The sequence below is a fragment of the Janthinobacterium sp. EB271-G4-7A genome, from assembly GCF_020858075.1.
GTDB classification, from domain to species: Bacteria; Pseudomonadota; Gammaproteobacteria; order Burkholderiales; family Burkholderiaceae_D; genus Janthinobacterium; species Janthinobacterium lividum.
In genome coordinates this window covers 1,405,713-1,520,511 of record NZ_JACYMI010000001.1, presented here as the reverse complement: position 1 = coordinate 1,520,511, position 114,799 = coordinate 1,405,713, and the positions used below count along the sequence as shown (strand labels likewise).

At 63.1% G+C, this 114,799-nt stretch carries 106 protein-coding genes and 4 tRNA genes (2 of these 110 only partly in view); 27 read left to right on the top strand and 83 right to left on the bottom strand.

Translation table 11 applies throughout. The features are described 5' to 3' along the window. The 4 genes from IGS58_RS06865 to IGS58_RS06850 all read right to left on the bottom strand — a co-directional run. Positions 1–459: the 5' portion of an OmpA family protein gene (locus IGS58_RS06865; protein ID WP_230520931.1), read on the bottom strand. Its footprint begins 321 nt before the window's first position; only the first 459 of its 780 coding nucleotides appear in the window; it begins with the start codon at positions 457–459; its stop codon lies beyond the left edge, outside the window. A 9-nt stretch (positions 460–468) separates the two neighbouring features. Then, complete coding sequence (gene tagF / locus IGS58_RS06860) at positions 469–1,449, bottom strand: type VI secretion system-associated protein TagF (protein ID WP_176385052.1); 981 nt, start codon at positions 1,447–1,449, stop codon at positions 469–471. Beyond that, entirely contained in the window at positions 1,446–5,285 is a 3,840-nt protein-coding gene (gene tssM / locus IGS58_RS06855; RefSeq protein ID WP_230520930.1) for a type VI secretion system membrane subunit TssM, read from the bottom strand. Before tssM ends, tagF begins: the two co-directional genes overlap by 4 nt. A 217-nt stretch (positions 5,286–5,502) precedes the next feature. Then, complete coding sequence (locus tag IGS58_RS06850; RefSeq protein ID WP_230520929.1) at positions 5,503–6,342, bottom strand: M15 family metallopeptidase; 840 nt, start codon at positions 6,340–6,342, stop codon at positions 5,503–5,505. 135 nt (positions 6,343–6,477) lie between these two features. On the opposite strand from IGS58_RS06850, the gene IGS58_RS06845 reads away from it, so the two are divergent. Further along, a complete protein-coding gene (locus tag IGS58_RS06845; protein ID WP_230520928.1) occupies positions 6,478–7,161 on the top strand; it encodes a hypothetical protein in 684 nt (227 codons plus the stop codon). A 26-nt stretch (positions 7,162–7,187) separates the two neighbouring features. Here the strand turns inward: IGS58_RS06845 and IGS58_RS06840 are convergent, their stop codons facing one another. After that, positions 7,188–7,565, bottom strand: a complete 378-nt coding sequence (locus IGS58_RS06840) for a VOC family protein (protein ID WP_034787247.1) — start codon at positions 7,563–7,565, stop codon at positions 7,188–7,190. Beyond that, positions 7,562–8,353, bottom strand: a complete 792-nt coding sequence (locus tag IGS58_RS06835; RefSeq protein WP_230520927.1) for an alpha/beta fold hydrolase — start codon at positions 8,351–8,353, stop codon at positions 7,562–7,564. The genes IGS58_RS06840 and IGS58_RS06835 overlap by 4 nt, the downstream gene beginning before the upstream one ends. Positions 8,354–8,678: 325 nt before the next feature. Here IGS58_RS06835 and IGS58_RS06830 point away from each other — a divergent pair, with 325 nt between their 5' ends. Next, positions 8,679–9,062, top strand: coding sequence for a hypothetical protein (locus IGS58_RS06830; RefSeq protein WP_225317379.1), 384 nt, complete (start codon positions 8,679–8,681; stop codon positions 9,060–9,062). Between the two features lie 152 nt (positions 9,063–9,214). Here the strand turns inward: IGS58_RS06830 and IGS58_RS06825 are convergent. After that, positions 9,215–9,290: transfer RNA gene (locus tag IGS58_RS06825), tRNA-Asn, on the bottom strand. 260 nt (positions 9,291–9,550) lie between these two features. On the opposite strand from IGS58_RS06825, the gene IGS58_RS06820 reads away from it, so the two are divergent. Beyond that, on the top strand, positions 9,551–10,258 hold the full coding sequence (locus IGS58_RS06820) for a GntR family transcriptional regulator (protein WP_052140687.1): 708 nt from the start codon (positions 9,551–9,553) through the stop codon (positions 10,256–10,258). Positions 10,259–10,501: 243 nt separating this feature from the next. Here IGS58_RS06820 and IGS58_RS06815 read toward each other — a convergent pair whose 3' ends face one another. The 6 genes from IGS58_RS06815 to IGS58_RS06790 form a co-directional block, all read right to left on the bottom strand. Further along, positions 10,502–11,800 carry an NCS2 family permease gene (locus IGS58_RS06815; protein WP_070255747.1) on the bottom strand — a complete coding sequence of 433 codons (1,299 nt, stop codon included), beginning with the start codon at positions 11,798–11,800 and terminating at the stop codon, positions 10,502–10,504. Between the two features lie 71 nt (positions 11,801–11,871). Continuing rightward, the gene (locus tag IGS58_RS06810) at positions 11,872–12,273 is read right to left on the bottom strand and encodes a GtrA family protein (RefSeq protein WP_034788967.1); all 402 of its coding nucleotides are present in this window, start codon (positions 12,271–12,273) and stop codon (positions 11,872–11,874) included. A gap of 278 nt (positions 12,274–12,551) precedes the next feature. After that, positions 12,552–14,012 carry a c-type cytochrome gene (locus tag IGS58_RS06805; RefSeq protein WP_230520926.1) on the bottom strand — a complete coding sequence of 487 codons (1,461 nt, stop codon included), beginning with the start codon at positions 14,010–14,012 and terminating at the stop codon, positions 12,552–12,554. After that, entirely contained in the window at positions 14,009–15,667 is a 1,659-nt protein-coding gene (locus tag IGS58_RS06800) for a GMC family oxidoreductase (protein WP_070255750.1), read from the bottom strand. The genes IGS58_RS06805 and IGS58_RS06800 overlap by 4 nt, the downstream gene beginning before the upstream one ends. Beyond that, complete coding sequence (locus tag IGS58_RS06795; protein ID WP_070255753.1) at positions 15,664–16,323, bottom strand: sugar dehydrogenase complex small subunit; 660 nt, start codon at positions 16,321–16,323, stop codon at positions 15,664–15,666. Before IGS58_RS06795 ends, IGS58_RS06800 begins: the two co-directional genes overlap by 4 nt. Positions 16,324–16,442: 119 nt before the next feature. After that, positions 16,443–17,462 carry a hypothetical protein gene (locus IGS58_RS06790; RefSeq protein WP_230520925.1) on the bottom strand — a complete coding sequence of 340 codons (1,020 nt, stop codon included), beginning with the start codon at positions 17,460–17,462 and terminating at the stop codon, positions 16,443–16,445. A gap of 148 nt (positions 17,463–17,610) precedes the next feature. On the opposite strand from IGS58_RS06790, the gene IGS58_RS06785 reads away from it, so the two are divergent. From IGS58_RS06785 to IGS58_RS06770, 4 genes are all read left to right on the top strand, one after another. Continuing rightward, positions 17,611–18,129 (top strand): GNAT family N-acetyltransferase, encoded by a 519-nt coding sequence (locus IGS58_RS06785; protein ID WP_230520924.1) that lies wholly within the window; start codon positions 17,611–17,613, stop codon positions 18,127–18,129. Then, positions 18,114–18,860: an aspartyl/asparaginyl beta-hydroxylase domain-containing protein gene (locus tag IGS58_RS06780; RefSeq protein WP_230520923.1), complete on the top strand. Its 747-nt coding sequence runs from the start codon at positions 18,114–18,116 to the stop codon at positions 18,858–18,860. Before IGS58_RS06785 ends, IGS58_RS06780 begins: the two co-directional genes overlap by 16 nt. After that, the gene (locus tag IGS58_RS06775; protein WP_230520922.1) at positions 18,857–19,879 is read left to right on the top strand and encodes a sulfotransferase; all 1,023 of its coding nucleotides are present in this window, start codon (positions 18,857–18,859) and stop codon (positions 19,877–19,879) included. Before IGS58_RS06780 ends, IGS58_RS06775 begins: the two co-directional genes overlap by 4 nt. Before the next feature lie 99 nt (positions 19,880–19,978). Then, positions 19,979–21,001, top strand: coding sequence for an alpha/beta fold hydrolase (locus IGS58_RS06770; RefSeq protein WP_230520921.1), 1,023 nt, complete (start codon positions 19,979–19,981; stop codon positions 20,999–21,001). 63 nt (positions 21,002–21,064) lie between these two features. On the opposite strand, the gene IGS58_RS06765 is transcribed toward IGS58_RS06770, so the two are convergent. The 6 genes from IGS58_RS06765 to IGS58_RS06740 all read right to left on the bottom strand — a co-directional run bounded on the left by IGS58_RS06765 (position 21,065) and on the right by IGS58_RS06740 (position 24,213). Beyond that, a complete protein-coding gene (locus IGS58_RS06765) occupies positions 21,065–21,775 on the bottom strand; it encodes an alpha/beta hydrolase (protein ID WP_230520920.1) in 711 nt (236 codons plus the stop codon). Between the two features lie 185 nt (positions 21,776–21,960). Further along, positions 21,961–22,036: transfer RNA gene (locus IGS58_RS06760), tRNA-Asn, on the bottom strand. A 93-nt stretch (positions 22,037–22,129) separates the two neighbouring features. After that, positions 22,130–22,456 (bottom strand): Dabb family protein, encoded by a 327-nt coding sequence (locus IGS58_RS06755; protein WP_083299945.1) that lies wholly within the window; start codon positions 22,454–22,456, stop codon positions 22,130–22,132. A gap of 123 nt (positions 22,457–22,579) precedes the next feature. Then, positions 22,580–22,655: transfer RNA gene (locus tag IGS58_RS06750), tRNA-Asn, on the bottom strand. Positions 22,656–22,791: 136 nt separating this feature from the next. After that, positions 22,792–22,867 (bottom strand) — tRNA-Asn (locus IGS58_RS06745). A gap of 131 nt (positions 22,868–22,998) precedes the next feature. Then, a complete protein-coding gene (locus IGS58_RS06740) occupies positions 22,999–24,213 on the bottom strand; it encodes an amino acid aminotransferase (RefSeq protein ID WP_170846314.1) in 1,215 nt (404 codons plus the stop codon). Positions 24,214–24,325: 112 nt separating this feature from the next. On the opposite strand from IGS58_RS06740, the gene uvrB reads away from it, so the two are divergent. Beyond that, a complete protein-coding gene (gene uvrB / locus IGS58_RS06735; protein WP_034788988.1) occupies positions 24,326–26,413 on the top strand; it encodes an excinuclease ABC subunit UvrB in 2,088 nt (695 codons plus the stop codon). A gap of 191 nt (positions 26,414–26,604) precedes the next feature. Here the strand turns inward: uvrB and IGS58_RS06730 are convergent, their stop codons facing one another. Next, positions 26,605–27,099, bottom strand: a complete 495-nt coding sequence (locus IGS58_RS06730; RefSeq protein ID WP_230520919.1) for a DUF3224 domain-containing protein — start codon at positions 27,097–27,099, stop codon at positions 26,605–26,607. 56 nt (positions 27,100–27,155) lie between these two features. On the opposite strand from IGS58_RS06730, the gene IGS58_RS06725 reads away from it, so the two are divergent. Continuing rightward, complete coding sequence (locus IGS58_RS06725) at positions 27,156–27,998, top strand: helix-turn-helix domain-containing protein (RefSeq protein ID WP_230520918.1); 843 nt, start codon at positions 27,156–27,158, stop codon at positions 27,996–27,998. Here the strand turns inward: IGS58_RS06725 and denD are convergent. From denD to IGS58_RS06695, 6 genes are read right to left on the bottom strand one after another with little or no spacing between them, the layout of a single operon-like run. Further along, positions 27,995–28,972 carry a D-erythronate dehydrogenase gene (gene denD, locus IGS58_RS06720; RefSeq protein WP_230520917.1) on the bottom strand — a complete coding sequence of 326 codons (978 nt, stop codon included), beginning with the start codon at positions 28,970–28,972 and terminating at the stop codon, positions 27,995–27,997. The genes IGS58_RS06725 and denD overlap by 4 nt on opposite strands. A gap of 2 nt (positions 28,973–28,974) precedes the next feature. After that, positions 28,975–29,766, bottom strand: coding sequence for a 2-oxo-tetronate isomerase (otnI, locus tag IGS58_RS06715; RefSeq protein ID WP_070254042.1), 792 nt, complete (start codon positions 29,764–29,766; stop codon positions 28,975–28,977). A 20-nt stretch (positions 29,767–29,786) separates the two neighbouring features. Beyond that, positions 29,787–30,431, bottom strand: coding sequence for a 3-oxo-tetronate 4-phosphate decarboxylase (gene otnC, locus IGS58_RS06710; RefSeq protein WP_211550886.1), 645 nt, complete (start codon positions 30,429–30,431; stop codon positions 29,787–29,789). Next, a complete protein-coding gene (gene otnK / locus IGS58_RS06705; protein WP_230520916.1) occupies positions 30,428–31,729 on the bottom strand; it encodes a 3-oxo-tetronate kinase in 1,302 nt (433 codons plus the stop codon). Before otnK ends, otnC begins: the two co-directional genes overlap by 4 nt. A gap of 20 nt (positions 31,730–31,749) precedes the next feature. Then, the gene (gene ltnD, locus IGS58_RS06700; protein WP_230520915.1) at positions 31,750–32,649 is read right to left on the bottom strand and encodes an L-threonate dehydrogenase; all 900 of its coding nucleotides are present in this window, start codon (positions 32,647–32,649) and stop codon (positions 31,750–31,752) included. Positions 32,650–32,661: 12 nt separating this feature from the next. Beyond that, positions 32,662–33,990 (bottom strand): MFS transporter, encoded by a 1,329-nt coding sequence (locus IGS58_RS06695; RefSeq protein WP_052140695.1) that lies wholly within the window; start codon positions 33,988–33,990, stop codon positions 32,662–32,664. Between the two features lie 190 nt (positions 33,991–34,180). Here IGS58_RS06695 and IGS58_RS06690 point away from each other — a divergent pair, with 190 nt between their 5' ends. Then, complete coding sequence (locus tag IGS58_RS06690; RefSeq protein WP_034789005.1) at positions 34,181–34,993, top strand: FadR/GntR family transcriptional regulator; 813 nt, start codon at positions 34,181–34,183, stop codon at positions 34,991–34,993. A gap of 8 nt (positions 34,994–35,001) precedes the next feature. Here IGS58_RS06690 and IGS58_RS06685 read toward each other — a convergent pair whose 3' ends face one another. Further along, positions 35,002–35,628, bottom strand: a complete 627-nt coding sequence (locus IGS58_RS06685; protein WP_034789007.1) for a flavin reductase family protein — start codon at positions 35,626–35,628, stop codon at positions 35,002–35,004. Positions 35,629–35,830: 202 nt separating this feature from the next. On the opposite strand from IGS58_RS06685, the gene IGS58_RS06680 reads away from it, so the two are divergent. The 4 genes from IGS58_RS06680 to IGS58_RS06665 all read left to right on the top strand — a co-directional run bounded on the left by IGS58_RS06680 (position 35,831) and on the right by IGS58_RS06665 (position 39,931). Beyond that, positions 35,831–36,892 carry an AI-2E family transporter gene (locus IGS58_RS06680; protein WP_070254049.1) on the top strand — a complete coding sequence of 354 codons (1,062 nt, stop codon included), beginning with the start codon at positions 35,831–35,833 and terminating at the stop codon, positions 36,890–36,892. Positions 36,893–37,185: 293 nt separating this feature from the next. Next, positions 37,186–37,650, top strand: a complete 465-nt coding sequence (locus IGS58_RS06675; RefSeq protein ID WP_230520914.1) for a hypothetical protein — start codon at positions 37,186–37,188, stop codon at positions 37,648–37,650. A 74-nt stretch (positions 37,651–37,724) separates the two neighbouring features. After that, the gene (locus IGS58_RS06670) at positions 37,725–39,152 is read left to right on the top strand and encodes a Dyp-type peroxidase (RefSeq protein WP_230520913.1); all 1,428 of its coding nucleotides are present in this window, start codon (positions 37,725–37,727) and stop codon (positions 39,150–39,152) included. Positions 39,153–39,271: 119 nt separating this feature from the next. Continuing rightward, positions 39,272–39,931 carry a glutathione S-transferase family protein gene (locus tag IGS58_RS06665; RefSeq protein WP_230520912.1) on the top strand — a complete coding sequence of 220 codons (660 nt, stop codon included), beginning with the start codon at positions 39,272–39,274 and terminating at the stop codon, positions 39,929–39,931. 19 nt (positions 39,932–39,950) lie between these two features. On the opposite strand, the gene IGS58_RS06660 is transcribed toward IGS58_RS06665, so the two are convergent. The 19 genes from IGS58_RS06660 to ndk all read right to left on the bottom strand — a co-directional run bounded on the left by IGS58_RS06660 (position 39,951) and on the right by ndk (position 58,654). Beyond that, entirely contained in the window at positions 39,951–40,256 is a 306-nt protein-coding gene (locus tag IGS58_RS06660) for an NIPSNAP family protein (protein ID WP_230520911.1), read from the bottom strand. Beyond that, on the bottom strand, positions 40,253–41,179 hold the full coding sequence (locus tag IGS58_RS06655) for a WD40 repeat domain-containing protein (protein WP_230520910.1): 927 nt from the start codon (positions 41,177–41,179) through the stop codon (positions 40,253–40,255). Before IGS58_RS06655 ends, IGS58_RS06660 begins: the two co-directional genes overlap by 4 nt. After that, entirely contained in the window at positions 41,176–41,685 is a 510-nt protein-coding gene (locus tag IGS58_RS06650; RefSeq protein WP_034789022.1) for a GNAT family N-acetyltransferase, read from the bottom strand. Before IGS58_RS06650 ends, IGS58_RS06655 begins: the two co-directional genes overlap by 4 nt. A gap of 65 nt (positions 41,686–41,750) precedes the next feature. Beyond that, the gene (locus IGS58_RS06645) at positions 41,751–42,296 is read right to left on the bottom strand and encodes a phosphoribosyltransferase (protein ID WP_034752020.1); all 546 of its coding nucleotides are present in this window, start codon (positions 42,294–42,296) and stop codon (positions 41,751–41,753) included. A 66-nt stretch (positions 42,297–42,362) separates the two neighbouring features. Next, positions 42,363–43,676 carry an adenylosuccinate synthase gene (locus tag IGS58_RS06640; protein WP_034789024.1) on the bottom strand — a complete coding sequence of 438 codons (1,314 nt, stop codon included), beginning with the start codon at positions 43,674–43,676 and terminating at the stop codon, positions 42,363–42,365. 3 nt (positions 43,677–43,679) lie between these two features. Then, entirely contained in the window at positions 43,680–44,840 is a 1,161-nt protein-coding gene (locus tag IGS58_RS06635) for an ATP phosphoribosyltransferase regulatory subunit (protein WP_070254058.1), read from the bottom strand. Between the two features lie 270 nt (positions 44,841–45,110). Continuing rightward, complete coding sequence (hflC, locus tag IGS58_RS06630; RefSeq protein WP_034789029.1) at positions 45,111–45,998, bottom strand: protease modulator HflC; 888 nt, start codon at positions 45,996–45,998, stop codon at positions 45,111–45,113. Further along, positions 45,998–47,290 carry an FtsH protease activity modulator HflK gene (gene hflK, locus IGS58_RS06625; protein ID WP_070254060.1) on the bottom strand — a complete coding sequence of 431 codons (1,293 nt, stop codon included), beginning with the start codon at positions 47,288–47,290 and terminating at the stop codon, positions 45,998–46,000. The genes hflC and hflK overlap by 1 nt, the downstream gene beginning before the upstream one ends. Positions 47,291–47,292: 2 nt before the next feature. Then, positions 47,293–48,516, bottom strand: a complete 1,224-nt coding sequence (gene hflX, locus IGS58_RS06620; protein ID WP_034752026.1) for a GTPase HflX — start codon at positions 48,514–48,516, stop codon at positions 47,293–47,295. 114 nt (positions 48,517–48,630) lie between these two features. Continuing rightward, positions 48,631–48,867, bottom strand: a complete 237-nt coding sequence (gene hfq, locus IGS58_RS06615) for an RNA chaperone Hfq (protein ID WP_008450615.1) — start codon at positions 48,865–48,867, stop codon at positions 48,631–48,633. A gap of 241 nt (positions 48,868–49,108) precedes the next feature. Continuing rightward, positions 49,109–50,455, bottom strand: a complete 1,347-nt coding sequence (gene der, locus IGS58_RS06610) for a ribosome biogenesis GTPase Der (protein WP_034752028.1) — start codon at positions 50,453–50,455, stop codon at positions 49,109–49,111. Between the two features lie 4 nt (positions 50,456–50,459). Continuing rightward, positions 50,460–51,605, bottom strand: a complete 1,146-nt coding sequence (gene bamB, locus IGS58_RS06605) for an outer membrane protein assembly factor BamB (protein WP_230520909.1) — start codon at positions 51,603–51,605, stop codon at positions 50,460–50,462. An 85-nt stretch (positions 51,606–51,690) separates the two neighbouring features. Next, a complete protein-coding gene (locus tag IGS58_RS06600) occupies positions 51,691–52,359 on the bottom strand; it encodes a YfgM family protein (RefSeq protein ID WP_034752031.1) in 669 nt (222 codons plus the stop codon). Positions 52,360–52,413: 54 nt separating this feature from the next. Next, the gene (gene hisS, locus IGS58_RS06595; protein WP_034789042.1) at positions 52,414–53,775 is read right to left on the bottom strand and encodes a histidine--tRNA ligase; all 1,362 of its coding nucleotides are present in this window, start codon (positions 53,773–53,775) and stop codon (positions 52,414–52,416) included. Positions 53,776–53,844: 69 nt separating this feature from the next. Continuing rightward, positions 53,845–55,119 carry a flavodoxin-dependent (E)-4-hydroxy-3-methylbut-2-enyl-diphosphate synthase gene (ispG, locus tag IGS58_RS06590; RefSeq protein WP_034789045.1) on the bottom strand — a complete coding sequence of 425 codons (1,275 nt, stop codon included), beginning with the start codon at positions 55,117–55,119 and terminating at the stop codon, positions 53,845–53,847. 38 nt (positions 55,120–55,157) lie between these two features. Continuing rightward, the gene (locus IGS58_RS06585; protein WP_329957973.1) at positions 55,158–56,066 is read right to left on the bottom strand and encodes a helix-turn-helix domain-containing protein; all 909 of its coding nucleotides are present in this window, start codon (positions 56,064–56,066) and stop codon (positions 55,158–55,160) included. An 82-nt stretch (positions 56,067–56,148) separates the two neighbouring features. After that, the gene (gene pilW / locus IGS58_RS06580; protein WP_230520907.1) at positions 56,149–56,901 is read right to left on the bottom strand and encodes a type IV pilus biogenesis/stability protein PilW; all 753 of its coding nucleotides are present in this window, start codon (positions 56,899–56,901) and stop codon (positions 56,149–56,151) included. 35 nt (positions 56,902–56,936) lie between these two features. After that, positions 56,937–58,112: a 23S rRNA (adenine(2503)-C(2))-methyltransferase RlmN gene (rlmN, locus tag IGS58_RS06575; RefSeq protein WP_034752035.1), complete on the bottom strand. Its 1,176-nt coding sequence runs from the start codon at positions 58,110–58,112 to the stop codon at positions 56,937–56,939. A 125-nt stretch (positions 58,113–58,237) separates the two neighbouring features. Then, complete coding sequence (gene ndk / locus IGS58_RS06570) at positions 58,238–58,654, bottom strand: nucleoside-diphosphate kinase (protein ID WP_034752036.1); 417 nt, start codon at positions 58,652–58,654, stop codon at positions 58,238–58,240. 221 nt (positions 58,655–58,875) lie between these two features. Between ndk and IGS58_RS06565 the strand changes: the two genes are divergently transcribed. Beyond that, positions 58,876–59,562: a Bax inhibitor-1/YccA family protein gene (locus tag IGS58_RS06565; RefSeq protein ID WP_034752039.1), complete on the top strand. Its 687-nt coding sequence runs from the start codon at positions 58,876–58,878 to the stop codon at positions 59,560–59,562. Positions 59,563–59,621: 59 nt separating this feature from the next. Here IGS58_RS06565 and IGS58_RS06560 read toward each other — a convergent pair whose 3' ends face one another. From IGS58_RS06560 to IGS58_RS06465, 20 genes are all read right to left on the bottom strand, one after another. Beyond that, the gene (locus IGS58_RS06560) at positions 59,622–60,467 is read right to left on the bottom strand and encodes a LysR family transcriptional regulator (RefSeq protein WP_230520906.1); all 846 of its coding nucleotides are present in this window, start codon (positions 60,465–60,467) and stop codon (positions 59,622–59,624) included. A 28-nt stretch (positions 60,468–60,495) separates the two neighbouring features. Then, positions 60,496–61,641: a cyclopropane fatty acyl phospholipid synthase gene (gene cfa / locus IGS58_RS06555; RefSeq protein WP_230522203.1), complete on the bottom strand. Its 1,146-nt coding sequence runs from the start codon at positions 61,639–61,641 to the stop codon at positions 60,496–60,498. A 286-nt stretch (positions 61,642–61,927) separates the two neighbouring features. Beyond that, positions 61,928–62,974 (bottom strand): cupin-like domain-containing protein, encoded by a 1,047-nt coding sequence (locus IGS58_RS06550; RefSeq protein ID WP_081345453.1) that lies wholly within the window; start codon positions 62,972–62,974, stop codon positions 61,928–61,930. 78 nt (positions 62,975–63,052) lie between these two features. Further along, positions 63,053–65,002 (bottom strand): glycosyl hydrolase family 18 protein, encoded by a 1,950-nt coding sequence (locus IGS58_RS06545; protein ID WP_268989816.1) that lies wholly within the window; start codon positions 65,000–65,002, stop codon positions 63,053–63,055. Positions 65,003–65,563: 561 nt separating this feature from the next. Continuing rightward, a complete protein-coding gene (rlmD, locus tag IGS58_RS06540) occupies positions 65,564–66,904 on the bottom strand; it encodes a 23S rRNA (uracil(1939)-C(5))-methyltransferase RlmD (protein WP_034789062.1) in 1,341 nt (446 codons plus the stop codon). A 239-nt stretch (positions 66,905–67,143) separates the two neighbouring features. Then, positions 67,144–68,175 carry an RNA polymerase sigma factor RpoS gene (gene rpoS, locus IGS58_RS06535; protein WP_034789065.1) on the bottom strand — a complete coding sequence of 344 codons (1,032 nt, stop codon included), beginning with the start codon at positions 68,173–68,175 and terminating at the stop codon, positions 67,144–67,146. Positions 68,176–68,183: 8 nt separating this feature from the next. Further along, on the bottom strand, positions 68,184–69,101 hold the full coding sequence (locus IGS58_RS06530; RefSeq protein ID WP_034789067.1) for a peptidoglycan DD-metalloendopeptidase family protein: 918 nt from the start codon (positions 69,099–69,101) through the stop codon (positions 68,184–68,186). Between the two features lie 42 nt (positions 69,102–69,143). Further along, entirely contained in the window at positions 69,144–70,034 is an 891-nt protein-coding gene (locus tag IGS58_RS06525) for a protein-L-isoaspartate(D-aspartate) O-methyltransferase (protein WP_070254077.1), read from the bottom strand. A gap of 9 nt (positions 70,035–70,043) precedes the next feature. Continuing rightward, positions 70,044–70,781: a 5'/3'-nucleotidase SurE gene (gene surE / locus IGS58_RS06520; RefSeq protein ID WP_034789072.1), complete on the bottom strand. Its 738-nt coding sequence runs from the start codon at positions 70,779–70,781 to the stop codon at positions 70,044–70,046. A 94-nt stretch (positions 70,782–70,875) separates the two neighbouring features. After that, a complete protein-coding gene (locus IGS58_RS06515) occupies positions 70,876–73,356 on the bottom strand; it encodes a tetratricopeptide repeat protein (RefSeq protein ID WP_230520905.1) in 2,481 nt (826 codons plus the stop codon). A gap of 19 nt (positions 73,357–73,375) precedes the next feature. Beyond that, positions 73,376–73,981, bottom strand: coding sequence for a toll/interleukin-1 receptor domain-containing protein (locus IGS58_RS06510; RefSeq protein ID WP_034752049.1), 606 nt, complete (start codon positions 73,979–73,981; stop codon positions 73,376–73,378). Positions 73,982–74,251: 270 nt separating this feature from the next. Next, positions 74,252–76,306, bottom strand: a complete 2,055-nt coding sequence (locus IGS58_RS06505) for an ATP-dependent DNA helicase (RefSeq protein ID WP_070254078.1) — start codon at positions 76,304–76,306, stop codon at positions 74,252–74,254. A gap of 43 nt (positions 76,307–76,349) precedes the next feature. Next, positions 76,350–76,550, bottom strand: a complete 201-nt coding sequence (locus IGS58_RS06500) for a YdcH family protein (protein ID WP_034752051.1) — start codon at positions 76,548–76,550, stop codon at positions 76,350–76,352. A gap of 139 nt (positions 76,551–76,689) precedes the next feature. After that, the gene (locus IGS58_RS06495) at positions 76,690–77,409 is read right to left on the bottom strand and encodes a hypothetical protein (protein WP_225317386.1); all 720 of its coding nucleotides are present in this window, start codon (positions 77,407–77,409) and stop codon (positions 76,690–76,692) included. A 19-nt stretch (positions 77,410–77,428) separates the two neighbouring features. Beyond that, positions 77,429–78,526 (bottom strand): cell division protein ZapE, encoded by a 1,098-nt coding sequence (zapE, locus tag IGS58_RS06490; RefSeq protein ID WP_034789077.1) that lies wholly within the window; start codon positions 78,524–78,526, stop codon positions 77,429–77,431. Between the two features lie 70 nt (positions 78,527–78,596). Continuing rightward, a complete protein-coding gene (lpdA, locus tag IGS58_RS06485) occupies positions 78,597–80,027 on the bottom strand; it encodes a dihydrolipoyl dehydrogenase (RefSeq protein ID WP_070254080.1) in 1,431 nt (476 codons plus the stop codon). Further along, positions 80,017–80,406: a PspC domain-containing protein gene (locus tag IGS58_RS06480; RefSeq protein WP_070282087.1), complete on the bottom strand. Its 390-nt coding sequence runs from the start codon at positions 80,404–80,406 to the stop codon at positions 80,017–80,019. The genes lpdA and IGS58_RS06480 overlap by 11 nt, the downstream gene beginning before the upstream one ends. A gap of 94 nt (positions 80,407–80,500) precedes the next feature. Continuing rightward, a complete protein-coding gene (gene odhB, locus IGS58_RS06475) occupies positions 80,501–81,757 on the bottom strand; it encodes a 2-oxoglutarate dehydrogenase complex dihydrolipoyllysine-residue succinyltransferase (protein WP_034789085.1) in 1,257 nt (418 codons plus the stop codon). A 117-nt stretch (positions 81,758–81,874) separates the two neighbouring features. Beyond that, on the bottom strand, positions 81,875–84,727 hold the full coding sequence (locus IGS58_RS06470) for a 2-oxoglutarate dehydrogenase E1 component (protein ID WP_034789088.1): 2,853 nt from the start codon (positions 84,725–84,727) through the stop codon (positions 81,875–81,877). A 257-nt stretch (positions 84,728–84,984) separates the two neighbouring features. Then, positions 84,985–85,959: a LysR family transcriptional regulator gene (locus IGS58_RS06465; protein ID WP_230520904.1), complete on the bottom strand. Its 975-nt coding sequence runs from the start codon at positions 85,957–85,959 to the stop codon at positions 84,985–84,987. A 116-nt stretch (positions 85,960–86,075) separates the two neighbouring features. Between IGS58_RS06465 and IGS58_RS06460 the strand changes: the two genes are divergently transcribed. After that, positions 86,076–86,531 (top strand): hypothetical protein, encoded by a 456-nt coding sequence (locus tag IGS58_RS06460; RefSeq protein WP_070254085.1) that lies wholly within the window; start codon positions 86,076–86,078, stop codon positions 86,529–86,531. A 17-nt stretch (positions 86,532–86,548) separates the two neighbouring features. Here the strand turns inward: IGS58_RS06460 and IGS58_RS06455 are convergent, their stop codons facing one another. The 9 genes from IGS58_RS06455 to IGS58_RS06415 all read right to left on the bottom strand — a co-directional run bounded on the left by IGS58_RS06455 (position 86,549) and on the right by IGS58_RS06415 (position 94,089). Further along, on the bottom strand, positions 86,549–87,091 hold the full coding sequence (locus tag IGS58_RS06455; protein WP_230520903.1) for an NAD(P)H-dependent oxidoreductase: 543 nt from the start codon (positions 87,089–87,091) through the stop codon (positions 86,549–86,551). 223 nt (positions 87,092–87,314) lie between these two features. Continuing rightward, positions 87,315–87,656: a winged helix-turn-helix transcriptional regulator gene (locus IGS58_RS06450; protein ID WP_070254087.1), complete on the bottom strand. Its 342-nt coding sequence runs from the start codon at positions 87,654–87,656 to the stop codon at positions 87,315–87,317. Positions 87,657–87,780: 124 nt separating this feature from the next. Continuing rightward, positions 87,781–89,082 (bottom strand): citrate synthase, encoded by a 1,302-nt coding sequence (gltA, locus tag IGS58_RS06445; protein WP_034789096.1) that lies wholly within the window; start codon positions 89,080–89,082, stop codon positions 87,781–87,783. 122 nt (positions 89,083–89,204) lie between these two features. After that, positions 89,205–89,486 carry an FAD assembly factor SdhE gene (locus tag IGS58_RS06440; protein ID WP_034752073.1) on the bottom strand — a complete coding sequence of 94 codons (282 nt, stop codon included), beginning with the start codon at positions 89,484–89,486 and terminating at the stop codon, positions 89,205–89,207. Positions 89,487–89,602: 116 nt separating this feature from the next. Further along, the gene (locus IGS58_RS06435; protein ID WP_034789099.1) at positions 89,603–90,313 is read right to left on the bottom strand and encodes a succinate dehydrogenase iron-sulfur subunit; all 711 of its coding nucleotides are present in this window, start codon (positions 90,311–90,313) and stop codon (positions 89,603–89,605) included. A gap of 10 nt (positions 90,314–90,323) precedes the next feature. After that, on the bottom strand, positions 90,324–92,105 hold the full coding sequence (sdhA, locus tag IGS58_RS06430) for a succinate dehydrogenase flavoprotein subunit (protein ID WP_034789101.1): 1,782 nt from the start codon (positions 92,103–92,105) through the stop codon (positions 90,324–90,326). Positions 92,106–92,107: 2 nt separating this feature from the next. Then, entirely contained in the window at positions 92,108–92,473 is a 366-nt protein-coding gene (sdhD, locus tag IGS58_RS06425) for a succinate dehydrogenase, hydrophobic membrane anchor protein (protein ID WP_034789102.1), read from the bottom strand. After that, positions 92,473–92,895: a succinate dehydrogenase, cytochrome b556 subunit gene (gene sdhC, locus IGS58_RS06420; RefSeq protein ID WP_034789105.1), complete on the bottom strand. Its 423-nt coding sequence runs from the start codon at positions 92,893–92,895 to the stop codon at positions 92,473–92,475. The genes sdhD and sdhC overlap by 1 nt, the downstream gene beginning before the upstream one ends. A gap of 306 nt (positions 92,896–93,201) precedes the next feature. Then, positions 93,202–94,089, bottom strand: a complete 888-nt coding sequence (locus IGS58_RS06415) for a GntR family transcriptional regulator (RefSeq protein ID WP_081345455.1) — start codon at positions 94,087–94,089, stop codon at positions 93,202–93,204. Positions 94,090–94,394: 305 nt separating this feature from the next. On the opposite strand from IGS58_RS06415, the gene IGS58_RS06410 reads away from it, so the two are divergent. From IGS58_RS06410 to IGS58_RS06390, 5 genes are all read left to right on the top strand, one after another. Further along, the gene (locus IGS58_RS06410; RefSeq protein ID WP_034789110.1) at positions 94,395–95,384 is read left to right on the top strand and encodes a malate dehydrogenase; all 990 of its coding nucleotides are present in this window, start codon (positions 94,395–94,397) and stop codon (positions 95,382–95,384) included. 111 nt (positions 95,385–95,495) lie between these two features. Then, a complete protein-coding gene (locus IGS58_RS06405) occupies positions 95,496–96,494 on the top strand; it encodes an HpcH/HpaI aldolase/citrate lyase family protein (RefSeq protein WP_034789112.1) in 999 nt (332 codons plus the stop codon). Between the two features lie 13 nt (positions 96,495–96,507). Continuing rightward, positions 96,508–97,068, top strand: a complete 561-nt coding sequence (locus IGS58_RS06400) for a hypothetical protein (RefSeq protein ID WP_034789113.1) — start codon at positions 96,508–96,510, stop codon at positions 97,066–97,068. Positions 97,069–97,156: 88 nt separating this feature from the next. Next, the gene (gene acnA, locus IGS58_RS06395) at positions 97,157–99,877 is read left to right on the top strand and encodes an aconitate hydratase AcnA (protein ID WP_070254090.1); all 2,721 of its coding nucleotides are present in this window, start codon (positions 97,157–97,159) and stop codon (positions 99,875–99,877) included. 213 nt (positions 99,878–100,090) lie between these two features. Next, positions 100,091–101,344, top strand: coding sequence for a DUF2863 family protein (locus IGS58_RS06390; RefSeq protein WP_070254091.1), 1,254 nt, complete (start codon positions 100,091–100,093; stop codon positions 101,342–101,344). A 172-nt stretch (positions 101,345–101,516) separates the two neighbouring features. Here the strand turns inward: IGS58_RS06390 and IGS58_RS06385 are convergent, their stop codons facing one another. Together IGS58_RS06385 and IGS58_RS06380 are read right to left on the bottom strand one after the other, a co-directional pair. After that, the gene (locus tag IGS58_RS06385) at positions 101,517–101,981 is read right to left on the bottom strand and encodes a CYTH domain-containing protein (protein WP_230520902.1); all 465 of its coding nucleotides are present in this window, start codon (positions 101,979–101,981) and stop codon (positions 101,517–101,519) included. Between the two features lie 12 nt (positions 101,982–101,993). Beyond that, entirely contained in the window at positions 101,994–103,115 is a 1,122-nt protein-coding gene (locus IGS58_RS06380) for a M14 family metallopeptidase (RefSeq protein WP_034789119.1), read from the bottom strand. A gap of 299 nt (positions 103,116–103,414) precedes the next feature. On the opposite strand from IGS58_RS06380, the gene IGS58_RS29140 reads away from it, so the two are divergent. Then, positions 103,415–104,077 carry a TetR/AcrR family transcriptional regulator gene (locus IGS58_RS29140; RefSeq protein ID WP_070282084.1) on the top strand — a complete coding sequence of 221 codons (663 nt, stop codon included), beginning with the start codon at positions 103,415–103,417 and terminating at the stop codon, positions 104,075–104,077. A gap of 96 nt (positions 104,078–104,173) precedes the next feature. Further along, on the top strand, positions 104,174–104,545 hold the full coding sequence (locus tag IGS58_RS06370) for a hypothetical protein (RefSeq protein ID WP_034789122.1): 372 nt from the start codon (positions 104,174–104,176) through the stop codon (positions 104,543–104,545). A gap of 69 nt (positions 104,546–104,614) precedes the next feature. Here IGS58_RS06370 and IGS58_RS06365 read toward each other — a convergent pair whose 3' ends face one another. Further along, positions 104,615–106,108: a succinate CoA transferase gene (locus IGS58_RS06365; protein ID WP_230520901.1), complete on the bottom strand. Its 1,494-nt coding sequence runs from the start codon at positions 106,106–106,108 to the stop codon at positions 104,615–104,617. Positions 106,109–106,268: 160 nt separating this feature from the next. Between IGS58_RS06365 and IGS58_RS06360 the strand changes: the two genes are divergently transcribed. After that, complete coding sequence (locus tag IGS58_RS06360) at positions 106,269–107,162, top strand: LysR substrate-binding domain-containing protein (RefSeq protein ID WP_092606308.1); 894 nt, start codon at positions 106,269–106,271, stop codon at positions 107,160–107,162. A gap of 51 nt (positions 107,163–107,213) precedes the next feature. Here the strand turns inward: IGS58_RS06360 and fucP are convergent, their stop codons facing one another. Continuing rightward, entirely contained in the window at positions 107,214–108,518 is a 1,305-nt protein-coding gene (gene fucP, locus IGS58_RS06355) for an L-fucose:H+ symporter permease (protein ID WP_034789196.1), read from the bottom strand. Positions 108,519–108,954: 436 nt separating this feature from the next. Here fucP and IGS58_RS06350 point away from each other — a divergent pair, with 436 nt between their 5' ends. Continuing rightward, positions 108,955–109,188 (top strand): DUF3563 family protein, encoded by a 234-nt coding sequence (locus tag IGS58_RS06350; RefSeq protein WP_080698581.1) that lies wholly within the window; start codon positions 108,955–108,957, stop codon positions 109,186–109,188. A gap of 99 nt (positions 109,189–109,287) precedes the next feature. Next, the gene (locus tag IGS58_RS06345; protein ID WP_230520900.1) at positions 109,288–109,815 is read left to right on the top strand and encodes an NADPH-dependent FMN reductase; all 528 of its coding nucleotides are present in this window, start codon (positions 109,288–109,290) and stop codon (positions 109,813–109,815) included. 58 nt (positions 109,816–109,873) lie between these two features. Here IGS58_RS06345 and IGS58_RS06340 read toward each other — a convergent pair whose 3' ends face one another. The 4 genes from IGS58_RS06340 to IGS58_RS06325 form a co-directional block, all read right to left on the bottom strand. Then, positions 109,874–111,577, bottom strand: a complete 1,704-nt coding sequence (locus IGS58_RS06340) for a lactate permease LctP family transporter (protein ID WP_230520899.1) — start codon at positions 111,575–111,577, stop codon at positions 109,874–109,876. 87 nt (positions 111,578–111,664) lie between these two features. Next, positions 111,665–113,110 carry a LutB/LldF family L-lactate oxidation iron-sulfur protein gene (locus IGS58_RS06335; RefSeq protein WP_230520898.1) on the bottom strand — a complete coding sequence of 482 codons (1,446 nt, stop codon included), beginning with the start codon at positions 113,108–113,110 and terminating at the stop codon, positions 111,665–111,667. Continuing rightward, positions 113,107–113,823, bottom strand: a complete 717-nt coding sequence (locus IGS58_RS06330) for a LutC/YkgG family protein (protein WP_230520897.1) — start codon at positions 113,821–113,823, stop codon at positions 113,107–113,109. The genes IGS58_RS06335 and IGS58_RS06330 overlap by 4 nt, the downstream gene beginning before the upstream one ends. Next, positions 113,820–114,629, bottom strand: a complete 810-nt coding sequence (locus IGS58_RS06325) for a (Fe-S)-binding protein (protein WP_230520896.1) — start codon at positions 114,627–114,629, stop codon at positions 113,820–113,822. The genes IGS58_RS06330 and IGS58_RS06325 overlap by 4 nt, the downstream gene beginning before the upstream one ends. Positions 114,630–114,781: 152 nt before the next feature. Here IGS58_RS06325 and IGS58_RS06320 point away from each other — a divergent pair, with 152 nt between their 5' ends. Beyond that, on the top strand, positions 114,782–114,799 hold the beginning of the coding sequence (locus tag IGS58_RS06320; protein ID WP_225317387.1) for a FadR/GntR family transcriptional regulator. Its footprint extends 684 nt past the window's final position; 18 of the gene's 702 nt are visible here — the first part of the coding sequence; its start codon is at positions 114,782–114,784; its stop codon lies beyond the right edge, outside the window.

Genomic DNA, 114,799 nt, shown 5'->3' with positions numbered 1-114,799 from the left:
GCGTTTATCCAGCGCCGCATCGAGCAAGCCCTGCTCCGCCTCCGCCGCCTTGACCCGCAAGCCGTTGTTGACGACGTAGGTGGGATTGAGGCTGGTGGCGATGTCACTGGCGATCTGCTGGCGCTGCGCCTCGTTCGCCACTTCGCCGCGCACGCTGACGTTATTGCCGTCGATACTGATCTGCCCCCGTGAAATCAGCTTCAGGTGCGGCGCGATCAGCTTGTGCACGTAGGCGTTCCAGTTGGCCGGCACGGCCACGCTGCCGATGGCGATCTGGTCGACCACGCGCTCGGCGCCATACAGTTCGCGCAGGCGGGCCAGCACGGCCGCCTTGCCCGCCTCGTCGGCCAGGGTGCCCGTGACAAGGATCTGCCCCGGCATCGGTGTCTGGGGCGCTTGCGCCTGCGCGTGGCAGGGAGCGGCTGCAGCAAGCAGCAGGAGAATGACAGGATATTTCATCGCAATCCTTCAGACAAAGGTATCGGCAAACATGGCGCAGGCCGAGCGCAGCGACAGCTGTTCCTGCTGCAGGCAGGCGGAAAAACGGCGCAGCGCGGCATCGCGTCCCAGCTGCTCCTCGACCCAGTCGAGCTGATCGAACACGATCAGCCGTTCGCAGCCGGCCTGCGGATCGATCAGCGCGCGCAAGCCATGCGGGTCGGCGCCGCAAAAGCCGATCACCAGCACGGGCGCCTCGTCGAGGTGGGAAAAGAACAGCGCCAGTTCGAAATCAGCCAGGCTCAGAAAAGGCGCGATCAGGTGCAGCCACAAGCTGGCCACCAGCTCGCGCAGCTGCGCGTCCTGCGGCAGCGGCAGCACCAGGCTTTTTTCCAGGCGCGGCAAGCCGCTCTGGCGCACCGGCTGCAGCAGCATGCCCAGGCCCAGCAGCAGTTCGCGCACCGTCACGGGAAACGCGGGCGATGCCAGCAGCGTCTGCAAGCCGTGCACCGTCTGCGCCTGCAAGAAGGCAGCCAGCCGCGCCGCGTGATCAGGTGCCGCCGGTTCGACTTCGACCACGTTGCCGGCCAGCGCCAGCAGGGCCGGCCCCGGTTCTGCGCTGGCCACGATGCCTTGCGACAGCTGCTCCACCCGCTGCCACAGCGGCGCCAGCGCCAGCGGGCTGCAAGCGACAAAGGTCTCGGCGTCATCGACCTCCAGCGCGCCCATGGCCATGAAGGGAAAGCGCCGCAACGACTGGTCATTGCTCGCTTCCAGGCGCCCGGCGATGGCGCGCCGGCTGCGCGTGCCGACGAAGGCAAAGCGCAGCGGCGGCAAGGCGTCGTAATTGAGCTTCCAGCGCGGTTCCACCGTCAGGGCAGTCATGACCTGCGCCAGCCAGTCGTCGAGCAGCTGCACCAGCGCGTGATTGTCGCAAGCCTTGATGAAGTCGCCCCGCGCGGGAATCTTGCCAAAGTAGCCGAGGCGCACCTGCTGCGCCGCGCGCATCATGGCGAAACTCCGGGCATGACTGCGGCGGCGATGGCCTGCGCGGGAGACGCGGCAGAAGCACCGGGCGCGCCGACAATGGTCTCGGGCAGCTGCATGCCGCGAAAGCCCTGCTCCTGCACCGCCGGAGTCCCGCCCGCGCCGGTGCCCGTCGTCTCGGCGCTGCTGGTGATTTTCAGGTCGACCGCCACGGCCACCTCGCCGCGCGCCCAGCGCAGTTCGAACACGCCGCCCTCCTTGCGCTTCTTGGCCGCCGCGTCGATCATGCGCTTCAAGCCGAATTGCCCCGGCTCGTTGAACAGTTCCACCGTGCGCCCGTCGAAGGTGACGGCCGTGATGCGCGCGCCCTGCTGGCCCGCTGCGCCTTGCGGACCCGGATGGACCATGTTCGTCCACTGTGCCGGGGTGTTGCGGTAGCGCAGCTGCTGGCCGTCGATCTCCACCGTGTATTCCAGGGTGCCCGGCGCGGGCGACGGCTGGATCTGGAAGACGGTTTGCGCCGCCGTCGACGTGGCTGCCACGCCGCCCGCGCCCAGCGGCGCGATCCAGCCGGGGAAACGCGCCACCACCTGCGGCGACAGGCTGATGCCCATGTCGGCCCAGGTGCGCGGCGCCAGCACGTCGCCGCGCCGCACCACCAGCGGACCCATGGACGTGGTGACGAATTTCGCCACCAGGCCTTCCGGGCCGAAGAACTGGCCGATCTCGAGGTTGCTCGCCTCGATGCGCGCCGTGGGCGCGAATGGATATTTGTTGGCCAGCGATTTCTGGAACGGTTCATACACCTGCGCCGCCCAGGTCTTGTTGATATCGAGTTCGGCCGGCGCGACGATGACGGCAAAGGTCTGCATCAGCGGGCGCACGAGGATGGGGCGGATCGCCTGCTTTTGCGCGTCGCTCATCCCCGTGAGCACCTGCTCGTCGACCAGTTTCAGGGCGTCGGCCAGTTCGGAACCGCTGCCCTCCAGGGTCTGCTGCATGAACTGGCGCGCGCCCGGCCCCGCGTCGCCCTGGTTCTTCAGCTGGTTCAAACGGCTGCGCAGTTTCGACAGCGCTTCCAGATAGGCGCGCATCAGGGATGCATTGTTGTCCCTGGCCGCCACCAGCTTGCCCACGCCGGCAAATTCGCGCCCCACGGGACCCATGGGCTTGTCCAGGCGGGCCGGGTCGAGCTGCGCATTGAGAGCGGCGGGACTGGCCGTCAGCGGCGACGGCGCGCGGCGCAGCACGGTTTCCTTGAACCAGGCGACGATGCCCCGCTCGGCCTGGCGCAATTGGGCATTTTGCAGCGCCGGGTTGTCCCACGAGGTTTCCTGATAGATGGTCGTCAGCAGCCTGGCAATCGGCGACGACTGCGGGTCGCCCAGGCGGTTCATCGCCTGCACGGCGCCGTCAAAACCTTGCAGGTCGGCGACGGCCACGCCCTGCACGAATTTTTGCCACTCGCGCGCATAGTCGGCCTTGTACATGGCCACCAGGTTTTTCTCGATCTGCTCCGGACTGCCTTCCAGGGTCAGGTCGTCGGTGGAGGCGCTTTTCAGCACCCAGTCGGCGCTTTGCAGCTCGCGGTTGGCGGCATCGCGAAACGCGCCCTCGACGAACTTTTCCCAGGCCTGGCGCGTAAAGGCGCCGGAGACGGCGTAACTGCCCGCCAGCAGCGCCTGATCCTGTTCACCGACGATGCGCGCCACCGTCATGCCGGGAAAGCGCGTCGAGGCGCGCGCCTTGACGTCGGCATACACGCGCTCGCGCGCCGGCATGCCGCGCACCACGCGGCGCAGGTTTTCGCGCGCCTGGTCGACCAGCGCCAGCTTCTGCTCGATGCGCGGCCAGGACGGATCGCCGATCTGCGCCAGGTAGAACGTCAGCAGCCGTTCGGCGCTGCGTATCATCTGCTCGCGCGGCATGGCGCCCCGGTTGCCCTCCAGCCAGGCACGCCAGAAACGCGTCAGCTGGTCATTCAGGTGGCTGCTTTCCGCATGCGTCTTATCGGCCAGCATCAGATAGGTTTTCAGCGCGTTATAGGCATCTTCCACATTCGTCGCGCTGGCCGCCTGGTACTGGACGCTGCGCGGTGCCGCGGACGCTGCTGGCGCGGCGGCCGGCGTCTGCGGCGTGCGCGCCGTGGGCTGCAGCTGGTCCGCGCTGGCGTTCATTTCAAACAGCAAGGCTTCCAGCGCGCCCGCCACGGGGCCGAGCATGACCTGGCGCGCACCGGCAAAATATTCCTCGCGCAGCTTGCGTTCAAGCAGCTCGCCCTGGTACAGACCCAGGCGCAGGGACCACGGCCGTTGCGTGCGGTACGCTTCCAGCTGCTCGATGCGGTCCTGCAAGATCTCGAGCGCTTCCAGGCGCGACTGCAAGTCCAGGCGCCGCTCCTGCAGCTTCACCACTTTGGTTAAATCGGCCTCGACGTTGGCCACCAGTTGCCGGTTGCCCAGGTAGGACCAGCTCCAGCCGCCCAGGCAGGCGCCCAGCGACACCGTGGCGGCAAAGAACACGGCATATTTGAAGCGCAGCTTGGCACGGTTGGCATAGTTGGCCACCAGGTGCTTGTCGGCAAAAATCACCTTGCGGAACAGCTCCAGCAAGAAATAGCCATGCTGGCGCGCGCCGGACGGCGCCGCGGCCGGGGCCGGCGCGAAGGCCAGGTCGAAGCGGCGCGCCACCTGCTGCGAGGAGGCACTGACGGGCTCGCCTTCCTGCAGCGCGCTGGTAAAGTAAAAGCCGCGGAACACGGGCTGGAACTGGAACGGGTTTTCCTCGAACAGGGTGGCGATGAAGGCGCGCAAGGCCGGCTTGATGGCGGCAAACTCCAGCGGAAAGGTAAAGACGCCGGGCGCCATCGTCTTGCGTTGCCGGTGCGCCATGTTGGCCAGGCTCAGTTCCGTCAAGCCATCGTGCAATTCATCGAAACCCTGGTCGAAAAACGCCAGCAAATCGGCCGTGGGCAACTTGCGCTGGTACGGCATGGTGGCGCCCCAGACACGCTCGCGCTCGCTACGCTCGGCATCCGCGAAAAACTCCGTGAAGCCGGCGATCAGGTCCGCCTTGGTAAACACGATGTACAGGGGCGCGAATACTTCCAGGCGTTCGATGACATCCTGCACCCGCTTGCGCAGGCTGCGCGCCAGTTGCATGCCGACATCAGGGTCGCCTTTCAATTCGGCGATGCTGACGGCGATGAGGATGCCGTTGATGGGCGCCTTGCGCCGGTATTTTTTCAGCAGGTCGAGAAAGCCGAACCACTCGCCGCGATGCTCGTCGACGACGGAATAGCGTCCCGCCGTGTCGAGCACGATGCCGTCCGTGGTGAAAAACCAGTCGCAGTTGCGCGTGCCGCCCACGCCTTGCACGATCTTGCCGTCGGCAAAGGGAAACTGCAGGCCCGAATGCAGGATGGCGCTGCTCTTGCCGGCGGCCGGATTGCCGATGATCATGTACCACGGCAATTCGTACAAGGCGGCGGCGCCCGATTTGATACCCAGCTTGGACGTCTTGATGGTCTCGATGGCGGCCAGCATGCCCGTGCGCACGGCGTCGAGTTCCCCCCGCTGGGTGCTGCCGGCAGTGGATGCCGAAGCGGCTTGCGCGGCGGCGATCTCGGCTTCGTTGAGGATGGCCTGCCCCAGCGCCTGCGCATCGCGCCGCGCGCGGCGCCGGCGCCACAGCCACAGGCCCAGCCACGTGACAAAGGCCAGCAGCAGCAAGGCCAGGGCCCAGACCAGCGCCACTTCCAGCACTTCAGCGCCCAGGTACAGGAACACGGCCAGCGCCATGAAGCCGAGGATGGTCAGATTGCGGCTGTCGGTGAGGAAATGCCAGATTCTTCGCAGCATGATGAGCCCAGGGTGAGGTCGCAAAGCAGGAGGAACGCCGCCGCGCAGCGAGGCGGATTCGGCCCATGCTGACAGCAATGCGGCGCGCCTTTGTTGACATATGACAAGTACCAGGTGCCAGCGCGCGGCAGGCGCTGGGCTGCCATTGACGCCGCGCAAGCAAGCTTGCAGCGGTGAAAATCAGGCCGAAACCCGGCGCTAGAATGACTGGCGCGGCTTACTTGCCCAGCACGCGCGGTTGCGGCAATTCCGTGTGGCCAAAATCCATCATGGTCCAACGCCCACCCCAGCGCAGGCCCACCGATTCGGCCGTCACGCCATATAAACGGTAGCCGCGCATGGCCCAGGCATTTTTTTCAGAAATGATGAGCTTTCCTTCATGCATGAATGCGCAATCGGCCGCCAGGCCATACTGGTGATAGCTTTGAAACGCCCTCGCGTTCGTCACGTTCGGGCCGGCCGCCGCCAATTGGTCCTGGCGCGCAGGGCTGCGATAGCCTTCCAGCAAGACCATGTCGTAGCCATGCACGTCTTTCATGATCTTGAAGACCAGCAGCAGGCGCTGCGCGAAATCGTGGTCGAGCAATTGCCAGTTGCGGCTGGCGCCGCCCAGCAGCGGGCGCAGCTGCGTTACTTCCGCCGTGGAAAACAGCAGCGGCGGCAAGGTCGGCGGCGGCACCAGCTGTTCGCCTTTCAGCAAGTCGCTGACCTGGTCATTGATCGCGTGTTGCTGGTCAGCATAGCCGCGCAAGGCGATGCGGTCGCTGGACAGCCAGGCCAGCAGCGGCGGCACGATGACCAGCACGCTGCCCGCCAAACTCAGCCAGCGATGCAGCCACAGCAGCTGCCAGGTGCGCGCCATGCCCGAGCCCGTGTGCCGCTGCACGCGTTGCCACCGCGCGCCGCTGCCGCCCTTCAGGTGCTGCGCGCGCCGCTGCATGCGCCAGCCCAGGTTGACGAGCGTGTGCAGCACGATGGCGCGGCCGCCGGGAAACAGCAGCAGCCAGCAGGCAAGACAGGCGAGCAGGAAATACATCAAGACCAGGGCGACGAACATGGGCGCTCCGTGACGGGAATAGCGGGGGCCGGGCAGCATGCTCGGCGGCATCGCTAGATCGTAGGCGTCCGCGGTCCGCATGAGCGCGGTTTACATCAAGGTCAGTCGAGTTTGTTCCACTGCGGAGGTGATATTTTGTCTTTACTGAAAAACGGGGATGGCCAGGCGCGCAGCCCTGACCTGTTGAGCAAGACCGGCGCGGCTGGCGCGCGCATCGAAGGCAAGGGCATCCTGTCGCAGCTCGAACACGGCATCGCCGCGCCTGTGGCCAGACCTGCACTGCGCTGGCGCCCCGGCTGGCGGCACTGGGCTGCTGGCGCGCTGTGCCTGGCGCTGCTGATCACTGCCGTGCTCGCGTATGACACGGACGCCCTGCCCCTGCCGCCGGCGCCCGTCACGGCCGTGACTGAGGCTCCGCCCGCAATGCCGGCGCCAACGGTGCCGCCGCACGCGGCGCAGGCGGCCACCATCGTCAATACGGCGGGACCGCCCTTGCCTGCGATGGCCGCCACGACAGCAAGCGCACCGCACAAGACGCTACCGCCCGTGCGCCAGGCCGCCGCGCGCCCTCAGGGGCCGAGGCCGGTTGCCGCGCCCGGCGATAGCGACGTGACCTTGCTGACGGCGATGGTGGCCCATGCGCACCGGCAAGAAAGCACGGCAGTGTCCGTGCGCGACGTGGTGCTGCGCCAGCGGGAGGGGGAGCAGGAAACGGCGGAACTGTTGCGGCGCTGTCAGCAGCTGGGCCTGATCGAAGGCATGCTGTGCCGCTCGCGCATCTGCTCGGGCCGCTGGGACAGCGATCCCGCCTGCCATTGATGGGGGTTGCCGGCGGTTGACGACCCTCAGGCGCGCTCGGACACTTCGATCAGGTTGCGGTCCGGGTCGCGCAGATACACGGAGCGGATGGGCCAATTGGCGCCCGTGCGGGCCACCGGTCCCTCCTCGATGCCAATCCCCAGCGCCGCCAGGTGGGCGATGAACGCGTCGAGCGGCACGGCGGCGATGAAGCACAGGTCCAGCGAGCCGGGCGTGGGCAAGTCCGCCTTGGGCAGGAATTCCTTGCCGGCCTCATGCAGGTTGATTTTTTGCGCGCCAAACTTGAAGGCATGGCGGCCGGCGCCAAACGTTTCCAGCTGCATGCCCAGCACGCGCGTATAGAAATCGATGCAGGCGGGCTTGTCGCGGGTGGTCAATACCAGGTGATCCAGGTGGTCTATCATACAGTTCTCGGGTGAGTGGCCGCATCCATGCGGCCTTGCAAAAAACCTTCCATCAGCGCCAGCAGTGCCTGCGGCTGCTCCTGGTGCGGCGTATGGCCGCACTGCTCGACAATGGCGGGCACGGCGTTGAGCGCCTGCGCCACGATCGTGTCGACCTGGGCCGCGCTGCCGTACTGGTCCTCGCTGCCCTGCACCACCAGCGCCGGACATTCGACGGAGGGCAGCAGGTATTCGATGTTCCAGAACTGGAAACCATAACTGAGCCAGGTATCCGACCAGGCCTTGAAGATGGTCTCCGTCTTGTCGCCATGGTATTTCGCCAGCGCGCGCAGCTTGCCCGCGCCAAACGCCGCATCCGCCAAGCGTATGCCGTCGAGCGTGATGCCCTCGACAAACACGTGCGCCGCTTCGGTGATGATGCCGCGCAAGCGCGGCGGCTGCTGCGCCGCATAGATCAGGGCAATGCTGCCGCCATCGGAGTGGCCGACGAGAAAATGGTCCTGTCCCGGCAGCAGTGCCGCGAGCACCTGCGGCAGCTCGCACAGCGCGTAGTCGTGCAAATAATGGAGTTGGCGGCGCGCCGCCAGCGGCGACGACTGCCCATAGCCATGGCGGTCATACAGCAAGCCGCGGCACCCCGTCGCCTGGCATAGCTGCGCGGGGAAATCTTTCCACATCGCACAGCAACCGAGTCCCTCGTGCAGGAATACCAGGCAAGGCTTGGCGGGGTCGCCTTCGATCAATTCGTAATAGATATCGGTTTCGGCGCTCAGGTTCAGTATCGGCATGGGCTAGGCTCGCATCGGCAGGTCGGCTGGGCCTATTGTGCCATTGTCCTGCACGGCATGCGTGGCGCCCCGTAAAAATAGCCTACTGGAAAAGATATTCCCGCCTGCCTGCAAGGTGTTTGCGCCAGCACAAGTGAGCGCCGTTTTTCCGGCGGCGCCGCGCGCTTTTTGCCCGCGCGTTTGCCTAGAATGGCTTACTCCAACAGCATGGAGCAGACGGCTACCTTATCAGCCAGGACGTGACACTGGCCGTCACGGCAACAGATAAGGCGTCTTGCCGCACGACGACAGGCGCGGCGTCCAAACTATCGATCAGGAGTACATCATGGAAATGAAAGTAGAACACCGCACCGGCAGCAACCTGGCACTGGAAGAAACCGATGCGCCGATGGAACAGGAAGGCAAGAGTGCAAAAGGCGCGGCAGCACAAGACTTGAACCTGAGCCCCGCCGCCTTCACCACCTATTACACGTGGACGGCCAATGGCGTGCATCCTTCGGTCAACTTCGCCAATGCCAATGTGAAGGCCAATTCGCGCGTATTGCTCAACATCAGCGAGTATGCCGCGACGCCACAGGACCGTTTCATCGGCGCCGCCCGCATGGCCGTGTACAACATCGCACCGTATAACGGCGGTTTCCGGGCCTGGGTGGATATCTCGTGGGGCAGCCCGCTGAAGGTGCGTTTCGACGTGTTTGTGGATCCCTGATCCGGGAAACACTGCGCGCGCTCCCGCCACCAGCGGGCCGGCATCGCGCACGTCGCCAAGGCACTGAAGCAATGGCCAGCGCGAACGGGAAACCGTGCGCGCATGACAAAAGGGCCACGTGTTGCCACGTGGCCCTTTGCTGCTGCTTGTTCTGGCTCCCCGACCTGGACTCGAACCAGGGACCTGCGGATTAACAGTCCGTCGCTCTACCAACTGAGCTATCAGGGAAAGGAGGCCGAATTATATACGTCAAAATTTCCCATGTCCAGTTTCAATCTGCATGGCCAGCAAAACAGGCCGCCAGCGAGCCAGCCTCGCCAGATGGCAGGGTCCGTCTGCGCTGCGCCACGCAAGATAGTAGAATAGCCAGGCCTTAGCGACACGCAAGGCGCACAACCGCATGCCGGCAGCGGGGCGTCAACCACGCCGCCACGCGGACATGCGCTTGCAAGGTTCGCCTTGCCCCTGGCTTACTGCTCTCATCCGATATGACAGAATCAAGCGCAACCCTGGTGGACCAACCCGGCAGCGGCGACAGCTCGGCGGAAATTGCCGAGCATATGGCGGCCGCCATCGTGGCGCGCCAATTGCCGCCCGGCACGCGGCTGCGCGAAGAGGCGCTGTGCCGGCTGTATGGCGTCAGCCGCACCAAGATCCGCGCCGCCCTGCTGATACTCTCGAAAGACAAACTCATACGCATGGTGCCCGACAAGGGCGCCTTCGTCAGCCAGCCAACGGAGGCGGAGGCACGCGACATCTTTGCCGCGCGGCGCATCATCGAGGCGGCCCTGGCGCGCGAATTCGTCGCGCGGGCCAAAGCTGCCGACTACCGGATGCTGGAGCGGCACCTGAAAGCGGAACGCCAGGCGCTGGCACGGGACACGCCGCTGCGCTCGCAACTGCTGGGCGACTTCCACGTATTGCTGGCCGATATCGCCGGCAACGCCGTGCTGCGCGACATCGTGCGCGAACTCGTGGGCCGCAGTTCGCTCATCACCATGCTGTACCAGTCCGGCCACGACGCGGCCTGCTCTTGCGACGAACACGGCCGCTTTCTCGACGCGGCGCGCAGCGGCGACGCCGACCTGGCGGCGCGCCTGATGGTCGAGCACCTGGCGCATGTGGAAGCAGCGTTGCGCTTCGACGGCAGCGCCGGCGACCACAAGAAAGACCTGGTGGCCGCGCTGCTGATGTAAGAGCCTATCCCAGTAGGGAGCGTCTTCTGCTGGCAGCGGATCAGGAGCGCGGACAAGGCGTGAGGAGGACGCGTGGCGAGCCACGCAACGACGAACAACGCAGTCCCCGCTTTTGAGGGGCGCCAGCAGCGGATGTATTCATCTACTGGGATAGGTTCTCAGCCGCCCATCAAAAAAGGCCGCCGATGCGGATGCACGGGCGGCCTTGTCACAAGCGACGGCAACTGCTTGCCGGCAAACTTGCTATTCGCCCAAGTAGATAAACTTGAACAGGAAAATGGCGGCGATGATGTAAGCCACCACCGATACCTGCTTGCCCTTGCCCGTCAACAGTTTCAAGACGGCATAGGTGATGAAGCCGAACGCCACGCCGCTGGCCACGGAATAGGTAAACGGCATCATCAGCGCCGTGATGGCGGCAGGAATGCTTTCCGTACTATCATCCCAGTCGATGAAGGTCAGTTCGCGCAGCATCAGGCAGGCCACGTACAGCAGCGCGGGCGCCGTCGCGTACGGCGGCACCGTGTGCGCCAGCGGGGCGAAGAACAGGCTGCCCAGGAACAACAATGCAACTGCCACGGCCGTCAAGCCCGTGCGGCCGCCCGCTTGCACGCCGGCAGCGCTTTCCACGAAGGCCGTCGTGCTCGACGTACCCAGGCAGGCGCCGGCGGCAATCGCCGTGCTGTCGGCCAGCAAGGCCTTGTTCATGCGTTCCATCTTGCCGTCTTTCAACAAGCCGGCGCGGTTGGCCACGCCCATCAAGGTGCCCGTCGCATCGAACAATTCCACCAGGAAAAACACCAGCACCACGTTGACGATGCCGATCGACAGCGCGCCCATGATGTCGAGCTTGAACAAGGTCGGCTCGATGGCGGGCGGCGCCGAAACGATGCCGTTGAACTGGTTGCCGCCAAAGAAGAAGCTGGCGACGGTGATGGCGAGGATGCCGATCAGGATGGCGCCCGGCACTTTCAGGCGGTCCAGCGCGACGATGATGAAGAAACCGAGGATGGCCAGGATGGGCGCCGCCTGGTGCAAGTCGCCCAGGGCGATGATGGTGGCCGGGTTCGACACCACCACGCCCGCGCTTTTCAGGGAAATGATGGCCAGGAACAGGCCGATACCGACCGTGATGGCCGTGCGCAACGCGGGCGGGATGCTGTTGATGATCATTTCGCGCACCTTGAACAGGCTGACGAGGATAAACAGGCAGCCGGAAATGAAGACGGCGCCCAGCGCCACTTCCCAGCTCATGCCCATGCCCTTGACCACCGTGTACGAGAAGTACGCATTCAGGCCCATGCCCGGCGCCAGCGCGATCGGGTAGTTCGCGTACAGGCCCATGATCAGGGTGCCGATGGCGGCCGCCAGGCAGGTGGCGACGAAAACGGAGTCTTTCGGCATGCCCGCGTCGCCGAGGATGGACGGGTTGACGAAGATGATGTAGGCCATCGTCAGGAACGTGGTCAGGCCGGCCAGCAGCTCCGTGCGCACATTGGTCCCGTTGTCCTTCAGTTTGAAATAGCGTTCCAGGAACTGCATGATTAACCCCTTGTTTTGGTAAAACCGGGCGCCTGCGTGTGGCCAGTGCGCCTCTTTTTATGACGAAATGACTACTTTCCCGCTGCGCCGGCCGGCTTGAAGGCCCACCAGCGGCTGCCCGCAAAATTCCAGACCAGCCCGATGCCCGTCGCCAGCACCTGCGCCAGCCAGTAATACCAGCCCAGCTGGTGTACCAGCAGCCACATCAGGCCCGTATTGATGCACCAGCCGATGCCCAGCAAGGTGAAATACTTGCTGGCCGCCTCGCCATGGCCCTTGTCGCTTTTAAACGTGAAAAAGTAATTGAGGAGGTAGTTGACGACGGAACCGAGGATGTAGCCGATGCCGGACGCGGCGGCGGCGCTGATGCCGGCCCATTCCACGCCGCCCCACAGCACGCTGTATTGCACAGCCGTGCCGGAAGCGCCGACGGCGGCGAAACGTAAAAATTGGTGATGCAGGGAATGGGACATTGTCAATTTTCAAATAAGACGAAAACAATCGCCAGGATCAGGCCAGAATAAAAAATGGCTACGATTGCTCGTAACCATTTTTCAGCCTGCATTTTACTGCAAGTTGCGCCCAACGTTCATATTCGCCGCCGTTTAGACACTTACAACGCCTAACAAAACCGTAGCGAGCGGAAGGAAGTTGTGGTTGAGAAGCGCAACTGTACGAAGTACGGGGCCGCCGAGGCAGTGAGCATCGCAGACCGCAAATTACGACGCGCAGCAGGTTTTGATAGGCGTACTTATTCCTTGCGCTGGCGGCGCCGGCGCAGCCAAACGAACAGCGCGATCAGCAGCAAGATTCCCACTATGCCGCCCGGTAGCATGAACGGCTGTGCACGCGCCAGCACGGGCTTCTCGCCGCCGCTGCGCGCCTGCGCCACGTAGGCCGGCGTGACGGATACATCGGGGTTGCCGTACTGTTTCAATACGTAATTGGCGATCGAGGCGATCTGCTCGTCCGTCAATGGCTGCACGTAGGAACGCTGGTCGAAACGGGGCATGAACGCTTCGTGTTCTTCCCCTTCGATCTTGCGCTCGACGCCAAACAACATGGCCGAGACCAGATTGGCCGGCGTGTTGCCGCCCGTCGCCGTGTTGTGGAACAGGGCGGGATACGCCTGCCCCGTGCTGCCGGCGCCGCTGGCCGAATGGCAGCTGGCGCAGTAGCCGAAAAACAGCACGGCGCCACTGTTGAGCGAATGGTGCTCGGTGGAACCGGCCATGCCGCGCAGCAACGGCTCTTCGCTGGCGGCGCTGCCATGGCTGAAGGCAGCTTTCGTTTGCCCAGGCGCGCGCACGGGTGGCACCGTGCGCAGCCAGGCCACGATGGCCGCCACGTCGTCGTCGCGCAAAAATTGCAGGCTGTTCTGGATGGCTTCGGCCATGCCGCCCGCCGCCTGTCCCTTGCCTTCCACGTGACCCGTCTTCAGGTAGGCCGTGAGTTCCGCATCCGTCCACGCGCCGATGCCGCTGACCTTGTCGGACGTGATGTTCGGCGCATGCCAGGAACCAAGCGACGCGCCGGCCAGGGTCTGGCTGCCGATTTCCGCCATCAGCGCGTTGCGCGGCGTGTGGCAGGCGCTGCAGTGGGCCAGGCCTTCGGCCAGGTAGGCGCCGCGGTTGATCTGCGCGCTCTTCGCCGGGTCCGGCACGAAGCGTTTATTGTCGAGGAACAAGGTATTCCAGCCCAGCATCGACAAGCGCACATTGAACGGGAATGGCAGGGCCGTCTGGCGCGCCGGCTCATCGACGGGCTTGACGGCCTGCATGAAGTAATAATACAGGTCGCCCACGTCCGCATCCGTCAGCTGCACATAGCTGGTGTAGGGCATGGCCGGATACAGATGGCTGCCGTCGGCGCGCACGCCTTCCCGCAGCGCGCGCGCAAAGTCGGCTTCCGTGTAGTGGCCGATGCCGCCTTGTTTCGACGGCGTGATGTTCGTCGCGTAGATCGTGCCCAGCGGAGAATCGATGGCGTAGCCACCCGCATACGGCTTGCCGCCCGCTGCCGTATGGCAAGCCATGCAATCGGCCGCGATGGCCAGGTAGCGACCCCGCTCCAGGCGCGCATCGGGACTGGCAGCCGAAGGCGCGGCCGGGCGGTCCGGCGTCAGGGTGACAGGCGGTGCCGGTGGCACAGCGTGGGCGGCCAGCGGCAAGCCGGCCACCAGCGCCAGGCTCAGTAATAAACGGCGCATCATGCTGCCTCCCTTGCCAGGGTGCGGGCGATGTCGTCGGCCGCGCGCAAGCCGAGCGCTGCCATGCTGAGGGTGGTGTTGACCACGCTGGCCGACGGCATGGCGCCGCCGCCCGGCAGCCACAAATTGGCATGGTCGTGCGCGCGGCAATTGCCGTCGACCACAGAATCGGCACGGTTACTGCCCATGATGACGCCGCCCATGATGTGGTTGTTCGCGTTCAGGCTCTCGGTGATATGGAATTCCACGGCGCCGAACAGCTTGCCGATGTGCTCGAGCTGCGCATGCGCGGCCTTCGCGCCATTGCGCACGTAATCGCCCACGTCATAGTAAATGTCGGGACAGGCCAGGCCCAGCGGGTCCTTGCGCGTCTTGCTCAAGGTCAAGCGGTTATGCGCTTCGGGCAGCGGTTCCAGGCTGATCGACAAGTCCACGCCAAACGCGGCGCGGCGGCGGATTTCATCGTCGAGGTCCTTGCCCACCAGGCCCAGCTTCAACGACTGCTGCGTAGCGGGTCCGACGCGGGTGATATTGTTCAGGATCATCTTGTTGGCCGAATACTGCGCGCGGAAGGCACCGTCGCGCGGGCCCACCAGGCAGCTGCTCTGCGCAGGACCACGGCCCGTCCAGATCGGTTCATTGGCGAGGAAAGTACAGTGGAAACCCGAGTGGTCCATCATGTTGCGGCCGACTTGATCGGAACTGTTGGCGATGCCGTTCGGATTGTTCTGGTTGGCCGCCAGCAGCAGCAAACGCGGTGTTTCAATGCCGTTGCAGGCAATCACGAAAGCCTTGCCCGTCGCCATATGCGACTGTTTCTTCGCGTCATACCAGTGCACGGCCGTCACGCGGTTGTTCTGGTCCGTGTCGATGCGGTAGACGACGGCCTCGGCCAGCACGCCCGCGCCCTTCAGCTCGGCCCGCTCCACGTGGTGGATGCCGTTGTACATGGCGCCGATGGGGCAGATCGGCTGGCAATTATTATTGCCGCAGCAGGTCGGGCGGCCCTGCCATGGGCGCGTCGAGCGGCCTTGCGGGATCGGCACGGAGCGGTAGCCGTGCGGGTTGACCACTTCGGCGAAGCGCTTGTCGCCATAGCCCCAGGGCACCATGTCCATCGGGTACGGCGCGCTGCGTTCGCTGGGCGACTGCAAGGCGGGATCGTTGGGGCCGGCCACGCCCATTTCCTGCTCGGCGCGGCAATAGTACGGTTCCAGCTCATCGTAGGAAATGGCCCAGTCGCGCCCCACCCCGTAATCGCTTTTCATGCGCATGTCGGACGGCAAGTGGCGCCAGCACGACGCGGCCCAGTGCCAGGTGGTGCCGCCCACCGTGCGCAGATAGCCCTGCTGGAAACTGCTGCCGCTGGGGCCGGACAATTCCACGTAGTTATTCTTCGGAAAATACAGCGGCGCGGGCGCGTTGTCCGCCTGCGGATACAGGCCCTGGAAGTCGGAACCGACGCGGTTCTCGAACGGCATGTTGCGCCAGTTTTCCACGGCTTGGCCACGCTCGATGCGCAGGCCCGCTTCCAGCATGATCACGGAATGGCCCTGCGCGGCCAGCTGGTCGGCCATCATGGCGCCGACGACGCCAGTACCGACGATGACGACATCGGCGACGACGTCGCCATTACTCTTGAATTGGGGTGATTTCATTTTGCTTGCTTGCCTTTCGGTTCGGGAGTGCCGGTGGTGGCCGGGGCCGGTACGGGTTTTGGCGCCACGGGCGCGGAGACGCGCACGGCCGGCGGCGCCTTCAGCCACCACAAGGGGCCGTAATTGCAATAGGTCGGCACGACCTGGCCATCGGCCACCGTGCGGTACATCAACGCTTCCGCATACGCAACGACGATGGATTTCGTGCCCTGCGCCGCGTTGCCGGCGACAGTGCCCGTGTACCAGGCGGCAACGATGGCCAGCGCCAGTTCGCGCAGGCCGGTGTCCGCGGCGCTGGCGGCCGCCAGCAGGGCTTTCGCTTCCTGGCCCGTGACGAGCAGCGCGCCCAGTTGCGGCAAGCGCTCGGCAAAGCCGGGCACGTTCGTGCGCATGGCTTGCTCGATGCGCGCCGCCGTGTCGGCGGACAAATCGCGGTGGCCCGTGATCGTTTGCGACAAGGTGTAGAACAGCATGGTGACGGGCGCCAGGCCGGGTGCCGGAGCGCTGGCCGGCGCCTGCATGGCGGCGGACAGGGGATTGCTCCAGAAACCTGCCTGCGCCAGCAAGGCGGCCAGGCCGATCAGGGCGTGGCGGCGGCTGATGCGGGGAAGGGATGAAACGGATGTTGCAGATGGTTCGCTGCCTGGATGGTTCATGAGACTCCCGCAAGACTTGTTGTTTTATTGACTTCGATGATTGCGCTACATTGCATTTGCGCATATATGGAACCGGTTCCATATTATCCTACAGAAGTAAATTGTCTGCCAATGTAGTATTACGACTGAGACACTGGCTGGTGCAATTCCTGGATGGATTCAGGCGTGTCGCGCACGCTAAACGCCAGTCCCGGCTGGCCGCCCAGGCGGTAATGGAAGTCGAGCACGCTGCCGCCAGCCAGGGCCGGCTTGCCCGGCAGGGCCAGGGGCAGGTTCAGGCTGCAGTCATGGTCGCCCAGGACGATGTCGCCATGCACGCGGATGCGCGTCAGCAGGCGCGGCGCCTGCTCCAGCACGTCAGGCAGGCGGATGCTGGCGGCCGGCAAGCTCTCGCCCTGCTCGTCCTGCCAGGCGCGCAGGGCGTCACCATCGAGGGCAAACACGCAGCCCCAGTCGGTGCACGGTGCATCCGGCGCGCGCCGGTCCAGGCCCAGGTGCACGGTAACGGACGCCGGCAGCAGCGCCGCCGCAGGCGCTTGCGCGTGCAGATTGCGCAGGATGGCCACCTGCGGCTCCTTACCCAGCGCCGTATTCATGGTTTCGCTGACGATCACGTCCGGCATGGCGCCGCCAGCAATGCGGTAGGCGGCCGCGTCGGCGCAAATGTATGCCGTGACATGGCGATCCAGGCCCAGGCTTGCAATCAGTTCGCGCGCATAGGCCAGGGTCTCGGCATGCACGTCGAGGATGGCAAACTGCACCAAGTCCGCATCCAGCATGGCCATCACCGGCAGGGCCAGCAAGGCGAACGGGCCGCAGCCCGCATACAGCACGCGCACGGGCCGGCCACCACTCACCTCCAGGCGCTCGCGCACGGCCAGGGCCAGGCCCTGGATGAAGGCGGCGCTGCGGTACGGCTCGCGCGCGCACAGGCCCGCCTGCACGGGCGAGATGGCCCAGCCGCTGGGAAGAAAGCTTTCGCCGTCGCGCAAACCGTCCTGCCGGTCCATGGGCAGGCGCGAATGGCGTTCGACGAGCTGGCGCAGCTGCACCGTTTCGCCGACTAGGCTTGCCAGCGAGCGCTGCGGATCGCACAGCGCAGCCGCGATGGTGGCCAGTTCCGCGCGTGCCGGATTCATGCGAGACTCCACTGGCAAGGCGGGATAAAGACAGAATGCATGGCGGCTTCCTTGAAATGATTGCAAGTACGCGGAAAAATTGGCAGCATAGCAAATAACTGTACGCCTGTTAATTTATCTCCAGCCGCAAACACCTACCGGAGCATCGATGCACGCCTTGCCGCTTTCCGACCTCACCCTCGTCCTCGCCAGCCTGCCCACCCCCTACCAGTTGCGCGTCCAGCGCGACGACGACGATGGCTTTGCCGCCGCGCTGTACAGTTCCACACGCGGCGACTTGCGCCAGATGCCGGCCGAGCCCGCCGTCATCGAACAGCTGATCGCCATGCAGCAGCGCATGCAAAGCCACGGCTACCGCCAGGCGTATCCACACGCCGCCTACCTGGTGCTGCAGCACGGCGATACCCCCATCGGCCGCCTGATCCTGGACCGCCAGGATCAGGTGCTGCACCTGGTCGACATCGCCATCCTGCCCGCCGCGCAAGGCCAGGGCGCCGGCAGCGCCGTGCTGCGCGGCCTGCAGGCGCAAGCGGGCGCGGAGCAATGGCAGATCCACCTTGCCGTCAACAAAAGCAACGCCGCCGCGCGCACCCTGTACCAGCGGCTGGGCTTTCGCCTGCGCGGGGAAAACGAGGTGCAGGAGCAATTGGAATGGAGCGCGCCATAGTGCCGGCGCAACATATCCCCAGCAGCTGGCTGCAGCTGCCGCTGCACTTCGACGTGGCGCGCATGCAGGGCGACAGCGACCAGTTCGCCACGGACGAGTGGATCAGCCATTTCAATACGGGGGCCTACGACCAGGGCTGGAGCTGCGTGCCGCTGCGCTCGCCCGGCGGTGCAGCCGACAACATCATGCCCGTCGACGGCGCCGCCTACGCAGGCACGCCGCAACTGGCGCGCTGCCCCTGCCTGCGCGAAGTGCTTGCCAGCTTCGCATGCGAGATCCGCGCCGCGCGCCTGATGGCGCTGGCGCCGGGCGCCATCATCCGCGCGCACCGCGACGCCGGCACGTCGCTGGCCGACGGCTTGATCCGCATCCACATCCCCATCCACACTTCGCCGCAGGTGCTGTTTACCATCGATGGTGAAACTGTCCACTTCACGGCTGGCCACGCCTGGTACATGGACGCCAGCTGCCTGCACGCGGTGCACAACCGGGGCACGACGCCGCGCATCCACCTCGTGCTCGACTGCGTCACCAATGCCTGGCTCGAAGCGCTGTTCGCCTCGGCGGGATTCGTGCCGAAAGCGGCCCACAAGTATGGCGACCCCGGCATCCACGATGGCAATGTGCGGGCCGTCATCGCCCAGCTGCGATTGTCGCCCTCGCCTGCCAGCCTGGCACTGGCCAGGGAATTGGCCGCCCTGGCCGCCTTGGCAGACGGGAGCGCGCCGTGAGCGCCGCGCCGGGCCTGGCCCAGCAAGAACGCCTGCTGGCCAGGGGCGAGACGGTGGCATGGCACGAGGGCATGGATCTGCGCGGCTGGTATCCGCTGTACGTGGAGCGCGGCGATGCGCTGGCGGACGCTGCCATGTGCTGGCGCGAGCTGGGACAAACGGCTTTCAGCGACGCCTTCTTTGTCAATACGCTGACGCGCCAGCCGCACGAGGAGCGCCGCGTCTGCCGCACGCCGCTGGCCGCGCTGGCGACGCCCGGCGATTGCCTGGCGCCCGACGCCTTCATCTTCCACGTCTCGCGCTGCGGCTCAACCCTGCTGAGCCAGCTGTTGGCGTCCTTGCCGCAATGCATAGTCATGTCCGAGCCGCCCGTTATCGACTCGCTGCTGCGCCTGCATCACGACAGCGGCGACCCGGCGGCCAGCATCACCCTGCTGCGCCAGGCCATCCTGGCACTGGGCCAGCGCCGCTCCGGCGAAGAATCACACTTCATCATCAAGTTCGACTGCTGGCACATCCACAGCCTGGACTTGCTGCGGCAAGCATTTCCCGGCACGCCCTGCCTGTTCGTCTACCGCGAACCGCTGGCCGTGCTCGCCTCGCACCAGCGCCAGCGCGGGCCGCAAATGGTGCCCGGCATGCTGCACCCGGCACAGCTGCCGCTGCCCGCGCACCAGCTGGCGCCGGGCGATATCGACGGTTATACGGGCCTGGTGCTGGCCAGCCTGCTCAACGCCGCCCTGCCCCATGCGGCCGCCGGCCAGTTGCAGTTAATTAACTACAAGCAATTGCCAGGCATCCTCTTCAGCGATTTATTGACCCGCTTCGGCATCGCCACTACAGCGACGCAGTTGCAAGCGATGCGCGCGCGCGGCGGCGTGCATGCGAAATACGGCACCGTCTACCGCGGCGATCCGCCAGTGCCAGCAGCAGACGGCCTGGCCGCCATCGCCGCGCAATTGCAACCAGGCTATCTGGCGCTGGAAGCGTTGCGGCTGCATGCCGGGCAAAGCCAATGACTTCCATGAAACCCAACTCTGACAAGGAGGCATGTCGACGTACCCGCTGAAGACCATGCGATAGATAGCTGTTCAACTACGGCGCAATCCCCGCGTGCAATGCGCCGCCCTTACAAGCAACCTGAAACTGACCCTCACACCATGATAAAAAAAATGACATTGGCAGTGCTCTTGACCGCCCTGATTCCCTTCTACGCATGCCAGGCGCAAACCACGGCGGAAGCGAAACCGGCTTCCGCGGAAGTCACCACCACCCTGACACCCGATATTGGCGGCATCAAGCAAGTGGTGGAAATCAGGACGGACGACGCGAACAAGCCCGTGCTGCTATTTTTATCCGGCGGCCCGGGAAGCTCCATGATCAAGGGGGCGGATGCCTTTACGAATCTCCTGAAAAGCAGATTTACGATTGTGCAATGGGACCAGCGGGATGCCGGAAAAACCTTGAAACTGAATCCCTCCCCCACGCAGCCATCCGTCGGGCAGATGGAGCAGGATACGTATCAAGTCATCCAGTTTCTGCGCAAGGAGTTAAAGCAGGACAAAATATACTTGCTGGGCAGTTCCTGGGGCAACGTCCTGGGCTTTGATATCGTCAAGCGTCACCCGGAACTGCTGCATGCCTATTTCGCGTCGAATCCTGTCGTGAGCCAGCTGGAAAGCGAGAAGGAATTGCTGCAAGCCTTGAAAGTGCATTTCAAGGACAATGCCGTCGCCAGCCAGGAGCTGAACAGCATCAATTTTCCGTTTGCAAGTGACGAAAGCATGTTTTATTTAAGGAAATGGCTTTTTTACAAGGATGGCAAGGCATTTGCGACGAGCGAAGGGTTCAAGACGGGTTTTCTGCAATGGTCAAAAACCTGGTCGCCCGTCTGGAACGAGGTCATGAACATTGATTTGCCCAAGACCTTGAAGAGCGTTGACTGCCCCGTGTATTTCTTCGTCGGCAAAAACGATATCCAGACCTCGACCAGGATCACGCAGGCGTATTTCGAGACCTTGAAGGCGCCAAGGAAGGGCTTGTTTTTCTTCGAGCATTCCGGGCATCAGATACACCAGGATGAACCGGTGCAATTTCAAGAAGCCATCATCAAGACATTGGATGCGACTGCCAAGTTCTGATACGACGCCCCATGACATGGGGCCCTTTTCGAGGGCCGGCGCACTAGCCGGCGTACTGCCGGCCTAGTCGCCGGCAATGCTCGCCGCGGCCTTGCGGATCAGCAACGCCACCGCGTGGGCTTGCGAAATGTAAATGGCATGGCTGCCGGCAACTTCGACCACCTTCGAGCCCGCACGTCCGGCCATCGCGCGCTGCATCGCCGGCGCTATCATCTTGTCCTCGCTGGCGACCATGTACCAGCTGGGCTTGCTCCTCCACGCTGGCGCGCTGACCACGCCGGTCAAGGCAGCCATCCCCCAGGGCACCTGCGATGCCGCCATGAAGCGGGCCTTGTCCCTGGGCACATCGGCCGCGAAGGCGGCGGCAAACTTTTTCTGGTCGAGCAACAGGAAACCATCGTGCGGCGGCAAGATCGGCGGCACCGGCGCGCCGGGCGGGGCATTCTTCAGCAAGGAATCGACAGACTCGCCCTGGTCCGGCACAAAGGCCGCGATGTAGACCAATGCCTTGACCCTGGGGTCGTTCCCCGCTTGCGTGGCCACGGCGCCCCCATACGAATGACCGACTAGGACCACGGGGCCCGGTATTGCGGCGATGACCCGCTGGGTCGCGGCCACGTCGTCCGCCAGCGATAGCGTTGGATTTTGCACAATGGCAACGTAACAGCCTTCATCACGCAGTGCCCGGTAAACGCCTTCCCAGCCCGATCCGTCGACAAAACCGCCATGCACGAGCACGATCGTTGCCGATCCAACACTGGTAACCTCATCCATGTCAGCCTCTCCACGCAGTTGAAAGCGATGACATATCCGCCAACGCCTTATCTCCTTTAGCTTATCGCCGGATGCCAGGCGGTCTATGCGGTGGATCAAGCGCAGGCGACACGGGCGTCGCACGCGGGCCCTGCAACGCAAAAAGCCCAACCGGTGAAGGCTGGGCTTTTTGCTACTGCGTGTTCTGGCTCCCCGACCTGGACTCGAACCAGGGACCTGCGGATTAACAGTCCGTCGCTCTACCAACTGAGCTATCAGGGAAAAGAGGCCGCATTCTATAGGGTAAATTTTACGGTGTCCAGATTTCCCCCAGAAAAATGTGTATTTTCCCGGCGCTACCCTGCCTGGCAGCGGTCAGCCGGGATGCTCTTGCGGATAGTAGTCAAAGACCAGCACGCGACCCAGCCATGGCTTGAGCTGCTCGACAAAGGCCAGGTGGGCCGCATGGCTCAGATACACGTCGCGCGCGCCGGCGTCATCGAAGGTCAGGGTAAAGCAATCGGTAAAGCCATCGTCGAGGCCTTCCGGGCTGACGTTCGGCCCCCATTCAAATTGCCGCACGCCGGGAATGCGGTGTTTCAGCTGGGAAAACTCGTAGACGAGCTCGGCGTGCTTGGCAGACGTGATGCCATCGAGGAAGTCGCACAGGACGATATGGCGCAAGGCGGAGGTACAAGTCATGGGAAGGTGCTCCTGAAGTGATGCATTCAGGATAGCGCAAAACGCGATAACGCACCGGCCGTCCCTGCGGGCTGCGGCAGAAAACAAAAAAGGCCATGTTTTTCAACATGGCCTTCCGAATTCTGGCTCCCCGACCTGGACTCGAACCAGGGACCTGCGGATTAACAGTCCGTCGCTCTACCAACTGAGCTATCAGGGAAAAGAGGCCGTATTATATAGGCCAAAGTTGGCGCTGTCCAGATTTCCACAGGGAAAATCTTATCTTGCCCTGGCACCCATGCCAGGCGGCGCAATAACAAAAAAGGCCACGTTTTTCAACGTGGCCTTCCGAATTCTGGCTCCCCGACCTGGACTCGAACCAGGGACCTGCGGATTAACAGTCCGTCGCTCTACCAACTGAGCTATCAGGGAAAAGAGGCAATATTATATGTCGCTTGTTCCATATTTGCAAGACTGATACTGCATCTACACAAACACGGCCATCGCCGACTTTCTACCGCCATCAGCGCCGCACTTGCATGCAGCGCCGAAGAAGCAAGATCTTAAAGCACTTTGGCGATCGCGTCAATAACGATGTCGATATTGCGCGAATTCAATGCTGCCACGCAAATACGGCCCGTGTCGACGGCGTAGATCGACTGCTCGCGCAGCGATGCCACCTGCTCCTTGGTGAGACCGGAGTACGAGAACATGCCGATTTGCTGGCGCACGAATTCGAAGTCGTGGGCCGGCGCCTTGGCTTTCAGCTTTTCCACGAAGGCATTGCGCATTTCGCGGATGCGCACGCGCATGCCGGCCAGTTCCTCTTCCCACAGCTGGCGCAGTTCCGGCGTGGCCAGGACGGTGGCGACCACCTTGCCGCCGTGTACTGGCGGGTTCGAGTAGTTGGTGCGCACGACGCGCTTCAGCTGCGACAGCAGGCGGGCCGCTTCGTCGGCGCTGGCGGCGACGACGCTCAGGGCGCCCACGCGCTCGCCGTACAGCGAGAACGATTTCGAGAACGAGTTCGATACCAGCAGCGGGCCGCCCGCGTCGGCGAAGCGGCGCACCACGGCGCCATCTTCGGCGATGCCGTTGGCGAAGCCTTGATACGCCATGTCCAGGAACGGCACCAGGCCGCGCGAGGTCACCACGCTGATGATCTGATCCCACTGGGCCACGCTCAGGTCGGCGCCGGTCGGGTTGTGGCAGCAGGCGTGCAGCACGACGATGGAGCCGGCTGGCATGGCGTTCAGGCTGGCCAGCATGCCGTCGAAGTTCACGCCATGGGTGGCGGCATCGTAGTAGGTGTAGTTATTCACGACGAAACCGGCGTTTTCAAACAGCGCGCGGTGGTTTTCCCAGCTCGGGTCGCTGATGTAGACCTGGGCACCCGGCGCGAAGCGCTGCAGGAAGTCGGCACCGATCTTCAATGCGCCCGTGCCGCCGATGGCTTGCACGGTCACGGCGCGGCGCTCTTGAATTACGGCGCTATCGGCGCCAAATACGAGTTCTTGCACCGCCTTGTCGTAGGCAGCGAGGCCTTCGATCGGCAGATAGGTGCGTGGCGCCGCCTGTTCGATCAGGATGGCTTCCGCCTTGCGTACGCAAGCTAACAGAGGCACCTTGCCGTTGTCGTCATAATAGACGCCAACGCCCAGATTGATTTTGGCGGGATTCTGGTCCGCGTTAAATGCTTCGGTGATGCCCAGGATCGGGTCGCGTGGGGCCATCTCGATGGCGCTAAACAGACTGGCAGAAACAGTTGGGTTCGTCATGATAAGATTGGATTCGATTGGAAGCAGGTTCACAGCGGAGTTGTAGACAGCGCCCCAAAATACAACGCCAGGGCCGCCAGCAGAGCACTATTCTAACAAAGGTCTGATTCACATGCCCGAATTATCTACCGCCAGCGAGGCGGAAAGCGCAATTATCTCTTTCCCGGACTCCCCCTTCAAGCTGCACCAGCCCTTTCCTCCGGCCGGTGACCAGCCCACGGCAATCGACCAGTTATCCGAGGGGATTGCCGACGGACTGGCCTTCCAGACCCTGCTGGGCGTGACCGGTTCGGGCAAGACCTACACCATGGCCAACGTCATCGCGCGCATGGGCCGGCCAGCCATCGTCTTCGCGCCGAACAAGACCCTGGCGGCGCAGCTGTACAGCGAGTTCCGCGACTTTTTCCCGCAGAACGCGGTCGAATACTTCGTCAGCTACTACGATTACTACCAGCCGGAAGCCTATGTGCCGCAGCGCGACCTGTTCATCGAAAAGGACTCGTCGATCAACGAACATATCGAGCAGATGCGTTTGTCGTGCACCAAGTCGCTGATGGAGCGGCGCGACGTCATCATCGTCGCCACCGTCTCGGCCATCTACGGTATCGGCAATCCGAACGAGTACCACCAGATGATTTTGACCTTGCGCGTCAAGGACAGGGTCGCGCAGCGCGACGTCATCGCGCGCCTGATCCAGATGCAGTACACACGCAATGAGGTCGACTTCGGCCGCGGCACCTTCCGCGTGCGCGGCGATACCATCGACATCTTCCCCGCCGAGCATGCGGAACTGGCCGTGCGCCTGGAAATGTTCGACGACGAGATCGAATCGATCCAGCTGTTCGACCCGCTGACGGGCAGAGTGCGCCAGAAAATCCCCCGCTTCACCGTGTACCCGGGCTCGCACTACGTGACGCCCCGCTCCACCGTGCTGCGCGCCGTCGAGACCATCAAGGACGAGCTGCGCGAGCGCCTCGAGTTCTTCCGCAAGGAGAATAAACTGATCGAAGAGCAGCGGCTGGAGCAGCGCACGCGCTTCGACCTGGAAATGATGGCGGAAATCGGTTTCACCAAGGGTATCGAGAACTACTCGCGCCACCTGTCCGGCGCGCTGCCGGGCGAGCCGCCGCCGACCCTGGTCGACTACCTGCCGCCCGACGCCCTGATGTTCCTCGACGAGTCGCACGTGCTGACGGGCCAGCTGAGCGCCATGTACAACGGCGACCGTTCGCGCAAGACGAATCTGGTCGACTACGGCTTCCGCCTGCCGTCGGCCCTCGACAACCGGCCCTTGAAATTCGAGGAATTCGAACAGAAGATGCGCCAGACCGTGTTCGTCTCGGCCACGCCGGCCGAATACGAAAAGAGCCATTCCGACCAGGTGGTCGAGCAGGTCGTGCGCCCGACCGGCCTGGTCGACCCGCAGATCATCGTGCGCCCCGCCAGCAGCCAGGTGGACGACCTGATGTCGGAAATCGTCGAGCGCATCAAGAAGGACGAACGCGTGCTGGTGACGACCCTGACCAAGCGCATGTCGGAGCAGTTGACGGAATACCTGGGCGACCATGGCATCAAGGTGCGCTACCTGCACAGCGATATCGAGACGGTGGAGCGCGTGGAAATCCTGCGCGACCTGCGCCTGGGCACCTTCGACGTGCTGGTGGGGATCAACCTGCTGCGCGAAGGCTTGGACTTGCCGGAAGTGTCGCTGGTCGCCATCCTCGACGCGGACAAGGAAGGCTTCTTGCGCTCCGAGCGCAGCCTGATCCAGACCATCGGCCGCGCCGCGCGTAACCTGAACGGCACGGCGATCCTGTACGGCGACCGCATCACGGACTCCATGCGCCGCGCCATCGACGAGACGGAACGCCGCCGCGCCAAGCAGATCGCCTTCAATACGGCCAACAACATTATCCCGATCGGCGTCAAGAAATCGATCCGCGAAATGATCGACGGCGTCTACAGCCCGCAGGAAGCGCGCGAAACCCTGCAAGTGGCGCAGGAAGCGGCCAAGTTCGAAGCCATGAGCGAGAAACAGGTCAGCAAGGAAATCAAGCGCCTGGAAAAACTGATGGTCGACCACGCCAAGAACCTGGAGTTCGAAAAGGCGGCGCAGGTGCGCGACCAGCTGCACGTCCTCAAGCAGCAGCTGTTCGGCGCGCCCGGCACCGACAACGTGGCGTCGATCCTGGGCAAATGAATACCACGCCATACGTAGGTCGGATTAGGCCCTGCGGGCCGTAATCCGACAACATTGTTGGCGCTGGTGGTGGTGTCGGATTACGCGGCCTTGCCGCTAATCCTACCTACTTGAAAAGCCGCTCGGCACGAAGTCCTGGGCTGTGGCTTGACCGTACCAGCGAGTACAGGATTGCTGCCCATGGGTTTGCCCTACTCCGGCAGCGAATAATCGATGTCGTAGAAATGCTGGCCATTGACGATGCGGATGGCCAGCGTGCCGCTGATGCCCGTCAGCTGCCCCGTGCCGGAATGCGGCACGATCACGATGGACAGCTGCTGCTTGCCATCGGCCATCGTGCCCGCATGCTGCGCCACGAAGCTGCCTTCCCTGCCCTGCAGGACGCCCGTGATGGCTTCCATGGCGACATAAGCGGCCGCGCCCTTGGTGTCGGTGACGGCATTGAGCATCTCGCCCGTGGCAGTGGCGACTAGGTCGCCGGCATAGACTTTGTCGAGCAGTACCTTGCCCAAGGTCGTGCGCCCGGAGCGCTGCGGCGCCGCGGATGGCGTCATGGTGATGCTGAAACTTCCTGTGGCGTGCACATGCATGCGATGATCCCCTTCTGCAAACGAGGCGGCGCCGGCTGGCGCCACCGATAGACAACATGCGGCCAGCACCAGGCCCGGCAAACTGTGTGATTTCATGATTCCCTTTCAATCGATGCGAGAGAAGCAGCTTAAGGCAGCGCAGGAGACAAATATTGGATAAAACCGACAGCACGCGCAATGTGCTCGCCGCGCGCGGCCAGGCGCCGAAAGGCATCGTCGACCCGCAGGCAGCGGCGCGCCGCATACGGCTGGCGACCTATCCGCCGGCTGGCGCGCTGGCGCCGTTCGTCGAGTACTTCTGGGTCGTGGAATGGGACAGGCGGGGCTGCGCGCCGCAGACGCAGCGCGTGCTGCCCTACCCCAACGCCCACCTAGTCTTCGAGCTTGGGCGCACCGCCATCCATGGCGTGGTGCGCGGCGCCTTTGACAGGCCCTTGATTGGTGCAGGCAAGGTGCTGGGCGTGCGTTTTGCGCCGGGCGGCCTGCGCCCGTTCATCACTCAGCCCTTATCGTCGTTCACCGATACGACCATCGCCGCCGATACCCTGCTGGACATGCCGGCTGCGCAAGCCGAGGCGCTGGTACTGCGGCAAGCTGGCGATACGGCCATGGTGGCGCAGGCACAGGCGCTGCTGCAGGCAAGGCTGCCGCAAGTCGATGACGCCGCCCTGCTGGCCGCCAGGCTGACTGCCGCGGCGGCGGCCCGCAACGGCCCGGCGAGCGTGGCGCAGTTGTGCGAAAAGATGGCCATCGGCGAACGCCGGCTGCAGCGCCTGTTCGCCAACTACGTGGGCGTGCCGCCGAAATGGGTGATCCAGCGCTACCGCCTGCAGGAAGCGATCTGGCGCCTGGCGCAGCCCGATGCGCCCGACCTGGCCAGCCTGGCGCATGAACTGGGCTTTTTTGACCAGGCCCATTTCAGCCGCAGTTTTGCGGAACTGGTGGGCAGTACGCCGCTCGACTATCGCCGCTCGCAGCTGGCGACAGTCGCCTAGCCGGCCGCTTTCATGTCGTCGACATACGCACGGATGATGGCGGCGAAATCCGCATCGGCCGTCAAACCCAGCGCTTCGGCCCGTGCCGTATCCCAGGCGCCGGGCCAGCTCTTGACGATGCGCTCGACGGCGGGATCGGGCGCGTAGCTGATGCGGGCCGCCACTTCGCTGCCGGCCACGGCTTCGAGTGCGGCGATCATTTCGCCCACGCTCACGCTCAAGCCCGGCAAGTTCACCGTGCGGCTGGCGCCAAACGCCTCGCCCGCCAATTCATGGCCGGCGATCAGGGAAGCGATGGCGCCGCGCGGCGACAGCAGCCACAGACGCAGGTCGGTGGACACGGGGCAGACGGCCGCCTCGCCATTCAAGGGTTCGCGGATGATGCCGCTGGCGAACGACGACGCCGCCTTGTTCGGTTTGCCCGGGCGCACGCTGATGGTCGGCAAACGCAGCACGCGGCCATCGACAAAGCCGCGGCGGCTGTAATCGTTGAGCAGCAGTTCGCCGATGGCCTTTTGCGCGCCGTATGACGACTGCGGGTTCAACGCCGTCGTATCCTGCACCACCTCCGGCAGCTTGCCGCCATACACGGCCACGGAACTGGTAAACACCACTTTCGGCTTGTGTCCCAATTCGCGGCAGATATCGAGCAGCAAACGCGACGCATCGAGGTTGATGCGCATGCCCAGCTCGAAATCGGCTTCCGCCTGGCCGCTGACGATGGCGGCCAGGTGAAAGATCGAGCTTGTCTGCGCATCGATGGTGGCGCGCATCAGGGCACCGTCGGCGATGTCACCCGTGACCACTGTTACGCGCGCATCGTTGAAGTCATGCGCAGCCACCACGTCGACCAACACCAGCTCGCTGATCGTTTGCAACTGGCCCTGGCTGTCCGTCAGCTGGCCTTGCGCCAGCAACTGGCGCGCCAGGCGCTGCCCCAGGAAACCGGCGCCGCCGGTAATGAGTACTTTCATCTTCATGCTCCTTGTTTGTTGTTGTAAGCGGCGAGCCAGCCCAGGCCCTCTTCGGTGCGCCCGCGCGGACGGTATTCGCAGCCGATCCAGCCCTCGTAGCCCAGGTCATCCAGCAGCGTAAATAAATAAGGGTAATTGACTTCGCCATCGTCCGGTTCATTGCGGGCCGGGACGCTGGCGATCTGCACATGGCCGATGCCGTCGAAGTTGTTCCTGAACGTCATGGCGATATCGCCTTCGACGATCTGCGTGTGATAAAAATCCATCTGTACCTTGACGTTGGACGCGCCCGACTCCAGGCGCAGCGCATGGCCCTGCGCCTGTGTGACGAGGAAGTAGCCGGGCATGTCGCGTCCGTTGATCGGTTCGATCAAGAGCTCGATGCCATGCTCGCCCACGGCCCTGGCCGCGTACTGCAGATTGGCCAGGTAAGTGGCGCGGTGCAGGGCAAGGTCGGCGCCCACGGGCAGCAAGCCCGCCATCATGTGCACGCGCGGGGTGCCCAGCGCCAGCGCGTATTCGATGGCGCGCGCCACGCCAGCGCGGAATTCCGCTTCGCGGCCCGGCAGCGAAGCGATGCCCCGCTCACCGGCCGCCCAGTCGCCCGGCGGCAGGTTGAACAGCACGTTCTGCAAGCCGTGCTCGCGCAGCCAGCCCGCGACTTCCTGCGGCGCGTAATCGTAAGGGAACAGAAATTCGACGCCCTGGAAACCCGCTTGCGCGGCGGCGGCAAAACGCTGCGGGAAGGGCACTTCATTGAACATCATGGTCAGGTTGGCGGCAAAGCGGGGCATGCGGTATCTCCTTGGGAATCTTATAGTTCGAGTTTGAACGTGTGCTTCAGGTCGGCGATCTGCGCCGCGTCGAGCGGGCGCGTGGGCACGTCGCGCAGCAGCAGGAACAGCTTGGCCGTCTCTTCCAGTTCCTCGGCCGCATACACGGCCGCTTCCAGGCTCGTGCCAGAGACGACGGGACCGTGATTGGCCAGCAGCACGGCCGAATGCTTGCGCGCCATGGCGCCAATCGCGCCCGCCAGCGCCGGGTCGCCCGGCCGGTGATATGGCACCAGGGGCAAGCGCCCCACCTTCATCACAAAGTATGGCGTCAGGGGTGGAATGCAGTCGTCATGGTTCAAGCCGCACATGCACGACACGGCCGCCGAATGCGTCGAGTGCAAATGCACGATGGCACCGGCACTGCCCCGCTCCGCATACATGGCGCGGTGCAGGAATGCCTCTTTTGACGGCGGTGCGCCGCTGATCAAGTTGCCGTCCCAGTCCAGCTTTGACAATTGCGCCGGATCGAGCCGCCCCAGGCTGGCATTCGTTGGCGTGAGCAGCCAGCCGTCGGACAGGCGCACGCTCAGGTTGCCGCTGCTGCCGGCCGTCAAGCCCCGCTCGAACAGCGACTTGCCGAAGTCGACGATCAGCTCGCGCTGACGCGATTCCGTGCTGCTCATGCCAGCACCTGCCAGGCCTTGCTGAAGAAATCCACCGTACCGAAATTGCCGGACTTGAGGGCCAGCGCCAACGGCGCCGCGCCATCTTCGCCCAGCGCCGGCAAGGCTTGCGTCCACGGCACGCCAGGATCGATCTCGGGGCCGATGCGCAAACCCGCCACACCCAGCGCTTTTACTACCGCGCCCGACGTTTCGCCGCCAGCGACGATCAGCTGGCCCACGCCGAGGCGCACCAGCCCCTGCGCGATGGCGGCCAGGGTTTCCTCGACGAGGGCGCCGGCCCGCTCCACGCCCAGTTGCGCCTGCACGGCGCGCACGGCGTCCGGCGTGGCCGTGGCGTAGATCAGCACCGGGCCTTGCGCCAGGTGCGCGCCGGCCCAGGCCAGGGCTTGCTCCACGACGGCGTCGACCACCTCGCCACCGGCCGCCAGCTGCAAAGGGTCGACGTGGAACGATGGCGCCAGTTCGCGCAAGTGCGCCACCTGCTGCTGCGTGGCCACGGAGCAGCTGCCCGAGATCACGGCACGCAAGCCAGTCGGTGGCGGCAAACGTCCCGCCTGGCCCGCAGGCGATGGCGCCAGCTGGCCCCGCTGGCGGAAATTCTGTGGCAGTCCCAGCGCGATGCCGGAGCCGCCCGTGATCAGTTTCAGGTCCGCGCAGGCGGCGCCGATGGCTTCCAGGTCGCGGTTCGAGACGGCATCGACGACGGCGAAATGGCAGCCCTGGCCACGCAAGTCCGTGAAGCGCTGGGCGATAGCGGCGGCGCCCTTCTCCACCACGGAGAAATCGGCCAGGCCTACCTTGGCTTGCACCTGCTGCTGCAGCACGCGTACCAGGTTCGAATCCGTCATCGGCGTCAAGGGATGGTCGCGCATGCCAGATTCGGCCAGCGGCACGTCGCCGACGAACAGGTTGCCCTTGTAGATGGTGCGGCCGTTGGCGGGGAACGCCGGGCAGGCAATCGTAAAATCCGTGTCGAGCGCCCGCATCAGCGCCTCGGCCACGGGGCCGATATTGCCGCGCGGCGTGGAGTCGAACGTGGAGCAGTACTTGAAATAGAACTGCCTGCATCCGGCTTGCTGCAGCCAGACCAGCGCGGCCAGCGATTCAGCCACCGCCTCCCCGGGCGCATTCGTGCGCGACTTGAGGGCGATGACGACGGCATCGACATCGGCTGGCGGCGGACCTTGCGGCACGCCGATCAGCTGCACCGTACGCATGCCGGCCTTGACCAGCATGCCGGCCAGGTCGGTGCCACCCGTGAAATCGTCGGCGATACATCCCAGTAGTACGGTCATGATTGTTCCTTTTTATTCAGTTACGCTTTCGCCGGCAGATCGATGCCCGGGAAAGTCTTGATGACGGCCGAGTCGTCCTCGCCGCCAAAGCCTGCCGCCGACGCCTGCATGAACATCTGGTGCGCCGTGGCCGACAGGGGCAGCGGGAACACGCTTTTTTTTGCGTAATCGAGCACGATGCCCAAATCCTTGACGAAGATATTCACGGCCGACAGCGGCGCGTAGTCGCCTTTCAAAATATGCGGCACCCGGTTCTGGAACATCCAGGAACTGCCGGCGCTGTTCGAAATGACTTCGTACAGGGCGTCCGGGTCGCAGCCGGCGCGCAGACCCAGCGCCATCGCTTCGGCCGCGGCGGCAATGTGCACGCCGGCCAGCAACTGGTTGATCATCTTGACTTTCGAACCCTGCCCCGGCTGTTCGCCCAGGCGGTACAGCTTTGCACAGATGGCGTCGAAAATCCCGGCGCAAGCGTCGAACGCATCGGGCGCGCCGGCCGCCATCACCGACATCTCGCCGGCAGCCGCCTTGGCCGCGCCGCCGGAAATGGGCGCGTCGATGAAGCGCAATCCCATGGCCGCCAGGCGCGCGCCCAGCGCCTCGGCAAACTCGGGCGCCACGGTGGCGCAGGCGATCACCACGCTGCCCGGCGCCAGGCTGGCCGCCGCGCCGTGTTCGCCAAACAGCACGGCCTCCGTCTGCTGCGCATTGACGACAACGATCAGCAAGGCTTGCACCTGCGCCGCCAGCGCGGCGGGAGACGGCGCCGCATGGGCGCCCTGGCCGGCCAGCGTTTGCACGGTTTCCGGGCGCACGTCGCAGGCATGCACGTCGAAGCCCGCGCGCAGCAACGATTGCGCGATGCCCATGCCCATGGCGCCCAGGCCGATCACGCCCACTTTTTCGATTGTTGCAGTCATTGTTTGCTCCACTTATTTGTTTACCAGCTTGGCCGGCACGCGCATGATGATGATGGCGCCAATCACCAGGATGCCGGCCAGCAGGTAGATGGCGATGTCGGTCGACTGCGTCAGGTCCTTGATGGAACCGATCATGTACGGCGCCGCGAAACCGGCCAGGTTGCCCACCGAGTTGATGGCGGCGATGCCGGCGGCGGCCGAGACGCCACCGAGGAAGGCCGTCGGCAAGCTCCAGAACATGGGCGATGCGGCGAGGATGCCGCCGGCGGCGATCGTCAGGAAGAAGATGGCCCAGCCCGTGTTGTGGGCGCCGGCCAGCGCGCTGCAGACGATGGCGGCGGCGCCCACAACCAGCGGGATGGCCATGTGCCAGCGGCGTTCGCGGTATTTGTCCGAACTGCGGCCCAGCAGGATCATCGACGCCACGGCGACCGAATACGGGATTGCCGTAAAGAGACCAATATTGAGCACGCCCGTCACGCCGGCCGCCTTGATCAGGCTGGGCAGCCAGAAGGTCAGCGAATACTGGCCCATCACGCAGCAGAAATAAATCAGGGCCATGACCCAGATGCGCGGATCGGCAAACATGGCGCGGATCGACGGGTGCGAGACCTTGCCCTGCGCTTCCGTGGCGATGCGCTGTTCGAGGATGACTTTTTCATCTTCCGTCAGCCACTTCGCGGCGCGGATGCTGTTATCGAGGTAGAGCAGCACGGCCACGCCCATCAGCGCGGCGGGAATCGCTTCGAGCACGAACATCCACTGCCAGCCCGCATAACCGTGCCAGCCGGCGAAGGTTTCCATGATCCAGCCCGACAGGGGGCCGCCGATCAGGCCCGCGACGGGAATGGCGGCCATGAAGGTGCACACCATGCGCGCGCGGCGCTCGGACGGATACCAGTAGGTCAGATACAGGATGATGCCGGGGAAAAAGCCCGCTTCGGCGATGCCGAGCAGGAAGCGCATGACGTAGAACTGGGTTGGCGTGGTGACGAACATGAAGGCGCCAGAGATGATGGCCCAGGTGATCATGATGCGGGCGATCCACACGCGCGCGCCGATCTTGTGCAGCATCACATTGCTGGGCACCTCGAACAGGAAGTAGCCAAGAAAGAACACGCCCGCACCCAGGCCATACACGGTTTCGGAAAACTGCAGGTCGGCCAGCATTTGCAGCTTGGCGAAGCCCACGTTCACACGGTCGAGATAAGCGACGATGTAGCACAGCATGAGGAAGGGAATGATGCGCCAGGTCACCTTGCGGTAGACGGCGTCATCGATGGTTTTCTGGCTTGCGGCCGCGCCGGCCGGCTGGCCCGGCATTGTCTGTGACACTTCCATGCTTGTCTCCTGATCACTGGGGGATCGACCGTGCCGGGTTTTTATGGTCCACCGGTGGTGGCTGGCAACTTGTCTAAAATTTGTATGGATGTATATTATGTGTGTGCTTTATGTGTGTCAAGCTGTATATTCCATATAATGGCAAGCAGGCAAGCCCCATTTGAAAACCGTTAGCGCAAGGATGCACCCGATGGACCGCACGTTCAGCTTCACCCTTCCCGCGCCGGAGCCCGCCGCGGGCAGCTTCACCACCGGCACCCTGGGTGCGCGCGTGGCGGCACGGCTGCGCCAGCAGCTCCACCACGATGGCCTGGCCGGCGGCACGCGTTTGCCGTCGGAGCAAGCCATGGCCAGCCACTTTGGCGTCAGCCGCACGGTGCTGCGCGAAGCCATCGCCCTGCTGCAGGCGGACGGCATCCTCGTCACGCGCAAGGGCAGCGGCACGTTCGTGTGCGCGCAGGATGGCGCGAAGGCCGGGGAGCGGGGCGATGCGCTGACGGAGCAATCGGTGCAATCGCTGCTGAACCTGATCGAAGTGCGCCAGGGACTGGAAGCGGAAATCGCCGCGCTGGCAGCCGTGCGGCGCACGCCGGGCCAGCTGGCCGACATCGAGCACGCGCTGCGGCGCATCGAGGAAGCCGTGGCGGCCGGCGTCGATGGCGTGGAAGAAGACGTGCGCCTGCACCTGTGCATCGCCGAGGCGACGGGCAACCCTTACTGGCCGAAGTTTGTTGCCATGTTCGCCGACCCGATCCGCTCGGCCGTCAAGGTGACGCGCGCGAATGAAGCGCGGCGCACGGACTTTTCCATCGAAGTGCGGCGCGAACATGAAAAGATCGTGCAGGCGATCGCCGATGGCGACCCGCAGCGGGCGCGCCAGGCGGCCATGGAACACATGCAGCATGCGGCCGAACGCGTGCGTCTGGCCGACCGCGAATTCTGGCGCGGCGACGGCGGCGCGCTGGCCCGCACCCTGGGACGCGATCCCATCATGCAGAAATAAATCCTGGCTCAGGGATAGCTGGGCCGGCGCATGTGGAACAAGCTGTCCGGTCCAATCTCGAAATAATCGGCCGGACCGCCGCCGCGCAATATCGGCGCCGCTGCCGCGGTGTCGTACACGCCATCGGTCAGCAGGTGGCGCGCGATATGTACGCCCACCACTTCCCCCAGCACCAGCCAGCTGCCGACACCAGCGCCATTGACGCCCTGCAGCTCGATGATCTGCGTGCGCCGGCATTCAAAGGACACAGGGCTTTCGGCCACGCGCGGCACATTCACGAGGCGCGAGGCGGCCGGCGTCAGGCCGGCCAGCGCGAATTCATCGACCTCGGGCGGCGCCGGCGCGCAGCTGGCATTCATCGCCTCGGCCAGCGGACGGGTTGCCAGGTTCCACACGAATTCGCCCGTCTGCTCGATATTGCGCAAGGTATCCTTGCGGCCGATGCTGGAAAAACCGATCAGCGGCGGGTGGTAATTGAAGGCATTGAAAAAGCTGTACGGCGCCAGGTTGAGCACGCCCTCGCCGCTGCGCGAAGCGATCCAGCCGATGGGCCGCGGCCCCACGATGGCGTTGAAGGGATCATGCGGCAGGCCGTGGCCCTGTGCAGGTTCATAAAAGTGAATGTTGTCGGCCACGCGCGTTCCTGAAGTCCAAGTCAAAGGCGCCCGGGATGGAACGCCTGGAGCGACAGCTTACTGGATTTGCCGCTACCGTGTTGCCAGCCCGCCGGCGCCAGGCACGCTCGCGCACAGACTGCCAAGGCACAATTGTATGGCGCGCCGCACCACGCCTCGCTTATGATGGGACAACTCAACCCTGATCATTACGCTACCGCCCATGCATACTCTCACGCTGCACCAGAAAGTGTTCTTGCTCCTCCTGAGCATCGTCACCATCGGCTTCGGCTGGATACTGGCGCCGTATGCGGGCGCCATCTTCTGGGGCGTCGTCCTGGCGATCCTGTTCGCGCCCGTGTACCGCTGGCTGCTGCTGAAAACGAAGGGCCGTGCCGGCCTGGCGTCGCTGCTGACCTTGCTGCTGATCATCGTCATCGTGATCCTGCCGCTGTCGCTCATTTCCGTGTCGCTGGTGAATCAGGCGGCCAGCGTCGTGGAAATGGTACGTTCGGGCGAAATCACGGTCGCCATGTTCTTCAATAAAATCATGGCGGTGCTGCCGCAATGGCTGATCAATTTGCTCGACCGCTTCAACCTGACCAGCCTGGCCAGCCTGCAGGACAAGCTGGCCGAGGGCGCCACGCAGGTGAGCCAGGTGGTGGCCGTGAAAGCCATCAATGTGGGTCTGTACACGTTTGAATTCCTCACCAGCCTGTGCATCATGCTATACCTGCTGTTTTTCCTCATGCGCGATGGCTCCTCCCTGTCAGCCCGTATCAAGGGCGCCGTGCCGCTGAGCCGAAAATACAAGCAGCGCCTGTTCACCAATTTCACCACGGTGATCCGCGCCACGGTGAAAGGCAACATCCTCGTGGCGATCGCCCAGGGCGCCCTCGGCGGCCTGGCGTTCTGGTTCCTGGACGTGCCCGCGCCCCTACTGTGGGCCGTGCTGATGGCCTTCCTGTCGCTGCTGCCGGCCGTCGGCGCCGCCCTCGTCTGGGCGCCCGTGGCCGTCTACTTCCTGGCCACGGGCGCCATCTGGCAAGGCGCAGGCCTGGCCGCCTTCGGCGTCTTCGTCATCGGCCTGGTCGACAACGTGCTGCGCCCCATCCTGGTCGGCAAGGACACCAAGATGCCCGACTACGTGGTGCTGCTGTCGACCGTGGGCGGCATGGCCCTGTTTGGCCTGAACGGCTTCGTCATCGGCCCCGTGGTGGCGGCCCTGTTCATCGCCTCGTGGGATCTGTTCGTCTCGGCCAGCGAATTCCAGGCCGAGGATTGAGGCGTGGCAATCGGGAGCGTCAGCGTCCCATCCTGCAAAAATAATGGCGATGGAATCCGGCTTGCCGGCGGCGCCACTTGCGCTTCCAGAAACAGGCCGGAACAGCCTGGCGACAGAGTGTCCGCCGGTGCTGGCCAGCCTCGGCAACTATCCACATGAGACCGGATTTCATATCGACTATCATGTTGCAATAGTGCGCATTTAGCAACAAATGCGAAAATATAGCTTTTGACGCAGTGGGCGCCGCGGCGTAGTGTCGGTCCTCCCGACAACCACGTAATGAGGAGCCTCCCATGGCAAATCCACTGTGCTTAATGATGCCGGCGCTACCCGGCACCAATCCGACCGCCATCGCCGCAACATTGGTGGAATTCCAGGCGAAGATCAATGCCGCCCTCACCGAGATCGGTACCGTGCACTTTGCCCGCTTCACCCTGCTGGACCGCTCCCAGCCCAATCTGCTGCCCAACATTCAATCGGCGGGCACTTCCGATAGCCTGATCATCGGCGTGATCACCGAGTATGACGGCAACTTCAACGACTACATCGAAGATTTCGTGGGCCAACTGGGCGCGGTATTCGACGCGCTGCTGCAATTTGTCGTGGGCGGCAAGGCGCTGATTCCTGTTGCCAACCATGTGGCCGCATTTGAAGCCTTCATCACGGCCAACGACGCCGCGCAGCACGTGCCCAATAACGGCCTGTACAGCGCCTATCCGCAGACCGTCCAGAAAATCATCGCCGCATTCCGAACCTGAGCCGAAAGCCACGCCGGGGCTGCGCAAGCGGCCCCACCACCCTGCCAGCCACCACCCCAGCCCCCGGAGACAGCATGGCCGATTCCACCATCGATTACGACGACGTGCAAGGCACGATCCTGCGCGGCTACCGCGTCAACCTGGCGCGCCATTTCATCTTCAGCATCACGGATGCGGCGCAGGCACGGCGCACCATCGCGGCTCTGCTCGACGGCAGCGACGGCTTGCCGTCCATTACCACCGCGCGGCACATCCACCCCAAGCCCCCCTGCTTCCTGAACCTCAGCTTTACCGCTCCCGGCCTGTCGGCGCTGGGCGTTGCCGCGACCGACCTGACCACCTTTGACCAGGCATTTCAACGGGGCGCGGCCGATCCGGCCAGCGTCACTGCCGTGGGCGACGTGGGCGACAGCGCCCCCGAACACTGGCTCGGCAACCTGGGGCCGGCTACCCAGCATGGCCAGGTGCATGCGCTGCTGAGCCTGTGGGTCAGCGAATCGACGGAAGTGCTAAAGGCGACCTCGGCCACACTACGCCGCGCCTTTGCCGCGGGCTGGCGCGAACTGTATGCGCACGACGGCGTGGCCCTGCCAGACAACCGCGTGCATTTCGGCTACCGCGACAGCATCGCCCAGCCCGACGTCGATGGCGCCCCACAGCGCAAGCGCGAACACGACCCTGACCCGCTCAACAGCGTGAAGACGGGGGAATTCCTGCTCGGCTATCCGAATGAAAACGGCGGCACCTACCAGGTGCAGCCGCCGCAGCTATCCACCAATGGCAGTTATGCCGCCTTCCGCATCTTGGAGCAGGACGTGCCCCTGTTCGACAGCATCCTGAGCCAGGGCGCGGCCAGTTCCGGACTCACGACAGAAATGGTGGCCGCCAAGATGTGCGGGCGCTGGCGCAACGGCAATCCGCTCGTGCTCAGGCCGGACGAGGCCGGGCCCGTGCTGCCGGACGCCAGCCTGAACCGCTTTCACTATGTCGATGGACAGCCGGACCTCGATGACACGCTGGGCCTAAAATGCCCGATCGGCGCGCACATCCGGCGCAATAATCCGCGCGACGAAGCCGTCGTGGGCGCCTCCGCCCGCCACCACCGCATCGTGCGGCGCGCCATGCCCTACGGCAGCGAATATGATCTGGCAGCACCCATCGCAGCGCAGCGTGGCCTGGTCGGCTATTTCATCAATGCCAGCCTGCGCAATCAGTTCGAGTTCCTGATGAAGCAATGGAACAATGACGATGCCTTCGTCAAATCGGCCGTCGGCCCGGCCGGTCCCGACGCGGGCGATGCCACGTTCAACATCAGCGGCCAGGACGTGTTCCTGGGCACCAACGACCCGGCCGTCAGTTCCTTCACCTTGCCCGGCGTGGGCGCCAAGGGAAGCGGCAATACCGAACTGCAGCATTTCTCGCGCAGCGTCATCACGCGTGGCGGCGTGTATTGCTTCTTCCCCAGCATCACGGGATTGCGCTACCTGGCGAACCTCGGCTAGGCGGGCGCGCCACGGAGGCAAGCGGGAACGGCGCGGACCGCTTGCATTGATCCTGTCATTGCACTATCGTTGGCACACGCGCGTGTTGCCAACCTTTCACAATGACAGGAGTTCCCACCGTGTCGCTGATACTCTACGGCCACCCCTTTTCCTCGTACACGCAGAAGGTGCTCATCGCCCTGTACGAGAACGCCATCCCGTTCTCCTTCCGCTGCCTGGCGCCGGACATGCCGCAGCACCTGCAGCAATGGCTGGAACGCTGGCCGCTGCGCAAGTTTCCGCTGCTGGTGGACGGCGAGCGCAACGTCGCCGAGACCAGCATCATCATCGAATACCTGCAACTGGCCCATCCCGGCCCGCTGCGCCTGCTGCCGGACGATCCGATGCAGGCGCTGGACGTGCGTTTTCTCGACCGCTATTTCGACCTGCACGTCATGACACCCGTGCAGCATGCCGTCGGCGCCGCCCTGACCGGCGACCCGGTGAAGACAAGGGAAGGCCGCGCGTTTGCCGGCGAAAAGCTGGACCTCGCCTACGCCTGGCTGGAAAAGCACCTGGCCGGCAAGACGTGGGCCGCCGGCGACCACTTCAACCTGGCCGACTGCGCCGCCGCCCCCGCGCTGTTCTATGCGGACTGGACCCAGCCGATTCCCGCGACGCTGCCCCTGCTGCGCGCCTACCGCGCGCGCCTGCTGGCCCGCCCATCGTTCGCCCGCGCGGTGGAAGAGGCACGTCCGTACCGCCACCTCTTCCCCCTGGGCGCACCGCAGCGCGACTGACCTTGTTCAGTAAACCTGTTCAGCCAAACACGGGGCGGAAAAAACTGCGCTCGTAGCTGACGATGCAGCGCGTCTCTTCCGCATAGCGGAAGGCGGCCTGGCATTCGGCGTCCTGCATCGAGTCGATGCGGTACTGCTCGTACAAAGCCAGGCTGGGAAACGAGAACATGGCCAGCGCCACGTTGCTGGCGCCTTCGGAGGGTAAAAAGTAGCCGTGGTGCTGGCCGCCGAAACGTTCGACCAGCGGTATCCACAGCTTGCCGTAGGCTTCGAATTCCTTCAGTTTGTACGGATCGATGATGTAGCGCAGGTAGCAGGTGATCATGAGTCTTCCTTTTGTAAATTCAGTTCCATCAGCATGCCAGCTTCCCAGGAACCGATGGCGACCAGTGGCGAGCCAGGCAAGAAGTCCAGCGCGCAGGGATAGGCAACGGCGTGTTCGGCAAGCACGCCGAGTCCCGGCCAGGCGTAGAACAGCAGCTTGCCCTTGCCGATGCGTCCCAGCGCGCTGCCGTCGGGCAGCCAGCGCAAGGCGCCGCCCGTGCCGCCGCCCGCCTCCACGGGCACCGTGGCCAGCCGGCGGCCATCGTCCAGCGCATGCACGGACAGTGACTCTTGGCCGTCAGCGTAATGCAGCACTGCCAGGAGCGTGCCATCGGGCGACGGCGCGCACGACGCCAGCTTCGGCAGCGACAGCACCACGCGGCCGGCGCCCGCCTGCAGCGGCCAGTCCCACACGCTGCAATAGTCGGGCGGCTGCACTTGCCCCTCTTCCACCGATTTGACGCCATGCAGGAGCAGCAGACGCCGGCCGCCACCGATAGCCCACATGCCGCGCAGCATCTCGCCCGGGTGCGCCTGCGTGAAGAGCGCGTCGCCCGTCTGCGCGTCGCGCACCCGCAGGCGGCCATCCCAGGCGCCATCGACCAGATACCTGCCGCACGGCGACCACGCGGGGCCGCAGCCTTCGCCATCTTTCTTGTTCTGGAAATTGAACAGCAATTGTCCCGCATCGGCATCCACCACGGCAATCTGGCCCGTCGTGCTCTTGATGGCGAGCCGGCTGCCGTCGGGCGAGAAGGCCATGCCCGACATGTGCGCGATGAATTTGCCGCGCCACAGTTTCTGTCCTGCCGCCACGTCCCACAGCACCAGGTCGCGCCCCAGCACGGCCAGGCGCGTGCCATCGGGTGAAAACTGCACGCCGTAGCTACAGCCCAGCTTCAAGGGCTTGCGCGTCGCCGTCACGGGCGTGCCAGGCGGTACACGACGCAATCGAGGTCGTAATGGCGCCCCATGCCCACGTATTGCATGCCCAGGCGCGTCATGACCTTGATCGAGGCGGCATTGTCCGGGTGGGCCACGGCCACCACTGCGGGCGCGCCGACGACATCGAACGCGTGCGCGACGATGGCGGCAGCCGCCTCGCTGGCATAGCCCTGGCCCCAGCCTGTACGCGCCAGGCGCCAGCCGATTTCATGCGGTTTAGTCTTGTCGCCATCGAGATGCTGCAGGCAAGCCATGCCCACCATCTCGCCATCATCGAGGCGTATCAGCGCCCACCACGAATAGCCCCACTCGGCCCAGCGGCCCGTGATGCGCGTGACGGCCGCGCGCGTATTTTCTTCCGTCTCGGGCTGGCCCGCATTCAGATAGGTCATCACCTCGGGATCCGTGTTGAGGGTGCGCATGCGCTCGTAGTGCTGCTCGGTGATCGGTTCAAGGCGCAGGCGCGCCGTCGTCAGTATGGTCATCGCATTTCCTTGGACGAAAAAAAAGACGATACACGATCGTCTTTTTTTTGCAAGCGCACACGCGATTACTTGCCTGCTTCGCCCTTCTTGATCCACGCCGCCAGCTGGTGCGGACGCAGGCCGTCGTAGTCTTCGAACGGCTGGTGGATCCACGGATTGTGCGGCAGTTCATCGAGGAAGTAGTCGGGACGCACGACGGAGCAGCCTTTCAACCAGATCACGGCCGATTTGACTTCGGTCACGTCAGGGAAGTTTTCCTTCAGGTGACGCGTGACCTTGTCCAGGGTGACGCCCGAATCGGCCAGGTCGTCGACCAGCAGGATGCGGCCAGCCAGCGGGCCCTTGGTCATCGTCATGTACTTGGCGATATCGAGGTCGCCGCGCACCGTGCCCGCGTCTTCGCGGTAGGAGCTGGTCGACAGGATGGCCAACGGCAAATCAAAAATGCGCGAGAACACGTCGCCGGGACGCACGCCGCCGCGCGCCAGGCACAATACCTGGTCGAATTTCCAGCCCGATTCGTAGACCTTGAGCGCCAGGCGCTCGATCAGGCGGTGGTATTCTTCCCAGTTGACCCAGAGATGTTGATCGTTCGATTGTGGGGTAGTCATGATAGTGGAATCTTATTATTAGCGTGATTAAAAAAATCCGCCTTGCGGCGGATTGTGTCCAGCAGCTTACTCGAATGGGTGGCGCAGCACGATCGTTTCTTCACGATCCGGACCGGTCGAAACCATGTCCACCGGCACGCCGACCAGTTCTTCGATGCGCTTGATGTAAGCGCGCGCCGTTGCCGGCAGGGCCGCCAGCGATTTCGCGCCGACCGTGCTTTCCGTCCAGCCTGGCATCTCTTCGTACACAGGTACGCAACGGGCGGCTTCTTCAGCGCCCGATGGGAAGATGTCCGTGGCCACGCCGTCGATGGTGTAGCCGGTGCACAGTTTCAGCGTTTCGATACCATCCAGTACGTCCAGCTTGGTCAGGCACATGCCCGTCACGCCGTTGATCTGCACGGAGCGGCGCAGCAAGGCGGCGTCGAACCAGCCGCAGCGGCGGGCACGGCCCGTCACGGTGCCGAATTCATGGCCGACTTGCGCCAGGTGGTGGCCGACGCCCGCATCCGTTGGCAGTTCCGACGGGAACGGGCCGGAGCCGACACGCGTCGTGTAAGCCTTGGTGATGCCCAGGATGTAGTGCAGCATGCCAGGACCGACGCCCGAACCGGCGGCGGCATTGCCGGCCACGCAGTTCGACGAGGTGACGAACGGATAGGTGCCGTGATCGACGTCGAGCAGGGAACCCTGTGCGCCTTCGAACAGCAGGTTCGCGCCGGCCTTGTGCGCCTTGTACAGCGCGCTCGACACGTCGGTGACCATCGGGCGCAGGCGCGGCACATAGGCCAGCGCGTCGTCGAGGGTCTTCTGGTAATCGATGCGCGGAGCTTTCAGGTAGTGCTCCAGCACGAAGTTGTGGTAATCGAGGTTTTCCGCCAGTTTTTCAGCGAAACGGCTCTCGTTCAGCAGGTCGGCGACGCGGATGGCGCGGCGCGCCACCTTGTCTTCGTAGGCCGGGCCGATGCCCTTGCCCGTGGTGCCGATCTTGGCCGCGCCGCGCGCAGCTTCACGGGCCAGGTCGAGTGCCGAGTGGTAAGGCAGGATCACCGGCGCGGCGTCCGACACTTTCAGGCGCGAGGCGACTTCGACGCCGACGGCTTCCAGCTTGTCGATTTCGCGCAGCACGTCCGGCACGGAAACGACCACGCCGTTACCGATGTAGCAGGCGACGCCTGGACGCATGATGCCCGACGGGATCAGCTGCAGCGCGGTTTTCACGCCACCGATGACCAGCGTGTGGCCTGCATTGTGGCCGCCCTGGAAGCGCACCACACCTTGGGCGTGATCGGTCAACCAATCGACGATCTTGCCTTTACCTTCATCGCCCCATTGGGTGCCGATGACAACAACGTTCTTTGCCATAATTTTCTTTGACATCACTCAACCTAAGTTTTTAAGAATCCAGCTACTACCATTATCGGCAAGTACCAGCACGCGATCGCACTCGAACTCGTCTTGTTCATTACTGTGACCCGGCATACTCTGGATCACGACCTCGCCCGCCTTGCGCAACTCGGCGATTTTTTCCTTCAATTCTGGCGCGCTGCCCCACGGCGCGCGGATCGAATGCTTCCGTTCCGCGGTCGGCAACAGGCGCGCCAGTTCGCGCAAATCGAGCGAGAAGCCGGTCGCGGGACGAGCCCGGCCGAACGCTTCGCCGACGTGGTCATAACGGCCGCCGCGCGCAACCGCGTTCGGCAAGCCAGGTACATACAGCGCAAACATCGCGCCACTTTCATATTGGTAGCCGCGCAGGTCGGCTAGGTCGATCGCCACTTCGGCGCGGCCCAGCGCGGATCCTGCCAGCGCGGCCAGTTCGGCCAGCGCCTTGAGCACGCCCGGCAGCGGCGGCAGCACTTCGCGCGCACGCGCCAGCACGTCGATGTCGCCATACAGGTTCGGCAAGGCCAGCAGCGCATCGCGCGTCACGGCGTCATAGCCGGCCGTGAGGGCGCGCAGGCCCGGCGCATCTTTCGCGCGCAGCAGGGTGTACAGCGCAGCTTCGTCGCGCTCGGCATTGGCGTCTTGCGCAATGATAGCGCGCAACAGGCCGACGTGCGACAAATCCAGGCGTACCGCGTCGAATCCGGCCAGTGCCAGCGAAGCGAGCGCCAGTTCCTGGATCTCGGCATCCGCTTCCAGGCCGGCGTGGCCATAGATTTCGGCGCCGATCTGCAGCGGCTCGCGGGTGGCGTGCAGGCCCGACGGACGGGTATGCAGCACGCTGCCGGCGTAGCACAGGCGGGTGACGGTGGCACGGTTGAGCAGGTGCGCGTCGATGCGCGCCACTTGCGTCGTCATGTCGGCGCGCAGGCCGAGCATGCGGCCCGACAGCTGGTCGACCAGTTTGAACGTGCGCAGGTCGGTATCCTTGCCAGCGCCAGTCATCAGCGATTCCAGATACTCGAGCAGCGGCGGCATCACCAGTTCATATCCGTACAGACGGAAATTATCCAGCATGAGGCGGCGCAGCTCTTCGATCTTGCGCGCTTCCGACGGCAGAACATCGGCAATATTTTCGGGCAAAAGCCAATTCGGCATGAGGGAGCGAGATACGGAAGAAAGTTGAAAAAATGCATCATGCGAGGCAGCGGCAGGCGCGCCAGGCAAGAGGCCGAACCTGATATTTTACGCGAAAACACGGGCCTTTAGGGATAAGTTGTCCGAAACGCCGCCGCACAGCCCTAAAAACACCGCATTTTACGCCTTCCCGCAACAACATGGCGGACACAAAAAAACGGGGCCGGCATTGACGCCGGCCCCGCTGCTGCCGCACCCGTCCTTGCGGCCGGGCGCAGTCTCGATGCTGCCTTACTTCTTGGCCGAGCCGGCTGCGCCGCCGCCCTTGAAGTACTTGAAGAATTCCGAACTCGGATCGACCACCATCACGTCGCCCTTGTCCTTGAACGTGGCGCGGTAGGCTTCCAGGCTACGGTAAAACTTGTAGAACTCCGGATTCCTGCCAAACGCTTCCGCATAGATCTGCGATGCCTTGGCATCGCCCTCGCCGCGGATCTTCTCGGCTTCGCGATACGCTTCGGCCAGGATCACCGTGCGCTGCTTGTCGGCGTCGGCGCGGATTTTCTCGGAGTCGGCCGAACCGGTCGAACGCAGCTCATTGGCCACGCGCACGCGCTCGGACTTCATGCGCTCGTACACGGAGTTGTTGATCTGCTCGACGTAGTCGACGCGTTTCAGGCGCACGTCGACGATTTCCACGCCGATGGCCTTGGCTTCCGCCGAGACCTTCGCCAGGATCGCTTCCATCACCTTGCCGCGCTGGCCCGAGATCACTTCGCGCACGGTGCGCTTGGTGATTTCATCGTTCAGCGCTGCCTTGACGATTTGCGACATGCGGTTGCGGGCCGGCTTTTCATCGCCGCCAAAGCTGCGGAAATACAGCCGCGGGTCGGCGATGCGCCACTTCACATACGCGTCGACGAGGATGTTCTTCTTTTCGGCCGTGATGAAGCGTTCCGGTTCCGGCGTATCCAGGGTCAGGATGCGCTTGTCCAGGTACAGCACGTTCTGGAACGGCGGCGGCAGCTTGAAATACAGGCCCGGCGTGCTGATGACTTCCTTGACTTCACCGAGGGCGAAGACGACCGCATACTTACGCTGGTCGACCACGAACACGGTCGAGGACAAGAGCATGATCGCGATAAAGCCCGCGATCAGGGCGGCTACGATACGGTTCATTAGCGGCTCTCCCGTTCACGCGAAGAGCGGCTGTCGCGGCGCGTATTGACTTCTACTGTCGGCATGGCTTCCTGTGGCAAAACGGTGTTGGCTGCGGGTGTCGCGGCAGCACGGGCGGCGGCAGCGGCGGCATCGGTGGCAGCCGTCTGGGCGATCAGCTTGTCGAGCGGCAGGTACAGCAGATTGCTCCCCGTCTTCGCGTCGACCATGACCTTGCTGGCACTGCTGAACACTTGCTGCATCGTTTCGAGGTACATGCGGTCGCGCGTGACAACCGGCGCCTTCTGGTACTCGACCAGCACCTGCTTGAAGCGCGAAGCATTACCGGCGGCGTTCTCGGTCACCATCGCGCTGTACGCGGCCGCTTCCTCCATCAGGCGGAATGCGGCGCCGCGGGCTTTTGGAATGACGTCGTTGGCGTAAGCCTGGCCTTCATTCTTCTGGCGTTCGCGGTCCTGGCCTGCCTTGACGGCATCGTCGAAGGCGGCTTGCACCTGTTCCGGCGGCTGCACGGCCTGCATCGTCACGTTGGTGATGACGGCGCCGACCTTGTAGCGGTCGAGAATCTGCTGCATCAGCTGCTGCGTATCGTAAGCCACCTTTTCGCGGCCCTCGTACAGCACGAAGTCCATCTTGCTGCGGCCGACGACTTCGCGGATCGCCGTTTCGGCGACCTGGCGCAGGGTGTCTTCCTGGTCGCGCGTGTTGAACAGCCACGCCACGGGATCCTTCAGGGTGTATTGCACCGCGAACTGGATGTCGATGATGTTTTCATCGTCCGTCAGCATCAGCGACTCGCTGGCCTGCTTGTTGCGCAGCGACTGGCGGTAACCCACTTCCACCGTGCGCACCTGCGACACGTTGACGGTTTCGTCGGTCTGGAACGGGTACGGCCAGCGCCAGTTGAAACCGGCCGGCGTGGTGTGGCTGTACTTGCCGAACGTGAGCACGACGCCGTTCTGGCCCTCTTGCACGATGAAGGCGCCGCTGGCGAGCCAGATGAAGACGGCGATCACGCCGACCACGCCGGCGGTGATGCCGGCGCCCTTCATGTCGGGACGCGGACCACCGCCGCCACCGTTGTTATTGCCGCCGTTGTCGGGACGGTTCTTCTGTCCGAAAAAGGCGTTCAGGCGCTGATTGAAATCGCGCCACAACTGATCGAGGTCCGGCGGACCTTCGCCGGGCTTTTTGCCTTCTTGGGCTTTCTTGCCGTCGTCCTTGCGATTGCCCCAGCGGGGATCGTTCAGGGACAACTTCAAGCCTGTTTTTTTGAGTAGGGAGACAAGCATAACTATCGTGTTCCGACTTGGGAGTGGGTGGAAATCCTATCGTCCTCGCCAGGCTCTTCGTCCTGGTCCGGGGCGGCGCCATCGTGCTGGTCGTACTGACCGTCAAACTGATCTTCCTGCGGTGCTTCATCGTTCTGGTACAGGTGGGCCGAACCGGGCGCCTTCCTGGCCATCTCGACTATCGCATCGCGCAGCAGGTCGAGCCCGCTGCCCTTCTGCGCACTGACGAACACGCGACTGATCGTAGCATATTCGTCGCGCTCCACCGAAGGCTCCAGCCCGGCCGCATCGATCTTGTTCCACACGAGGATTTGCGGAATATGATCGGCGCCGATCTCTTTCAAGACCAGGTTGACCTGCTCGATCTGCTCCATGCGCACCGGCGACGCGGCGTCGACGACATGCAGCAGCAAATCGGCATGGATGGTTTCTTCAAGCGTGGCGCGGAATGCGGCCACCAGCTGGTGCGGCAATTCGCGCACGAAGCCGACCGTGTCGGAGATCACCACGTTACCCACTTCCTGGCCCAGGTAAACCCGGCGCGAGGTGGTGTCGAGGGTGGCGAACAACTGGTCGGCGACATACACGCCGGCCTTGGTCACGGCATTGAACAGGGTCGACTTGCCGGCATTGGTATAGCCGACCAGGGACACCGAGAATGTGTGATTGCGGCCGCGCGCGCGGCGCTGCGTTTCGCGCTGCTTGTGCAGCTTTTCCAGACGGGCGCGCAAGGCCTTGACGCGGTCGCCGATCAGCCGGCGGTCGGTCTCGAGCTGCGTCTCGCCGGGACCGCGCAAGCCGATACCGCCCTTCTGCCGCTCAAGGTGGGTCCAGCCGCGGATCAGGCGCGTGGCCAGATGCTGCAGCTGGGCCAGCTCGACTTGCAGCTTGCCCTCGTGGCTCTTGGCGCGTTGCGCGAAGATGTCGAGGATCAGGCTGGTACGGTCGAGCACGCGCACATTCAGGCGCTTTTCCAGATTGCGCTGCTGGGCAGGTGAGAGGGCGTGATTGAAAATGACGATTTCCAGGCCATCGTTGACGACGACGTCGCCAATTTCATCGGCCTTGCCGCTGCCGACGAAATACGCGGAATCGGGACTGGATCGCTTGGCCGTGATGGTGGAAATCGGGTCCGCGCCAGCCGAACGCGACAACAGCATGAGTTCCTCCATGCTGGCGGCGAAGTCGCTGTGACCGAAGTCAACCCCGACTAGTGCCGCGCGCATGATGGCATCTGATGAGTTGCGGCGGACGCCGACGCCGATGCAAACGCATCAGCGCCGCTGGCGCGGACGGGGGCGATAGAGGGTGAAAGGCGCTGGGCCGTCAAGCTCAACGCTTTACTCCGCTTCAGATTCAATATTGAGATTGACGGCACGGGCCGGCACCACTGTCGAGATGGCATGCTTGTACACCATCTGTGTCACCGTATTGCGCAGCAATACGACATATTGATCGAACGATTCGATATGGCCCTGCAATTTAATGCCATTGACCAGGTAAATCGAGACAGGAACATGCTCTTTGCGTAATGCATTGAGGAATGGGTCTTGTAACAGTTGCCCTTTGTTGCTCATAACAGCTCCGTTGTTTATGTTGTTGTGTAAGAATTGGAGGCGACTCGCTTGATTTCAAGTGCTCTCACACCTTTCAAAGAAAGAAAGATGCGTCATAGCTACTGTAACCTGTTTTCGCGATCGCTGTCGCGCATGGCGCATTAACACTTTATTATTCTCGTGCAAAAGCCATTGAATTGGCTGTCGGCGCCGCATTATCTCTGCGGCGCCTTAATATGCACTTAATTCAGCATTTAAATCATTACTTGCTTGGCGTGCGTGCAAACGGGTTTTTACCCGTGCGCAGTTCGATGCGCAGCGGCGTGCCGACCAACGCAAACGTATCGCGGAAATGTTTTTCCAGATAGCGTTTGTAGGGATCGCCAACGGCGTCGAGCGCATTGCCGTGAATAACGATCACAGGCGGGTTCATGCCGCCCTGGTGCGCATAGCGCAGCTTCGGACGAATCGACCCCTTGCGGCGCGGTTCCTGCTTCTCCACGGCCTCGATCAGGGCGCGCGTCAGCTTCGGTGTCGACAGGTCGCACATGGCGGCCGCATACGCGGCGTTGAGCGACTTCATCAGCGGACCGATATTGGTGCCCTTCAGCGCCGAAATGAAATGCATCTGCGCGAACGACAGGAAATCGAGCTTGCGGTCGATATCGATCTTGATTTCATCGCGCTCGTGCGATTGCAAGCCATCCCATTTATTCACGGCCACCACCAGCGCGCGGCCCGATTCCAGGATAAAGCCGGCGATATGCGCGTCCTGTTCCGAGATATCCTGCTGCGCGTCGAGCATCAGCACGACCACGTTGGCTTCGGAAATCGACTGCAGCGTTTTCACCACCGAGAATTTCTCGATCGCTTCAAACACCTTGCCACGGCGGCGGATACCGGCCGTGTCGATCAAGGTGTATTGCTGGCCATCGCGCTCGAACGGGATTTCGATCGAATCGCGCGTCGTGCCCGGCATGTCGAAGGCGATCACGCGCTCTTCGCCCAGCAGCGTGTTGATCAAGGTCGACTTGCCCACGTTCGGACGGCCGACGAGGGCGATCTTGATGCCGCGGTCGGTCTTTTCCAGCTCTTCAGGCTCATCCGGACGCTGCGCGAACGCCAGGTCCAGCATCACTTCGACGAGGTCGTTGACGCCGTCGCCGTGCGCCGACGAGATCGCATACGGATCGCCCATGCCCAATTCATAGAATTCGGACACGACGGCCGTGTAGCGCATGCCTTCGCTTTTGTTAACCACCAGCAAGACCGGGCGGCCGCTCTTGCGCAGGAAGTCAACGATGGTCTTGTCATGCGGGGTCAGGCCCTGACGGCCGTCCACGATGAACACCACCACGTCGGCCTCGGCCACGGCCTGCTTGGTCTGCAGTGCCATCTGGTGCATGATGCCTTCCTTGGCGACGGGTTCGAAACCACCCGTATCGATGACCAGGAAGGGACGTTCGCCGACACGGCCTTCGCCATAGTGACGATCGCGCGTCAACCCAGGCAAATCCGCCACCAGCGCATCGCGCGAGCGGGTCAGACGATTGAATAAAGTCGATTTCCCAACATTGGGTCGACCTACTAGTGCAATTACCGGCTTCATTGTATTACTCGACCGCGAGAGCGGTCACTGTCCCTGATTGGGTTTGAAAAATCAAATTCGAACCGGCAACAACGGGAGCCGAAACAATCGGGCTACCGTCGGTGCTGACACGACCTATTAATGCGCCATCTTCCCGTGACAGGAAGTGGATGTAACCTTGATAGTCACCGACGGCAACGCTGCGGCCGTAGGAGGCCGGCGTCGACAGGCGGCGGCGCGCCAGCGCCTCATTCTTCCAGGCGCTCTGGCCGCCTTCGCGGCTGAACGCCACGACGGCGCCCTGGGCGTCGGCAACAAACACGAAACGCTGGTCGACGGCCACGCCCACATCGGACGAGATCGGCTTGGTCCAGCGCGGCACGCCCGTGGCGGCATCGAAGCAGCCCGCCTTGCCCTGGTACGTGACGGCGCACACTTCGCCTTCGAATACCACCGGTGCGCCGGCGATATCGGAAACGCGTTCCAGTTCGGTGGCGCCGCGCGGTTCGCTGACGACGATCTCCCAGCGTACCACACCGGTGGCCGCCGTCAGCGCCAGCAGCTTGCCGCCCGGCTGGGCCACGTAGATGTTCGCGCCGCCCAGCACCATGCCCGGCGCATTGCGCAAGGTCAAGGCCGGCGTGGCGCGCTGCACCGTCCACTTGCGTTCACCCGTCTTGGCGTCGAAGCCGACGATGCGGTTGTCCACGCTGCGCACCACCACCACGCCCTGCCCTACGACGGGCGCCGTCAAGACTTCGCTGGACGCCTGCGCCTTCCACAGCTGCTTGCCGTCGGCATCGAACGCCAGCACGGTGCCCTTGGCGGCGCCCACGGCCACCAGCGTGCCATCGCTGCCGGCGCTGGACGTGATGTCGCTGCCGGCCTTGACGCGCCACGTCTCACGGCCGCTGGCCGCGTCCAGGCGCGCCAGCGCGCCATCGGCGCTGACCACGTACAGGCCGTTGCCGGCCAGCGCAGGCGTGAAGGCGTAGACGCCGGCCTTGCCGATCGAATACTTCCAGGCGTCGCGCACGGCGATGCTCGATTTTAACTCGACCAGCTTGGCCGGTTCGACTTTCGGATCTTTCGAGGCGAACGGGTTCCAGGACGAGCAACCGGCCATCAGGGCCAACAGACTTGCAGCTACCAGCTTTTCAGTGACACGCATAAGTGTTATCCAACCTTTTTCTTGTACTTGTAAGGGCAAGACCGGCGGTGCAAAGCGCCACGCGGCCACGCCGTCAGTGTTCCTGTCAGGCGGCAGCCTTGTCAGCCTTGGCCTTGTCTTCCGGTACCGTACCGCCAATCGCTTCCAGCTTGACCTGGATCAATTGACGGCCTGGGTTGTTCTTGTCCGTCGCGGCCAGTGCGGCCAGGTAAGCCGTGCGCGCATCGGCCAGCTTGTTTTGCGCCACCAGGATGTCGCCCTTGCGGTCGGCCACGGCGCCGGCAAATTGCGCCACGGAAGCCGTTGCCAGCACTTTCAGCGCTTCATCGTAGGCTTTTTCATCCAGCAGGACGCCGGCCAGGCGCAGCTTGGCGATCGCCTTGTACTCTTCCGTGCCGTGCTCGGCAACCCATTGCAGCTGGGTCTTGGCCGTTTTCAGGTCATTCGCGTCAAACGCCACCTTGGCCGCGGCCAGGGCGCTCATCTGCGCATACGCCGTGCCGCTGAAACGCGATTGCATGTCGCCAGCCGCGCGCATCACCTTGGCGGTGTCCTTGGCGGCGATGGCGTTTTGCAGTTCGTCGTACAGTTGGCCCGCTTGCGCAGCCTGCGTGCGCTGGTAGTACTGCCAGCCAGCCCAGCCGCTGTAGCCTGCCAGCGCCACGATCAGGACCCAGGAGGTCAGATTGCCATTGCGCTGCCACCAGGCCTTGAGGGTTGCCAGTTGTTCTTGTTCTTCGTGATCGTATGCCATGGGTCGTCAGTTTTAATGAGTAGTTGATCGAGGGTAGTACGGTCTTGCTGCAAATCAATGGTGGTGATGCACGTGGCCGCCAGGACCGTGGTCATGGCCGCAATCGTGGTCGCCGATGATCTGGTCCACCACGTAATCGACGACATCGTCGAACGGCACCGTGTTCTGCTGCGCGCCGGCATCGGCTTCGCGCATGGCTTTCACCGTAGCGACGTTATTGGCGATTTCATCGTCGCCCATGATCACGGCAAACGCCGCGCCGCTGGCGTCGGCCTTTTTCATTTGCGTCTTGAAGCTGCCGCCGCCGTTGCTCGCTGCGCAATGTAGCACAACGTCCAGGCCCGCATCGCGAATCCGCTCGGCCAGCACGAAGGCTTGCAAGCCTGCCTGCTCGCCCTGGTGCACCAGGTAGACGTCGCACTGGGCCGGCTGCTCGGGCTCGGCCGCGTCTTTCATCAGCAATACCAGGCGTTCGACGCCCATGCCGAAACCGACGGCGGGCGTCGATTTGCCGCCGAACATTTCCACCATGCCGTCATAGCGGCCACCGGCGCAGACCGTGCCTTGCGCGCCCAGCTTGTCGCTGACCCACTCGAACACCGTGCGGTTGTAGTAATCGAGGCCGCGCACCAGGCGTGGATTGATGGTGAACGGGATATTGTTGTGGTTCAATATCTTCTGCACGCCGTGGAAGTGGGCCAACGATTCCTCGCCCAGGTAGTCCAGCAGCTTCGGCGCGCCATTGACCAGGTCCTGCATCGCAGGGTTCTTGGTGTCGAGGATGCGCAGCGGATTGCTGTGCAGGCGGCGCTTGGCTTCTTCGTCGAGCAGCTCGCTGTGGCTTTCCAGGTAGGCGATCAGGTCGGCGCGGTGGCGCAGGCGCTCGGCCGCGTCGCCGATCGAGTTCAGTTCCAGGCGGATGCCTTCCAGGCCCAGGTCATCCCACAGGCGGCGCGACAGCATGATGATCTCGGCGTCGATATCCGGGCCCGTGAAGCCGATGGCTTCCACGCCGAACTGATGGAACTGGCGGTAGCGGCCTTTTTGCGGGCGCTCGTGGCGGAACATCTGGCCCTTGTACCACAGGCGTTTCGGGCCTTCGTAGACGAGGTTGTGCTCGACCACGGCGCGCACCACGCCGGCCGTGCCTTCAGGACGCAGGGTCAGGTTGTCGCCGTTCATCGAATCGGTGAACGAATACATTTCCTTTTCCACGATATCGGTCACGGCGCCGATGGCGCGCGCGAACAATTTCGTTTCTTCCACGATCGGCGTGCGGATTTGCTGGAAGCCATAGCTTTGCAGCACGGATTGCGCCGTGTTTTCAAACAATTCCCACAGCGGGGCATCGGCTGGCAGGACATCGTTCATGCCCTTCACGCCTGTAATTTTTTCTGCTTTTTTATTTTCGGACATAGTGTTCTTCTTTGCTTTAACTTGATTGTCGGATGACGCGCGTAGCGCTAATCCGACCTACCCGACCGATTACGCGGCAACCGGCGCGGTCTTGCCATAATGGCTTTTAACATAATTCAAGACGATGTCCTGGAATTCCTCGACGATGCGTTCGCCGCGCAGGGTGACGACTTTTTCGCCGTCGACAAACACGGGCGCGGCAGGCGACTCGCCCGTGCCGGGCAGGCTGATGCCGATGTTCGCATGCTTCGACTCGCCGGGGCCGTTGACGATGCAGCCCATGACGGCCACGTTCATCGCTTCCACGCCCGGATACGATTTCTTCCATTCCGGCATCTGCTCGCGCAGATACGTCTGGATGTTGTCGGCCAGCTCCTGGAAGGTGGTCGACGTCGTGCGGCCGCAGCCTGGGCAAGCGATGACCATGGGCGCGAACTTGCGCAAGCCCATGGTTTGCAGGATTTCCTGGCCGACGATGACTTCGCGCGTGCGGTCGCCGCCCGGTTCGGGCGTGAGCGAAATGCGGATGGTGTCGCCGATGCCTTCCTGCAGCAGCACGGCCAGGGCCGCGGTGGACGCCACGATGCCCTTGCTGCCCATGCCCGCTTCCGTCAAGCCCAGGTGCAGCGGATAGTCGCAGCGCTGCGCCAGTTCGCGGTACACGGCGATCAGGTCCTGCACGCCCGAAACCTTGCACGACAGAATGATCTTGTCGCGCGCCAGACCCAGTTCTTCGGCGCGCACGGCATTTTCAATCGCCGACGTCACCAGCGCTTCATACATGACGGCTTGCGCCGGCCACGGTTCGGCGCGGCCCGCGTTTTCATCCATGATGCGCGCCAGCAAGGCCTGGTCCAGGCTGCCCCAGTTCACGCCGATGCGCACCGGCTTGTCGTAGCGGCAAGCCGCCTCGATCATTTGCGCGAATTGCGTATCGCGCTTGGCGCCCTTGCCCACGTTGCCCGGGTTGATGCGGTACTTCGACAGCGCGCGCGCGCAATCGGGGTAATCGTTGAGCAGGGTATGGCCGTTATAGTGAAAATCGCCCACCAGCGGCACGTCGATGTCCATCTTGTCGAGCTGCTCGCGGATGTAGGGCACGGCCGCTGCCGCTTCAGGACGGTCCACCGTCAGGCGCACCAGCTCCGAACCGGCACGCGCCAGTTCCTTGATCTGGATCGCCGTGCCGATGGCGTCGGCCGTATCCGTGTTCGTCATCGACTGCACCACCACGGGGGCGTCGCCGCCCACCCAGATCTGGCGCTGGCCGTGCGCGATCAGCACCTTGCGGCTGTCGCGACGGCCGGATGGACCGGAGCCGATCGCTGTTTTCGAGGTAGCCATAATATTATCTTCTGAGTTTGCTTGAACGGTTACTGCAATTATTTGATGCTGACACGGGAAATCGTGCCGCCGGCAACGGTCGGCAGATCCAGCTTGGCGCCGCGCAAGGTTGCCTGCACGACACCAGGCTTACCGACCACCAGGGTGGCCGGTCCCGTGATATCGAACGTTTCCGTGCTGCCCGCCTTGACCATGCGCGAAATCAGCGGCGTGCTGCCGGGGCGGCGGATTTCCACCCAGGAATCCTGCTCGACCTTCAGCACCAGCGCATTCGCGCCCACGGCAGCCGCAGCCGCGGGCGGCGTGACGGCAGCCGTCGCCGCTGGAGCGGGCGCGGGCACGGCGGCTGGCGGCACTACGGCAGCGGCCGGCGCCGAAGCGACGGCGGCCGGTGCGCCCGTCTGCGTATCGTTGCCTGGCGGCGGCGGCACGGAAATCAGGGGCACGGACGGCGACTGCACGGGCGTCAAGTCCTGGCCCGGCTTGATCAGGGTCGTTTCCACGGGGCCCACTTCCGCATGCGCCGTTTCTTTCCCGGCCTGCGAGGACAGCAGGCCGGCCGGCACATAACCGAGTTTATACGCGCCAAAGGCGGCCGCCACGACGACAGCCACGGCGCCGGCGATCCAGAGGGGAGTCTGGTTCGACGAGCGCTGCGTCATCGACGGGAAGCGCGACTCGGAAAACGTGGCGGAAATTTCACGCCGCACGGGCGCGGCCGGGTCCTGCTGCGCCGGCGCCGGATGGACTTCGATCATGGCCACCAGCGGCGCCGCGTCGAGACGCACCACCTTGGCGTAGGCGCGCACGAAACCGCGCACCACGGCCAGATTCGGCAAAGCCGCCATGTCGCCCTCTTCCAGCGCGATCACCTGGCGCGGCGCCAGCTTGAGCTGGTCGGCCACCTGCTCCACCGGCCAGCCCAGCGCTTCGCGCTGCGCTTTCAACTGTGCGCCTGCCAACGCAAGATTGCCCTGGGGCTGCTGCTGAGGCGTTTCTGCCCACTCTGAATTCATTGGTATCCCTGTCTCACTCATCAAACGCCCCATTTTGATAAGCAGCATATTCGGGGGAGCCGGAATGGTGGTTGCGCAACAGCGCCCCCAGGCCAGCTTCCGCACCCGCATCCCCGAGCTTATGCTGCACCTTGATCCCGAGCCACAGCACATCGGCCGTCTGGCCCTCCATTGTCGCTACTTTACCGAGCAGCTCAAGGTAATGAGCCGCTTGCCGGTAGTCTTGCTGTTGGTAATACACGCGCACCAGGCCGGCATAGGTAATTGCCGCGCCAGGTGCGATGCGCTCCGCCTTGAGCCAGTAGCCGGCGGCGCGCGGGTAATCTTTCATGACCAGGCTGCACGCCGCCGCATTATGCAGCGCCAGTTCAGGCGTGCCATAGGCGGCATCTTGCAATGCGGCATCAAAATACGCCAGCGACTGCGCCGCGCGCCCGGTCTGGCACAGAAACAGGCCATAATTATTGCTCAACTCGGGATTGTGGGGCGCAAGGCGCAATGCGTAAAGAAAATCTTTTTCAGCAGCCACGGGTTGGCGCATAGCAGCAAAAATCAGGGCGCGCATGCCGCGCACCTGGGCGTTGCCCGGCACCAGCTGCACCGCCTGCTCCGCTTCCGCCAACGCCACCACAAACTGGTCTTGCATATAATAGGCGCTGGCCAACTGCAAGCGCAAGGCGGCGCGCTGCTCGACAGATGCAGCCTGCTCCTTGTCTGCGGTGGAAGCACAGCCGGCCAGCAGCACGCCCAGGCTGACAACAGCCACGGCAAGTACGCCAGGATAAGCCATGCTTCCCCGCATCAGGAGCGGATCTCCACGATCTTGCCGAAATTGGCGCCAAATTTCTGTTGATACTCAGTCATCTTTTCCATGCGCTCCTGCACCCGGGTGCGGTCCTTGACTTCGCCGGCCAGCTGGCCGCAGGCCGCATCGATATCGTCGCCGCGCGTCTTGCGCACGGTGGTGATGATGCCGCCATCCATGAGCACCTGGGCAAACGCCTTGATGCGCGGATTTTTCGAGCGGAACAGGCCCGACTCGGGGAAAGGATTGAACGGGATCAGGTTGAACTTGCAGTTCACGCCGAACTCGCGGTCTTGCACCAGCGCCAGCAGTTCGCGCGCATGCTCGTCGCTGTCGTTGACGCCGTCCAGCATGCAATACTCGAAGGTGATGAAGTCGCGCGGAGCAAATTCCAGGTAGCGCTTGCAGGCCGCCATCAATTCCTTCAGCGGGTATTTCTTGTTCAGTGGAATCAGCCCGTCGCGCAAGGCGTCGTTCGAGGCGTGCAGCGAGACGGCCAGGGCCACCGGCACTTCCTGCGACAGCTTGTCCATCATCGGCACCACGCCCGACGTCGACAGGGTCACGCGGCGGCGCGACAGGCCGTAGGCGTTGTCGTCAAGCATCAATTTCAGGGCAGTGACGGTCGGCTCAAAGTTCAGCAGGGGCTCGCCCATGCCCATCATCACCACGTTGGTGATCTGGCGCTCGCCTTTCGGGCCCGGTTCGATGCCCTTGGTGCGGCGCAATTCGAATTCCGCCATCCAAAGCTGGCCGATGATTTCGCCCACGGACAGGTTGCGGTTGAAGCCTTGCTTGCCCGTCGAGCAGAAACGGCAGTTCACGGCGCAGCCGGCCTGGGTCGAGATGCACAGGGTGCCGCGGTTTTCTTCCGGAATGAACACGGTTTCCACGGCATTGCCATTGCCCACGTCGACCAGCCACTTGCGCGTGCCATCCGTCGACGTGTGGTCGCTGATGATGGCCGGGGCGCGCACTTCGGCGCGCGTGGCCAGCTTGTCGCGCAGCGACTTGGCCAGGTCCGTCATGGCGTCGAAATCGGAAGCGCCGAACTGATGTATCCAACGTTGCAATTGTTTCGCACGAAACGGTTTCTCTCCCAACTCGGCGCAGTAGGCGATGAGTTGCGCGGGATCGAGGTCCAGCAAGTTGGTGAGGGTCGTCGTATTCATGATCTTGTCTATTCTAAAAATCCATCCCCGCGCGCATCCGGAGCGAAAACTCCACAGCGGAGCGGGAACAGGGGGTGATAAGTTATTTCACAGATAACGCCAGGAAATAACGTTATCTAAGGCAATTAAGCCTTCAGTTCTGGGAAGAAGTAAGCGATTTCCACTTTAGCAGCTTCGACAGCGTCGGAACCGTGTACGGCGTTAGCGTCGATCGAATCGGCGAAATCGGCGCGGATCGTGCCTTTTTCTGCTTTCTTCGGATCGGTCGCGCCCATCAGGTCACGGTGGGCCAGAACGGCGTTTTCGCCTTCCAGGGCTTGGATCATGACTGGACCGGAAACCATGAAGTCGACCAGATCCTTGAAGAAGCCGCGTTCTTTGTGCGCTGCGTAGAAGCCTTCAGCTTGTTCGCGCGACAGTTGGGTCATGCGTGCTGCAACGATTTTCAGGCCAGCGTTTTCAAAACGGGAGTAGATTTGACCGATTACGTTTTTTGCAACTGCGTCTGGTTTGATGATCGACAGGGTGCGTTCGATTGCCATGTGTGAAAACTCCAATAAAAAGTAAGGTTTAAAACGGTAAATTGATAACTCAATCAACCTTTGATTTTACCATACTCCACCCCATATCACCCAGACAGGCAGGGGGCATCTTGCCGCCCTGCCCCCGTTTAATGAAATCTTAAGCTGCTTTTTTGGCAAATTCCGGCCCTCATGCTATCCTTGGGTAAAGCAGTAATTTGAATTGACAACACGGAGGCACTATGAATCAGAACATGCAACGCACCTTTGACCTGTCGGGGGGCATGCAGCAAGTCCGCCATCAGGTCTTGCGCAACACTTACTGGCTGCTGGCGCTGTCCATGATCCCGACCGTGCTGGGCGCCTTCATCGGCGTGCAAATGCATTTGCCGATGCTGACCGGCGGCATGGGTTTCATCATCTTCATGGCCGTCGCTTTCGGCTTCATGTACGCGATTGAGAAGACCAAGAACTCGGGCCTCGGCGTCGCCGTCCTGCTCGGCTTTACCTTCTTCATGGGCCTGATGCTCACGCCTATTCTGACGCGCACGCTCGGCTACTCGAATGGCGGCATGCTGATCATGACGGCATTCGGCGGCACGGCCACCATCTTGGCCGTGATGGCGACGATCGCCACGGTCTCGAAGCGCGACTTCTCGGCCATGGGCAAATGGCTGTTCGCCGGCGTGATCGTGCTGATCCTGGCATCGGTAGCGAACATTTTCCTGGGCCTGTCGGCACTGTCGATCGTGATCTCCATGGTCGCCATCGCCATCTTCTCGGCCTACATCTTGTATGACGTGCAGCAAATCATCAACGGCGGCGAGACCAACTACATCTCGGCCACCCTGCGCATCTACCTGGACGTGTACAACATCTTCACCAGCCTGCTCTCTTTGCTGGGCTTCGCTGGCGGCAGCCGCGACTAAGCGCTAACGCACGAAAATAAAAGCCGACCCTCGGGTCGGCTTTTTTACGTCTGTCGGCTCTATTTGCCCCTTTCCGCCACCTCCAGCAGGCAGGCGCGGGCGCGGTCCAGGGTCGGATTGTCGCGCTGGGCCGCGTAGACGGCGTAGGCCGAATGCGAGAATTCGGGCGCGTCGCGCACGCGGTGCAGCAAACCCGCATCGAGATAGGGTTGCGCGCTACCGATACGGAAGTAACTGGTGCCGCCCACGTCCAGCAGGTAGACGAGGGCCAGCGGCCCCAGCGAGATCGAAACGGGCGGGCTGCTCAGCTCCGGGTAGGCCGCCTGGTGATTGGCCGCGAAGCTGGGGCCCCAGTCCACATACACATACGTGTCGGCATGCATCTGCCCGTCGGCGCGCGTGGTCACCATCACCAGCTTTTCCTCGGCCAGCAATTCGCTGGCCAGGCCCGGGCGCTGCGGCGGGTTGTACAGCACGGCCAGGTCCAGCGAGCCGTCATGCACGGCGTCGAGCAGGCGCGCGGGGCTGTCGACTTCCGCGCGCAAGGCGATCTGGGGACAGTCGCGGCTCATGCGTATCAGCCAGTCGCCGAGCAGCGGCTGCCACAGGCTCAGCTCGCAGCCGATGCTGACGGCGTCGTCGCGCCCCGGCGGCAAGGCCACCTGGTGGCGCGCCCGCTCCCACACCTGCACCATGGTGGCCGCATGGCGCATGAAGCGCTCGCCGGCCGACGTCAGGCGCGCGCCCGCCTTGTTGCGCACGAACAGCTGGCGCCCCAGTTGCTGCTCCAGCGAGCGGATGCGGGCGCTGACGGCCGTCTGCGTCACGTGCATGCGTTCAGCGGCCATGATGAAACTGCCGCAGGACGCCACTTCCAGGAAGGTACGCGCTTGATTGATATCCATCAATCCATCATATCAGTTGCCGCACATCTCAACTGACACGCTCGTAGCCACCGAGCACGCCCTGCTTGGCCAGCACCCATTGCCACAGCTGCAGGTCGCGCGCGCGAAAGGCGCCGGCGCAGGACAGCAGATAGTAGGACCACATGCGGTGGAAGCGCTCGCCCAGCTGGGCGGCAAAGCGCGGCCACGCCTGCTCGAAATTCGCATGCCAGGCCATCAGGGTCTTGTCGTAGTCGGCGCCGAAGTTATGCAAGTCCTCGGCTACGAACAGATCATCGATGGCGTCGCCGATCTGGCCGAGCGACGGCAAGTCGCCATTCGGGAAGATGTATTTGTCGATCCACGGATCGCACGTGGAATGGCGCTTGTTCTTGCCGATCGTGTGCAGCAGGAACAGTCCGTCGTCTTCCAGGCAGCGGTGCGCCACTTCCATGAAGGTGCGGTGGTTCTTGTGCCCCACGTGCTCGAACATGCCGATGCTGACGATGCGGTCGAATTTTTCATCCGTGTCGCGGTAGTCCTGCAGGCGGAAGTCCAGGTGCTCACCGCCCGGCATGCCGCGCGCATACGCCGCCTGCTCCTTCGAGATCGTCACGCCCACGCACCGCACCTGGTATTTCTCCGCCGCATAGCGCATGAAGCTGCCCCAGCCGCAGCCGATATCGAGCACGCGCATGCCCGGTTCCAGGCGCAGCTTGCGGCAGATCAGATCCAGCTTGGCTTCCTGCGCTTCGGCCAGGTTGCCGGCATCCTTCCAGTAGCCGCAGGTATACGTCATGCGCGGATCGAGCATGGCCGCATAGAAGGCATTGCCCAGGTCGTAGTGCTCCTTGCCCACCATCCAGGCGCGGCGCTCCGTCTGCAGGTTGAACAGGCGCGCAGTCAGCGCATGGAAGGCCAGGCGCATGGGGCGCACGTCGTCGGCCACCCTGGCGCGCAGCAAATGGCAAAAGAATTCGTCAAGCTGGTTCGCATCCCAGTCGCCATCCATGTACGCTTCGCCCAAACCAAGGTTGCCGCTGGCGAAGGCGCGCTCCGGTACGCCCGGTTTGCGCAGCTGCATGTCCCAGGCGGCGCGGCCATTCAAATGGATGTCGGCCTTGGCCAGCAGCTCGGCCGCCTCGCGCGTCAGCCGCGTGTCCAGCGTGACTTTCGGTGTTTGCTGCAACTGCATTGCTGCTTGTGTCGTGTGCTGCGTGTTCATGCCCTGCCGCCTCCAGATGGTTGTCGGTGCTGGCGCGCCGGCGAGTCCACTCCGCGGCCCGGCGCCGCGCCAGCCATAAAATTATCCGCCCGCCATCGCCATCTGGATAATGAAACATCATGGCCATTCATATCAAAATATTTGCTGTGAAATGATTTGAATCAATTTTTTCATGGAAATATTTTTTGCACGAAACGCTCTGAAGCATGAAAAAAGCCGCCTGTACGGCGGCTGTTCGCGGCAGCTTAGCCCACGATCAAAAGTCGTGATTCGGCGGATACTTGCTGTAAAAATCGTTATCCCATTTGAAATTGGTAAACGCCACCGTCATCGATATGTCGAGCGCTTCGACGAAATGCCAGCAGCCGACGGGCAGGAACAGGATCTCGCCCGGCGCCAGCACGCATTCGCGCACTTGCACGTCCGCCATCAGCGGATAGCGCTGCAGGTCGATATCGCGCCCGTCGACGGGCGTAAAACAGTGGCGCTGGTTGTACACCCGCGCCACCTCGCAGGCGGCCATGATGCGCAGCCGCTTGCGCCCTTGCACCTGCGCCATGAAGTTGTTCGTCAGGTCGTGGTGGAATGGCGTCACCGTGCCGGCCGGGCCAAACCATAAAAACCCCGTGAGGCCGCCACTCTGCTCCAGGTATTCGGGCAGCTGGCCGATATCATCCCACAGCTCGCGCAGCGCCTGCCGGTTCTGCGAATTGTTATTCGCCGTCATGTAGAAATCGTTGGTCGCGCCGCTGCCCTCGACCAGGCTGGCGTACTCGCCAAACGCCATCTTGCGCTTGTGCGCCACGCTGTTCATTTCGTACTGCGCATCCGCCTCGCGGCCGAACTGCACTTCCACTTCGCGCTGCGCGTAATGCTCGCGGAAATAGGCCGGGCTCCACTTGGCCATGGCGGGCCAGTCGTCCATCATGCCCGTGATGATCACCGGCTGGTTGGTGGAATAGAACTCCGTCAGGAACTCGTGCGCCGTCAGTTTCTCGCGGCGGGGAATCTCGGGTGGACGCAACTGGTTCAGCTTGCGCTGGATGTCGATCACCCAGTCGCGCTTGGCCAGCCGGTTCGACAGGCGCACGGCGCCGGCCAGGTAGGGACTCTGCAGCGCCAGCTCCACTTCGCGGCGCGCCAGGGGCTCCGTAATGCCTGCCTTTTGCAGCACTGGCATCAGCGCCGACGGGTGGCTGCCCAGCATGAGGTTTTCCGCGATCCAGCTGCGCCATTCGCGGCTCAGCTCCTGTTCCGGCTGCTGTTCTTTCTGCTTGACTCCGAATGTCGATACCGCCGCCATCGCCCGTCTCCTGTTTTTTATGTGAACAAGCGGCCGGGCAGCGTATGCCGCCCGGCCGCCTCCTACTCTAGCGCAGTATTACCGCACCTTCCACACCTCGGTTGCCAGCACGCCATTCGCGTCGCCATCGAGTTCCCACGAGAACGCGCCGCGCAAGCCCTGGTCCTTCACATATTTCACCTTGGTGCCGATGACGGTCGGGTCATCATAGCTCCACCACTGGCCGCCCGCCCCCGTGTACAGGTACAGCTGCTTGGTCACGGGATGGTAATAGCGCGTGCCAGCCTTGGCCACGAGGATTTTATAGTCCTCGATACCCGACTCGTAGGTGCCCGGCGCCGTGCCCGTGGCCGCCTGGTACAGGCCATCGCCATTCGGCCCCGGCGCCACGCCCGTCCAGCCGCGGCCATAGAACGGTATGCCCAGCAGCAGCTTGTCGCGCGGCACGCCGGCGGCAATCATGTACTGCACCGCCTTGTCACCCACGTATTCGCGTGCCATGCCCGTCGACGGATCGGCAGGATCGGCAAACAGCTGGGCGTTGAAGTTGGTGCTGTTTTCCCAGCCGCCGTGGAAGTCGTAGGTCATCAGGTTGATCCAATCCATGTACTGCGAGTACAGGGCCGGTTCCGTGTTGTCGATCTTGTCCTTGCCGGCACCGACAGCGGCCGTCAACAGGTAGCGCTTGCCGTTGGCTGCACCGAGCGCATCGAGCTGGCTGCGGAATTCCGCCATCAGCAAGGTGAAGTTGCGCTTGTCGTTGGGGCTGACCGTGTTGTACGGCTGGCCGCCGCCGACCGGATATTCCCAGTCGATGTCGATGCCGTCAAAGATGTTGGCCGCCGCGCCCACGCCACCGCGACCGCCCTGCACCGGCAGGTTGCCCTTGATGTAGATATCGATGCAGGAACGCACCATCTGCTTGCGCAGCGCATCCGTGGCCGAACCGACGGAGAAGTTCTTCGACCAGCTCCAGCCGCCCAGCGAGATGAACAATTTCAGGTTCGGGTGCGCCGCCTTGAGTTTTCTCAGCTGCAGGAAGTTGCCCGACAACGGTGCATCCCAAGGAATCGCCTGGCCATCGACGGTGCGCTTCGGCGTACGGATGTAGTCGGCCTCGGCATCGCCGCCCGTGCCCGCGTCCGGCGAATTCGGATTCGTCGCACCCGGCTCCGTCTTGGTGATCATGGCGCATTCATAGCCGCCGTTTTTCGGATAGATGTTGCCGAAGGCATAGTTGATGAAGGTCAGCTTGTCGGCCACGCCGCTCGTGTGCACGTTCGCCACTTCATAGTCGCGGCCATACACGCCCCACTGCGCAAAATAGGAGCCGACTTCGCGGCCCGTTGGCGTTGGCGTTGGCGTTGGTGTCGGAGTAGGTGTTGGAGTCGGCGTCGGCGTCGGAGTAGGCGTCGGGGTTGGCGTCGGCGTCGGGGTTGGAGTAGGTGTCGGCGTGGTACTGCAGATCTCCAGGCTGGTCCACGGCTTGCCCGTGCCGGCGGCGCCGCTGCTGGTCGACGGATTGTCGCCCTGCGTCCAGTAGTTGGCGCGGTAATTCGTGCCCGCATAGCTGACGGTGGCGCCCGCGCTGTAAGCCGTGCCGGCCACCCACGCCAGCGCGCAGGTGCCGCCGGTTGGCGTTGGCGTCGGAGTGGGGGTTGGAGTCGGCGTAGGCACCGGGGTCGGGGTCGGGGTTGGCGTGGGAGTTGGAGTCGGCGTTGGGGTGGGAGTCGGCGTCGGCGTCGGCGTGGTGCCGCCGTCGCAGGTGCCGCCGGCGCTCCACAGGCTCGGCGTGGAAACGGGATTCCAACCCGAGCCCACGTGATCCGTCTGCGTCACCAGGGCCGTATAGTTGGCGCCCAGGTAGGTGACCACCGTGCCCGCGTTATACGTGCCGCCCTCTTGCCACGGCACGCAAGCGACCACGGTACTGGCCGCCAGCAATTGCGACCCAGCCGGCGCGCCGGCGTCACCGCCGCCACCGCCGCATGCCGCCAGCACGCCCCCGCTGGCCAGACATACCATCATGTTCCTGATCGTTTTTTTGAGTATTAAATTTTCCACGTTGTCTCCTGTTCAGGTTTGCGGAAATACCACTTTGCTTCAATGAAAAGCTACCCTGTGATTTTGTTTTTTGCAGTTGCAAGAACAGCATGCTGCTGAAAAAATAGGCGGTCAAGTGGTTTTGAAGTGGCCTCAAAGTGGGCAATACCACTTTGCGCAAGAAGCGCAGCGGCGGAGGCAAATGGCGTGTTGTCCTACTGGACAATGAAAAAACGGCAGAGGAAGGATGTAAAAAGACGCTGGATCGGGAAAAGACAGACCAGTTTTATAACACGCTGTAAGTGGTATTGGTGTGGAGGCGGGAGAAAAAGCGGAACCTGTGCAAGCGGCCGGGATACCCTCGGCGCGCCTGAAAAACGTTCAGAGCAAGGCGCCTTGCCAAAGACAGTACGAATAGTACGGCTAGGCAAGGCAACGCAGCTATGGACGTTTTTCCACGTTCAGGGCAAGACGCCTTGCCAAAGACAGTACGCAAGTACGGCTAGGCAAGGCAACGCAGCTATGAACGTTTTATCAGGTGTGCCATCAGAGCAGATCAAAGACCGCCATCGATTCCACGTGGGAAGTGTGCGGGAACATGTTCACCACGCCCGCCTTGCTCAGCACATAGCCGGCTTCCAGCGCCAGGATGCCGGCATCGCGCGCCAGGGTCGACGGGCTGCAGGAGACGTAGACGATGCGTTTCGGCAGCAGGTCCGGACGCACTTGCGACAGGCCGACCAGCGCCTGGCACAGGGCCATGGCGCCATCGCGCGGCGGGTCGACGAGGATGCGGTCGAACTTGCCCAGCGCGATCAGGTCGTCCGTCGTCACTTCGAACAGGTTGCGCGTCGAGAACGAGGTTTTTTCCGCTAGGCCATTGGCCAGCGCGTTTTCCAGCGCCCGCTCCGTCAGGGTGGTGCTGCCTTCGATACCGACCACTTCGCTGCCTTGCGTGGCCAGCGGCAAGGTGAAATTGCCCAGGCCGCAGAACAGGTCGGCCACGCGGTCTGTCGGCTGCACTTCCAGCAAACGCAAGGCTTTCGACACCAGCACGCGATTGATGTGGTGGTTCACCTGCGTGAAATCGACGGGCTTGAACGGCATCTTGACGCCGAATTCCGGCAGCAGGTAATGCAATTGCTTGTCCAGCGGATAGAACGGCACGGCCGTTTCCGGGCCCTTGACTTGCAGCCACCATTGCACGCCGTACTCGTCGGCAAAGGCCTTCAGTTTCGTTTCATCGTCCGCCGTCAAGGGCGCCATGATGCGCAAGACCATGGCGGTCACGTCTTCGCCCACGGCCAGTTCGATCTGCGGCATCTGGTCGAAGATCGACAGCGAAGCAATCAATCCACGCAGCGGCAGCAGCATGGCCGAGATGTGTGGCGGCAAGATCTCGCAGCTATCCATGTCGGCAACGAACGCCGATTTCTTTTCATGGAAGCCCACCAGCACGGCGTCCTTCTTCTTGACGTGGCGCACGGACAGGCGCGCGCGGTAGCGGTAGCCCCAGGTCGGGCCATACATGGGGCGCATGATGCTTTGCGGACGCACCTTGCCGATATGCCACAAGTTGTCTTCCAGCACGCGCTGCTTGATCGCCACCTGCGCCGACGGCTCCAGATGCTGCATCGAGCAGCCGCCGCAATTGTCGAAATGCTTGCACTTGGGCGTCACGCGCATCGACGATTCGCGGTGCAGCGCCGTCATGCGGGCCATTTCCCAGTTCTTCTTTTTCTTGAACGTCACAAAGCTGACGCGCTCGCCCGGCAATGCGCCTTCGACAAACACGACCTTGCCCGGCGAGCCGTCTTCGTTCTCAATATGGCCAACGCCACGGGCGTCCATGTCGAGCGATTTGATTTCGATGATATTTTCTTGCATAGCGATCAATAGGTAAGAGTGGGCCAGGACGCAGGGCCGCGCTGGAACTTGAAAGAATGGGGGAAAGGTCAGGCGCCGCGAGCGGGGCGTATGATAGCAGATCGCGACAGGCAAAAGCCGCTCAAGCCCGCACCGGGCAGCAAGCCTGAGAAAATGCGCAGGGCAAGGCGCGTGGCCGAAGACAGTACGACAGTACGGCGAGGCCATGCAACGCCGCCATGGGCGTTTTATCAGACTTGCTACAGTAAGGAGTCGCGCACGACGCCGCGTGCCGCCATGGCCCGTTTGAGCTTGATCAAGGCCTCTTGCTGGATCTGGCGCACGCGCTCGCGCGTCACGCCCATTTCCTCGGCCAGGGTTTCCAGGGTGGCCGGATCGTCGTTGTCGAGGCCGAAACGGCGCATGATGACCACGCGCTGCTTGTCGGGCAGCTTGGTCAGCCAGTCGCGCACCAGCACCGTCATTTCATGGTGCTCCGCGCGCGCGTCAGGACCGTCTTCGCTGGCGCCGGGCAACATGTCCATCAGCGACGATTGCGGGTCGTTGTCGAGCGGCGCGTCGAGCGAAGTGGCGTGCTCGGACAGGGCCAGGATATCCTGCACCTCTTCCACGGGTCGGCCCACCAGGTGGGCGATGTCTTCCGCCGTGGCATCCTTGCCATCGTGGTGCTGGGCTTCCAGGTGGTACTTGCCGCGCAGAATTTGATTCAGTTCGCGCACCATGTGCACGGGCAGGCGCACCGTGCGCGCCTGGTTCATGATGGCGCGCTCGATGCTCTGGCGTATCCACCAGGTGGCGTAGGTGGAAAAACGGAAACCGCGCTCCGGCTCGAACTTGTCGATGGCCCGCATCAGGCCGATGTTGCCCTCCTCGATCATGTCGAGCAACACCACGCCGCGGTTGATGTAATGCTTGGCGATCGACACGACCAGGCGCAGGTTGTGCTCGATCATGGTTTGCCGGGCTTCAAAATTGCCCTGCTTGGCGAGGGTGGCGTAATGCACCTCTTGCGCCGCCGTCAGCAGGGGCCGCGTGCCGATCTGGTTCAGATAGTGCTGCGTGGTATCGGTCGACAGCTCGGCCGCCAGCACTTTTTTCAATTCATCGACACTTTCGACCAGCACGCTGACGCTGGCCACCTCGCCGCCCTCGCCCGCGTCGACGGCGTCAATGCCGTCGAGTTCGCCGGCATCGTCCGTCACGACTTCGTCTGCCCCGTCTTCCGGGGGTTCCGGGTCATCGTCCAGCTGATCGTGCGGCGCGTGTGTCATTGCTTTACCTAACGGTTAGGCAGGAATTTCGAAGGGTCGACAGGCTTGCCCTGCTGGCGGATTTCAAAGTGCAGCTTCACGCGGTCGGCATCGGAATCACCCATTTCGGCGATGGCCTGGCCTTTGTTGACGTTCTGCCCTTCCTTCACCAGGATGCTGCGGTTATGCGCATACGCCGACAATAAACTATTACTGTGCTTCACGATGACAAGATTACCATAACCACGGATTCCGCTCCCGGCATACATGACTTTTCCCGCGCCGGCGGCCACCACCTGCTGGCCCGCCTTGCCGGCGATATCCACGCCCTTGTTCTTGCCTTCGTCGAAAGTGCCGATGACCTTGCCTTCGGAAGGCCACATCCAGCTGATTTTCTCGTCGCCGGGCGCCGATGCCGCAGGGGCTGCCGCGGCGGCGGCCGGTGCGGTGGCGACGGCTGCCGCCGGCGCCGGCGCAGGCTTGACGTCGCTGCTGCCGCCATCGGCGCGCAATTCGGCCAGGGTGGCGTCGGAATATGCGCGCTTCTCGCCGCGCGGGCCCGTTTTCTTCGGCACGACAGGCGCGGCCGGCTTGACTTCCGTCACCGGCGGCATGACGATGGCCGACGTTTGCGCGCCGCCCGTGTCGCCATTTGGCGGCAACACGCGCAGCACCTGGTCGACCTTGATGTCGTTCGGGTTGCTCAAGTCATTCCAGGCCACCAGGTCGCGGTAATTCTGCCCGTGCTCGAGGGCGATACGCAACAGGGTGTCGCCACGCTTGACCGTGTAATAAGCCGGGTCGCGGTCGCGCGGATCGCTGGCTGCGGCGCTGCTGCTCGATGGCTGGCGCTCCACGACGGGCGCCTGGACGCCCGTCGTGCCGCAACCGCTCAACAGCGCGGCCAAGGTGATGCTACATAGAAGTATGTTACTTTTCTTAATCATTCGCATGTAATTGTATGTCCTGCTTGCTAGCTGATCCGGGGATCATATGGTGCCCGGGCGCAAAGGTACGAAATGGCAATCTTCCAGGGTTTGGCTAGTCCATTCCATTTTCCCCACCCGGGTAATGAGTTGTAAGTGTTGCAATTTAGCCCCCACCGGCGCAACCAGACGCCCGCCGGGCGCCAGCTGTTCCAGCAGGGCTTGCGGGACTTCCAGGCCGGCTGCGGCAAGGATGATCCCGTCAAAGGGCGCCGCCTGCGGCAGGCCAAGCATACCATCTCCGTACTGCAAGCGCAGATTTGACACACGCAGCGGACGCAGATTGGCCTTCGCCAGCTCGTGCAGGGGCCGGATGCGCTCGATCGAATACACCTCTTTCGCCACCAGCGACAGCACTGCCGCCTGGTAGCCGCAGCCCGTGCCGATTTCCAGCACGCGCTGCAGGCTGCCGCCCTGGCGCATCACTTCGATCATGCGCGCCACGATGTACGGCTGCGAAATGGTCTGGTGGTGGCCGATGGGCAAGGAGGCGTCGATATACGCCTGCGACGCCAGCGCCTCGTCCATGAACATGTGGCGCGGCACGGCTTGCAGGGCGTCGAGCACCACCTGGTCCTTGACGCCCTGCTTCGCCACGCGGGCTACCATGGCCCGGCGCACGGCCTCCGAAACGAGCGGGTTTTGTCGCGGCGGTGATACCACCGCAGGCTGCGCCCGCTCATTGGCGATGGCCTGGGCGCGCGACGGCGCGATGGCCGCGTGCGTGCCGTACGGCTGCGCCACGCCCCGCGCCGCGTTTTGCGCCGCATTCTGCGTGGCCGTCTGCGGCGTGGCGATCCTGGACTGGGCCAGCGACTGTCCCCCGCCCTGCCTGGCGGGCTTGCCGGCCAGCGAATCGAGGGACAGGGGGAAGGTACGCGGCTTATCGGTCATAGTGAGCGGTCATGCCAGGCCTTTTGCCAGTGCATCGAGTTGGGTGGTATGGGTCAGGTCGATCTGCAGCGGCGTGATCGATACTTGTCCATGCTCAACGGCATGGAAGTCCGTGCCAGGACCGCCTTCCTTGGCCGCGCCGGCAGGACCGATCCAGAAGATTTCACGGCCACGGGGGTCGAGCGCGCGTATCACGGGCTCGGCCGAATGGCGCTTGCCCAGGCGCGTGGCCACCACGCCTTGCATTTGCTCGTAAGGGATGGCCGGGATGTTCACGTTCAGCAGATACGGTTTCTGCAGGGCGTCAAACTGGCGCTCGACGATTTCCCTGGCCACGCGGGCGGCCGCGTCCAGGTTGGCCCAGCCGAACTGCGACTGGGAAAAGGCGATGGCGGGAATGCCGAACAGATAGCCTTCCGTGGCGGCCGCCACGGTACCCGAATACAGGGTGTCGTCGCCCATGTTGGGGCCGTTGTTGATGCCGGATACCACCAGGTCGGGGCGCTCGATGAGCATGCCCGTCAGCGCCACGTGCACGCAATCGGTGGGCGTGCCGTTGACGAAGTAAAAGCCGTTGGCGGCCTTGTGCACGGACAAGGGCCGGTCCAGGGACAGCGAATTGGATGCGCCCGAACGGTTGCTGTCGGGCGCCACCACGACGATGTCGGCAATGGGTGCGAGCGCGTCGGCCAGGGCCGCCAGGCCTGGCGCCAGGTAACCGTCGTCGTTACTGATAAGAATTCTCATAACGGGATTTTACCCGAAGCGATGCCAACACTGCGCATGCCGCACGCCGATAGGCAGCATTATTTGTGCTGCCGCGCGGACATGGCGCGCCGCATCAGCGCTGCTCGATGCGCGCTTCCGACAACGCCCCTTCCAGCGCCTGCACTTCATCTTCCTGCAAGGCCAGCAAGGCATTCAGGTCGCCTTGCAATTTGTACATTCTTTTCAGCTGCGCCATGCCGCGCCTGCGCAGCTTGCCCGGTACGCCCGGGCGCAGCAGGCAGGACTTCAGATGTTCGGCCAGTTCGCCCGCCTGCGCATACTGTTCGCGTTCTATCATGCCTTGCAACATCGAGATCATGCTGGCCAGGGTATCCGGCTCGGCCCCTTCGTGCCCGTTGGCCCGGCCGGCCAGGATGGTTTCCTGCAAATGCCGCGCGCCGTCCAGCACGCTGTCCGCATGTCCCGTGACGGGTGCGTTCAAGAGCCGGTCGCTGCCGCTGAGGACGGCATCTTCCAGCAGGCGCGCCGCCTCGCTGTCGCCCTGCTGCTGCAGGGTGCCGGCCAATTGCGTCTTGCTGTGCAAGGTATCGAGGTGGTCTTCGCCCAGCAGGCGCGCATGCACTTCCAGCACCTGCTCCTGCACGCTGCGCGCCGCATCGAGTTCACCGCGCCGCAGCAGCGCCTCGGCCAGCTTGCGCTGGCTCATCAGGGTTTCCGGATGGTCGAGCCCGCGCGTGCGCTCGCGCGCCGCCACCTGGTCTTCATGCAACTGGCGCGCGCCGGCCCAGTCACCCTGCCCGGCCACGATATCGGCCAGCAAATCGCGCGTGGCCAGAGTGGCCGCATGGTCGCTGCCCAGGCGCCGCTCCTGCGCCTGCAGCACGGCAGCGAACAGGCGCCGCGCCCCTTCCAGGTCGCCTTCGCGCCCCAAGGCCTGCGCCAGGGCCAGCTTGCTGCGCAAGGTATCGCCATGCTCGGCGCCAAACAGGCGCTCGCGCGCCGCCACCACCGTGGACAGCACTTGCTGCGCCTGCGCCAGCCGGCCCATGCGCAACAAGGTGGCGGCGCGTCCATCCATCGCTTCCAGGGTCAGCGGATGCTCGCCGCCCAGCTGACGCGCATGGCTTGCCAGCACGGCATCCTGCAGCAGCAGCGCCGCCGCCAGCTCCCCCTGCAGCAACAGGGTCTTCGCCAGGCAGGCGCGGGCAGCCAAGGTGTCGGGATGCTCGCTGCCCAGCACGCGCTCGCGCACGTCGAGCACGTCCTCTTCCAGGAAGCGGGCTTCATCGAGCTTGCCCAGCTGGCGCAGCAGGCGCGCCATGCCGCTCTTACAGGACAGGCTGTCGGGATGCTCCTCGCCCAGCAGGCGCACGCGGATCTCGACGCTCTGGCGGAAGGCGTCGAGCGCCTGTCCGCTGCGTCCATCCTTGCGGTACAGCTCGCCCAGACGGGCCAGATCGCGCGCCAGCGGCAGGGCCACGGCGCGGCCCGGTTCGGCCAGCAAGGCCTGGCGCGCTTCGCTGATGGCCCCCAGCAAGGCGATTTCACGGCTCGATTGCCAGGGGAAGTAGCCGCCCGTCAGCCAGTGCAAAAAAGCCTCGAAGGTGCGCGTGAGGGAAAAGCGGTCGCCTCCCTGGTCGATGCGCACGGCCAGCTGCTCGCCGTAGGCAAAGGTTTTCGTCTGCTGCAGCTGGACTTCGTCGAAATAGCTGTCGAGGGCGATCTGCGGCAAGCCGTAGGAAGCGCGCAGCAGGCGCTCGAACATGGGCTGGAAGCCGGCGATGCCCTTGTGCGCGTCGCCGCGGCGCCACTCGGCGCGCTGCGCGCCATCGCCCATTTCTATGCGCGAGGGCAAGGGGTACACGAGCAGCGGACGCTGTTCGTCTTCATGGCTGCGGCGGTACTCGATGGCCCGCGTGACGAGCGCATCGACGCCTTCCAGGCTTTGCCGGTTCGGCGTGAAGACCACCACCAGTTTTTTCGGCAGCAAGGTGGTGCAGATGCCGGCGCTGTCCGTGCGCCCCGTGCGCGAATCGACCAGCACATAGCGGAAATGCTGGGCCAGGGTATCGGCGAAGCAGCGGAACAGGGCCGGGCACGTGTCGAACAGCTGATCCCAGCGCATCTGCGCCAGGCGCTCGCTGTAGCTGGCGTCGAAGCGCCCCGCGCGCATCAGGTACAGCGGGCTGCCCTGGTCGACGCGCACCACGTACTGCTGCCAGTCGATGGCGTCGAGCACGCGCTGGGCCAGCGCCGCGTCCTCGCGCCCCCCATCTTCGCGCCCCCTGGCCTGCCCGCCGGCGCGTCCGCCCGCCGTTTCCAGGCTGATGCGCTCGAGCTGCTGGCGGCACGCTTCGAAGAACTCGAGCACGCCCGGCCGCTCCTCGTGCTGCTCGAAATAATGGTGCAGGCCCGGCGCTTCCATGTCCCAGTCGAGCATCAGCACGGGCACGCTGGCGTTTTCACGGCGCGCCAGCAGGACGGCGATGTTCGACAGGGCCATGGTGCGGCCGGTACCGCCCTTGTAGGAATAGAAGGTGACGACTTCGCCAGGGGCGCTCAAAGGCGGCAGGGAGAGGCGTTGGCATTCCATGACAGGACCTTTTACGTGATTAACGCGGAAAGTGGGGAGGCGGAATGGCGCGCCATTCCGGTGGAATATCAGGCAACACGAAACGGCTGCAATCGTGGCCGGGCGGTGTTGACCGCTTGAGCAAGTGGTAATGCGTGGCGATGCGCTGCACGATGCGTTCGATATCGGGCAGGTATTGCGGATTCGATTTCAAGTCGCCGCTGGCCAGGGTGTAGCCGGAAAAATCGACGTACAGGCCCGACTCCGTGATTTGCGGCGGCAAGCCGTCCGGATGGCGCGTCATGATGATGGGGATGATCAAGTGGCTGGGCAGTTCATACCAGGCCCGCCGCTCCTGTTCGATCAGCTGCATGGCGGCAAATTCGCGCCGCGTATAGCCGTGCGCTTCATATTTGGGCGTGTACAGCACGATCATGCAGACGCTCTGGCACATGGCGCGCGCCACGCGCAGGTCGATATCGTCGCCGCCACCCAGCTGCTCGCTGTCGATGAACAGGACTTCCTCGCGGTCCAGGTGCGGCTCCAGATAGCACGCCAGCGCCTCGATGAGGTCATTCTTGAACTTGTTCATGAACGCATACTGGCCGTGCGCGTAGCTCAAGAAACAGCCGTAGCGGATCTCCATGGCATCCCCCTGTTCCCCGTGCGGCCTGCCATCGCCGCGCCTTGATCCTGCAAGGCATGAGCTCACTGTAGACCGCTCGGCAACAAGCCTGTTTGCGCTGGCACAAAGATGTGTCTGGCGTCCTGGACATGCAGAAAAAAGCCAGAAACTGGCGTGATCGCGCCGATTTCTGGCATGCCAGGCGCGCAAGGCGGCGCCGCGCATAAAACGCTACTCGCTTGATAACAAAGGGAAATACGCCGGCGCGCGGACGGCGCCGGCAAGCAGGGCTTAAGCGCCCTTGGCAGGCAGGCTGCGGAAGAACTCCACCACTTCGGCGGTGTCGCGCGTGCGCTTGAACGGCGGCAGGCTTTGCCAGATGCGCTTGCCGTACGGCTTGGAAATGAGGCGCGGATCGCAGATCATCAGCACGCCACGGTCGCCCTCGTCGCGGATCAAACGGCCCGCGCCCTGCTTCAGGTTGATGATGGCCTCCGGCAGCGAGTGGTGCATGAATCCATTCTTGCCCTGCTTTTCCATCACTTCGATGCGCGCGGCCAGCACGGGATCGTCGGGCGGCGCGAACGGCAGCTTGTCGATGATCACCAGGGACAGCGCATCGCCGCGCACGTCGACGCCTTCCCAGAAGCTCTGGCTACCGATCAGCACGCCATTACCGGCCGCGCGGAACTGGTCCAGCAATTCCGTGCGGCCCTTTTCTCCCTGTACGAACAGGGGGAAGTTCAGACCGCGCTGCTTGAATTCGTCGGCCAGGCGCTCGGCGGCCCGCTTGACGGCGCGCAAGGTGGTGCACAGGAAGAAGGTGCGCCCGCCCGCCGCCTCGATGATGGGCAGGGCGCAGTCGATGACGGCATCCGTGTAGCCCAGCGAGTTCGGTTGCGGCAGGTTTTGCGGCACGAACAGCAAGCCTTGCTGGCCATAGTCGAACGGACTCGGCCACGTGTGCGACGGTTCGCCCGTCAAACCCATCTGTTCGGAAAAATGTTTGAAATCGTTTTTCACGGCCAGGGTGGCGGACGTGAAAATCCAGCTGCGCGGCGTGCCTTCGCGCTGGTTGTTGAAGATCGGCGCGATCGACAATGGCGTTTTATGCAACTGCAAGGAACTGGAAAACGCTTCCACCCAGAACACGGCTTCTTCGCCGGCCGCTACCTTGGCCTTCGGATCGAACTTCCAGCCGCTCAGCTGCTGCGCCAGCTCGACGCCGCGCACCCTGCACTGTTCCAGGGTTTCCGCCCGTTCCGCCTGGGTTTCCAGCACGGCCACCATGCCGTCGAGCTCATCCTTGAGGGTGTCGAGCGCGGGGAAGAAATCGCTCGACGGGGCGATCTGCGGCAGGGACAGGCGCACGATATCCTGCGGGAAGGTCAAACGCAGGTCGCGCGCCGCCTTTTCCACCACCGTGACCGTCTTGGCCCAGTCGATGCCGCGCGCATGCGCCAACCCTTCGGCCAGCACGTCGCGGCACAGTTCCAGGATTTGCGAGGTCGATACCGTATTGCCAAAGAATAAAGTGGCCGTATCGGGCAGCTGGTGCGCCTCATCGAAGATGATGGTGTTGGCCGATGGCAGCAATTCCGCCACGCCCGTGTCCTTCAGGGCCACGTCGGCAAAGAACAGATGGTGGTTGACCACCACCACGTCGGCCTGCTGGGCTTCCTTGCGGGCCTTCATGACGAAACAATCCTGGTAATACTGGCACTCGGCGCCCATGCAGGTGTCGCGCGTGGACGTCACCAGGTTCCAGATCATGGCGTTTTCCGGCACCTTGGTCAGTTCCGCCTTGTCGCCCGAGCTGGTCATCTTGATGAAGCGCGAGATTTCGCGCAGATGGCCCACGTCGTCGCGCGACGTCATGCGGCCGTTTTGCAGGGTGCGTTCCAGGTGGTAATGGCAGACGTAGTTCGAGCGGCCTTTCAGCAAGGCGACGGAAACGGGCGCCTGCAGCGCGGCGCGCACGGTGGGTATATCGCGCAGGAACAATTGATCCTGCAAGTTCTTGGTACCGGTGGATACAATGGTCTTGCCGCCCCACATCAGGGCCGGCACCAGGTAGGCAAAGGTCTTGCCGGTGCCCGTGCCGGCCTCGGCGATCAGGGTCGTCTGGCTGTCGATGGCGCTGGCGATGGCTTTCGCCATCTCCGTTTGCGAACGGCGCGGCTTGTAGCTGCCCACCGCCGGACCGAGCGGGCCGCCGGCGCCAAACAGGCGCTCGATGTCGGCATCATGCTTGCCAGGCGCCGCCTGGGGTTCGGCTGGCAGACTGACTGGCAGATCGGCAGGCTGGCCATCTGGACTTGCGGGCAATAAATTGTGATCGGTCAAAATATACTTAGGTGAAGGCTGGACTGGACGCTACTGGCGCCCCTCAGGCGGGAACGTCGGGCACCAACTGCATTTTCAGCAAGGTGATGTGATCCTTTAATTGCAATTTGCGCTTTTTCAGGCGGCGCAGCTGCAGCTCGTCATGGTGACCATCGAGTATCAGCAACTCGATGACGGCATCGAGATCGCGGTGTTCCACGTTGAGTTCAATCAGGCGCCGCTCTATTTGCTGTGCATCGCTCATGTGTTGCGTTCCAGACAGTGTTGGTAACAGTAATGGGAAACCGGCGCGCGCAGCGTACACAGGCAGCCATAGTGCGTAGTTTAACCTGCCGCGCGCGTTAGGGCACGCCATTTCCGGCATGCCCCCTGCGCGACAGGTCTTATTTGGCAGGCGGCACAGGCACAGCCACGGCCGGCGTGCTGGCAGCGGCGGCAGCCGCCTTGGCAGCCTTGGCCTGCGCTTCGGCCTGGCGCTCGGCCAGACGTTGCGCCACGCGTTTCTGGCGTGCCACGGCATCCGCCTGTTTTTTCGCATACTGCGCTTCACGGGCCGCGCGGCGCGGCGCTTCGGCGGCATCGGCGGCAGCCTGTTTCGCCATCTTCGCCGCATGCTCGGCTTCGCGCTCGGCCACGCTCTTGCCTTGCGCCTTCGGTGGCGCCGGCTCGGGCGCGACCACTTTCACGGGCTTGGGCACGGCCGCGGCGCGCTGCTCGGCATCCAGGCGCGCACTTTCCTGCGTCCGGGCCAGATCGATATCGCGCAGGCGCACGGATTCGGCCCGCTTGAAGTAATTCGCTTCCGCGTCGACGGCACGCAGGCGCACGAGGATCAGGCGGCGCTTTTCCTTGGCCTGGTCCAGGCAGTTATTCACGAAAAACTTGTTGTAGCACTCGAGTTCGCGCGCGGCAAACTCATTTTCCGCCGCCTCGCGCTCGCTGGCCGACTGCTTCAGCTTGGCGTCCGCTTCTTCCACCGACAAGGTGGCGGGCACCTGCGGCGCGCCGACCTCATCCAATGCTGCGCTACCCTGATGCGCGCAGGCGGACAACGCCAGGGCAAGGCCCAGCGCCGCGCCCAGCTTGTATAGTGTATTTGCCATCATGTTCCTTATCCCTGCCTCAAACGATCGCGTCGGCCGCGCCGCGCTGTTCTTTTTCCATGTATTCGCGCGATTGCATCTCGATGATACGCGAAACGGTGCGGTGAAACTCATTGGCCAGCATGCCGTTCGTGTACAGCTCATCAGGCGGCACTTCGGCTGACATGATCAGCTTGACCTTCTGGTCATAAAACACGTCGATCAGCCAGGTAAAGCGGCGCGCTTCGGACGACTGCGCCGCCGACATGGCCGGTATGCCGGACAATATCACCGTATGGAAGCGGCTGGCGATTTCCAGGTAATCATTTTGCGAGCGGGGACCGCCGCACAGGGTGGCGAAATCGAACCAGATGATGCCGCCGGCGCGGCGCAGGCAATGGATTTCGCGGCTCTCGATGCGGATGCGCGCATCTTCGTCGGCCGTCTCGGCGATGCGCGTGTAAGCGTCGCGCAGGGCCTTGTCGGTGTCCGCGCCGAGCGGCGTGTAGTAGCTTTCCACCTGCTCCAGCGCGCGGCCGCGGTAATCGACGCCGGCGTCCACGTTCATCACGTCGAGCTTGTCCTTGAGCAGCGCGATGGTCGGCAGCATGCGGTCGCGGTGCAGGCCGTCCGGATACAGCAGGTCCGGGTCGTAATTCGAAGTCATGATGAAGGACACGCCGTTGGCGAACAGGGCCGACAGCAGGTTGTACAGAATCATCGCGTCGGCGATGTCGGAGACGTGGAATTCATCGAAACAGATCAAACGGTATTTCTTGGCGATGCGCTTGGCCACCTCGTCGAGCGGGTCGGCCACGCCTTTCAATTCATCGAGCTGCTGGTGCACGCCGCGCATGAATTCGTGGAAGTGCAATCGCGTCTTGCGCACCAGGGGCACGACCGAGTAAAAACTGTCCATCAGGAACGATTTACCGCGCCCCACCCCACCCCACATGTACACGCCTTTCGGCACGGCAGGACGGTTCAGCAGGCGCTTGAAGGTGCTCGAGCGCTGGCCCTTGTAGGCCACCCACTCGTCATAGCACAGCTGCAGGCGGTCGACCGCGCGCCGCTGGGCGGCATCGGCCTTGAAATCACGCTTCTGCAACGCGTGCTGGTAAAACTCTTCTACGTTCATGGGATTCGCTTTAACGCACAAGGGCGCCGGCGGAAAAAATCCGCGAGCGCCCCTGTAGGACTAACTACAATTAAAAGTTCAACGTGCGCTTGTCAACCGCCAGTGCCGCTTCCTTGGTCGCTTCCGACAGGGATGGGTGAGCGTGGCAGATGCGCGCGATGTCTTCGGCCGAGGCCTTGAATTCCATCGCCACGACGGCTTCGGAAATCAGTTCGGACGCCATCGGGCCGACGATGTGCACGCCGAGGATTTCGTCGGTGGTCGCATCGGCCAGGAATTTCACCATGCCCGAGGTGTCGCCCAGCGCGCGCGCACGGCCGTTGGCCATGAACGGGAAGGTGCCGGCCTTGTAGGCAATGCCTTCGGCCTTCAGGGTTTGCTCGGTCTTGCCGACCCACGCGATTTCCGGCGAGGTGTAGATCACCCAGGGAATCGTGTTGAAGTTGGTGTGACCATGCTGGCCGGCGATACGCTCGGCCACGGCAACGCCTTCTTCTTCCGCCTTGTGCGCCAGCATCGGGCCGCGCACGACGTCGCCCACTGCCCATACGTTCGGCAGGTTGGTCTTGCAGTCGCCGTCGACGGCGATGAAGCCGCGCTCGTCCAGCTGCAGGCCGACTTTATCGGCACCCAGGCCATTCGTGTTCGGCGTGCGGCCGATCGAGATGATCAGCTTGTCGAACACGGCTTTTTGCGCTTCGCCCTTGGCGTCCACGAATTCCACGGTGACGTCTTTCTTGCCCGGCGTGATCGCACCGATCTTGCAACCGAGGTTGATCTTCAAGCCTTGCTTGGTGAACAGCTTCGACGCTTCCTTGGCGATCTGCTCGTCCACGGCGCCCAGGAAGACCGGCAGGCCTTCCAGCACGGTGACGTCGGAACCCAGGCGGCGCCATACGCTGCCCATTTCCAGGCCGATCACGCCGGCGCCGATGACGCCCAGCTTGGCTGGTACGGCGTCGATGGCCAGTGCGCCCGTGTTCGACAGGATCAGTTTCTCGTCGAATGGTGCGCCCGGCAGTTCGCGCGCGTTCGAACCCGTGGCGATGACCACGTGCTTGGCCGTCAGGGTTTCGTTGGCTTCGCCCGTCACGCTGATCTCATACGTGCCAGCGGCGGCGGCAGCGAAAGCGGCGCGGCCGTGGAAGAAGGCGATCTTGTTCTTCTTGAACAAGTACAGGATGCCGTCGTTGTTTTGCTTGACGACGGTGTCCTTGCGCTTGAGCATCTGGCCCAGGTTCAGCTTCAGGCCGGCGACATCGATGCCGTGCTCGGCGAAGCTGTGGCCCGCGTGTTCGAAATGCTCGGACGATTGCAGCAGCGCTTTCGACGGGATGCAGCCGACGTTGGTGCAGGTACCGCCAGGAGCGGCGCCGCCCTTGGCGTTCGACCACTCGTCGACGCAGGCGACGGAAAAGCCCAGCTGCGCTGCGCGGATGGCGGCGATGTAGCCGCCAGGGCCCGCACCGATGACAACTACGTCAAATTGTTTAGTACTCATGTTTTGTTATTCCAATCTCTTCGTCTGGTACGAAAATCCACAATAGAAGGTAAATCACCACGCCGAAGCCGAAGGTCAATGTAAACAGGACGAAGACGAGGCGCCAGATCCACGCTTCCATGCCGGAAGCGCGGCCCAGGCCGCCGCAGACGCCGCCAAGCCAGCGGTCGTTGCGCGAACGGCGCAGGCGGTTGAATTCCTGCACCAGGTCGTTCGCCGGGCCGGCCGCCGCATCGGCGCCGGCACCGGACGTGCTGTCCGGCTTGTCCAGGTTGATATTGCTCAGGAGCTTGGCTTTCGCTTGCGCGAATTCCGCGTCGCTCAGGGCGCCCGCCAGGTGCAACTCGTGCAGACGCTTGATTTCTTCAGAGACGTTCATGGGAATCCTCTTTCATTGAGATCAGCCAGCTGCGTCTTCTGGCAAGGGGTATCAGCTACATTGCCCCGGCGGCGACGCCGGGGGACTACGGTGCTTACAGGTCCAGCAGCAGGCGTGCAGGATCTTCCAGCGCTTCTTTCATCGCCACCAGGCCCAGGACGGCTTCGCGGCCGTCGATGATGCGGTGGTCGTAGGACATGGCCAGGTAGTTCATCGGACGTACCACGATCTGGCCGTTTTCCACGACAGCGCGGTCCTTGGTCGCATGCACGCCCAGGATGGCCGATTGTGGCGGGTTGATGATCGGGGTCGACAGCATGGAGCCGAAGGTACCGCCGTTCGAGATCGAGAACGTGCCGCCCGTCAGGTCGTCCAGGGTCAGCTTGCCTTCCTTGGCTTTCGCGCCGAATTCACCGATTTTTTTCTCGATGTCGGCGATCGACAGCTGGTCCGCGTTGCGGATGATAGGCACGACCAGGCCGCGCGGCGAACCGACAGCGATACCGATGTCGAAGTAGCCGTGGTAGACGATGTCGTTGCCGTCAACGGAGGCATTGATGATCGGGTACTTTTTCAGGGCGGCGACGGCGGCCTTGACGAAGAAGGACATGAAGCCCAGCTTGACGCCGTGCTCTTTCTCGAACTTGTCCTTGTACTTGTTGCGCAGGTCGATGACCGGCTGCATGTTCACTTCATTGAACGTGGTCAGGATGGCGTTCGTCGATTGCGATTGCAGCAGGCGCTCGGCGATACGTGCGCGCAGGCGGCTCATCGGCACGCGCTCTTCAGGGCGGTCGCCCAGGCTGGCGGCCGACGGCGTGGCAACTTGTTGCAGCGCTGGCTTGGCAGCGGCTGGCGCCAGTGGCGCGACAGCTGGCTTGGCGGAAGCGGCCAGGGCGTCGCCCTTGGTGACGCGGCCGTCTTTGCCGGAACCGGCGACGTCGCCAGCGGACAGGCCTTTTTCGGACAGGATCTTGGCGGCGGCAGGCATGGCGACATCGCCTTTGGTCGCAGCGGCTGGCGCCGTAGCGTTGGCGGTGTCTTGCGCTGCAGCAGCCAGGGCTGGCGCGGCAACGGCCGACACTTCCATCGGGCTGACCTTGGCCGAGCCGTCGGTGTCGATGATGGCGATGACTTCGCCGGCAACGACGGTAGCGCCGTTATCCTTGATGATCTGCACGATCACGCCAGCGGCAGGCGCCGGCAGTTCCAGCACCACTTTATCGGTTTCGATATCGATCATGTTTTCGTCGCGCGCAACTGGTTCGCCGACTTTCTTGTGCCATGCCAGCAGGGTCGCTTCTGCAACCGATTCCGACAACTGGGGAACTTTGACTTCGATTTGTGCCATGTAAAACTCCGTTTATTTTGTTATTGCGGCGCCGCCCCTGCGTAGCAAGGGCGGCGCTCCGTCACGATGTATGCGAACAGGCGCCATGCATGCGCATGGCACCCGCTATCCTGCCACTTACTTGGTCAGGATAAAACCCTTCAGCTTCGAGAATGCCGTTTCCAGCAGATCTTTTTGCTGGGCGTAGTGCTTGTCATAGTAACCGACAGCAGGCGACGCCGAAGCAGGACGGCCGGCGTAGGCCAGACGCTGACCCGATTCCAGGCCTTCGAAGATGTTGTGCTGGATCTGGAACCAGGCGCCCTGGTTTTGCGGCTCGTCCTGCGCCCAGACGACTTCGACCAGGTTCGGGAACTTCTTCAGTTCGGCAGCGAACGATTTGTGCGGGAACGGATACAGCTGTTCCAGGCGCACGATGGCCGTGTCGGTCTGGCCACGGGTCTTGCGTGCGTTGACCAGGTCGTAGTAGACCTTGCCCGAGCAGGCGACCACGCGCTTGACTTTCTTGGCGTCGATTTTGTCGTCGACTTCGCCGATGACAGTCTGGAAACCACCCTTGGCCAGGTCGGTCAGCGGCGAACCGGCATCCTTGTTGCGCAACAGCGACTTCGGCGTCAGGATGACCAGCGGCTTGCGGAACTGGCGCACCATCTGGCGGCGCAGCAAATGGAAGATCTGCGAAGCCGTCGTCGGCTGCACCACTTGCATGTTGTTGTCTGCGCACAGTTGCAGGAAGCGTTCCGGACGCGCGGACGAATGCTCAGGGCCCTGGCCTTCGTAACCGTGCGGCAGCATCATGACCAGGCCCGAAGCGCGGCCCCACTTCACTTCGCCGGAGCTGATGAATTGGTCGATCACCACTTGCGCGCCGTTGGCGAAGTCGCCGAACTGGGCTTCCCAGATCGTCAGGGTGTTCGGTTCAGCGGTCGAGTAGCCGTATTCGAAGGCCAGCACGGCTTCTTCGGACAGCACCGAGTCGATGACGGTGAACGGCGCCTGGTTGTCCGACACGTTTTGCAGCGGAATGTAGGTACCTGCATCCCAACGCTCGCGGTTCTGGTCATGCAAGACGGCGTGGCGGTGCACGAAGGTGCCGCGGCCGGCATCCTGGCCCGTCAGGCGGATGGCGTAGCCGGACGATACCAGCGATGCGTAGGCCAGGTGTTCGCCCATGCCCCAGTCCAGGTTCATTTCGCCACGGCCCATAGTGCCACGGTCGCCCAGTACTTTTTCCACCAGCGAGTGGACCTTGAAGTCTTCCGGCACGGTGGTGATGCGGGTGGCCAGGCGTTTCAGTTCCGTCATCGGCACGGCGGTATCGGCCGAATCGGTCCATTTCTTGTTCAGGAACGGCAGCCAGTCGACGGCGTACTTGTTCTTGAAGTTCGAGATGACCGGATCGACGGTATGCTTGCCGGCGTCCATGGCGTCGCGGAATGCGGCCACCATCTTGTCGCCGCCATCGGCAGGGATCACGCCTTGCGCTACCAGCTTGTCCGCGTACAGTTTGCGGGTGCCTGGATGCTGGCCGATCTTCTTGTACATCAGTGGCTGCGTCAGTGCCGGCGTATCCTGCTCGTTGTGGCCAAGCTTGCGGTAGCAGATGATGTCGAGGACGATGTCCTTCTTGAATTCCATGCGGTAGTCGAGCGCGATCTGCGTCGCCAGCACCACGGCTTCCGGATCATCGGCGTTGATGTGCAGGACCGGTGCTTCGATCATCTTGACGACGTCCGAGCAGTACAGGGTCGAGCGGGCATCGCGCGGATCCGAGGTGGTGAAACCGATCTGGTTGTTGATCACGATATGCACCGTGCCGCCGGTGTGGTAGCCACGGGTTTGCGCCAGATTCAGCGTTTCCATGACCACGCCCTGGCCGGCGAAAGCGGCATCGCCGTGCACCAGGATAGGCAGCACTTGCGCGCCCTGCGCGTCGCCGCGGCGATCCATGCGGGCCTTGACGGAACCTTCGACCACAGGGTTGACGATTTCCAGGTGCGACGGGTTGAACGCCAGCGACAGGTGGACCGGGCCGCCCGCGGTGGAGATGTCCGACGAGAAGCCTTGATGGTACTTCACGTCGCCGGCAGGCAGGTCGTCGCCATGCTTGCCTTCGAATTCTTCGAACAGTTCCTGCGGCGCCTTGCCCAGGGTGTTCACCAGCACGTTCAGGCGGCCGCGGTGGGCCATGCCGATAACGATTTCCTGCACGCCTTTTTCGCCGGCGCGCTGGATGGTTTCATCCATCGAGGCGATGAAGGTTTCGCCGCCTTCCAGGGAGAAGCGCTTCTGGCCCACGTAACGGGTGTGCAGATAGCGTTCCAGGCCTTCAGCCGCGGTCAGGCGGTCGAGGATGTGGATTTTTTTCTCTGGGGTGAAATTCGGGGTGGAGCGGATCGCTTCCAGTTTCTCTTGCAGCCAGCGCTTTTCGGCCGGGTCGGAGATGTACATGAATTCGGCGCCGATCGAACGCGTGTAGGTATCGCGCAGATAGTTCAGCAGATCGCGCAGGGTGGCGGTCTCGGGGCCAAAATAGGTATTGCTGATGTTGAACACGGTGTCCATGTCCGCGTCGGTGAAGCCGTAGAAGCTCGGTTCCAGTTCCGGGATCATCGGACGTTCCTGGCGTTGCAGCGGATCCAGGTTGGCCCAGTGCGAACCGAGGTAGCGGTAAGCGGCGATCAGCTGCGTGGCGGCGACGCGCTTGCGGCCCATCTCAGCATCGAAGGACGCGGTCACTGTGCGGATAGGACCTGCTTTTGCGCGCTCGGCGAACGAGGCGACGACGGAGGCATGCGCCACGTCAGGCTTGTTGGTGCCATCGACGGCAGGCACGTGCTGCATTGCGTCGAAGTAGGAACGCCAGTTATCGGGTACCGAGCCTGGATTGTTCAGATACGCCTCGTACAGGTCTTCCACGTACGGAGCATTCCCACCGAACAGGTAGGAGTTGGTCGTTAATTGCTGCATATATTGCTCACCTTTCTTCGCGCTTCGCGAGGAATTAGCGGGTTAATCTAACCTTCCGCGACACGGCCTGACCGGTTAGCGGATTGCACATCAAGTTGTGGGGAAGGGCTTTTTTATTGCACCAGCATTCTGCATACCGTCATTTAGAATAGCACGCGGTATTGTAACGCAACAACGCCTAGTTGAATTTTATTTGGCAAGCAAATGTAAGCTGTGTTGTTGATTTTCCCGGGCTTGCAAGCCTGTCACTGTTATGCTTACAACACATCGGCGGCCCTGCCGGCGTGCCGCTTGCGTCGAACTGGTCTGCCCGGCAACGGCGCCGCCGCGATGGCCGCCAACCAATCGGGATCACCGGCAAACCACTCCACCAGGAAGTCGAGCATGGTGCGCAGCAGGGGCGACATGTGCTGGCGCGAGGTGTAGACGCCGTAGATGCCCATGTCCTGCGGCTGGTACGCGGGCAAGAGCTCCACCAGCTGCCCGCTGGCGATCAGCGGCGTGGCCGAAAAGCGCGGCTGCATGGCGATGCCCGCCCCCGCCACCGTGGCCACCAGCAGGACCAGCGATTCATTCGCCGACAGGCGGCCGCTGACGGGGACAGTGAGCGCTTCCCCGTCATGCGTAAACTGCCACAGGCTCTTGCCGAAATACGTGTACGTCAGGCAGTTGTGCAGGGCCAGGTCTTGCGCCCGGCGCGGCGTGCCGTGCGCCGCCAGGTACGATGGTGCGGCGCACACCACCGAGGCGCAGCTGGCCAGCTGGCGCGCGATCAGGTTAGGCTCGAGCGCGTTGGTGATGCGGATCGCCAGGTCGATGCGCTGCTCCACCAGGTTGACGGCGCGGTTCTCCATCTGCAGGTCGACGGCGGCGCGCGGGTAGCGCCGCAGGTAAGCGGTTACTGCGCCAGCCAGCGCCGTCTGCGCCAGGGATTGCGAACAGGTGATGCGCAACAAGCCGTGCGGCGTATCGAGGCCCTCGGGCGAAGTGACGGCCATGGCGCCAGCCACTTCCAGCATCTGCCGGCAGCGCGCCAGGGTGGCCTCGCCCGCATCCGTCAGGCTCAGCCGGCGCGTGGTGCGATGCAACAGCCGCGCCCCCGCCCATTGCTCCATTTCGGCCAGGTAGCGCGTCACCATAGCGCGCGACATGTCGAGCGCTTCGCTGGCGGCCACCATGCTGCCACGCTCGGCGATGGCGACGAATACTTGTGCGGCGGTGATGCGGTCCATGCGGTACTCCCTTGATTCGTCCGATCCATGCAACTAAGTATTGCAATCTACCCTATTTCTCGCGCCTGGTCGAAAGGATAATATGCGACAAGAGCATCCAATGCAGAAAGAATAATATGTTTGCACGCGCCGCCCGCCCCTCCCGCACGCTGGAGACCTTCCGCCTGGATGTGCTGGGCCGCGCACCGTCCACTTCGCTGCTCCTGAGCGGCATGGCGGACGCCATCCTCGTCAACACCCAGTTCCTGCGCGGCGATGCGGCGCAGTTAGCGCACACCATCGCCGCCAGCGGCAAGCGCCTGACAACCATCTATATCAGCGCGGCCGAACCGCAAGCCTATTTCGGCCTGGGCGTGCTGCAGCAAGCCTTTCCGCAAGCGCGCATCCTCGCCAGCGGCGCCACGGTCGAGGCGATCCGCCGCCAGGCCGGCGCCAGAGTAGCCCACTGGGGCGGCATCCTCAAGCACAATGCGCCGCACCGCATCGTCATGCCCCAGCCCTATGAGGGCGACAGCCTGCAACTGGAAGGCCGGCACGTCGCCCTGCGCCACCTGGAAGCGGCCTTCAACTGACACGACGCAGGCCTGCCCTACAACGCCCCCAGGAAGCGCTCGTATTCTTGCGCGCTGCGCGCCAGCCGCTCGGCATAGCCCGTTTCCTTCGGCCCGTCTTCCGCGCCATAGAAGGCAAAGAAGCGGCGGTTGTCGGCGCCGATATACGCCAGGGTGACATCGAACGGCGCCAGCAGCTGCGCCAGGGTGACGTTCCACCTGCCTTCCGGCGTGAAATCCTCCTCGCGGATGCCGGCCGTGACGGCCAGCGCCACTTTACGGCCCCTGAAGGCATCGCCGCCCGTGCCGTAAGCCCAGCCATATGCCAGCACCTCGTCGAGCCACCGCTTCAGCAAGGGCGGGCAGTTGAACCAGTAGACGGGGAATTGCAGGACGACATTGGCGTGCGCCTCCACCAGCGCCTGCTCGCGCGCCACGTCGATGTTTCCATCCGGATAAGCCTGGTGCACGTCGTGGATGGTATAGCGGTCCGGATACTGCGCCAGTTCCTGCAGCCAGCGCTTGTTGGCGACCGACGTGTCGATGGAGGGATGGAAGACGATAACGAGGGTTTTCATCATGCTGCTTTCCTGAAAATGGATGGATGCACCAGCCCGCCTGCACAGGAAAGCAGGCAAGCCGGTACCCTGCCCCGTGGCACGCGGCATGTGGCCGCGCGCCTGCAGGGGCAAAAACAGCATAACCATGGCGAGTACTTTTCACAAGTACGCACATTTACCACTCATACAGTAAGAAAAGTAAGCTGCAAGGCCGTGAAAAGACGTTTGGCCATGCGCATCCGGATCAGGCTGGCTGGTGCCGTTCGCCCCACGCGCACAAGGTATGCAGCACGGGAATCAGCGAGGCGCCCTTGCTGGAAAGCGAATATTCCACCTTGGGCGGCACTTGCGGATATTCCTTGCGGACGATCAGCCCATCGGCCTCCAGCTCCTTCAGCACGACGCTGAGGGTCTTGAAGGCGATGCCACCGAGATGGCGCTTGAGTTCGTTATGCCGCAGCACGGTGTTTTCCGCCAGCGCATACAGGATCAGCATCTTGTATTTGCCGCCGATCAGCGACAAGGTATAACCAAATGCCGTATCGCCCAGGGCCACGCCGCTGGGCGCGCAGATTTCTTCATTCATCGCGTTGTACTTCCTGTTGAACCAGGATCCGAGCATAACAGCACGGCGGCCCTGGCTTGCATCGAACACGCACATAAAAAAACGGGCCGAAGCCCGTTTTTTGTTTGCTTGATACCGCTCTGGATTAACGCTTGTCCAGTGGCGGTACTTCGCGCGTGGTCGAACCGACAAACAGCTGGCGCGGACGGCCGATTTTTTGCTCTGGGTCGGCGATCATTTCGTTCCACTGGGCGATCCAGCCGATCGTACGGGCCATAGCGAAGATACCGGTGAACAGCGACACAGGGATGCCCAGCGCCGATTGCACAATGCCCGAGTAGAAGTCGACGTTCGGGTACAGTTTGCGCGACACGAAGTATTCGTCGTTCAGTGCAATCTTTTCCAGTTCCATCGCCAGCTTGAACAGCGGATCGTCTTGCAGACCCAGTTCTTGCAGCACTTCGTAGCAGGTTTCACGCATCAGCTTGGCGCGTGGATCGAAGTTCTTGTACACGCGGTGGCCAAAGCCCATCAGCTTGACGCCGGAGTTCTTGTCCTTGACTTGCTCGATGAAGGCAGGGATGTTCTCGACGGTGCCGATTTCCTTCAGCATGTTGAGTGCCGCTTCGTTGGCGCCGCCGTGGGCAGGACCCCACAGGCAGGCGATACCGGCAGCGATACAGGCGAACGGGTTGGCGCCCGACGAACCGGCCAGACGGACGGTCGATGTCGATGCGTTTTGCTCGTGGTCCGCGTGCAGGATCAGGATGCGGTCCAGGGCGCGCACCAGCACGTCGTTGACCTTGTACTCTTCGCACGGGTTGGCGAACATCATGTGCATGAAGTTGGCGCTGTACGACAGGTCGTTGCGTGGGTACACGAACGGCTGGCCGACCGAGTACTTGTAGGTCATGGCGACCAGGGTTGGCATCTTGGCGATCAGGCGGATGGCCGACACTTCGCGGTGACGCGGGTCGTTGATGTCCAGCGAGTCATGGTAGAACGATGCCAGCGCGCCGACGGTGCCCACCAGGACCGACATCGGATGCGCGTCGCGGCGGAAGCCACGGAAGAAGAATTGCATCTGTTCGTGCACCATCGTGTGCTTGGTGACGGTGTCGACGAACTTGGCTTTTTGCGCCGCGTTCGGCAATTCGCCGTTCAGCAGCAGGTAGCACGATTCCATGAAGTCGGCGTTGACGGCCAACTGTTCGATCGGGTAACCGCGGTACAGCAGCTCGCCCTTGTCGCCGTCGATGTAGGTGATCGACGAGTTGCAGGCGGCCGTCGACATAAAGCCTGGGTCGTAGGTGAACTTGCCGCTACCGGCGTACAGTTTGCGGATGTCGATGACGTCCGGGCCAACCGTGCCTTTGTAGATTGGAAATTCAAGCGATGGGCTGCCATCGGAGAACGACAGGGTAGCTTTTGTGTCAGAGATATTCATGGGCTCTTCCTTCTCGGGAGTGAGTCGAAATTAAAATCAAAAATTCTGGCTGCAATTCGCACCGCAATTCGGCAGTGCTACAGCGCGCCACTCGCACCGTTTGCAATATATCGCCCAGGCGTCTAGGCAATGCGCAGTCGTTGCAGCAGTGCGCGCACATGCGGCAGATCGACTTCGCCTTCCGGCTCTTTACGGGCCAGTACCAGATCCATTAACGCATTGTCCGATAAATCCAGCAAACGCGTCAGCGCGTCAACTTCTTCATCGGTCAATTCGGTTTCATACGCATCGAGAAAACGGGTCAGGATAATGTCGTTTTCCAGCAGGCCACGGCGTGAACGCCAGCGCAGGCGGGCGCGGTTGGCCGGGTCGGCCTGATGCGAGGACAAAATTGATTCTGTCATTTGGTTTACCACTTTACGTGTGCCTTGCGGCACGGTGCTGCTTTGCAGGCGCCGCCTGCAGGCAAGAGAGGATACCCTCTTCCCGCAAACGGCGCCCGGCGGACGCGATCAGGGGATCAGATCGCGCGGCGGACCATCAACTCCTTGATCTTGCCAATCGCCTTGTTCGGGTTCAACCCTTTCGGGCAGACGTCGACGCAGTTCATGATCGAATGGCAGCGGAACAGGCGGTACGGGTCTTCCAGGTTGTCCAGACGCGCACCGGTGGCTTCGTCGCGCGAATCGGCGATGAAGCGGTAGGCTTGCAGCAGGCCGGCCGGGCCGACGAACTTGTCCGGATTCCACCAGAACGACGGGCACGACGTGGAGCAGCATGCGCACAGGATGCACTCGTACAGGCCATCGAGTTCTTCGCGCTGTTCCGGCGACTGCAGGCGTTCTTTTTCAGGCGGGATCGAGTCGTTGATCAGGAAAGGCTTGATCGAATCGTACTGCTTGAAAAATTGCGTCATGTCGACGATCAGGTCGCGGATGACTGGCAAACCTGGCAACGGACGCAGCACGATAGGCTCCGACAGTTCGTTCAGGTTGGTGGTGCATGCCAGGCCGTTCTTGCCGTTGATGTTCATCGCGTCCGAACCGCACACGCCTTCGCGGCACGAGCGGCGCAGGGCCAGCGAGTCATCGACGTCCGACTTGATGCGCTGCAGTGCGTCGAGCAGCATCTTGTCGGTGTCTTTCAGTTCGACCGTCAGGTCTTGCATGTAAGGCTTGGCATCCTGGTCAGGATCGTAGCGGTAGATTTTGAATTTGAGAGTGCGTGCCATGTTCTGACCTTTAGAAAGTACGTGGTTTTGGCTTGAAGGTATCGACCGTCAGCGGTTTGGTCACGACTGGCTTGTATTCCAGGCGGTTGCCTTCCGAGTACCACAGCGTGTGCTTCATCCAGTTGTCGTCGTCGCGGGTCGGGTGATCATCCTGGGCGTGGGCGCCGCGCGATTCCTTGCGGGCTGCTGCCGAGACGATGGTCGCTTTCGCCGTTTCGATCAGGTTGTCCAGCTCCAGCGCTTCCACGCGGGCCGTGTTGAACACCATCGATTTATCCTTGAACGAGACGTGCTTGCGGCGCTCGTCAAGCTTCATGATTTCGATCACGCCCTGGTCCAGCATCGCGTCGGTACGGAACACGCCACAGTACTTCTGCATGGTGGCGCGAATCTCGTTCGCCACGCCCTGCACGGTTTCCGTGCCGGTCGAGTTTTCCAGGCGCGCCAGGCGGCCCATGGCGAAATCGGCGGCGTCGGCTGGCAAAGGCTTGTTTTCCTTGGCTTTCAGGCCGCTGTTGACGATGTGGTTACCGGCCGCGCGGCCGAAGACCACCAGGTCGAGCAGCGAGTTCGTGCCCAGGCGGTTGGCGCCGTGCACGGAGACGCAGGCGCATTCGCCGATCGCGTACAGGCCGTTGACGACTTTCGCCGAATTGTCCGGACCGGTCGGGGTGACGACCTGGCCGTGGATGTTCGTCGGAATGCCGCCCATCTGGTAGTGAATCGTCGGCACGACAGGAATCGGTTCCTTGGTGGCGTCGACGTTGGCGAACTTGTGGCCGATTTCCAGGATCGACGGCAGGCGCTTGGCGATGGTATCGGCGCCGATATGGCGCAGGTCCAGCATCACGTGGTCCTTGTTCGGACCGCAGCCGCGGCCTTCCTTGATTTCCTGGTCCATCGAACGCGAAACGAAGTCGCGCGGCGCCAGATCCTTCAAGGTTGGCGCATAGCGCTCCATGAAGCGCTCGCCTTCGCTATTGATCAGGATGCCGCCTTCGCCGCGCACGCCTTCGGTGATCAATACGCCCGCGCCGGCCACGCCGGTCGGGTGGAACTGCCAGAATTCCATGTCCTGCAGCGGCAGGCCGGCGCGTGCCGCCATGCCCATGCCGTCGCCGGTGTTGATGAAGGCATTGGTCGACGCGGCGAAGATACGGCCTGCGCCGCCCGTTGCCATGACCGTCGTTTTTGCTTCCAGGATCATGCATTCGCCGGTTTCCATTTCCAGCGCAACAACACCGATCACGTCGCCGTCGGCGTCACGGATCAGGTCGAGTGCCATCCATTCGACGAAGAAGTGCGTACGGGCGCGCACGTTGCGCTGGTACAGGGTGTGCAACAGGGCGTGACCGGTACGGTCGGCTGCCGCGCAAGCGCGCTGCACCGGCTTTTCGCCGAAGTGGGCCGTGTGGCCGCCGAAAGGACGCTGATAGATGGTGCCGTCAGGGTTGCGGTCGAATGGCATGCCGAAGTGTTCCAGCTCGTACACGACCTTCGGTGCTTCGCGGCACATGAATTCGATGGCATCCTGATCGCCCAGATAGTCGCCGCCCTTGACGGTGTCGAACATATGCCAGAACCAGTTGTCCTCGGCCATGTTGCCGAGCGACGCGCCGATACCGCCCTGCGCCGCAACGGTGTGCGAGCGGGTCGGGAAAACTTTCGACAGGACAGCGACGTTCAGACCGGCTTCAGCCAGCTGCAACGACGCGCGCATGCCGGAACCGCCGGCGCCAACGATTACCGCATCAAAGCGGCGGGTAGGGATTGCAGATTTATATGCTGCCACGATTACACACTCCAGAGTATCTGTACCGTCCAGCCGGCACAAGCGATCAACCACAGCATGGTGGCAATTTGCAGGGTCATGCGGAGGCCAACGCTTTTCACGTAGTCCATCCAGATATTGCGTACGCCGACCCATGCGTGGTAGAACAGGGCGACAAACGTCACCAGGCTGAATAATTTGAACCATTGCTGTGCAAACAATCCTGCCCAGCCTTCATAGCTGAAGTTGCTGCCGGTCAGGAAGGCGATCAGCAGGATGGCGACGTAGGCCACCATGACGAGGGCGGTGACGCGTTGCGCCAGCCAGTCGCGCAAGCCGTAATGGGCGCCGACGACGAGGCGTTTCGGTCCGATGTTATTGTTTGCCATTAAAATACTCCAAACAGTTTCAAAGCGACCAGAGCGGTCAGTACCAGGCTGATCACCAGAACGAACTTGGCGGTATTGCGCGCGGGCTCTTTCTCGGCGGCGACGTGCACGTCCATGAGCAAGTGGCGGATGCCGGCGCAGAAGTGATGCAGGAAGGCCCAGACCAGACCCAGCGTGATCAGCTTGACGAACCAGTGCGAGGCGATGCCCTGGAAGTAGGCGTAGGACATTTCGGAACGCAGGCTCAGTTCCAGCATGTACAGGATGCACGGCAGCAGGGCGAAAATGATGATGCCGCTGATACGATGCAGGATCGAGACGATGGCGCCGATCGCCATGCGGTAGTTCGACAATTCGGTAACATGGATGTTACGGAATTGCGGCCGTTCTTTTTTTGGTACTTCTCTTACGGCTTCAGACATAACAAAAACCTCCCCTTTGAATTTCAACTAAATATTGAAGCCGCGATTTTCGCCGATTTTCGCAACCGATACCAATATCTATTGTTACATATAACCAAAATGGTTTTTTACTACAAAATACCGCGCTACTTTCCGTAGTTCACGTAATTTAATTACAGAATCGCCGGCAAAACACGGCCCGCCGGGGCGGGCCATGCTGTCGCTGCGCTTTCCGTTGTCTCCGTTGCCCGCCTTGCGGCAGGCATCTTGCAAGCGATGCACTTCAGCCTTGCTGCTTGTTCGGACGCCCACGGGCGCCCCGCCGCTTCAGCTGAGTTCATTCTGATAATGATGGCGACTGGTCAGGTACAGGCCCCGGCGCAGTTCGACCGGCTTGTCGCCGTAGGTAAACGACACGCGCTCGGAACTGAGCAGGGGCGTGCCGAGGTCGATATTTAACAATTGCGCGGCGCCTGCGTCGGCGCACACGGCGCGGATCTGTTCGGACGCGCGTATCATGCGCGTGCCAAATTCCGTTTCAAACAGGCCGTACATGGGGCCCTTGTATTCCACCAGGCGTTCGGCCGTCAGACCCTTGAAGATCAGGCCGGGCAGCCACAGCTCTTCGACGATGGTCGGCACGCCGTCGAAATACTGCACGCGCTTGATGAAGATGACGGCGTCGCCGGACTTCAGGTCCATCAGGCGCGCCACGTCGGCTGGCGCGCGCACGCGCTTGACTTCGATAAACTTGCTTTCAGGATAATGCGGTACGCCTTCGTCCGGCACCAGGCGCAGGAAGCGGAAATGCGCGCGCGCCTCATGGTGGGTGGAAACGAAGGTGCCCTTGCCCTGGCGCCGCATGACGAGATTCTCGGCGGCCAGTTCATCGATGGCCTTGCGCACCGTGCCCTGGCTGACCTTGAAGCGCCCTGCCAGCTCGACTTCGCTGGGAATGAGCTCGCCGGGCTTCCATTCGCCCGATTGCAGGCTTTGCGTGATGAGCGCCTTGATCTGCTGGTACAGGGGACTGAAGGTGGGCGATGCAGTCGCGGCAGGCGCGGCCACGGCAGCAGTGGTATTCACGCTGGCAACAGGGGTGGCGGCAGTGCCGGCCGCTGCGGCAACGGGCGTGGCCGGGGTGCCCGCGGTCGGACTGACCGCCCCGCTTGCAGCAGTGGCATTGTTGGTCAGATTGGACGAGGCGGAATTCATAGTCCGACATTTCAACACAAATCACTGCCCGCGTCCAGTAAAAGACTCGTAGTTATCTGTCTTATATAAGACATAAGATATGATTGACAGATGCAGATCAGGGGCCTAAACTGCCCTCGATAAAACTTGTGAGCCAGCGTTTTATGTTGTCGGCCAGCCACTCTGGCCTCGTGCAGCACAAGCGTGACGGCAGCGTACACCAGCAATTCGGTGGCGCGGGCCGGTTTTGGTATCATTATAGTTTTTCCGGATAAGCGTAAGCCCAGCTTCAAGCCCGTTTTCTTTCCCATTTTTGGAGATTCATCATGGCTAAAACCCCAATGCGTGTTGCAGTGACCGGCGCCGCCGGCCAGATCGGCTACGCCCTGTTGTTCCGCATCGCCAATGGCGACATGCTCGGCAAAGACCAGCCTGTCATCTTGCAACTGCTTGAAATCCCGGACGAAAAAGCCCAGAAGGCGCTCAAGGGCGTGATGATGGAAATCGACGACTGCGCATTCCCGCTGCTGACGGAAATGACCGCCCACTCCGATCCGCTGACCGCATTCAAGGATGTCGACGTGGCCGTACTGGTTGGCGCGCGTCCGCGCGGCCCAGGCATGGAACGCAAGGACCTGCTGGAAGCGAACGCCCAGATCTTCACGGTGCAAGGCAAGGCGCTCGACGCCGTCGCTTCGCGCAATGTCAAAGTGCTGGTGGTCGGCAACCCTGCCAACACCAACGCCTACATCGCCATGAAATCGGCGCCATCGCTGCCAGCGAAAAACTTCACCGCCATGCTGCGCCTGGACCACAACCGCGCGCTGTCGCAAGTCGCTGCCAAGACCGGCACCGCCGTGAAAGACATCGAGAAGCTGACCGTCTGGGGCAACCACTCGCCAACGATGTACGCCGACTACCGCTTCGCCACCGTGAACGGCAAGGCTGTGAAAGACCTGATCAACGACCAGGAATGGAACGCCAACACCTTCCTGCCAACCGTCGGCAAGCGCGGCGCCGCCATCATCGAAGCGCGCGGCCTGTCGTCGGCAGCGTCGGCAGCGAACGCCGCCATCGACCACATCCATGACTGGATGCTGGGCACCGCCGGCAAGTGGACCACCATGGGCGTTCCTTCGGATGGCTCGTATGGCATTCCTGAAGGCACCGTGTTCGGATTCCCGGTCACCACCGACAACGGTGAGTACACCATCGTTCAAGGTCTGGAAATCGATGCATTCTCGCAAGAGCGCATCAACCTGACCCTGAAAGAACTGACCGAAGAGCGCGAAGGCGTGAAACACCTGCTGGCCTAAGTCCAGTTTTGGCGGCGCGGCAATGCGCCGCCCGCCAAAGAAGGCCGCCCTGCGAGATTCGCGGCGCGGCTGTTTTATCAAGTAGTTTTTACCTGCAGAAATGCCTTAAGCATGCACCCTTCCGAGGTTTTATTCCAAGGCAAACGCCAGCCGCTGTTGCTCGCCGCTTGCGACCACTACGCCGGCTCTGAAAAGCTGATGCGTAAATCGATTGCTTTGCAACAAGAGCTTGGTCCCCTGTTCGACATCACGTTCGACTGCGAAGACGGCGCCAGCGCCGGCAATGAAGAATCCCACGCTCTGATGATCGCGGGCCTGCTGGCCAGCGACGAGAACCAGTTCAACCGCATCGGCGTGCGCGTGCACGACGTCGACAGCCCGTTTTTCGCGCGCGACGTTGAAATCATCTGCACCGCCGCCTCGCGTCTGGCCTACATCGCCGTGCCCAAGGTGGGCGGCGTGCAGGATGCCATGCTGGCCATCGACCTGATCAACCTGCACGCGCGCCGCGCCGGCCGCGACAACCTGCCCGTGCACATCCTGATCGAGACGCATGGCGCGCTGCGCGACGCCTATGCGATCGCCGCCCTGCCCCAGGTCGAATGCCTGTCCTTCGGCATCATGGATTTCGTTTCGGCCCATTACGGCGCCATTCCCGCCGCCGCCATGCGCACGCCGGGCCAGTTCACGCACCCGCTGGTGGTGCGCGCCAAGCTGGAAGTGGCGGCCGCCTGCCATGCGCACGGCAAGGTGCCGTCGCACAACGTGACGACGGACGTGCGCGATTCGGCCGTGGTGGCCAACGATGCCCAGCGCGCAACAGCCGAGTTCGGCTACACGCGCATGTGGAGCATCCACCCGGACCAGATCAAGCCCATCATCAAGGCCTTCACGCCGCGCCTGTCCGAAGTCAACGAGGCCAGCAACATCCTGAATGAAGCGCTGCGCGCCAATTGGGGACCGATTGCGCAAAATGGCCGCTTGCACGACCGCGCCAGCTACCGATATTATTGGACCGTTTTGCAACGCGCCAAACTGGCAGGCCTCGGCCTGCCCGAGGCGGCCGCCGCATTACTCAACGCCCCCTCTTCCAGCACCACTGAAAACTGACAGGAATTACACGATGTCCCTCTCCAAATTAGCAATTGCCTGCAGCGTCGCGCTGGGCGCCATGACCCTCACGCTGGCGCCAGCCAGCTTCGCCGCCACGGATACCAAGGAAGCGGCAAACGCCAAGGCGGTCAAAGCCAAGGCCAAGCCGAAAGCCAAGGCCACCAAGGCAAAGGCTGCCGCCAAGGAAGCGCATCCGCTGGCCATGTCCATGGTCGACAAAGAAGAGTCCGACGAGCCGGACACCGCGGGTTCGGCCTCCACCGATTTCAATTGTGAACTTGGTAATAAAATTACCATCTACACCAATGCTACTGACGACAAACACATCGCCCTGCGCTGGAAGAAGCGCCTGCACCGCCTGAGCCGCGTTGGCACCACCACCGGCGCCAACCGCTTCGAGAACCGTTTATACGGTCTCGTCTGGATCGGCATCCCGGCCAAAGGCATGCTGCTCGATTCCAAGCAGGGCCGCCAGCTGGCCAATGAATGCAAGGATGCAGAGCAAGCCAAGCCGGCGGCAGTGGTGGAAGCCGCGCCATCGCTGGGCGTGCTGCCGGCCACCGGCGGCTGATGTGCGTAGCAAGGGCCTCTTCGGGGGCTCAGTCATGTTTTGTAATTTGAATAATCAATAAATAGACGATACCCAACAAGGAGAGGTCATGTCCCGCAACACTCTGAACACGCTCAAGGACTTTAATATTTCGGATAGCAAGAAGGGCAAGCTGTACTCCCTGCCTGCACTGGAAAAAAGCCTGGGCATCAATGTCTCCCGCCTGCCAGTGTCGATTCGCATCGTGCTCGAATCGGTATTGCGCAACTGCGACGGCAAAAAAGTCACCGAAGAACACGTCAAGCAATTGGCGAGCTGGGGCCCGACCGCCGAGCGCACCGACGAGATCCCGTTCGTAGTGGCGCGCGTCGTGCTGCAAGACTTCACCGGCGTACCGCTGCTGGCCGACCTGGCAGCCATGCGCAACGTGGCCGCCAAGATGGGCATCAATGCCAAGAAGATCGAACCGCTGGTACCAGTCGACCTGGTGGTCGACCACTCGGTGACCATCGATCACTACCGCGAAAAGAAAGCGCTGGACCTGAACATGAAACTGGAATTCTCGCGTAACAACGAGCGCTACCAGTTCATGAAATGGGGCATGCAGGCATTCGACACCTTCGGCGTCGTGCCACCAGGCTTCGGCATCGTCCACCAGGTCAACCTGGAATACCTGGCGCGCGGCGTGCACCACGCAGGCAAGAAAGCCGGCGACGTGTACTACCCTGACACCCTGGTCGGCACCGACTCGCACACCACCATGATCAACGGCATCGGCGTGGTCGGCTGGGGCGTGGGCGGCATCGAGGCGGAAGCCGGCATGCTGGGCCAACCGGTCTACTTCCTGACGCCTGACGTCATCGGCGTGAACCTGTCGGGCGCGCTGCGCGAAGGCTGCACCGCAACCGACCTGGTACTGACCATCACCGAATTGCTGCGCAAAGAAAAAGTCGTCGGCAAGTTCGTCGAATTCTTCGGCGAAGGCACCGAGTCGCTGACCCTGACCGACCGCGCGACGATCGCCAACATGGCACCGGAATACGGCGCCACCATGGGCTTCTTCCCGGTCGACGAAGCCACCATCGATTACTTCAAGGGCACCGGCCGCAGCAAGGCTGAAATCGCCGCGTTCGAAGGCTACTTCAAGGCGCAAAACCTGTTCGGCGTGCCAAAAGCCGGCGAGATCGACTACACCCGCGTGGTGGAACTGAACCTGGCCACGGTCGCTCCGTCGCTGGCCGGCCCGAAGCGCCCGCAAGACCGTATCGAAATCGGCAACGTCAAGGCGAACTTCGCCGAACTGTTCGCCAAGCCAACCACGGAAAACGGCTTCAACAAGAACCCGGCCGACCTGGCTGCCGTGTACGAAACGACGAACGGCGTGAAAGTGTCGAACGGCGACGTGCTGATCGCCGCGATCACCTCGTGCACCAACACCTCGAACCCGAGCGTGATGCTGGCTGCCGGCCTGCTGGCCAAGAAAGCCGTGGAAGCCGGCCTGAAAGTCGCTCCGCACATCAAGACCTCGCTGGCCCCCGGCTCGCGCGTCGTGACCGAGTACCTGACCGCTGCCGGCCTGCTGCCATACCTGGAAAAACTGGGCTTCGGCGTGACCGCCTACGGCTGCACCACCTGTATCGGCAATGCGGGCGACCTGACGCCTGAGCTGAACGCCGCCATCGCCACGCACGACATCGTCGCGTCGGCCGTACTGTCGGGCAACCGCAACTTCGAAGCGCGTATTCACCCGAACATCCGCTCGAACTTCCTGGCTTCGCCACCGCTGGTCGTCGCTTACGCCATCGCCGGCAACATGACGCGCGACCTGATGACGGAACCTGTCGGCAAGGGCAAGGGCGGCAAGGATATCTACCTGGGCGACATCTGGCCGACCTCGGCTGAAGTCTCGGCCATGATGAAATTCGCCATGAACGCCAAGGTGTTCAAGGACAACTACGCCGACGTCAAGGGCGCACCAGGCAAGCTGTGGGAAAAAGTCACGACCGTGTCCGGTCAAGTCTACAACTGGCCGAAATCGACCTACATCGCGGAACCACCGTTCTTCGACAACTTCTCGATGACGCCAGCGGCAGTGGCCACCGGCATCGAAGGCGCGCGCGCACTGGGCGTGTTCGGCGATTCCATCACCACGGACCACATCTCGCCAGCCGGCTCGATCCAGGAAAACGGTCCTGCAGGCAAGTGGCTGAAGGAAAACGGCGTCCTGAAAGCGGACTTCAACTCCTACGGCTCGCGTCGCGGCAACCATGAAATCATGATGCGCGGCACGTTCGCCAACGTGCGTATCAAAAACCGCATGATCCCTGCCAAGGCGGACGGTTCGGCGGTCGAAGGCGGCATCACGATTCACCAGCCTTCCGGCGAACAGATGTCGATCTACGACGCAGCGATGAAATATGTTGCTGAAGGCACGCCAACCATGGTCTTCGGCGGCGAAGAGTACGGTACGGGCTCGTCGCGCGACTGGGCGGCAAAAGGTACGCAACTGCTGGGCGTGAAAGCCGTGATCACCCGTTCGTTCGAGCGTATTCACCGCTCGAACCTGGTGGGCATGGGCGTGTTGCCGCTGCAATTCATCGGCGACGACAGCGTGCAAACCCTGGGCATCACCGGCAATGAAACCTTCGACCTGAAAGGCCTCGAAGGCGAAATCAAGCCACAGCAACTGGCCACCCTGGTGATCCACCGCGCCGACGGCACCAGCGTCGACGTAAAAGTGCTGCTGCGCATCGATACGCCGATCGAAGTCGATTACTACAAGCATGGCGGTATCCTGCCATTCGTGTTGCGTCAACTGCTGGCCGAGTAATCAGCCCAGCTGTGAGGTAAGATAAAAGCGCCGGTTCCGACCGGCGCTTTTTTTCGTCCCTGCGCCCCGTTCCGACTTGAAATTCCGACTATTGGCATGATCTGAGGATAGCTTACGTATTGCGTGCGGCTGAATCCTCTACAATACGGTTATAAGGGTTTATCATTGTTTGACTGATCCATTTTTTTCACTTTCCGAGACTCTTATCCCGCCATGCGTCGTCCTTCCAAAGATTCATCCCATAAACTGACTGCCGACAGCCAGCGCCTGGTCACCTTTGCCCAGGCGATCGTGCAGGCAGCCAGCCGTCTCGAAGAGCGGTCCTGGGAACACAGCCTGGATACGCAGCTCCAGAAATTACTCAAAACCGGCCACCAGGACACCATCGACAACACCCTGGGCAGCCTGTTCAAGGAAGACTTGAACGCCTACGACGTGCTGATGGACTGCGTTGAAGCCGTCAGCGAATCGACCGTCGTCGTACATGACGACGTGCGCTACGACGCCCTGCTGGTCGCCGTACCCATCCTCGCGTGGACGCGCTTTTCCATCGCCTCCGGTCCCATGGCCGGCGACGCGCACGGCGTGCTGTCGGCGCATTTCGCCGCCCACCTGCTGGCCGACGGCACGAAGATGGCCATGGCGCCCACCCTGTATTCGATCGACCAGCTGCCGCGCAGCCACGTCGAGACCTATGCCAAGACGCAGAAGCTGGCACTGGCCGCCCTGAAAGGCACGGCCGTCAAGCCGTCGGCCAAAGAGGCGGAAACGGCGCCCTTCCTGGCCGACACGCGCTACCTGCTGGTGGCCGTGGTGGCCCCTGCTGGCGCACCGCTGTTCCGCTGGCAGACGCCGGCCAGCCAGCTCGACTTCATCGCCGAGCGCAGCGCCGCCCTGGAACAATGGCGCACGCAGGCCACGCCGACGATTGCCCGGCTGCTGCCCGGCTGCGGCCTGGAATTGCTGCTGCCGGAAGCGTATTACGTGGCCTGCCGCGAAGCGGACAAGCTGATCCGTCCCGTCTCCGTGCGCGCCGCCGTGCACTACCTGACGCATACGCTGGCCATCGAGCCGTCGGAACTGCGCGCCGTGATCGCCGGTTTCGGCGAGGAAGCGGCCGATGGCCAGGTGGACGAGTACCGCATCGCCTTCACCCTGCGCCAGGCGCCGGACGTGATCTACGGCATCGTCTGGCCTTTATATGGCCAGGAAGACGAGGATGGCACGCCGATCGAAGGCCTGATCCAGGTGGGCATCGCCGCGCTGGACAAGCAAAAGACGCCCGTCGATGAAATCATCGAGCACCTGAACGCCGCCGGCGTGACGCAGATCAAGCGCCACGCGGAACGTTTTGTCGGTGAATACTGCGACGATTGCGGCGCGCCCCTGTTTGCCGATCCCGTGGGCGAACTGGCGCATGCGGAAATGCCGGAAGATACGCCGCAAGGCACGGAACACTTCCATTGATGCTGTAACGGTGTTGTCGGATTACGCGCTGCGCGCTAATCCGACCTACGCTGCTGGCATAGGCCGTAGGTCGGATTAGCCGGTACGGCGTAATCCGACCATACCCCTGATGCAAAAAAAGGCGGAACCGAGGTTCCGCCTTTTTCATTTCAACAAGCTTTTTGACGCCTCGTCACCACTGCGAAAACGGGTGGCGGATCAGATTCGCGTTGTAGTAGCGCGCGTCGCCCGACACTTCCGCGCCGACCCAGTCGGGCTTCTCGAACGGCTGGTCTTCCGAGGCCAGTTCGATCTCGGCCACCACCAGGCCCGCATTCGCGCCCAGGAACTCGTCGATTTCCCACACCATGCCGGCATGTTCGATACGATGGCGGACCTTTTCGATCAGCGGCTGTTCGCACAGGCCGTCGAGCAGTTCGGCCGCGTCGGCCAGCGGAATCGGATACTCCCACTCGCCGCGCGTCGCGCCCACGTTCGCGCCCTTGATGGTCAGCATCGCCTGCTCGCCTTCGATGCGCACGCGCACCACGCGCTCGCGCGCGGACGACAGATAGCCCTGGCGCAACAGGACCGCCTGGCCCAAGCCGCGCCAGGCGTCGCCGGCAAGCAAAAATTTACGCTCGATCTCGATACCCATGAACAACGCCGTTCAATCCAGCGACAGCAGGATAGGCTGCAGCATGGCCGCGCCCAGGGCCGCGCTGCGCGCGCCGTTCCAGCCGACGGCCGGATCCGGCAAGTCGGCGTTTTCCTTGAATGGCATTTCCAGCGTCAGCGCCAGGCAACCGAAGTGGTGGCCGATGTATTTCGACGCCAGGGTCAGCATGTCCGATTTGTACTTGCTGGCCGCATAGCCGAACTTGTCCTGGAAGTCGGGGCTGGCCTGCTTGTAGCGCTCGATGAAGGCCTTCTGGTGCGCCGCTTGCGCCGGCGTGAAGTTTTCCAGCATTTCATTGCCGGCCACAAAGTTGTACGGCAGCGCTTCGTCGCCGTGGATGTCGAAAAACATGTCGACGCCCGTTTCATGGATCTTGTTTTTCACGCACAGCACTTCCGGGCTCGATTCCAGCGAAGGCGTCATCCATTCGCGGTTCAGGTTGGCGCCTGCCGCATTCGTGCGCAGGTTGCCGCGGATGGAACCGTCCGGGTTCATGTTCGGCACGATGTGGAACACGGCGCGCTGCAGCAGTTTGCGCGCGATCGGGTTGGCGTCGTCCAGCAGCGAGTCGATCAAGCCTTCGACGAACCATTCGGCCATCGATTCGCCCGGATGCTGGCGCGCGATGACCCAGATCTTCTTTTCCGCCTGCGGATTGCCGATGGTCACCATGTTCATGTCGCGGCCGTCGACCGTGCTGCCCAGGTCGGATACGCGCGCCAGCGGATGCTCGGCCACTTCGCCCAGCAGGCGCAGATGGCGCTCCCACGAATACGGCTCGAAATACGCGTAATACACGCTGTCGAGTTCCGGCGTGTGCGAGATCGTCATGACCTGGCCATCGAACGAGGTCGGCACGCGGAACCAGTTTTCGCTGTCGTAGCTGGCCACGGCCTGGTAGTCTTCGTAGCCGGCCGGATAGGTGGCCTGGCCCGCGTTCAGGAAACGCATCGTGCATGCCTGGCCACGCGCGCCCTGCAGGCGGAAGTGGAACCACTGGTGGATGTCCGCGTGACTATCCTTGCGCAAGTTCAGGTCGATGGCGCCGGCACTGGTGGCGCTCACCACGTCGATGGCGCCCGAGTCGAAGTTCTGGCTGATTTTAATGGTCATGTAATGATCCCGTCCGAATGTAAGTGTTCCGGCGTTGCCTCGTGGGCTGGCGCCGTTGCGCTAAACGCAGTGTAAGCTATCCCGCTATTTTCCGCCCTTTGGGCCCGTTCGCAAAGCCTGGCCAGGCGATTTATGCACCAATCCGGGGCATCGATGGAAAAGTGACGGGCAAAAGCGCGAAAAATCGGTCAGCTGTTGCATCTACCGGACAAAAAACTGATTTGTAACAGCCGCTGACACATTGGCGCTCAATCGCCCCCCTATAATTCTTGCTTTCATAGAGTCGCCAGGAAAGAGTCGTGGACAAGAAGTTAACTAATATCCAGGAAAGAAAGTTACGCGAGGCTCAGGCGCGGCGCGAGCACATCATCGACGTCGTCAAAGATCTCATCAAGAAAGGAGGCGCGCGCGCCGTCTCCATCCGCAAGGTAGCCGAGGCGGCCGGCTTTTCCACCACCGTCGTGTACGCCCTGTTCCGCGATAAGGCCACCCTGATCGCACAGGCCATGGACAAGGACTTGCTGGAACTGGTGCGCGCCATGCGCACGGCCTGCGCCGCCAGCACTGAGCCTTGGGAACGCATCCGCCTGGTCGGCCGCGCCTACATCGAGTACGGCTTCCAGCATCCCGACGAATATTCGCTGATCTTCATGGAGCTGCGTCCGCATGCGGAGCTCGACGCCGTCGAAGTCGAACACGGCAATATCGAGCAGGATCCGTACGCCTATGCGCTGCACCTGTTCGGCGAACTGGCGCAGGCGGGCCTGGTGCGCCAGGACGAGCCGGCGCTGCACACGATGACGCAAATCTTCTGGCAATCGCTGCACGGCCTCGTCTCGCTGCGCATCGTCATGGATGCGGGCGACCCATGGACGCCGCACCCGGAAATGAACGCGCATATCGACGACTTGCTGGCCGTCGTCACGGCAGGCATCCGTTTACGCTTTGCACCGGCTTCCTGACGTTTGATCCAGCGCAAACCGTCCCGACAGAAAAGGCGGACAGTGGAGTGAAGCCGCCTGCGCTGGTGCAGCGCGGCTCGCGCGAAGGAGGGCGAGATGAACGAAGCCTATGCCACGGACCAGCTTGACAAACAGCAAGGCCCGCACAATGCTGTACGCATGGAAGCGCGCCTGACAAAACTGGAAACGGACCGGGAACATGACCGGCTATGGTTCAAGACCCTGGAACAGCGTCTTGGCGACGGCCTCGACAATGTACGTACGGAGTTGCGCGACGAATCGCAGTTGCTGCGCGCCGACCTGACGCAGTTTCGCGGCGACTTGCGCGGCGACTGCCACGCCTTGCGCACGGAACTGGGCGACATCCGCAAGCACATGCACACCCACTTCCTGTGGTTCATGGGGATACAGGCCACCACCACGTTTGCCCTGCTGGGCTTGGGCGCCAAGGCGCTGCATATGTACTGAGGAAAAACAAAAAGGCAGGCGCGGTGTCGCACCGCCCTGCCCTGCCTGTCCTGAGGTTAGCGAAGCCTGCTACGCTGCCAGCATGCTCTGCGTTTCCTGGTAGCGCACATGCCACGACAACGCCTGCTCCAGGATGTGCGGCGTATGGCCGCCGCGCTGGCATGCCGCGTCATAATAAGCACGCAGTTGCGCGCGGTAATCGGGATGCGTGCAGCGCTCGATGATCAGCGGCGCCCGTTCGCGCGGCGCCAGTCCGCGCAAGTCCGCAAAACCCCACTCCGTCACCAGCACGTCGACGTCATGCTCCGTATGGTCGACATGCGAGACCATCGGCACGACGCTGGAAATGCGCCCGCCCTTGGCCGCCGATTTCGACACGAACATCGACACTTGCCCATTGCGCGCAAAGTCGCCAGAGCCGCCGATGCCGTTCATCATGTGCGTGCCGCACACATGCGTGGAATTGACGTTGCCGTAGATATCGAACTCGAGCGCCGTATTCAGGGCGATGATGCCCAGGCGGCGCACGATCTCGGGATGGTTGCTGATCTCTTGCGGGCGCAGCACGATTTTCGAGCGGTAATGGTCGATATTGTCCATCAGCTTCTGGTGCACGGCGGCCGACAGGGTGATCGACGAGGCCGAGGCAAACGCCAGCTGGCCCGAATCGAGCAGCTCGATGGCGCTGTCCTGCAGCACTTCCGAATACATCGTCATGTTCTGGAAGGGCGAGCCGATCAGGCCATGCAGCACGGCGTTGGCGATGGTGCCGATGCCCGCCTGCAGGGGCAGCAGTTCCGGGCCCATGCGCCCGGCCGCCACTTCGCCTTCGAGAAAAGCGATCACGTGGCTGGCGATGGCTTGCGTTTCCGCGTCGGGCGGCAAGGCGTTCGACGGGCTGTCGGGGCTGTCCGTGATGACGATGGCGGCGATGCGGGCCGGGTCGATGGCGATGGCCGTGCTGCCCAGGCGCTGGTCGACGCGCGTGAGCGGTATCGGCTCGCGGCCCGGCAAGGTTTGCGGTATATAAATGTCATGCAAGCCTTCCAGCGCCAGCGGCGTGGACAGGTTGATTTCGATGATCACTTGCGTGGCCTGCTGGGCAAACGCGGCGGAGTTGCCCACCGACATGGTCGGGATGATGGCGCCGGCGGCCGTGATGGCCGTCGCTTCGATGACGGCGATGTCGACGGCGGCCAGGTTGCCCGAACGCAGCTGCTCGGCCGTTTCCGACAGGTGCTGGTCGATGAACATGACTTCACCGTTGTTGATCTTGCCGCGCAAGACGGGGTCGACCTGGAACGGCATGCGGCGCGCCAGCACGCCCGCCTCGGCCATCAGGCCGTCGCTGCCATTGCCCAGCGAAGCGCCCGTGATCAGGGTCAGGCTCAATGGATCTTGCAGGGCGCGTTCGGCCAGCGCGCGCGGCAAGGCCTTGGCGTCGCCGGCACGGGTAAAGCCGCTCATGCCGACACGCATGCCGTTGTGGAACAATTTGGCTGCCTCATCGGCGCTCATGATTTTGCTGAGCAAGCCTGGGTGGCGGATACGGTCCTCGTACATCGTGATGCTCCTGATATTCTTAATATTCTCAAACTGGATGGCTGTCATACACCAGCCCCATAAGTGGTTTCAGTATAAAATCCTGTCCACATGCATGGCATGAATTAATTTCGTCACATCCAGTCGATATTTTCATACCCTGCCAACGCTGAGCACTCCCTTGGATATCCGTTCCCTGCGCTATTTCGTCGAAACCGTGCGCCTGTCGAGCTTTACGCAGGCGGCCGAGTCGCTGCACCTGACCCAGTCGACCATCAGCAAGATGGTGCGCCAGCTGGAAGACGAGGTGGGCGCCCAGCTGCTGGTGCGCGACGGGCGCAAGCTGACCCTGACGGACACGGGTCGCATCGTCTACCAGCACGGCCAGGAGATGCTGGCCAATATGCGCCAGCTGACCCTGGAAGTGCGCGACACCCAGGCCTTGCAGCGCGGCAGCCTGGCGGTCGGCATCCCGCCCATGATCAACGTGCTGTTTACGCCCGTATTAAAAGCCTTTCGGGCGCGCCATCCGAACATCAGCCTGACCCTGCAGGAAGACACGGGCCAGCAGATCGAGCGCAAGGTGGCGGGAGGCGAGCTGGAAATCGGCATGACGGTGCTGCCGGCCGACCCGGAACTCGATCTCGTGGCAGTGGAAGTGGCCAACTACCCGATCTGGGCCCTGGCCGAGCCGGGCACGTTCCAGAAAAACCGCACGACACTGCCCTTCAAGGCACTGGCCGAGCTGCCGCTGGTGTTATTGAAGGATGATTTCGCCCTCACGCGCAGCCTGCGCCAGCATTTCGCGCAAGCGGGATTCACGCCGACCATCGCCGCGCAGAGCGGCCAGTGGGACTGGCTGGTGGCGATGGCCTCGGCGGGCCTGGGCGTGGCCCTGCTGCCCGAGCCGTTCATCCACCGCCTGGCCGGCGAACGGCTGGAGGCGGTGCGCATCGTCGAACCGGAAGTGGCGTGGCAGGTCGCGCATGTCTGGAGCGGACGTTATCTGTCGCACGCGGCGCGCGCCTGGCTCGAGGTGTGCCAGGATGTGCTGGGTACGCAGTTCGCGCACTGACGTAAAAAAGGGTGGCCGAGGCCACCCTTTTGATTGATCGCGCCACCTTGCTTATTTGGCGGCATCGTCCTTGTACATGCTGGCGTACTTCCAGCCGAAGTACAGAATGAAGGTGTAGCACAGGGCCGGCACGAGGAAGGACAGCTGCAGGTTGATGTGGTCGGCCAGGAAGCCCTGGATGAACGGCACGATGGCGCCGCCGACGATGGCCATGCACAGGATGCCCGAACCTTGACCCGTTTGCGCGCCCAGCTTGTTCAGGGCCATGCTGAAGATGGTCGGGAACATGATGGAGTTGAACAGGCCGACGGCGATCAGTGCCCACATGGCCGTGTGACCGCTGGAGAACACGGCGACGAGGATCAGCCCGATAACGACGGCGGCGTTGAAGGCCAGGGTCTTGCCCGGGCTGACATAGCGCATCACGGCAAAGCCGACGAAACGGCCCAGCATGGCGCCACCCCAGTAATAGCTGACGAAATAGGCGGCATCGGCGTGGCTGAGGCCAGCGATATGGCTCTCGCCGAGGAAGTTGATCAGGAAGCTGCCGATGCTGACCTCACCGCCCACATACAGGAAGATGGCCAGCGCGCCCAGCACCAGGTGGCGGTGCGACCAGATCGAAACCTTGTGGCCATCCTGCGCCACGGCAGCCGCATCATCGGCGTGCGAAATCTTCGGCAATTTTGCCAGCGCGAACAGCACGGCCAGTATTACCAGGGTGGCGGCCAGCACCAGATAGGGACCTTGCACGGAGGCCGCTTCCTTGGCGCGGTAAGCCAGTTGCTCGGCCGCCGGCAGCAGGTCGAACTGCTGCACCGTCAGCACGGTGCCCGACAAAATCAGCATGCCGCCCAGGGCCGGCGCCACGGTGGTGCCCAGCGCGTTGAACGCCTGCGTCAGGGTCAGGCGGCTCGACGCCGTCTGCGGGTCGCCCAGTTCCGTCACATACGGATTGGCCGCCACCTGCAGCACGGTGATGCCGGCCGCCAGGATGAAGAAGGACAAGAGGAACAGCGCGTAGCTGCCGGTGGACGCCGGGTAGAACATGGCGCAGCCGGCGGCCGCGATCAGCAGGCCGGCGACGACGCCGCGCTGGTAGCCGATCTTCTTGATCAGCATGCCGGCCGGCAGCGAGACGATGGCGTAGGCGCCAAAGAAGCAGAACTGCACCAGCATCGCCTGGACATAGGTCAAGGTGTAGATCGAGCGCAGATGGGGAATCAGCACATCATTGAGCGATGTCAACAATCCCCACATGAAAAACAGCACCGTGACAATGATCAGGGCGCCTGTATTGTTTTGCGTGCCGGCCCGTGCGGACGGTACGCCCTGGCCTTGCTTTACGTATTCCATACCTTCTCCATTTTTCAATTCCAAGTTGATCGCGCCAGGCATGGAAGCGTTTCCACCCGGGCAGCGCCAGGACGCGCAAGCGCCACGCAGATATCAGCGTGGGCCATGACTGCCATCAACGATAGAGGGGCAGGCATGGCACGTCTCGCGCGCGGCAGGCGCACGGCCGACCGTTTCTCGTCAGAACGATGTCTTATGGGCGCGGCACGCCTGCGGGCTGCGTCTGAAAACAACATCCAGGACAAAAACGTCTTGTAGTAAAACTACGATACTGCGCCGGCATTATGCCTTAAAGCCCCGTATTGCGCAGCTTTCCCGCCTGTTATTTAAAAAATGAATAGCTGACATTTGAAATCAAAAGTAGCCTTATAACTTGGAAACGCTATACTTATATTGCAGTGCAGCACAACGCGGCACGCCACACAAGGAGTCTGCCATGTCTACCGCATTTACTTACCACACCACGCAAAACAGCAATATCGTCGCCACCCTCGTTCACGCCGCCAAGCGCGTGGGCGCCTGGCTGAACCAAAGCAGCGACCGCCGCGAGCGCGCTTACGAAGAAGCCTACCTGGCCGAATCGACCGACCGCTACGACCTGGAATACCGCATGCGCGAACTGGCCCGCGCCAACCCGCAGCCAAGCTGGATGAGCGGCCTGAGCCGTTAATCGGTACTGCAGCACGCAGCCCATCACCGGCTGTAGCAACAACGATAGCGCCATCCTGCTCGCCTTGCGCTTGAGCACAGGATGGGCTATACAGGCGGGATGCAAACGCCCATTACCATCCTCGCCATCGCCGGCAGCCTGCGCGCCGCCTCGCTGAACACCGCCCTGCTGCACGCCATCGCAGGGCTTGCCCCAGCGCCATTCGAGATCCGCATCTATCCCGGACTCGGTGAATTACCCCTGTTCAATCCCGACCTCGACGCCGACAGCCTGCCGGCCGTGACGGCCCTGCGCGACGCCATCCTGGCGGCCGACGTGCTGATGCTGGCCAGCCCCGAGTACGCGCACGGCGTGAGCGGCCCCATGAAAAATGCGCTGGACTGGATGGTGGGAAATGAATCGTTCATCGACAAGCCGCTGGTGCTGCTGAACGCCTCGCCGCGCGCCACGCATGCGCAGGCGGCCTTGCGCGAAACGGTACGCACCATGTCGGCGCGGCTGATCGACGAAGCCTGCATCAGCCTGCCCCTGCTGGGGTCGGGTCTCGATGCGGAGGGTATCGCCGCGGACCCGGCATTGCGCCGGGCCATCCTCGATATGTTGCAGTGCATCATGTCATTTTCATGACCTGATGCACGTTTTACTATCATTTCATCTAGTTTTACTACGTACTTCTACGGATCGCTCAGTGCGGGATCATCCCGGTGAACACGTACGCCTGCAGCATGGTGATGATGCCGATGATCACGGCAAACAGCAGGCTGTGCTTCAAGGTAAAGCGGAACAGGTCCGATTCCTTGCCCACCAGGCCAGTGGCGGCGCAGGCGACGGCGATCGACTGGGGCGAAATCATCTTGCCCGTCACGCCACCCGTCGTATTGGCCGCCACCAGCAAGGTATCGGACACGCCGATCTGGTGCGCCGTCGTGTTTTGCAGGGAGCAGAACAAGGCATTCGACGACGTATCGGACCCCGTCAGGAACACGCCCAGCCAGCCCAGGAACGGCGAGAAGAACGGAAAGGCGGCGCCGCTGCCAGCCAGCAGCAGAGCCAGGGTGGACGACATGCCAGAATAGTTGGCAACGAAGGCAAACGCCAGCACCAGGCCGATCGACAGCACGGGACGGCGCAATTCCACGAGCGTTTCCACGAAGGCCTTGATGCCATCGCGCGGCTTCATGCGTAGCATCCACATCGACAGCACGGCCGTCAGCAAGATCGCCGTGCCCACGGCCGACAGCAGGTCGAGCTTGAAGACGGCGTCATACGCTTTCGGCGCGGCGACGATGGGCATCGTCTTGATCACCAGCTGGTCCAGGTAAGGCACGTGGATCTTGACGACCAGGCTGGATAACGCGCCGCCGGCGGCGAACAGGGACTTGAAGCCGGGCAGGCTCCAGACGGTGACGATGGCCGTCAGCAGGCCGAACGGCGCCCAGGCGCGCGCCGTTTGCGCCAAAGTATAGGGCGAGGCGGCGCGGCTGCCGCTGCCGCGCAAGTCCGCACCGCCTGCGCCGCCAAAACCGGACAGCGCAGCGGCGCCGCCGCCGACGGCGTTGACCACCTTGGCATTCTTCGGCTGCCACACTTTCAGGAACAGGGTCAGCGACACCAGGCTGACGAGGGCCGAGGTGATGTCCGGCAGCTCCGGCCCGATATGGTTCGAGGTGAAGTACTGGGTAACGGCAAAGCTGGCGCCCGTCACCAGGGCGGCCGGCCACACTTCGCGCACGCCGCGCACGCCATCCATCATGAACACCAGCCAGAAAGGCACGGCCAGCGACAGCAGCGGCAACTGGCGGCCCGCCATGGCGCCGATCAGGAAGGGGTCGATGCCCGTCACCTGGCCCGCCACGATGATGGGGATGCCCATGGCGCCAAAGGCCACGGGCGCCGTATTGGCGATCAGGCACAGGCCCGCCGCATACAGCGGGTTGAAGCCCAGGCCCACCAGCAACGCCGAGGTGATGGCCACGGGCGCGCCGAAACCGGCCGCCCCTTCCAGGAAGGCGCCGAAGGCAAAGCCGATCAGCAGCACCTGCAAGCGCTGGTCATCCGTCACCGACAGCACCGAGGCGCGGATGATCTCGATCTGCCCCGTCTTCACGACGATCTTGTACAGGAAGACGGCCGTGACGATGATCCAGGCGATGGGCCACAAGCCATACGCGAAGCCGTAGCCGGCCGCCGCCAGCGCCTGCGGCACGGGCATGCCGTACGCGAAAATCGCCACGACCAGCGCCAGCGCCAGGGTGACGGCGGCCGCCACGTGTCCCTTGATGCGCAGCGCGGCCAGGGCGATGAAGAAGAAAATGATGGGAACGGCTGCCGCCAGTGACGACAGCCACAAGCTGCCGAGCGGTGTATAAAGTTGGGTCCAGGTTTGCATGTCGGGTCTCCTCCGGTGGATGCGGGTTAAGTGAAAAAACGGCTTTGCTGTATTTTTTTGCGGCGTATTTTTCTGTGGATGCCGGCGCTACTCTTCCTGGCCCCGCGCATTGAGCAGGTCGGCCAGGCTGCGCGGCGCCGGCGTCAACGGCTTGCGATGCTGCGTCCAGCCCAGTTGCGCGCGCGGCGTCAGCATCCGCAGGCGCGTGGCCGCCCAGCGGAAAAGGCGATAACTGATTGGGCGCGCGAAGGCGCCGCTCCAGAAGCGCCAGATCAGGCTTTCGCCGCGGCTGAACTTGGCGCCCTGGCCGCGCAGCGGATGCGCCACCTGCTCTGCCGGATTGCGATTGGCTTCCGTGCGCAGGCGCACCAGCAGCTGCGGAATCGGGATGCGCACGGGGCACACTTCGCCGCAGGCGCCGCACAGGCTCGATGCGGTGGCCAGGTCGGCCGTCGCAGCTAGGCCCAGCAAGTGGGGCGAAATGATCTTGCCGATCGGGCCCGGATACGTGGTGCCGTAGGCGTGGCCGCCGATGCGCGTGTAGACGGGGCAGTGGTTCATGCAGGCGCCGCAGCGGATGCATTGCAGGGTGGCGCGCAGTTGCTCGTCCGCGTAAGCCTGGCTGCGGCCGTTGTCGAGCAAGACCAGGTGCACTTCGCGCGGCCCATCCTGTTCACCGGCGCGGCGCGGGCCGGAAATCAGGTTGAAATACGTGGTGATGGCCTGTCCCGTGGCCGAGCGTGTCAAGAGGCTGGCCAGCGGGACGATATGTTCCAGCTTGGCCACCACTTTTTCCATGCCCATGATGGCGATGTGGATCTCCGGCACGGACGTCGTCAGCCGGCCATTGCCCTCGTTTTCCACCAGCCACAGGGTGCCCGTGTCGGCTGCCGCGAAGTTCACGCCGGACAGGCCGATGTCCGCCTCGACAAACGCCTGGCGCAGGGCGCGCCGCCCCGTCTGGATCAGGCTGTCGACGTCTTCCGTGTAGGGCGCGTCGGGAATATGCTCGGCGAACAGGCCGGCGATATCGGCTTTCGTCTTGTGAATCGCCGGCATGACGATGTGCGACGGCTTTTCGCCGGCCAGCTGCACGATGTACTCGCCCATGTCCGACTCCAGGCACGTCATGCCGCGCGCTTCCAGGTAGTGATTGAGCTCGATTTCCTCGCTGGCCATCGACTTGCCCTTGATGAAGCGCGTCGCCCGGTTCCTTTCCGCGATGGCGTGGATGATGGCATTGGCCTGTTCGCCATCCTCGGCCCAGTGCACCTGCACGCCGGCCGCCGTCAGCTTGTCTTCCAGCTGCACCAGCAAGTCGGGCAGGCGCGCCAGCGCGTGCTGGCGCACGGCTTCGCCAATGTCGCGCAGGCGTTCCAGTTCGTCACCGTCGGGGAACTGGGCGCTGCGCTTGTCCTGTAAAAAATCCATGGCGCCGCGAAAGCTCTGGCGCAGCTTCGGGTCGTCCAGCGCGGCGCGGGCGCGCGCATGAAAGTCGGCCGGCTTGACGAATTGCAGTGGCTTGGCGTTCATGGCTGGCCTCCTTCCTGGGCTGGCAAGTCATCGATGATCAGCACCCACAGCCAGCGCGGGCCGTGCGCGCCATAGGCGAGGGTTTGCTGGATGTCGGACGTTTTCGAGGGACCCGACACGAGCACCAGGTTGGCCGGCATGCCGTCGGCCCAGCGCTCGGCGCGCGCCGCCGCATGCAAGTCCACGTGCAGGGTGCTGGCATACACGAGGCAGACATGCAGGGGCGGCGCCAGCGATACCGTGCGCGGCGTGGCCGCGTCGGGTGCGATGACCAGGGTACCCGTGGCGGCGATGCCGGAACGGGCGACGGTAAAACCGGCATCGACGGTATCGAACAATTCGCCCTTCCACTGCGCCAGCGGACGCTCGAAAGACAGCGCTTCCACGCCAGCTGGCAAGGCGGCGCGCAAGGCCCGCCCTTCGGCGCTGCCGGCATCGAGCAGCAAACGGCATACGCCGTGCGCACAGAGGCGCTGCGCCAGCAAGGCTGGCCAGGCATCGCCGCGCACGCAGTCGACTTCCGCATGCGCGGCGCGCAAGGCTGCCTGCATGGCGGCGATCCGGCCCCGTGGCGACAGCGGCGCTTGCGCGCGGCGCGCCAGATAGTGCCTGTCGATGGCGGCATCGATGGCCTCCACCGATTCGGGCGCGGAAGGCGCGGCGGCGCGCAGGCGTCCCAGCATGCGCTCGCGGGCGGTCAAGATCGCGCTCATGCCGCGCCTCCCGTGCGGCGCCACAAGAAGCTGGCCAGGTGTTCGACGGGCAGCGGCGCGCCCTGATGCTGCGCGGCGTGGCCGATGTTGAGCAGGCAGCCGCAGTCGGCCGAGACGAGCCGGTCGCAGCCCGTGGCGCAGGCCGAGGCGATCTTGTCGCTGACCATGGCGCCGGAAATATCCGGGTGTTTCAATGAAAACGTGCCGCCGAAGCCGCAGCATTCCGATTCACGCTGGTGTTCGATGCGCGTCACGCCGGGCAAGGCGTCAAGCAAGGCCACGCCGTGCACCCGCGTGCCCATTTCGCGGCGCGCCCCGCACGAGGTATGCAGCACCACGTTTTCCTCCGCTTGCCCGGGGGCGGCCAGGGCCAGGCCGGCCAGGTCGAGCTGCAGCACGCAGACGAGAAATTCGCTCAGTTCATACACGCGCTCGGCCAGTTCGGCAGCCTTGGGACCGGCCACCGGGTCGTCCCGGAACAGCTGCGGCCAGTGGTGGCGCATCATCCCGGCGCAGGAGCCGGATGGCACGATCACGGGCCATGGCTGCGCAAACAGGTCCAGCTGGGCGCGGGCCACGGCGCGCGCCTGCTCCGGATTGCCGCTGCTGTAGGCGGGCTGGCCGCAGCAGCTCTGGCCGCGCGGATAATGCACCAGCAAGCCCTCCCGCTCCAGCAGGCGCACCGCGTCGAGCCCCGCCTGCGGCACGAACAGGTCGACCAGGCAGGTGGCGAACAGGTACACCTGGAGCGGCGCATGTGGGTAGTGGCGTGGAGCGTGGCGCGGCTGGCGCGGGTCTGGCTGCATGAGTGTGTCTCCCCGGCGCTCTGTGTGTTGCTGCGGCGCCGCTGTGTGTTGTTAAGAATGACCGGTTCACGCATAATTCCAGCTTCCGCAAGCCACTTCAAATTGCTCGGACCACTTTAAAACAACACCGGAAGACAGCGATGGCGACAGGCATGCAAACGCGGGGCAGG

Coding starts and splice junctions, on each gene's coding strand:
- IGS58_RS06470 (WP_034789088.1), bottom strand. CDS start 84,727: ATGCAGCAATTAACGACCAACTCCTACCTGTTCGGTGGGAATGCTCCG.
- IGS58_RS06765 (WP_230520920.1), bottom strand. CDS start 21,775: ATGGATGAGGTTACCAGTGTTGGATCGGCAACGATCGTGCTCGTGCAT.
- IGS58_RS06675 (WP_230520914.1), top strand. CDS start 37,186: ATGGCAAATCCACTGTGCTTAATGATGCCGGCGCTACCCGGCACCAAT.
- IGS58_RS06480 (WP_070282087.1), bottom strand. CDS start 80,406: ATGAACGTCTCTGAAGAAATCAAGCGTCTGCACGAGTTGCACCTGGCG.
- IGS58_RS06325 (WP_230520896.1), bottom strand. CDS start 114,629: ATGCAGCCAGACCCGCGCCAGCCGCGCCACGCTCCACGCCACTACCCA.
- IGS58_RS06380 (WP_034789119.1), bottom strand. CDS start 103,115: ATGACCATTAAAATCAGCCAGAACTTCGACTCGGGCGCCATCGACGTG.
- IGS58_RS06400 (WP_034789113.1), top strand. CDS start 96,508: ATGTCCCTCTCCAAATTAGCAATTGCCTGCAGCGTCGCGCTGGGCGCC.
- IGS58_RS06660 (WP_230520911.1), bottom strand. CDS start 40,256: ATGATCACCTGCTACCTGCGCTACATCATCGATCCGTACAAACTGAAG.
- IGS58_RS06780 (WP_230520923.1), top strand. CDS start 18,114: ATGGAGCGCGCCATAGTGCCGGCGCAACATATCCCCAGCAGCTGGCTG.
- sdhD (WP_034789102.1), bottom strand. CDS start 92,473: ATGGCAAACAATAACATCGGACCGAAACGCCTCGTCGTCGGCGCCCAT.
- IGS58_RS06755 (WP_083299945.1), bottom strand. CDS start 22,456: ATGACTTGTACCTCCGCCTTGCGCCATATCGTCCTGTGCGACTTCCTC.
- IGS58_RS06770 (WP_230520921.1), top strand. CDS start 19,979: ATGCGCCGCCCTTACAAGCAACCTGAAACTGACCCTCACACCATGATA.
- IGS58_RS06645 (WP_034752020.1), bottom strand. CDS start 42,296: ATGACTACCCCACAATCGAACGATCAACATCTCTGGGTCAACTGGGAA.
- IGS58_RS06495 (WP_225317386.1), bottom strand. CDS start 77,409: ATGGCAAATACACTATACAAGCTGGGCGCGGCGCTGGGCCTTGCCCTG.
- rlmN (WP_034752035.1), bottom strand. CDS start 58,112: ATGAATACGACGACCCTCACCAACTTGCTGGACCTCGATCCCGCGCAA.
- IGS58_RS06340 (WP_230520899.1), bottom strand. CDS start 111,577: ATGCAAACCTGGACCCAACTTTATACACCGCTCGGCAGCTTGTGGCTG.
- lpdA (WP_070254080.1), bottom strand. CDS start 80,027: ATGAGTACTAAACAATTTGACGTAGTTGTCATCGGTGCGGGCCCTGGC.
- acnA (WP_070254090.1), top strand. CDS start 97,157: ATGTCCCGCAACACTCTGAACACGCTCAAGGACTTTAATATTTCGGAT.
- tagF (WP_176385052.1), bottom strand. CDS start 1,449: ATGATGCGCGCGGCGCAGCAGGTGCGCCTCGGCTACTTTGGCAAGATT.
- IGS58_RS06650 (WP_034789022.1), bottom strand. CDS start 41,685: ATGACCATACTGACGACGGCGCGCCTGCGCCTTGAACCGATCACCGAG.
- IGS58_RS06785 (WP_230520924.1), top strand. CDS start 17,611: ATGCACGCCTTGCCGCTTTCCGACCTCACCCTCGTCCTCGCCAGCCTG.
- IGS58_RS06365 (WP_230520901.1), bottom strand. CDS start 106,108: ATGTACGAGGACCGTATCCGCCACCCAGGCTTGCTCAGCAAAATCATG.
- IGS58_RS06810 (WP_034788967.1), bottom strand. CDS start 12,273: ATGTCCCATTCCCTGCATCACCAATTTTTACGTTTCGCCGCCGTCGGC.
- otnK (WP_230520916.1), bottom strand. CDS start 31,729: ATGACCGTACTACTGGGATGTATCGCCGACGATTTCACGGGTGGCACC.
- zapE (WP_034789077.1), bottom strand. CDS start 78,526: ATGAACGTAGAAGAGTTTTACCAGCACGCGTTGCAGAAGCGTGATTTC.
- IGS58_RS06805 (WP_230520926.1), bottom strand. CDS start 14,012: ATGATGCGCCGTTTATTACTGAGCCTGGCGCTGGTGGCCGGCTTGCCG.
- IGS58_RS06840 (WP_034787247.1), bottom strand. CDS start 7,565: ATGATAGACCACCTGGATCACCTGGTATTGACCACCCGCGACAAGCCC.
- IGS58_RS06370 (WP_034789122.1), top strand. CDS start 104,174: ATGAACGAAGCCTATGCCACGGACCAGCTTGACAAACAGCAAGGCCCG.
- IGS58_RS06500 (WP_034752051.1), bottom strand. CDS start 76,550: ATGAGCGATGCACAGCAAATAGAGCGGCGCCTGATTGAACTCAACGTG.
- IGS58_RS06510 (WP_034752049.1), bottom strand. CDS start 73,981: ATGGAGATCCGCTACGGCTGTTTCTTGAGCTACGCGCACGGCCAGTAT.
- IGS58_RS06835 (WP_230520927.1), bottom strand. CDS start 8,353: ATGCCGATACTGAACCTGAGCGCCGAAACCGATATCTATTACGAATTG.
- fucP (WP_034789196.1), bottom strand. CDS start 108,518: ATGGAATACGTAAAGCAAGGCCAGGGCGTACCGTCCGCACGGGCCGGC.
- IGS58_RS06680 (WP_070254049.1), top strand. CDS start 35,831: ATGCATACTCTCACGCTGCACCAGAAAGTGTTCTTGCTCCTCCTGAGC.
- IGS58_RS06465 (WP_230520904.1), bottom strand. CDS start 85,959: ATGGACCGCATCACCGCCGCACAAGTATTCGTCGCCATCGCCGAGCGT.
- rlmD (WP_034789062.1), bottom strand. CDS start 66,904: ATGCAAGAAAATATCATCGAAATCAAATCGCTCGACATGGACGCCCGT.
- IGS58_RS06600 (WP_034752031.1), bottom strand. CDS start 52,359: ATGGCATACGATCACGAAGAACAAGAACAACTGGCAACCCTCAAGGCC.
- gltA (WP_034789096.1), bottom strand. CDS start 89,082: ATGAATATCTCTGACACAAAAGCTACCCTGTCGTTCTCCGATGGCAGC.
- IGS58_RS06440 (WP_034752073.1), bottom strand. CDS start 89,486: ATGACAGAATCAATTTTGTCCTCGCATCAGGCCGACCCGGCCAACCGC.
- IGS58_RS06435 (WP_034789099.1), bottom strand. CDS start 90,313: ATGGCACGCACTCTCAAATTCAAAATCTACCGCTACGATCCTGACCAG.
- IGS58_RS06335 (WP_230520898.1), bottom strand. CDS start 113,110: ATGAACGCCAAGCCACTGCAATTCGTCAAGCCGGCCGACTTTCATGCG.
- IGS58_RS06350 (WP_080698581.1), top strand. CDS start 108,955: ATGTCTACCGCATTTACTTACCACACCACGCAAAACAGCAATATCGTC.
- surE (WP_034789072.1), bottom strand. CDS start 70,781: ATGAGAATTCTTATCAGTAACGACGACGGTTACCTGGCGCCAGGCCTG.
- odhB (WP_034789085.1), bottom strand. CDS start 81,757: ATGGCACAAATCGAAGTCAAAGTTCCCCAGTTGTCGGAATCGGTTGCA.
- hflK (WP_070254060.1), bottom strand. CDS start 47,290: ATGCTTGTCTCCCTACTCAAAAAAACAGGCTTGAAGTTGTCCCTGAAC.
- IGS58_RS06515 (WP_230520905.1), bottom strand. CDS start 73,356: ATGGAATGCCAACGCCTCTCCCTGCCGCCTTTGAGCGCCCCTGGCGAA.
- ispG (WP_034789045.1), bottom strand. CDS start 55,119: ATGGCTACCTCGAAAACAGCGATCGGCTCCGGTCCATCCGGCCGTCGC.
- IGS58_RS06695 (WP_052140695.1), bottom strand. CDS start 33,990: ATGGAAGTGTCACAGACAATGCCGGGCCAGCCGGCCGGCGCGGCCGCA.
- IGS58_RS06690 (WP_034789005.1), top strand. CDS start 34,181: ATGGACCGCACGTTCAGCTTCACCCTTCCCGCGCCGGAGCCCGCCGCG.
- ltnD (WP_230520915.1), bottom strand. CDS start 32,649: ATGACTGCAACAATCGAAAAAGTGGGCGTGATCGGCCTGGGCGCCATG.
- IGS58_RS06410 (WP_034789110.1), top strand. CDS start 94,395: ATGGCTAAAACCCCAATGCGTGTTGCAGTGACCGGCGCCGCCGGCCAG.
- IGS58_RS06450 (WP_070254087.1), bottom strand. CDS start 87,656: ATGAATGAAGAAATCTGCGCGCCCAGCGGCGTGGCCCTGGGCGATACG.
- IGS58_RS06670 (WP_230520913.1), top strand. CDS start 37,725: ATGGCCGATTCCACCATCGATTACGACGACGTGCAAGGCACGATCCTG.
- rpoS (WP_034789065.1), bottom strand. CDS start 68,175: ATGACACACGCGCCGCACGATCAGCTGGACGATGACCCGGAACCCCCG.
- ndk (WP_034752036.1), bottom strand. CDS start 58,654: ATGGCAATCGAACGCACCCTGTCGATCATCAAACCAGACGCAGTTGCA.
- IGS58_RS06525 (WP_070254077.1), bottom strand. CDS start 70,034: ATGACCGATAAGCCGCGTACCTTCCCCCTGTCCCTCGATTCGCTGGCC.
- IGS58_RS06850 (WP_230520929.1), bottom strand. CDS start 6,342: ATGTTCGTCGCCCTGGTCTTGATGTATTTCCTGCTCGCCTGTCTTGCC.
- denD (WP_230520917.1), bottom strand. CDS start 28,972: ATGAAAGTACTCATTACCGGCGGCGCCGGTTTCCTGGGGCAGCGCCTG.
- IGS58_RS06415 (WP_081345455.1), bottom strand. CDS start 94,089: ATGAATTCCGCCTCGTCCAATCTGACCAACAATGCCACTGCTGCAAGC.
- otnI (WP_070254042.1), bottom strand. CDS start 29,766: ATGCCCCGCTTTGCCGCCAACCTGACCATGATGTTCAATGAAGTGCCC.
- uvrB (WP_034788988.1), top strand. CDS start 24,326: ATGCCCGAATTATCTACCGCCAGCGAGGCGGAAAGCGCAATTATCTCT.
- IGS58_RS06460 (WP_070254085.1), top strand. CDS start 86,076: ATGTTTGCACGCGCCGCCCGCCCCTCCCGCACGCTGGAGACCTTCCGC.
- IGS58_RS06565 (WP_034752039.1), top strand. CDS start 58,876: ATGAATCAGAACATGCAACGCACCTTTGACCTGTCGGGGGGCATGCAG.
- bamB (WP_230520909.1), bottom strand. CDS start 51,605: ATGCGTGTCACTGAAAAGCTGGTAGCTGCAAGTCTGTTGGCCCTGATG.
- hflC (WP_034789029.1), bottom strand. CDS start 45,998: ATGAACCGTATCGTAGCCGCCCTGATCGCGGGCTTTATCGCGATCATG.
- hfq (WP_008450615.1), bottom strand. CDS start 48,867: ATGAGCAACAAAGGGCAACTGTTACAAGACCCATTCCTCAATGCATTA.
- IGS58_RS06730 (WP_230520919.1), bottom strand. CDS start 27,099: ATGAAATCACACAGTTTGCCGGGCCTGGTGCTGGCCGCATGTTGTCTA.
- hflX (WP_034752026.1), bottom strand. CDS start 48,516: ATGCGCGCGGCACTAGTCGGGGTTGACTTCGGTCACAGCGACTTCGCC.
- IGS58_RS06640 (WP_034789024.1), bottom strand. CDS start 43,676: ATGTCAAAGAAAATTATGGCAAAGAACGTTGTTGTCATCGGCACCCAA.
- IGS58_RS06830 (WP_225317379.1), top strand. CDS start 8,679: ATGGAAATGAAAGTAGAACACCGCACCGGCAGCAACCTGGCACTGGAA.
- IGS58_RS06635 (WP_070254058.1), bottom strand. CDS start 44,840: ATGCCGAATTGGCTTTTGCCCGAAAATATTGCCGATGTTCTGCCGTCG.
- otnC (WP_211550886.1), bottom strand. CDS start 30,431: ATGAGCAGCACGGAATCGCGTCAGCGCGAGCTGATCGTCGACTTCGGC.
- IGS58_RS06790 (WP_230520925.1), bottom strand. CDS start 17,462: ATGAATCCGGCACGCGCGGAACTGGCCACCATCGCGGCTGCGCTGTGC.
- IGS58_RS06740 (WP_170846314.1), bottom strand. CDS start 24,213: ATGACGAACCCAACTGTTTCTGCCAGTCTGTTTAGCGCCATCGAGATG.
- IGS58_RS06550 (WP_081345453.1), bottom strand. CDS start 62,974: ATGGCGGCGGTATCGACATTCGGAGTCAAGCAGAAAGAACAGCAGCCG.
- tssM (WP_230520930.1), bottom strand. CDS start 5,285: ATGCTGCGAAGAATCTGGCATTTCCTCACCGACAGCCGCAATCTGACC.
- IGS58_RS06345 (WP_230520900.1), top strand. CDS start 109,288: ATGCAAACGCCCATTACCATCCTCGCCATCGCCGGCAGCCTGCGCGCC.
- IGS58_RS06545 (WP_268989816.1), bottom strand. CDS start 65,002: ATGATGGTATGTCTGGCCAGCGGGGGCGTGCTGGCGGCATGCGGCGGT.
- IGS58_RS06530 (WP_034789067.1), bottom strand. CDS start 69,101: ATGATTAAGAAAAGTAACATACTTCTATGTAGCATCACCTTGGCCGCG.
- IGS58_RS06800 (WP_070255750.1), bottom strand. CDS start 15,667: ATGAAATCACCCCAATTCAAGAGTAATGGCGACGTCGTCGCCGATGTC.
- IGS58_RS06405 (WP_034789112.1), top strand. CDS start 95,496: ATGCACCCTTCCGAGGTTTTATTCCAAGGCAAACGCCAGCCGCTGTTG.
- IGS58_RS06330 (WP_230520897.1), bottom strand. CDS start 113,823: ATGAGCGCGATCTTGACCGCCCGCGAGCGCATGCTGGGACGCCTGCGC.
- cfa (WP_230522203.1), bottom strand. CDS start 61,641: ATGCAGTTGCAGCAAACACCGAAAGTCACGCTGGACACGCGGCTGACG.
- IGS58_RS06385 (WP_230520902.1), bottom strand. CDS start 101,981: ATGGGTATCGAGATCGAGCGTAAATTTTTGCTTGCCGGCGACGCCTGG.
- IGS58_RS06560 (WP_230520906.1), bottom strand. CDS start 60,467: ATGGATATCAATCAAGCGCGTACCTTCCTGGAAGTGGCGTCCTGCGGC.
- der (WP_034752028.1), bottom strand. CDS start 50,455: ATGAAGCCGGTAATTGCACTAGTAGGTCGACCCAATGTTGGGAAATCG.
- hisS (WP_034789042.1), bottom strand. CDS start 53,775: ATGTCCGAAAATAAAAAAGCAGAAAAAATTACAGGCGTGAAGGGCATG.
- IGS58_RS06820 (WP_052140687.1), top strand. CDS start 9,551: ATGACAGAATCAAGCGCAACCCTGGTGGACCAACCCGGCAGCGGCGAC.
- IGS58_RS06455 (WP_230520903.1), bottom strand. CDS start 87,091: ATGATGAAAACCCTCGTTATCGTCTTCCATCCCTCCATCGACACGTCG.
- IGS58_RS06390 (WP_070254091.1), top strand. CDS start 100,091: ATGCGTCGTCCTTCCAAAGATTCATCCCATAAACTGACTGCCGACAGC.
- sdhC (WP_034789105.1), bottom strand. CDS start 92,895: ATGTCTGAAGCCGTAAGAGAAGTACCAAAAAAAGAACGGCCGCAATTC.
- IGS58_RS06795 (WP_070255753.1), bottom strand. CDS start 16,323: ATGAACCATCCAGGCAGCGAACCATCTGCAACATCCGTTTCATCCCTT.
- IGS58_RS06815 (WP_070255747.1), bottom strand. CDS start 11,800: ATGCAGTTCCTGGAACGCTATTTCAAACTGAAGGACAACGGGACCAAT.